Annotated in this window: 103 protein-coding genes and 1 pseudogene (1 of these 104 running past the window's edge); 47 read left to right on the forward strand and 57 right to left on the reverse strand. The window is 62.6% G+C overall.

Annotated features, from left to right (window positions below; genetic code table 11):
* Window positions 1-175 precede the first annotated feature (175 nt).
* The 3 genes from N008_RS18445 to N008_RS18455 all read right to left on the reverse strand — a co-directional run bounded on the left by N008_RS18445 (window position 176) and on the right by N008_RS18455 (window position 1643).
* Window positions 176-820, reverse strand: a complete 645-nt coding sequence (locus N008_RS18445) for a heme-copper oxidase subunit III (protein WP_044017799.1) — start codon at window positions 818-820, stop codon at window positions 176-178.
* Window positions 821-1066: 246 nt separating this feature from the next.
* Window positions 1067-1405: a hypothetical protein gene (locus N008_RS18450; protein ID WP_044017800.1), complete on the reverse strand. Its 339-nt coding sequence runs from the start codon at window positions 1403-1405 to the stop codon at window positions 1067-1069.
* A complete protein-coding gene (locus N008_RS18455) occupies window positions 1398-1643 on the reverse strand; it encodes a hypothetical protein (RefSeq protein WP_044017801.1) in 246 nt (81 codons plus the stop codon). Before N008_RS18455 ends, N008_RS18450 begins: the two co-directional genes overlap by 8 nt.
* Before the next feature lie 225 nt (window positions 1644-1868).
* Here N008_RS18455 and N008_RS18460 point away from each other — a divergent pair, with 225 nt between their 5' ends.
* The 4 genes from N008_RS18460 to N008_RS21935 all read left to right on the forward strand — a co-directional run bounded on the left by N008_RS18460 (window position 1869) and on the right by N008_RS21935 (window position 6027).
* Window positions 1869-2687 carry a hypothetical protein gene (locus tag N008_RS18460; RefSeq protein ID WP_044017802.1) on the forward strand — a complete coding sequence of 273 codons (819 nt, stop codon included), beginning with the start codon at window positions 1869-1871 and terminating at the stop codon, window positions 2685-2687.
* Window positions 2688-2721: 34 nt separating this feature from the next.
* Complete coding sequence (locus N008_RS18465) at window positions 2722-3240, forward strand: DUF4920 domain-containing protein (protein ID WP_081910882.1); 519 nt, start codon at window positions 2722-2724, stop codon at window positions 3238-3240.
* Between the two features lie 184 nt (window positions 3241-3424).
* The gene (ligA, locus tag N008_RS18470) at window positions 3425-5566 is read left to right on the forward strand and encodes an NAD-dependent DNA ligase LigA (protein WP_044019085.1); all 2142 of its coding nucleotides are present in this window, start codon (window positions 3425-3427) and stop codon (window positions 5564-5566) included.
* A 71-nt stretch (window positions 5567-5637) separates the two neighbouring features.
* Window positions 5638-6027: a rhodanese-like domain-containing protein gene (locus N008_RS21935; protein WP_071884644.1), complete on the forward strand. Its 390-nt coding sequence runs from the start codon at window positions 5638-5640 to the stop codon at window positions 6025-6027.
* Window positions 6028-6204: 177 nt separating this feature from the next.
* Here N008_RS21935 and N008_RS18480 read toward each other — a convergent pair whose 3' ends face one another.
* On the reverse strand, window positions 6205-7128 hold the full coding sequence (locus tag N008_RS18480) for a polysaccharide deacetylase family protein (RefSeq protein ID WP_044017803.1): 924 nt from the start codon (window positions 7126-7128) through the stop codon (window positions 6205-6207).
* Between the two features lie 123 nt (window positions 7129-7251).
* On the opposite strand from N008_RS18480, the gene dapA reads away from it, so the two are divergent.
* Entirely contained in the window at window positions 7252-8118 is an 867-nt protein-coding gene (gene dapA / locus N008_RS18485) for a 4-hydroxy-tetrahydrodipicolinate synthase (protein ID WP_044017804.1), read from the forward strand.
* Window positions 8119-8248: 130 nt separating this feature from the next.
* Here the strand turns inward: dapA and N008_RS18490 are convergent, their stop codons facing one another.
* From N008_RS18490 to N008_RS21940, 5 genes are all read right to left on the reverse strand, one after another.
* Window positions 8249-8671 carry a DUF3592 domain-containing protein gene (locus N008_RS18490; protein WP_044017805.1) on the reverse strand — a complete coding sequence of 141 codons (423 nt, stop codon included), beginning with the start codon at window positions 8669-8671 and terminating at the stop codon, window positions 8249-8251.
* A gap of 81 nt (window positions 8672-8752) precedes the next feature.
* Window positions 8753-9487: a (Fe-S)-binding protein gene (locus N008_RS18495; protein ID WP_044017806.1), complete on the reverse strand. Its 735-nt coding sequence runs from the start codon at window positions 9485-9487 to the stop codon at window positions 8753-8755.
* A gap of 118 nt (window positions 9488-9605) precedes the next feature.
* Window positions 9606-10496, reverse strand: a complete 891-nt coding sequence (locus N008_RS18500) for a hydroxymethylglutaryl-CoA lyase (protein ID WP_052381906.1) — start codon at window positions 10494-10496, stop codon at window positions 9606-9608.
* 81 nt (window positions 10497-10577) lie between these two features.
* A complete protein-coding gene (locus tag N008_RS18505; protein WP_044017807.1) occupies window positions 10578-11555 on the reverse strand; it encodes a hypothetical protein in 978 nt (325 codons plus the stop codon).
* Between the two features lie 215 nt (window positions 11556-11770).
* Complete coding sequence (locus N008_RS21940; protein ID WP_052381728.1) at window positions 11771-12526, reverse strand: helix-turn-helix domain-containing protein; 756 nt, start codon at window positions 12524-12526, stop codon at window positions 11771-11773.
* A gap of 155 nt (window positions 12527-12681) precedes the next feature.
* Between N008_RS21940 and N008_RS18515 the strand changes: the two genes are divergently transcribed.
* A complete protein-coding gene (locus N008_RS18515; RefSeq protein WP_044017809.1) occupies window positions 12682-14025 on the forward strand; it encodes a M23 family metallopeptidase in 1344 nt (447 codons plus the stop codon).
* A gap of 249 nt (window positions 14026-14274) precedes the next feature.
* Here the strand turns inward: N008_RS18515 and N008_RS18520 are convergent, their stop codons facing one another.
* The 3 genes from N008_RS18520 to N008_RS18530 form a co-directional block, all read right to left on the reverse strand.
* Window positions 14275-14874: a hypothetical protein gene (locus tag N008_RS18520; RefSeq protein WP_156109406.1), complete on the reverse strand. Its 600-nt coding sequence runs from the start codon at window positions 14872-14874 to the stop codon at window positions 14275-14277.
* Window positions 14875-15127: 253 nt separating this feature from the next.
* Window positions 15128-15844: a hypothetical protein gene (locus tag N008_RS18525; RefSeq protein ID WP_044017811.1), complete on the reverse strand. Its 717-nt coding sequence runs from the start codon at window positions 15842-15844 to the stop codon at window positions 15128-15130.
* A complete protein-coding gene (locus N008_RS18530; RefSeq protein WP_052381730.1) occupies window positions 15841-17565 on the reverse strand; it encodes a S8 family serine peptidase in 1725 nt (574 codons plus the stop codon). Before N008_RS18530 ends, N008_RS18525 begins: the two co-directional genes overlap by 4 nt.
* Before the next feature lie 313 nt (window positions 17566-17878).
* Between N008_RS18530 and N008_RS18535 the strand changes: the two genes are divergently transcribed.
* A complete protein-coding gene (locus N008_RS18535) occupies window positions 17879-18691 on the forward strand; it encodes a flagellar motor protein MotB (RefSeq protein ID WP_197062897.1) in 813 nt (270 codons plus the stop codon).
* A 206-nt stretch (window positions 18692-18897) separates the two neighbouring features.
* On the opposite strand, the gene N008_RS18540 is transcribed toward N008_RS18535, so the two are convergent.
* The 4 genes from N008_RS18540 to N008_RS18555 all read right to left on the reverse strand — a co-directional run bounded on the left by N008_RS18540 (window position 18898) and on the right by N008_RS18555 (window position 22761).
* The gene (locus N008_RS18540; RefSeq protein WP_052381731.1) at window positions 18898-19443 is read right to left on the reverse strand and encodes a 2'-5' RNA ligase family protein; all 546 of its coding nucleotides are present in this window, start codon (window positions 19441-19443) and stop codon (window positions 18898-18900) included.
* Window positions 19444-19674: 231 nt separating this feature from the next.
* The gene (locus N008_RS18545; protein WP_052381732.1) at window positions 19675-21060 is read right to left on the reverse strand and encodes a M20/M25/M40 family metallo-hydrolase; all 1386 of its coding nucleotides are present in this window, start codon (window positions 21058-21060) and stop codon (window positions 19675-19677) included.
* A gap of 96 nt (window positions 21061-21156) precedes the next feature.
* Window positions 21157-21729, reverse strand: a complete 573-nt coding sequence (locus tag N008_RS18550) for a phosphoglycerate mutase family protein (RefSeq protein ID WP_071884569.1) — start codon at window positions 21727-21729, stop codon at window positions 21157-21159.
* Window positions 21730-21768: 39 nt separating this feature from the next.
* Window positions 21769-22761, reverse strand: coding sequence for a DUF1028 domain-containing protein (locus N008_RS18555; protein ID WP_044017812.1), 993 nt, complete (start codon window positions 22759-22761; stop codon window positions 21769-21771).
* Between the two features lie 156 nt (window positions 22762-22917).
* Between N008_RS18555 and N008_RS18560 the strand changes: the two genes are divergently transcribed.
* From N008_RS18560 to N008_RS18585, 6 genes are all read left to right on the forward strand, one after another.
* Window positions 22918-23937, forward strand: coding sequence for an ABC transporter ATP-binding protein (locus N008_RS18560; RefSeq protein WP_044017813.1), 1020 nt, complete (start codon window positions 22918-22920; stop codon window positions 23935-23937).
* Window positions 23934-25502, forward strand: a complete 1569-nt coding sequence (locus N008_RS18565; RefSeq protein ID WP_044017814.1) for an ABC transporter permease/substrate-binding protein — start codon at window positions 23934-23936, stop codon at window positions 25500-25502. Before N008_RS18560 ends, N008_RS18565 begins: the two co-directional genes overlap by 4 nt.
* A 118-nt stretch (window positions 25503-25620) precedes the next feature.
* On the forward strand, window positions 25621-26307 hold the full coding sequence (locus N008_RS18570; RefSeq protein WP_044017815.1) for a response regulator transcription factor: 687 nt from the start codon (window positions 25621-25623) through the stop codon (window positions 26305-26307).
* Between the two features lie 14 nt (window positions 26308-26321).
* Window positions 26322-26708 carry a hypothetical protein gene (locus N008_RS23345; protein ID WP_156109407.1) on the forward strand — a complete coding sequence of 129 codons (387 nt, stop codon included), beginning with the start codon at window positions 26322-26324 and terminating at the stop codon, window positions 26706-26708.
* Between the two features lie 17 nt (window positions 26709-26725).
* Window positions 26726-28090, forward strand: a complete 1365-nt coding sequence (locus N008_RS18580; RefSeq protein ID WP_052381734.1) for a sensor histidine kinase — start codon at window positions 26726-26728, stop codon at window positions 28088-28090.
* Between the two features lie 71 nt (window positions 28091-28161).
* Window positions 28162-28365, forward strand: coding sequence for a hypothetical protein (locus N008_RS18585; protein ID WP_044017817.1), 204 nt, complete (start codon window positions 28162-28164; stop codon window positions 28363-28365).
* A gap of 85 nt (window positions 28366-28450) precedes the next feature.
* Here N008_RS18585 and surE read toward each other — a convergent pair whose 3' ends face one another.
* Window positions 28451-29320, reverse strand: a complete 870-nt coding sequence (gene surE / locus N008_RS18590; protein ID WP_044017818.1) for a 5'/3'-nucleotidase SurE — start codon at window positions 29318-29320, stop codon at window positions 28451-28453.
* A 141-nt stretch (window positions 29321-29461) separates the two neighbouring features.
* Here surE and N008_RS18595 point away from each other — a divergent pair, with 141 nt between their 5' ends.
* From N008_RS18595 to N008_RS24085, 5 genes are all read left to right on the forward strand, one after another.
* Window positions 29462-30148 (forward strand): hypothetical protein, encoded by a 687-nt coding sequence (locus N008_RS18595; RefSeq protein ID WP_156109408.1) that lies wholly within the window; start codon window positions 29462-29464, stop codon window positions 30146-30148.
* 100 nt (window positions 30149-30248) lie between these two features.
* A complete protein-coding gene (locus N008_RS18600) occupies window positions 30249-30683 on the forward strand; it encodes a DoxX family protein (RefSeq protein WP_044017820.1) in 435 nt (144 codons plus the stop codon).
* A 125-nt stretch (window positions 30684-30808) separates the two neighbouring features.
* Window positions 30809-32560, forward strand: coding sequence for a M14 family metallopeptidase (locus N008_RS18605; RefSeq protein WP_044017821.1), 1752 nt, complete (start codon window positions 30809-30811; stop codon window positions 32558-32560).
* Between the two features lie 482 nt (window positions 32561-33042).
* The gene (locus N008_RS18610; RefSeq protein ID WP_044017822.1) at window positions 33043-33936 is read left to right on the forward strand and encodes an ABC transporter ATP-binding protein; all 894 of its coding nucleotides are present in this window, start codon (window positions 33043-33045) and stop codon (window positions 33934-33936) included.
* A gap of 139 nt (window positions 33937-34075) precedes the next feature.
* Entirely contained in the window at window positions 34076-34840 is a 765-nt protein-coding gene (locus N008_RS24085) for a hypothetical protein (RefSeq protein ID WP_044017823.1), read from the forward strand.
* A 176-nt stretch (window positions 34841-35016) separates the two neighbouring features.
* Here the strand turns inward: N008_RS24085 and N008_RS18620 are convergent, their stop codons facing one another.
* Complete coding sequence (locus N008_RS18620; protein WP_044017824.1) at window positions 35017-35796, reverse strand: hypothetical protein; 780 nt, start codon at window positions 35794-35796, stop codon at window positions 35017-35019.
* Window positions 35797-36008: 212 nt separating this feature from the next.
* On the opposite strand from N008_RS18620, the gene treF reads away from it, so the two are divergent.
* Complete coding sequence (treF, locus tag N008_RS18625; protein ID WP_044017825.1) at window positions 36009-37574, forward strand: alpha,alpha-trehalase TreF; 1566 nt, start codon at window positions 36009-36011, stop codon at window positions 37572-37574.
* Between the two features lie 84 nt (window positions 37575-37658).
* Here treF and N008_RS18630 read toward each other — a convergent pair whose 3' ends face one another.
* The 10 genes from N008_RS18630 to N008_RS18675 all read right to left on the reverse strand — a co-directional run bounded on the left by N008_RS18630 (window position 37659) and on the right by N008_RS18675 (window position 50160).
* Window positions 37659-38219, reverse strand: a complete 561-nt coding sequence (locus N008_RS18630) for a cupin domain-containing protein (protein WP_052381735.1) — start codon at window positions 38217-38219, stop codon at window positions 37659-37661.
* 163 nt (window positions 38220-38382) lie between these two features.
* Window positions 38383-39630 carry a bifunctional 3,4-dihydroxy-2-butanone-4-phosphate synthase/GTP cyclohydrolase II gene (locus N008_RS18635; protein ID WP_052381736.1) on the reverse strand — a complete coding sequence of 416 codons (1248 nt, stop codon included), beginning with the start codon at window positions 39628-39630 and terminating at the stop codon, window positions 38383-38385.
* Between the two features lie 349 nt (window positions 39631-39979).
* Window positions 39980-40792 (reverse strand): pyrroline-5-carboxylate reductase, encoded by an 813-nt coding sequence (gene proC / locus N008_RS18640; protein WP_044017826.1) that lies wholly within the window; start codon window positions 40790-40792, stop codon window positions 39980-39982.
* Window positions 40793-40921: 129 nt separating this feature from the next.
* Window positions 40922-41350 carry a DUF3592 domain-containing protein gene (locus N008_RS18645; protein ID WP_044017827.1) on the reverse strand — a complete coding sequence of 143 codons (429 nt, stop codon included), beginning with the start codon at window positions 41348-41350 and terminating at the stop codon, window positions 40922-40924.
* 8 nt (window positions 41351-41358) lie between these two features.
* Window positions 41359-42525 (reverse strand): glycosyltransferase, encoded by a 1167-nt coding sequence (locus N008_RS18650; RefSeq protein WP_044017829.1) that lies wholly within the window; start codon window positions 42523-42525, stop codon window positions 41359-41361.
* An 11-nt stretch (window positions 42526-42536) separates the two neighbouring features.
* Entirely contained in the window at window positions 42537-43880 is a 1344-nt protein-coding gene (locus N008_RS18655) for a glycosyltransferase family 4 protein (protein ID WP_156109409.1), read from the reverse strand.
* A 155-nt stretch (window positions 43881-44035) separates the two neighbouring features.
* Window positions 44036-45055, reverse strand: a complete 1020-nt coding sequence (locus tag N008_RS18660) for a potassium channel family protein (protein ID WP_071884570.1) — start codon at window positions 45053-45055, stop codon at window positions 44036-44038.
* Window positions 45056-45230: 175 nt separating this feature from the next.
* Complete coding sequence (gene dnaG / locus N008_RS18665) at window positions 45231-47330, reverse strand: DNA primase (protein ID WP_044017831.1); 2100 nt, start codon at window positions 47328-47330, stop codon at window positions 45231-45233.
* A gap of 304 nt (window positions 47331-47634) precedes the next feature.
* Window positions 47635-48648 (reverse strand): LLM class flavin-dependent oxidoreductase, encoded by a 1014-nt coding sequence (locus tag N008_RS18670; protein ID WP_044017832.1) that lies wholly within the window; start codon window positions 48646-48648, stop codon window positions 47635-47637.
* Between the two features lie 234 nt (window positions 48649-48882).
* A complete protein-coding gene (locus tag N008_RS18675) occupies window positions 48883-50160 on the reverse strand; it encodes a hypothetical protein (RefSeq protein ID WP_044017833.1) in 1278 nt (425 codons plus the stop codon).
* Window positions 50161-50289: 129 nt separating this feature from the next.
* Here N008_RS18675 and N008_RS21945 point away from each other — a divergent pair, with 129 nt between their 5' ends.
* The 5 genes from N008_RS21945 to N008_RS18700 all read left to right on the forward strand — a co-directional run bounded on the left by N008_RS21945 (window position 50290) and on the right by N008_RS18700 (window position 55298).
* Window positions 50290-51414: a sensor histidine kinase gene (locus tag N008_RS21945; protein ID WP_081910885.1), complete on the forward strand. Its 1125-nt coding sequence runs from the start codon at window positions 50290-50292 to the stop codon at window positions 51412-51414.
* Window positions 51395-52567, forward strand: a complete 1173-nt coding sequence (locus N008_RS21950; RefSeq protein WP_052381739.1) for a sensor histidine kinase — start codon at window positions 51395-51397, stop codon at window positions 52565-52567. The genes N008_RS21945 and N008_RS21950 overlap by 20 nt, the downstream gene beginning before the upstream one ends.
* Entirely contained in the window at window positions 52564-53262 is a 699-nt protein-coding gene (locus tag N008_RS18690; RefSeq protein ID WP_052381740.1) for a LytR/AlgR family response regulator transcription factor, read from the forward strand. The genes N008_RS21950 and N008_RS18690 overlap by 4 nt, the downstream gene beginning before the upstream one ends.
* Window positions 53263-53635: 373 nt before the next feature.
* Entirely contained in the window at window positions 53636-54739 is a 1104-nt protein-coding gene (locus tag N008_RS18695; RefSeq protein WP_044017834.1) for an Mrp/NBP35 family ATP-binding protein, read from the forward strand.
* Between the two features lie 262 nt (window positions 54740-55001).
* Window positions 55002-55298, forward strand: a complete 297-nt coding sequence (locus tag N008_RS18700; RefSeq protein WP_044017835.1) for a NifU family protein — start codon at window positions 55002-55004, stop codon at window positions 55296-55298.
* 89 nt (window positions 55299-55387) lie between these two features.
* Here N008_RS18700 and N008_RS18705 read toward each other — a convergent pair whose 3' ends face one another.
* A complete protein-coding gene (locus N008_RS18705; RefSeq protein WP_156109410.1) occupies window positions 55388-55840 on the reverse strand; it encodes a hypothetical protein in 453 nt (150 codons plus the stop codon).
* 389 nt (window positions 55841-56229) lie between these two features.
* Here N008_RS18705 and fahA point away from each other — a divergent pair, with 389 nt between their 5' ends.
* A complete protein-coding gene (gene fahA, locus N008_RS18710; protein WP_197062898.1) occupies window positions 56230-57513 on the forward strand; it encodes a fumarylacetoacetase in 1284 nt (427 codons plus the stop codon).
* Between the two features lie 143 nt (window positions 57514-57656).
* Here the strand turns inward: fahA and N008_RS18715 are convergent, their stop codons facing one another.
* On the reverse strand, window positions 57657-59234 hold the full coding sequence (locus N008_RS18715) for a glycerol-3-phosphate dehydrogenase/oxidase (protein WP_044017837.1): 1578 nt from the start codon (window positions 59232-59234) through the stop codon (window positions 57657-57659).
* Between the two features lie 278 nt (window positions 59235-59512).
* Here N008_RS18715 and N008_RS18720 point away from each other — a divergent pair, with 278 nt between their 5' ends.
* Together N008_RS18720 and N008_RS18725 are read left to right on the forward strand one after the other, a co-directional pair.
* A complete protein-coding gene (locus tag N008_RS18720) occupies window positions 59513-60667 on the forward strand; it encodes a zinc-dependent alcohol dehydrogenase (protein WP_044017838.1) in 1155 nt (384 codons plus the stop codon).
* A 12-nt stretch (window positions 60668-60679) separates the two neighbouring features.
* A complete protein-coding gene (locus N008_RS18725; protein ID WP_044017839.1) occupies window positions 60680-61240 on the forward strand; it encodes a hypothetical protein in 561 nt (186 codons plus the stop codon).
* Window positions 61241-61350: 110 nt separating this feature from the next.
* Here N008_RS18725 and acs read toward each other — a convergent pair whose 3' ends face one another.
* The 9 genes and pseudogenes from acs to N008_RS18765 form a co-directional block, all read right to left on the reverse strand.
* Window positions 61351-63276 (reverse strand): acetate--CoA ligase, encoded by a 1926-nt coding sequence (gene acs, locus N008_RS18730; protein WP_197062899.1) that lies wholly within the window; start codon window positions 63274-63276, stop codon window positions 61351-61353.
* Between the two features lie 170 nt (window positions 63277-63446).
* Window positions 63447-63803: an AMP-binding enzyme gene (locus N008_RS24185; RefSeq protein WP_316963314.1), complete on the reverse strand. Its 357-nt coding sequence runs from the start codon at window positions 63801-63803 to the stop codon at window positions 63447-63449.
* Window positions 63782-65389: pseudogene (locus N008_RS18735) on the reverse strand (AMP-binding protein); the annotation flags it as partial. The gene N008_RS24185 and the pseudogene N008_RS18735, both read right to left, overlap by 22 nt.
* 59 nt (window positions 65390-65448) lie before the next feature.
* Window positions 65449-65835 (reverse strand): response regulator transcription factor, encoded by a 387-nt coding sequence (locus tag N008_RS18740; protein ID WP_044017840.1) that lies wholly within the window; start codon window positions 65833-65835, stop codon window positions 65449-65451.
* 166 nt (window positions 65836-66001) lie between these two features.
* On the reverse strand, window positions 66002-68752 hold the full coding sequence (locus tag N008_RS18745; protein ID WP_044017841.1) for a sensor histidine kinase: 2751 nt from the start codon (window positions 68750-68752) through the stop codon (window positions 66002-66004).
* 143 nt (window positions 68753-68895) lie between these two features.
* Entirely contained in the window at window positions 68896-69147 is a 252-nt protein-coding gene (locus tag N008_RS23350) for a hypothetical protein (protein WP_197062900.1), read from the reverse strand.
* Between the two features lie 119 nt (window positions 69148-69266).
* A complete protein-coding gene (locus N008_RS18755) occupies window positions 69267-70787 on the reverse strand; it encodes an MFS transporter (protein ID WP_081910886.1) in 1521 nt (506 codons plus the stop codon).
* A gap of 119 nt (window positions 70788-70906) precedes the next feature.
* Window positions 70907-72448 (reverse strand): hypothetical protein, encoded by a 1542-nt coding sequence (locus N008_RS18760; RefSeq protein WP_231569746.1) that lies wholly within the window; start codon window positions 72446-72448, stop codon window positions 70907-70909.
* Between the two features lie 141 nt (window positions 72449-72589).
* Entirely contained in the window at window positions 72590-73012 is a 423-nt protein-coding gene (locus N008_RS18765) for a terminase gpP N-terminus-related DNA-binding protein (RefSeq protein WP_044017842.1), read from the reverse strand.
* A 102-nt stretch (window positions 73013-73114) separates the two neighbouring features.
* Between N008_RS18765 and N008_RS18770 the strand changes: the two genes are divergently transcribed.
* Complete coding sequence (locus N008_RS18770) at window positions 73115-73726, forward strand: hypothetical protein (RefSeq protein ID WP_044017843.1); 612 nt, start codon at window positions 73115-73117, stop codon at window positions 73724-73726.
* On the opposite strand, the gene N008_RS18775 is transcribed toward N008_RS18770, so the two are convergent.
* A complete protein-coding gene (locus N008_RS18775; RefSeq protein ID WP_052381741.1) occupies window positions 73715-74650 on the reverse strand; it encodes a M28 family peptidase in 936 nt (311 codons plus the stop codon). The genes N008_RS18770 and N008_RS18775 overlap by 12 nt on opposite strands.
* A 126-nt stretch (window positions 74651-74776) precedes the next feature.
* Between N008_RS18775 and N008_RS21955 the strand changes: the two genes are divergently transcribed.
* Together N008_RS21955 and N008_RS18785 are read left to right on the forward strand one after the other, a co-directional pair.
* Window positions 74777-76873: an ATP-binding protein gene (locus tag N008_RS21955; protein ID WP_197062901.1), complete on the forward strand. Its 2097-nt coding sequence runs from the start codon at window positions 74777-74779 to the stop codon at window positions 76871-76873.
* Window positions 76874-77025: 152 nt separating this feature from the next.
* A complete protein-coding gene (locus tag N008_RS18785) occupies window positions 77026-77940 on the forward strand; it encodes a flavin reductase family protein (RefSeq protein ID WP_044017845.1) in 915 nt (304 codons plus the stop codon).
* A gap of 16 nt (window positions 77941-77956) precedes the next feature.
* Here the strand turns inward: N008_RS18785 and N008_RS18790 are convergent, their stop codons facing one another.
* From N008_RS18790 to tsaE, 4 genes are all read right to left on the reverse strand, one after another.
* Window positions 77957-78457 (reverse strand): hypothetical protein, encoded by a 501-nt coding sequence (locus N008_RS18790; protein ID WP_044017846.1) that lies wholly within the window; start codon window positions 78455-78457, stop codon window positions 77957-77959.
* Window positions 78454-78969, reverse strand: a complete 516-nt coding sequence (locus N008_RS18795) for a hypothetical protein (protein WP_156109411.1) — start codon at window positions 78967-78969, stop codon at window positions 78454-78456. Before N008_RS18795 ends, N008_RS18790 begins: the two co-directional genes overlap by 4 nt.
* Before the next feature lie 286 nt (window positions 78970-79255).
* On the reverse strand, window positions 79256-80482 hold the full coding sequence (locus tag N008_RS18800) for an alanine dehydrogenase (protein WP_044017848.1): 1227 nt from the start codon (window positions 80480-80482) through the stop codon (window positions 79256-79258).
* An 85-nt stretch (window positions 80483-80567) separates the two neighbouring features.
* Window positions 80568-80990 (reverse strand): tRNA (adenosine(37)-N6)-threonylcarbamoyltransferase complex ATPase subunit type 1 TsaE, encoded by a 423-nt coding sequence (tsaE, locus tag N008_RS18805; RefSeq protein ID WP_044017849.1) that lies wholly within the window; start codon window positions 80988-80990, stop codon window positions 80568-80570.
* Window positions 80991-81130: 140 nt separating this feature from the next.
* Here tsaE and N008_RS18810 point away from each other — a divergent pair, with 140 nt between their 5' ends.
* From N008_RS18810 to N008_RS18820, 3 genes are all read left to right on the forward strand, one after another.
* A complete protein-coding gene (locus N008_RS18810; RefSeq protein ID WP_044017850.1) occupies window positions 81131-82387 on the forward strand; it encodes a pyridoxal phosphate-dependent aminotransferase in 1257 nt (418 codons plus the stop codon).
* A 394-nt stretch (window positions 82388-82781) separates the two neighbouring features.
* Complete coding sequence (locus N008_RS18815; RefSeq protein ID WP_081910888.1) at window positions 82782-85238, forward strand: TonB-dependent receptor; 2457 nt, start codon at window positions 82782-82784, stop codon at window positions 85236-85238.
* A gap of 111 nt (window positions 85239-85349) precedes the next feature.
* Window positions 85350-86069 (forward strand): tRNA1(Val) (adenine(37)-N6)-methyltransferase, encoded by a 720-nt coding sequence (locus N008_RS18820; protein WP_044017851.1) that lies wholly within the window; start codon window positions 85350-85352, stop codon window positions 86067-86069.
* A gap of 8 nt (window positions 86070-86077) precedes the next feature.
* Here the strand turns inward: N008_RS18820 and N008_RS18825 are convergent, their stop codons facing one another.
* From N008_RS18825 to N008_RS18835, 3 genes are all read right to left on the reverse strand, one after another.
* Window positions 86078-86788: an ATP-binding cassette domain-containing protein gene (locus N008_RS18825; protein WP_044017852.1), complete on the reverse strand. Its 711-nt coding sequence runs from the start codon at window positions 86786-86788 to the stop codon at window positions 86078-86080.
* 3 nt (window positions 86789-86791) lie between these two features.
* On the reverse strand, window positions 86792-87733 hold the full coding sequence (locus tag N008_RS18830) for a hypothetical protein (RefSeq protein WP_044017853.1): 942 nt from the start codon (window positions 87731-87733) through the stop codon (window positions 86792-86794).
* Between the two features lie 256 nt (window positions 87734-87989).
* Window positions 87990-89348, reverse strand: a complete 1359-nt coding sequence (locus N008_RS18835; protein WP_044017854.1) for a saccharopine dehydrogenase C-terminal domain-containing protein — start codon at window positions 89346-89348, stop codon at window positions 87990-87992.
* Window positions 89349-89634: 286 nt separating this feature from the next.
* On the opposite strand from N008_RS18835, the gene cdd reads away from it, so the two are divergent.
* Together cdd and N008_RS18845 are read left to right on the forward strand one after the other, a co-directional pair.
* A complete protein-coding gene (gene cdd / locus N008_RS18840) occupies window positions 89635-90126 on the forward strand; it encodes a cytidine deaminase (RefSeq protein WP_044017855.1) in 492 nt (163 codons plus the stop codon).
* Between the two features lie 114 nt (window positions 90127-90240).
* A complete protein-coding gene (locus tag N008_RS18845; protein WP_044017856.1) occupies window positions 90241-90900 on the forward strand; it encodes an alpha/beta hydrolase in 660 nt (219 codons plus the stop codon).
* A gap of 72 nt (window positions 90901-90972) precedes the next feature.
* On the opposite strand, the gene N008_RS18850 is transcribed toward N008_RS18845, so the two are convergent.
* The 4 genes from N008_RS18850 to N008_RS18865 all read right to left on the reverse strand — a co-directional run bounded on the left by N008_RS18850 (window position 90973) and on the right by N008_RS18865 (window position 95631).
* Complete coding sequence (locus N008_RS18850; protein ID WP_044017857.1) at window positions 90973-91722, reverse strand: SDR family NAD(P)-dependent oxidoreductase; 750 nt, start codon at window positions 91720-91722, stop codon at window positions 90973-90975.
* Window positions 91723-91826: 104 nt separating this feature from the next.
* Window positions 91827-92651, reverse strand: a complete 825-nt coding sequence (locus N008_RS18855; RefSeq protein WP_044017858.1) for a porin family protein — start codon at window positions 92649-92651, stop codon at window positions 91827-91829.
* A complete protein-coding gene (gene ubiE / locus N008_RS18860) occupies window positions 92600-93328 on the reverse strand; it encodes a bifunctional demethylmenaquinone methyltransferase/2-methoxy-6-polyprenyl-1,4-benzoquinol methylase UbiE (protein WP_044017859.1) in 729 nt (242 codons plus the stop codon). The genes N008_RS18855 and ubiE overlap by 52 nt, the downstream gene beginning before the upstream one ends.
* A 128-nt stretch (window positions 93329-93456) precedes the next feature.
* Window positions 93457-95631, reverse strand: a complete 2175-nt coding sequence (locus N008_RS18865) for an OmpA family protein (protein WP_044017860.1) — start codon at window positions 95629-95631, stop codon at window positions 93457-93459.
* Window positions 95632-96163: 532 nt separating this feature from the next.
* Between N008_RS18865 and yihA the strand changes: the two genes are divergently transcribed.
* The 3 genes from yihA to N008_RS18880 all read left to right on the forward strand — a co-directional run bounded on the left by yihA (window position 96164) and on the right by N008_RS18880 (window position 97961).
* Entirely contained in the window at window positions 96164-96781 is a 618-nt protein-coding gene (gene yihA / locus N008_RS18870) for a ribosome biogenesis GTP-binding protein YihA/YsxC (protein ID WP_044017861.1), read from the forward strand.
* A gap of 78 nt (window positions 96782-96859) precedes the next feature.
* The gene (locus tag N008_RS18875; RefSeq protein ID WP_071884571.1) at window positions 96860-97345 is read left to right on the forward strand and encodes an energy transducer TonB; all 486 of its coding nucleotides are present in this window, start codon (window positions 96860-96862) and stop codon (window positions 97343-97345) included.
* Between the two features lie 31 nt (window positions 97346-97376).
* Complete coding sequence (locus N008_RS18880; RefSeq protein ID WP_044017863.1) at window positions 97377-97961, forward strand: DUF5606 domain-containing protein; 585 nt, start codon at window positions 97377-97379, stop codon at window positions 97959-97961.
* 96 nt (window positions 97962-98057) lie between these two features.
* On the opposite strand, the gene fbp is transcribed toward N008_RS18880, so the two are convergent.
* A complete protein-coding gene (fbp, locus tag N008_RS18885; RefSeq protein WP_044017864.1) occupies window positions 98058-99074 on the reverse strand; it encodes a class 1 fructose-bisphosphatase in 1017 nt (338 codons plus the stop codon).
* Between the two features lie 96 nt (window positions 99075-99170).
* Here fbp and N008_RS18890 point away from each other — a divergent pair, with 96 nt between their 5' ends.
* The 6 genes from N008_RS18890 to N008_RS18915 all read left to right on the forward strand — a co-directional run bounded on the left by N008_RS18890 (window position 99171) and on the right by N008_RS18915 (window position 105483).
* Window positions 99171-100451: an aspartate kinase gene (locus N008_RS18890; protein ID WP_081910889.1), complete on the forward strand. Its 1281-nt coding sequence runs from the start codon at window positions 99171-99173 to the stop codon at window positions 100449-100451.
* Window positions 100452-100619: 168 nt separating this feature from the next.
* The gene (locus tag N008_RS18895; protein WP_052381745.1) at window positions 100620-101069 is read left to right on the forward strand and encodes a Fur family transcriptional regulator; all 450 of its coding nucleotides are present in this window, start codon (window positions 100620-100622) and stop codon (window positions 101067-101069) included.
* 144 nt (window positions 101070-101213) lie between these two features.
* Window positions 101214-101852, forward strand: coding sequence for a peroxiredoxin (locus N008_RS18900; protein ID WP_044017866.1), 639 nt, complete (start codon window positions 101214-101216; stop codon window positions 101850-101852).
* Between the two features lie 203 nt (window positions 101853-102055).
* Window positions 102056-103300, forward strand: coding sequence for a 3-deoxy-D-manno-octulosonic acid transferase (locus tag N008_RS18905; protein WP_044017867.1), 1245 nt, complete (start codon window positions 102056-102058; stop codon window positions 103298-103300).
* A gap of 105 nt (window positions 103301-103405) precedes the next feature.
* Window positions 103406-104332, forward strand: a complete 927-nt coding sequence (rsgA, locus tag N008_RS18910; RefSeq protein ID WP_044017868.1) for a ribosome small subunit-dependent GTPase A — start codon at window positions 103406-103408, stop codon at window positions 104330-104332.
* Window positions 104333-104565: 233 nt separating this feature from the next.
* On the forward strand, window positions 104566-105483 hold the full coding sequence (locus N008_RS18915) for an NAD(P)-dependent oxidoreductase (RefSeq protein WP_410471205.1): 918 nt from the start codon (window positions 104566-104568) through the stop codon (window positions 105481-105483).
* Window positions 105484-105599: 116 nt separating this feature from the next.
* Here the strand turns inward: N008_RS18915 and N008_RS18920 are convergent, their stop codons facing one another.
* Window positions 105600-106241, reverse strand: coding sequence for a fasciclin domain-containing protein (locus N008_RS18920; RefSeq protein WP_044017870.1), 642 nt, complete (start codon window positions 106239-106241; stop codon window positions 105600-105602).
* Between the two features lie 188 nt (window positions 106242-106429).
* Between N008_RS18920 and N008_RS18925 the strand changes: the two genes are divergently transcribed.
* Window positions 106430-106891 carry a peptidylprolyl isomerase gene (locus N008_RS18925; RefSeq protein WP_044017871.1) on the forward strand — a complete coding sequence of 154 codons (462 nt, stop codon included), beginning with the start codon at window positions 106430-106432 and terminating at the stop codon, window positions 106889-106891.
* Between the two features lie 153 nt (window positions 106892-107044).
* On the opposite strand, the gene N008_RS18930 is transcribed toward N008_RS18925, so the two are convergent.
* Together N008_RS18930 and N008_RS18935 are read right to left on the reverse strand one after the other, a co-directional pair.
* Window positions 107045-108601 (reverse strand): sigma 54-interacting transcriptional regulator, encoded by a 1557-nt coding sequence (locus N008_RS18930; protein ID WP_044017872.1) that lies wholly within the window; start codon window positions 108599-108601, stop codon window positions 107045-107047.
* Window positions 108602-108686: 85 nt separating this feature from the next.
* On the reverse strand, window positions 108687-109793 hold the full coding sequence (locus tag N008_RS18935) for a vWA domain-containing protein (RefSeq protein ID WP_044017873.1): 1107 nt from the start codon (window positions 109791-109793) through the stop codon (window positions 108687-108689).
* Between the two features lie 157 nt (window positions 109794-109950).
* On the opposite strand from N008_RS18935, the gene N008_RS18940 reads away from it, so the two are divergent.
* Window positions 109951-110232 (forward strand): DUF427 domain-containing protein, encoded by a 282-nt coding sequence (locus N008_RS18940; RefSeq protein ID WP_044017874.1) that lies wholly within the window; start codon window positions 109951-109953, stop codon window positions 110230-110232.
* 376 nt (window positions 110233-110608) lie between these two features.
* Entirely contained in the window at window positions 110609-111244 is a 636-nt protein-coding gene (locus N008_RS18945; RefSeq protein WP_044017875.1) for a hypothetical protein, read from the forward strand.
* Window positions 111245-111442: 198 nt separating this feature from the next.
* Here the strand turns inward: N008_RS18945 and N008_RS18950 are convergent, their stop codons facing one another.
* Together N008_RS18950 and N008_RS18955 are read right to left on the reverse strand one after the other, a co-directional pair.
* Window positions 111443-112420, reverse strand: a complete 978-nt coding sequence (locus tag N008_RS18950) for an acyl-ACP desaturase (protein WP_044017876.1) — start codon at window positions 112418-112420, stop codon at window positions 111443-111445.
* A 115-nt stretch (window positions 112421-112535) separates the two neighbouring features.
* On the reverse strand, window positions 112536-112694 hold the 3' end of the coding sequence (locus N008_RS18955; RefSeq protein WP_156109412.1) for a hypothetical protein. Its footprint extends 1533 nt past the window's final position; the window shows 159 of its 1692 coding nt (coding positions 1534-1692); the start codon falls outside the window, past its right edge; its stop codon occupies window positions 112536-112538.

Raw genomic sequence — 112694 nt, forward strand, 5'->3', positions numbered from 1 at the left:
TTCAGGTGATGAGGGGAATGGTGAATCGTGATGAGGTGGCAGGTGACAGGTCACAAGCAAAGGAGGGTATGAAGTAAAAGATGTGCGTGTGCCATCCCAGTTACTTCATACCCTCTTTACTTTATTACCTGTCACCTGTCACCTCATCACCTAATCACCATTCACCTGAAAACACTTAATACATAAACACGAACACCACGAACAGCAGCACCCAGAGTGCGTCGATGAAGTGCCAGTAGATGCCCAGCATCCGGAGCTGCAGGCGGCGGTAGGGGTTGCGGATGAACACCAGGCTGCGTACGGCGTCGCGGGAGGCGTGCACGGTGCGCAGCAGCAGCGCCAGCAGAAACAGCATGCCGCCCAGCAGGTGCAGCACGTGCAGCGCCGAAATCAGGTAGACGTAGGTGCCGCTGGCTTTGCCCTCAAAAAACACGCCCTGCAGCATCAGCTCGCGCCAGCCCAGCACCTGCAGCCCCGCGAAGATGCTGCCCAGCAGCAGCGTGGCCCCGAGGCAGCGCGCCAGTCCGTTCACATCGTCGGCGCGGTAGAGGCGCGGGGCCTGTGCCACCACGTAGCTGCTCAGCAGCAGCACGATGGTGCTGATGGAAAAAAACTTGGGAAACTGCTGAATTCCGGCTGGCAGCTGGGTGGCCGAGCGGGTGCTGATGTAGGCGCCCGTCAGGAACAGGAACAGCACGCCTATGCCCACCAAACCCAGGTACAGCATCATCTGTAGCGGCGGCACCCGCTCCATGCGTTGGAAGGAGGTGGCCGGCTGGTTGGCGCCCACCTTGTCTTTACGTTCTTTGTCGGAGTTCATGCGCGGCAGCGGAAGTGGCAATGGTTGTAGGGCAAACCATTCCAACCGCCTTTAGTTCCGGTATAATGGCGCTGCCCAGGCTTTCAGCCTTCTTCCAAGATACGTAAAACCCCCACTCTCCGACAAGCAGGATTCGGGGTATTTTAGGGCTCAGGGCATAGGACTTACAACATGGGGCATAGGGCTTAGGCAGTTCATTTAGCTGGACGACCCAGGCCCCAGGCCCTAAGTCCTATGCCCTAAGCCCTAACTTTTAAAGAATGACCCGATTTTGCCCAGCACGGCGTTGAGCGTGATTTTGGGGCTGCGGCCTGTGCCGAACGTGACGTAGGTTTTGCCTGCTACCCGCAGATCCAGCACCAGGCCCAGGCGCAGGGCCAGGTCGTTGAGCTGCTGCAGCGGGTCGGGGGCGTTTTTGGGTTTGGGCGGCGCGTTGGGGTCTTTGGGCGGGCCGCTGGTGAGCTTGTCGAGCACCCGTTGGCTGGGCACGTTGATAATCAGGTAGGTACCCGAAGCCGCTACCTGCACGTCGTCGCCATCCAGCGAAATCACCAGCTGCGCCTCTATTTCGAGGCCGCTAGCCAACGGACGAGGGCGTAGCGGGTGGCAGGGCGGCCTCGGCCGGCTTTTCGCCGCGCGTGCGAATGCGCAACGAGCCATTGAGGCGCCAGGTGGCAGCCGGCGCGGCGGGGTTCTGGGGGTTGGGGACCTGCAGCTCCATCTGGTCGAAGGCCAGGGCCAGCTCTACGCCGCCCGAGAGTTTGGACAGCAGCGAAGCGGCCGTATCGGCCCAGGAAGCGGGTTGTTGCGAAGAATCGGGCATGAGAAAGGGTGGTTAGGGGAAGTAGCGGCGCACACGGGCCAGTTCTGCCGGAAAAACGGCGCGGCGGCCCGCAAGTTACATGCCCCTGCCGGATTCGGGGATATGGCGCAGCAGACAGGCAAACACTCTGGCCGCACTTTTGCGTAGGCAGCATGGGCCCTGGCAATCAAAATATGCCGGATTGCGTATGTTGGCCCATTCCATCCTTTGTTGTTCTGCTGGCTTATGCCCTTTTCCTCTTTCCGTTCGCTGCTGCTGCTGCCCGCGCTGGCCGCTGCCGCCTCTTCCGTTTCCGCCCAGACTCCCGACGCTCCCGCCTCTGGCCCCGGCCAGCCATTCGGCCTTGCCGATAACATGGAGCTTGTGTACCGCGTCCTCGATGCCGGCGGCAAGCCAGTGGGCGAAGTGCGCCAGCGGGTGGTGGATCTGAAAACCGGGGAGCGGGAGGAAGGCAAAAAAAGCAAGGTAGCCGAGAACACCATGCTGCTCAAAAGCGGCTACTACGCCCGCAAAAACACGCTGGACCGCATCCAGGACCTCACCTTCCGGGCCCGCCGCGACACCAGCTTCACCGACGGCATGGGCGAGCTAAACAACGACGCCCTGCGCTCCTTCCGCGACCGGAAGCTGGCCTATAGCATCGCGCCGCTGGCCTGGCCCAACCAGCCCACCGTGGGCACCGAGCTGCCCGCCGGCGGCGTCAGCATCCAGGTCAGCAGCTCGGTGGTGAGCATTGCCACCGTCAGCACCATGCTGCAGAAGCGGCGCGTGGTGAGCGGGCCCACGGCCCTCACCACGCCGGCCGGCACATTTCAGGTTTACAAGGTGGAGGCCGAGCGCGAGGAAGCCACCATTCCGCGCCCCGACATGGCCATGCGCAGCAGCACCAAGCAGATTGATTTCTACGCCCCCGGCGTGGGCATCGTGCGCACCGAGCGCTACACCAAAACCGGCAAGCTCAGCGAAGTGCGCGAGCTGACCTCGCGCACGGCCGCCACCACCCAGACCTACGACAAGGTGAAGGTCAAGACAAAAAAGTCGTAATTTCCGGGCCGAGACCTTATCCTCGCCCATCCCCATGACCATCAAGCAATTCAGCCTGGCCGCCTCCCTCCTGGCGCTGGCCGCCTGCCAGACCACTCCCGCCACCGAAACGGCCGCTACCACCGCTGCCCCGGCTACTGCGGTGGCCCTCACCGGCAAGACCTACGGCGCGGCCGTCACGGCCGAGGGCGCCAAACCGCTTTCGGAGCTGAAGCAGGTGCTGGGTACCCAGGACTCGGCCCAGGTGAAGCTGATTGGCAAAGCCGACGCCGTATGCCAGGCCAAGGGCTGCTGGCTGACCATGAAAACGCCCGAAGGCCAGGAAATGCGGGTGCGGTTCAAAGACTACGCCTTCTTCGTGCCCAAAGACATCAGCGGCAAAACGGTGGTGATAAACGGCTGGGCGCACCGCGAGGTAGTGCCCGTGTCGGACCTGCAGCACTACGCCAAGGATGCCGGCAAGTCGGAACAGGAAGTAGCCGCCATTACCACGCCCGAGGAGCAGCTCAACTTCGAGGCCGACGGCGTGCTGGTAGCCGACAACACGCTGTAGCATAGGTTTGCGGCTGGTCCGCGCAACCGTCTGTTTTCAGGTACTAGAAAGCCCGTCTGATTGATTTCAGGCGGGCTTTTTCTGTTCCAAATACCCATAAAGCCGTAGCTTGCACCATGGCCGGCAGCCCTCCTTTTTCGAGGGGGCGCTGGCCCAGGCGGAAGCCCTTGCTACCTACTTCTCTATGTCCACCACCGACCTCCAGGCCCGCATTACGGCCCTCACCGAGCGCCTGCACCACCTCAACTACCAATATTACCAGCGCGACATCAGCGAGATTCCCGACCAGGATTTCGACCAGCTGCTGGCCGAGCTGGCCGAGCTGGAAAAGCAGCACCCCGAGCTGGCCCACCCCAACTCGCCCACCCAGCGCGTGGGCGGCACCATCACCAAGCAGTTCCCGACGGCCGCGCACCGCTACCCCATGCTCAGCCTCGGCAACACCTACTCCGAAGCCGACCTGCGCGAGTTCGATGAGCGGGTGCAAAAGGGCCTGGAGGGCGCCGACTACGCCTACGTCTGCGAGCTGAAGTTCGACGGCGTGGCCATGAGCCTCACTTACGAAAACGGCCAGCTCACGCAGGGCGTCACGCGCGGCGACGGTACCCGCGGCGACGTGGTAACCAGCAACGTGCGCACCATCAAGAACCTGCCGCTGCACCTGCGCACGGCCGGCCCCACCCAGCCGCCGGAGTTTGAGGTGCGCGGCGAAATCTTCATGCCCCAGCCGGTATTTGCCGAGTTGAACGCCGAGCGCGAGGAAAACGGCGAGGCCCTGCTGGCCAACCCGCGCAACGCCGCCAGCGGCGCCCTCAAGCTCCAGGATTCGGCGCTGGTGGCGGCCCGGCGGCTGCGCTTCTACGCCTACTCGTTCCTGATGCCGGGCCGCAGCAGCTTCCCCACCCACAGCGCCTCGCTGGAAGCCTTGAGTGCCTGGGGCCTGCCCGTGTCGGACACGTGGCGGCGGTGCAACTCCCTAGCCGAGGTGCTGGATTTCGTGCACGAGTGGGACAAAAAGCGCTTCACGCTGCCCGTCGCCACCGACGGCATCGTTATCAAGATTGACGATTTCCGGCAGCAGGAGCTGCTGGGCTACACGGCCAAAAGCCCGCGCTGGGCCATTGCCTACAAGTACCCGGCGGAAGCGGGCCGCACCCGCCTGCGCTACGTGCAGTACCAGGTGGGCCGCACCGGCGCCGTCACGCCCGTGGCCCTGCTCGACCCCGTGCCGCTGGCTGGCACCGTGGTCAAGCGCGCTTCCATGCACAACGCCAACCAGATTGCCGCCCTCGATATCCGCCTCAACGACATGGTGTTCGTGGAGAAAGGCGGCGAAATCATCCCCAAAATCACCGGCGTGGACCTCACCGCCCGCCCCGCCGACAGCCAGCCCATCGTGTACCCCACGGCCTGCCCGGTCTGCAACACGCCCCTGATCCGGCCCGAGGGCGAGGCCCATTTCCGCTGCCCCAACGACCGGGGCTGCCCGCCCCAATTGAAGGCCAAGCTGGAGCATTATGTTTCGCGCAAGGCCCTGAACATCGATGGGCTGGGCGCCGAAACCGTGGGCCGCTTCTTCGATTTGGGCCTCGTGACGGACGCGGCCAGCCTCTACGACCTGCCCGCCAAAGCCGCCGAGCTGGCCCAGCTCGACCGGATGGGCGAGAAGTCGGTGCAGCGGCTGCTGGCGGGGCTGGAGCAAAGCAAGCTGGTGCCGTTTGACCAAGTCCTGTTTGGCCTGGGCATCCGGTACGTGGGCGAAACCGTGGCCGAGAAGCTGGCCACTCACTACCGCACCATCGACGCGCTGGCGCAGGCCACAGCCACCGAGCTGGCCGCCGTGCCGGAAGTGGGCGGCGTCATTGCCGAGTCGGCGGCGGCGTGGTTTCAGGAGCCGCAAAACCAGGAGCTGGTGGCGCGGTTGCGGGCGGCGGGCGTGCAGCTGGAGCTAACCGGCGAAGCGCCGCAATCCCTAAGCAACCGCCTCGAAGGCCTCACGTTTGTGCTGTCGGGCGTGTTTGAGCTGCACTCCCGCGACGAGCTGCTGGCCCTGATTGAGGCGCACGGCGGCAAAATCACGGGCAGCATCAGCAAGAAGCTTAGCTACTTGGTGGCCGGCGACAAAATGGGCCCGGCCAAGCGCGAAAAAGCCACCGGCTTCAAGGTGCCCATCATCAGCGAAGCCGAGCTGCTGGCCATGCTGCCCGCAGGTACAGAAACCACGCCTGCTCCCGCGGTAACAGCCGCCGCTGCAGAAGATTCTGCTCCGTCAGCAGCAAACCCAACGCCAGTACAGGGCACCGGAACGCAGACTTCGCTGTTCTAGTCCCGTCGCAATTACGTTTACAGGTGGGGAAGCTTGCCCGCCTGTCCTTTCACGAAATCTTTTTCCTGCTTATGCGTCGTTTCCTTTCCACCCTGGCCCTGGCCAGCCTGCTCACGGGCAGCATGGCGCTGGCCCAGGCGCCCACGCCGCCCCCACCCGATGTAGCGCCAGCCATAGCCACCAAGCTCATCCGGCGCCATAAAGTGGTGGTGCTGGACGTGCGCACGCCGGCCGAATTCGCTACCGGCCACGTGGCGGGAGCCCGCAACGTGGATTTCAAAGCCGCCGACTTCGCCCAGCAGGTCAGCCAGCTCGACAGCACCCAAACTTACCTAGTGTACTGCGCCAGCGGCAACCGCAGCAGTAAAGCCGCCACGCTCATGCGCCAAAATGGCCTGCGCAAAGTGGTGAACGGTGGCGCCTTTAAAGACCTGAACGCGGCCGGTGTGAAGAAGGAGTAGAACTGTCATTGCGAGGCTGCAGGCCGTGGCAATCCGTCCTCTTCGTGCGCTAAGCCTAAATTAAACACAAAGCCCTCCGGCAGTAGGTTAGTAACCTAGAGCCGGAGGGCTTATCTGTGAGGAACGATTGTCTCACAAAGAGGACGGATTGCTTCGCTCCGCTCGCAATGACAGCAGTTAGAAGCTCTGCACGATGCTGTTGTGCAGGGTGCGGGCGCTCCAATAGCCGCTGGCAATGATGCGGCGGATGGTGAACAGCGGGTCCTGCGGGTCGCGCTTTTCGGCCAGCACGAAGGCGGCCACCATGCCGCGCTTCTTCAGCTCCGGAATGGCTTCGGGGTTCCAGAGGCCGAAGGGATAGGCGAAGTATTTGATGTCTTTGCCGGTGATTTCCTCCAGCGTTTTGGTGGGCTTCTCGATCTGCGTCACCCAGTCCTCGCCCTGGTACTTCTTCACGTTGTGGTGGTCCCAGGTGTGCGAGCCAATGACGTTGCCCTCATCCGAGAGCTGCTTCACCTGCGCCTTGCTCATGTAGCGCGGCCGGCCCAGGCTCACGGTCATGATGAAGTACACGGCCTTGAAGTTGTGCTTGTCCAGCTCGGGCTTGGCCACCGTGAACTGGTCGAGGTCGGTGTCGTCGAAGGTGAGCATGATGGGCTTGCTCGGGAGCTTGGCGCCGGTGGTGAGGTAGGCGTAGAGCTGATCGGGCAGGATGGTGTGGTAGCCGGAGTCGGCCAGCATCTGGATCTGCTTTTTGAACGCATCCACCGGTACAATGTAGTCTTTGGCGCCTTTCGAGTCCTTGGCGCGCCAGTCGCGGATTTGGTGGTAGCACAGGATGGGCACCTGCGGCCGGGCCGTGATGGTGGCGGCATCGGCGATGCTGCCGGCCGGAATTGTGCTGGGGTCGGGGGCGGCGGTGGTACCGGCTTTAGCAGCAGAGTCTTCGGCGGCCGTGGTGGCGGCGGTGCCGCTCATGGCCGTGCTGGCGGGGGTACTGGTTTCGGCGGTGGCGGCCGTTTTGGCGTCGTTGCAGGAAGGCAGCGTGAGGGCCGAGGCCAGGGCGGCTGCGGTCAGCAGCGCGGAGGGGGTAAGCTTCATGGAAAGTGGAAAGCGGCCGGTGAGCCGGCAAATGCTGTATTTTTGCAAAAGAAGGTCCAGCAGAACATCGGCGTACCTTCGTCCCCGACCTCCTACCCTACAAAGCAACAGCTAATTCCTCGCATGGACAAGCTTCACGGCACCGGCGTCGCCCTCGTCACGCCCTTTACTTCAGATACGCACGCCGTGGACTACCCGGCCCTGCGCCGCCTGCTCGATTTCGTCATCGACGGCGGCGTGGAATACCTCGTCATCAACGGCACCACGGCCGAGTCGCCCACCATTTCCACCGACGAAAAGGCAGAAATCCTGCGCGTGGCGCGGGAGCACACCGCCGGCCGCGTGCCGCTGGTGTACGGCATCGGCGGCAACGACACGGCCGCTACGGAAGCCCTGCTGCGCTCCACCGACCTGACCGGCGTTTCGGCCATCCTGTCGGCCTCGCCCTACTACAACAAGCCCAGCCAGCGCGGCATCATCGCCCACTACGAGCGGCTGGCCGACGCCTCGCCCCTGCCCATCATCCTCTACAACGTGCCCGGCCGCACGGCCTCCAACCTCACGGCGGCCACCACGCTGCACCTGGCCCAGCACCCCAACATCATCGGTATCAAGGAAGCCAGCGGCAACCTGGAGCAGTGCATTGCCATTGCCGCCGCCAAGCCCGCCGACTTCCTGCTGATTTCCGGCGACGACATGATGACGACTTCGCTGATCAGCTTCGGGGCCGTGGGTATCATCTCGGTGCTGGCCAACGCCTTCCCGCGCCGCTTTTCCGACATGACCCGCGCCGCCCTGGCCGGCGACTTCCCCAAAGCCAGCCAGCTGCTGTTCGGCTTCACCGACCTGAACCCGCTGATGTATGAGGAAAGCAACCCCGTCGGCGTGAAGGCCGCCCTGGCCGCGCAGGACCTCTGCTCCGGCGCCGTGCGCCTGCCGCTATTGGAGGCATCGGAGAGCCTGTTGGAGCGGGTGAAGCAACTGATGTAGGTTTTATCCGACTAAAATAATTGCCTTATCAGGTACTCTGTGTCATTAAAGCGACATTAGGATCAGTTTCAGCAAAAAGCCTATTCCTGTTTAATAGGAATAGGCTTTTTGCTGAAACCAGAATTTCTATCTACCACCATTTACATAAGAGGCCCAACGCAAAGCAGCTGCTCGCAAACAAAAAAAGGGCTCTTATTAAAGGAGATTTCCACCACTCTGCATACAGTACATCTTCTGTTTCACAGTTTTGTGGACGTAACGAATCGTATCGCACGCCTATTTCATTGCCAATCAAATAATCAAACGAATCATCGGAATCGGGCGCAAAAACTTGGGCTTGCTGAATTTGGCCAGCCTTGTTCTTATACTCAATTTCCATCCGCATGAGCGGGTTATTTTTTTGACGAATCCGTTGGGTTGCGACAATTGTAGCGGTAGCTGGCAAACCGAATTTTCGTAGCTGCTGATGACTTATGAACTTGCGCAAATCTTTCAGGGCAAGTACGAAGGCAGCAATCATAACTACGCTAAAGATCAGCTCCTTCTGAATCATTATTAGGAAATCAACTGAGTACGATCAACAATATCTGACCTGTAAGCCGGCCCATAAACACCTGATTCATATGACCGAAAGCTACCAACCGCTGGCCAGCACATCAGCAATGTGCATCGTCTTAATCGGCTTCTTTTCGCGGCGGATATAGGCGTCGAGGTGCATGAGGCAGCTGGTGTCGGTGCTGACGATGTAGTTGGCGCCGGTGGCCAGGGCGTGCTCCACCTTCTGCTCGGCCATGGCTACGGATATGGCCTGGAACTTCACGGCGAAGGTGCCGCCGAAGCCGCAGCAGGTTTCGTTTTCCACCATTTCCAGCCGCTGCAAGCCCGGAACGGCGTCGAGCAAACGGCGCGGGCCTTCCTTGATGCCGCACTCCCGCAACGCCGAGCAGGAGTCGTGGTAGGTGTAGGTGCCGTTGAGGCGGGCCTGCGGCACCGACTGCACGCCCAGCACATCCACCAGAAACTCAGTCAGCTCGTAGATGCGGCGCTGGGTGCCGTGGTACTGGCTTTGCTCAGGGCTGCCGTCGAACAGCTCGGCGTAGGAGTTGCGCACCATGCCCACGCACGAGGCCGAGGGGCTCACGATGTAGCGGCCCGGCTCGTTGGGGAAATCATCGAGAAACTTGCACGCCACCTCGCGGCTTTCGGCTTTGTAGCCGGCGTTGTAGGCCGGCTGGCCGCAGCAGGTCTGGTTGCTGTTGTAGTGCACCTCGCAGCCCACGGCTTCCAGCACCTTCACCATGTTCATGGCAGTTTGCGGAAACAGCTGGTCTACAAAGCAGGGGATGAATATATCGACGGCAGTTGGCATGGCGTGTGGGTCCTCACCCCCTAACCCCCTCTCCTGCAGAGAGGGGGGACTAGTTTCTAGCTTTAAAGCTAGTTCCTGAGCCGGGTGATGAGTGGGGTTAGTTTTAAAATACTAGCAGCTAGTTCCCCCTCTCTGCAGGAGAAGGGGTTAGGGGGTGAGGCCCGGCAGCAAATATCTCCTGATTCAGCTGCATGGCCTCGGCCAGCGCTTCTGTGTTCAGGTGCAGCTCCTCCCCTTTTTCGGTGGCAAACTCAATCAGACGCTCGGTGGGCATGTTGCCGGTCAGGGCGTCGGCTGCCATGGGGCAGCCGCCGTAGCCGCCCAGGGCACCGTCGAAGCGGCGGCAGCCGGCCTCGTAGGCCGCCTGCACCTTCTCGCGCCAGGTGGCGGGCGTGGTGTGCAGGTGCGCCCCGAACTCGATGTGCGGGAAAGCCGCCGTCAACTCGCGGAAGGGCGGCGCGATGGTGGCCGGCGTGGAGGCCCCGATGGTATCCGACAACGCCACGATGCCCACGCCGAGGGCGTCGAGCTTCTGGGTGAACTCGCCCAGGATTTCCGGGCTCCACGGGTCGCCGTAGGGGTTGCCGAAGCCCATGCTCAGGTACACCACCTGCTCCTGCCCGGTGCGGGCGCACAGCTCCTGCATGCGCGTTACGTCGTCGAAGGCCTCGGCAATGCTCTTGTTGGTGTTGCGCTGCTGGAAGGTTTCGGACACCGACAGCGGGAAGCCGATGTAGCGAATCTGGGGGTGCTGGGCGGCGGTTTCGGCCCCGCGCAGATTGGCCACAATGGCCAGCAGCCGCGTGCCCGACTGCGCCAGATCCAGCCCATCCAGCACCTCGGCAGTGTCGGCCAGCTGCGGAATGGCTTTCGGCGACACAAACGAGCCGAAGTCCAGCGTGTCGAAGCCCACGCGCAGCAGCGCGTTCAGGTAAGCGGTTTTCTGGGTGGTCGGGATGAAGGTGGGCCAGCCCTGCATGGCGTCGCGGGGGCAGTCGATGAGTTTCATGGGCAGCAAGCTTAGGGGGGAACCGCAAAGGTAGAAGCCTGCCCGACAACTGCCCGGTGCGGCCCGCCCGGCTCTGGCGGGCTACTGCCGCACCACTCCGTAGCGGCCGCCTTTCACGTCCAGAATGAGCGTGGTACCCAGAAAAGGCTCGTTGCCCAGCATCCCGGCCATACCCGAAAAGCGCATCAGCGTTTGCTGCATCAAGTTCATGCCTTCGATGTACGTGACGGTGCGTAGCGGGGCCTCGATGGCACCGAAGCGGATTTGGGCATCCGTGGGGGCCGTGTGCACGAGCAGCTTTTTGCCCCAGGAACTGGAGGCCGTGGTGCGGGTGGGCGCGCCCGGTGTAGCCAGCTCCTGCCAGATAGTTTGGCTGGTGATTAGGGCATTGGCGCTGGAGCCCGAGTCGAACAGAAGCTGCTGTTGCTTTTGCTGCAGGCCGGCATCGAGCAGCACGCGGCGGTTGGTAAACGCCAGCGGGCCGAACTCGGCGCGGCGCGCCAGGCTGTCGGGCACCTGCTGGTCTAGCGTGAACTGGTTGCGGGCGTAGTCGAGCAGCAGCACGCGGCCTTCCAGCACATCCGTGCCCAGCGTTCCGATGATGTAGGGCGCCAGGGTGTCGGCGGGCAGCTCCGGGCGGCCCAGCAGCAGCACTTTGCTCCGGCGCATCGTCACGGGCGCGCCGCCCAAACTGAACCGAAAGTTGCGCACGGTATCCTGCGGGGCCTGTAGCGCGTCACGCAACGCCGGGTAGTGCTGGCGCAGCACCTGCAGCTGGTGGGCGTAGAGCAGCGTGTAGGGCGCGCCGGTATCCAGCTGCAGGTAGAGCGTGCGCGGGCAGTTCGGGAGCCGGATGGGCACCAGCAGCGCATCGTGCAGCACAGCGGGCTTGGCCGTGGTGTCGGTAGTCCAGCGCAGCGGGCCGGTGGCAGGCAGGTTGGTGATGGAAAGCTGATTGGCCGGCGGCGCAAACTTCTGCTTCATGTAGAAGTACCCGCCCACGCCGCTCACAACGAGCAACAGCACTACCGAAAGCAGGATTCTGAAGAGGGTTTTCATGACGGAGAAATGGGGGTTGGAAGACTACAGCAAACCTACCCGCTGCCCTCGCCCGGCCGTGCGTCATTTTCCCGCCATTTGCCCGCCATTCACAATAACACCCTTTCTATAAGCGCTTTGCCAACATCTCAAACCTGGCATTATCAGCATAATGACGCCTATAGTCACTGCCTTTCCGCATGTACCTGTCCTGAAAACCGCCAGCCAACGCGCCGCTACAGCCGCACCGGGTAGATGTCCAGCCGGCCCTGCCGCAGGCGGCGGGCGTAGTAGGCCACCGTCAGCACGTTGAGCAGATAAGTTGCCACCATCACCAGCAGAAACCCACCTTTGATGGGCGCATACTGAAACTGCACCGCCACCACCTGCCCCACGGCCAGCAGCACATAAGCGAAGAAGCAGCCCACCTGCCACAGCACCTGAAAGCCCAGCACCCGCCGCCCCACCTCGGCGGCGTGCGCAATGGTATGCCGGTTTTTCCGCCATAGAACAAAGGGCACCACCAAGTTGAGCAGCGGCAACACCAGGAAGCTTAGTGCGCTTAGGTTGAGCAGCTGCAGAAACTCGGGATCGGCGCGCAGGATGGGCATGCGGGCTGCTGCGGCCGGCGGCACTACAGTGGCTGTGGCGGGTGCCGGAGTAGCAGGCAGCCCAGCCGGAATAGTGGCCAGATTTGCCGGAGCAGCCTCAGTCCGCTCTTCGGGCAAGGATTGCCGCGGCGCGGAAGCTACGGGCAGTGACGCAGCAGGAGCATCGGCCGGGGCTGTGGCCGGAATGGGAGCAGCGTGCAGCTCCTCCAGCGGGACCTGCAGGGCCGCCGCTAGCGCCAGCAGCGTGTGGCCGCGCGGCACGGTGTCGCCCTGCTCCACCCGCTGAATGGTGCGCAAGCTTACGCCCGATTGCTCGGCCAACACCTCTTGGGAGAAGCCTTTGCTTTTTCGAATGGTAACGATACGGGCAGCAGAAAACATGGAGATAAACGTAGTCAGCCTGAAAACGCCTCAAGTATACCGGTTTCTGCAACCTTCGCCCCCTAGCTGGCCGCGGCTGCCGCATCGGCGCCGCAGGCCACCTAGCCGAACTACGGTGCGGTTTTTGGGGTTGAGCAGGAAACCAACCGCGCTTCATGCCACTCCCCGTTCGCTACGTCCTGTTTCTTATATCCGTGCTCGTGCTGGCCGCCTGCGGCAAGCAGCAAACGCTGCAAGGCATCTTCCAGAAAACCACTCCCCACGAAGCCTACGCCCGCCAGCTGCGCCAGGCTGGCCTAGCCGAAACCGCCCTGGGCCGCGACTGGCTGGCCGCCGCCGACCGTGCCCTGCGCGACTCGCTGGTGGTGACGCTCCCCTTCCAGGAAACCGGCTATTTCTCTGCCGACCGCGCCACCGCGGCCGCCTACCGCTATCAGGTGCGCGAAGGCGAAACCGTCCGCATCAGCCTCACCCTCGACAAAAACACCGACGCCCACGTCTTCCTCGATGCCTTTGAACTGGACCCGGAGCGCCGTGCCACTCGCCCCCTGGCTTCCGCCGATACCACGGCGCTGGCGTTCAGCTACGTGGCCGAGGACGACCGCCAGCACCTGCTGCGCGTGCAGCCTGAATTGCTGCGCACCGGCCGCTTTACGCTGCGGATTCAGCGGGCACCCAGCCTGAGCTTTCCGGTGCACGGCAAAAACGACGTGGCCGTGGGCAGCTTTTGGGGCGTTGATCGGGACGGCGGCGCCCGCCGCCACGAGGGCATCGACATCTTCGCCAAGCGCGGCACCCCGGTCGTGGCGGCGGCCAACGGCTACATCACCCGCGTGAATGAAACGCCGCGCGGCGGCCGCGTGGTGTGGCTCATGGACACCGAGCACAGCCAGCATATCTACTACGCCCACCTTGATAAGCAGCTGGTGCAGCCCGGCCAGCAGGTGCGCATCGGCGATACGCTGGGGCTGGTGGGCAACACCGGCAACGCACGCACCACCCCGCCACACCTGCACTTTGGCGTGTACCGCGGCGGCCGCGGCGCCGTCGACCCGTTTCCGTTTGTGCGCCGCGCCGATACCGACCCCGCTGCCCCGCGCACCGCCCCCGGCCGCCTCGGCGAGTGGGTGCGCGTGCAGGACAAACGCACTGAGCTCCGCCGCGGCCCAGTGGCCAAACAGGTGGCAATGGCTGCGCTGTCTCGCAACACGCCTCTGCTGGTAGTCGGCAGCCAAGCTGACTGGTACCGGGTGCAACATCCGAACGGCCAGATTGGCTACGTGGCGGCCCGCGCCGTAGTGCCGGCCGCCGCCCTGCGTCGCCTGGCTCTCTCCACCTCCACCGACCTCTACGCCGCTCCCGCCATCGGAGCCGCGGCCCTCGATTCGTTGCCGGCCCGGAGTTCGGTGGCGGTACTGGGCGAGTTTGGCGGTTACCGGCTGGTGCGCAGCGCCGCCGGCCAGCTGGGCTGGCTAGCCAATGCCAGCCTGGGGTCCTGATTGCGCCATCAGCGGGGCAGCGAGCCTGATTAGGTGTCGAAACCAGACAACCACAACTACCAGGATAGCCACATTCGCTTCACGCGTTGCTCATGAGCAGCGCGGCAGTTTGCATCGGTGATTGGACAAGTGGCAGTACCTCCGCTAATCGGAGGCCTGCTTACGGAGCCTCCCAATGGAGGCCATCCATAGACAAAAAGCCCCGTTCGGTTTCGAACGGGGCTTTTTTATTATTTACTGAAATCAACTCTACTGAGCTACAATGACGGCTTTCTGCAGCTTTTTGGCATACGCCAGGCGGCGCTCCTTGCCATTGGCAATGTAGTCGAAGCCATAGGCCTTGTTGTCGGCTTTCACAGCTTGCCAGCCTTCTGCATCTACCTCAGCCGGCTGGGTGGCCGTGCGGGCTACAGCAGGCTGCATAAACCGGTCGTCGCGGAAGAAGGCGTTCATGCCCTGCAGAATGGCAATTTCCTTGTCGCGTACGGTGGCCGACTGCGGATCGTCCATCTCGCGCTGATCGAGCAGGGCCGTAGCCGGCATTGATTCCTTGCGGAGGGTGTCGCCAGCGCTGCTGATAATGATAAGACGGGCCTGCGAGTTCAGGATTTTGGTACCCTGCAGCTGCAGCACGAAGTTATCTTTGGTTTTGGTGTTGGAGAAATAGTGGGTGGCATTCACCGTGCGCAGCACAGTGCGCTCGTTCACGCGGCCACGGGCCCCTTCGGGCGTGGGCGTGAAAGGCCGGTCAGGGTTGCGGGAAGTGCCCATTTCCTTCTCCGTGTTGAGGCAGGAGGTCGTCTGGAGCAGAATTCCGGTGCAGGCAGCGGCCAGTAAGATTTTTTTCATTTGGTGGTGCGAAACCATTAGCAAGTCTAGTCAGCTATGGGTAAAACCTCCTGATATATGGGAAGTAACTAACTGCCATAACGAGGAAATTCTATATCAAAGTTACGGCTCTGCCCCTATCTACCCAAAAAATAGAACAGGGTTGGGCTGGTTTACCTTTTTCTTTTTCATTGCCGCCCCCAAACCGGTGTACCGGCCCCCCTGCAGTGCTTTGCATGCGCGTCTTTGGTAGGGCGGCCGCAGGGCCTCTACTCTACAACCACCCAATTTCCACCCCTACTGTCAAGCGCGGAAGCTCCGGATAGGCAGCGGGCGCACTGGCCGTGAAGGTGTCGGAGAGGCGGTAGCGGGCCACGGCGGCGTAGCGGCCCGTGCCCAGCCGAGCCCCTACCCCGTAGGGCCAGCGGCGCAGGTAGGGCAGACCGGTTTCAGTGGTGCGTACTTTTTTAGGGCCGCTGCCGGGCCGGTCTTCGGTGCGGTGGGAGGTGCTCAGGGCCCAGCCGCCCCAACCCGTCAGGTCCAGATAGCGCCCAATGGCGTTGCCCCGCGCCCCCACATTGAGGCGCACAAACGCCTCGATATGCGCCTCCGATGTTGCCAGCGACTCGCGGTAGTGCAGCGCCGGCGTGGGCAGCAGCTTGCCGGCCTCCTGGGCCAGGGCATAGGTGCGGCGCACAAAGCGTAGGTCGAAGCCTGTGCTCAGGGGCTCACTGAGCCGAAACTTGTTGCGTACGCCTACCGCCAGCTCGGCTGAACTGCCGTAGCGTAGCGGCGCTCCGCTCCCAGCCGCCTTGCCTACTACTGGCAGGTAGCTGAAGTATAGGTGATTGTAAAACGCCCGGTTGGGACCATACTGCTCATACACCGTGTCTTTGGCGACGGTGCTCTTCAGAAGCACGCGCTGGGCGTATCCGGAGCCAGGGCCCAAACCAGCGGCGGCCAGCACCAGACTAAAACAGAGTTGCTTCATAAAACCGGAAAGCTGTGCGTGGCACCCAGATAATACACCCGCACGACGTCGCCGGGCTGCAGCGTGCGGCGCGGAATGCGCAGAATGGCCCGCTGGCTGACTTCCAGCACCTCGTAGCGCCGCAGCACGCCGCGGGCATCAGCCACGTGCCAGTAGAGGTAGTTGGCGGCGGGCAGAGCCACCACTCCTGCCTCTCTGGGCGCCGCTGCCTGCGTAGATCCAGCCGGGCGGGGCTCCTCGCGCCCTACGGCCGGCACGCGCCGAGTATCCTCAGGCTGCGGGCTGAGCGAGTCAGCGTACAGGGGCAGCGGCTGCAGCGCCTCTGGCCGGATATTTACGGCCAGCAGGCTGTCCAGCACCACGAAATCGAGGGTAGGCGGCGGGGTGGCGACGGGCCGGGGTAACCGGCCGGCCTGCGGCAGGCCGTAGCCGTGGGCGTAGTCATAATACGGGTAGAGCGTGGCCGACTGCTGCAACTGGGAAAACAGCTGCATGGCGGTGAGGCCGCGCTGCTGCTGCCAGGCGCAGGCCGCCAGCCCCGCCACCAGCGGGCTGGAAAACGACGTGCCATCGACGCGCGCGTAGCTGCCGCCGGGCGTAGCCGTCAGGACGGTGCCGAAGGCGGCCACGTTGGGCTTGAGGCGGCGGTCGGCGGTGGGGCCGTAGGCACTGAAGTCGAGGTGCAGGCCGGTTTCGGGGTCGACGCCGCCCACGGCCAGCACGGAGTCGGCATCGGCGGGAGTGCCCACGGTGCGCCAGTCGTCGTTGTCGCCGTCGTTGCCGGCGGCGCTTACCACCAGCATGCCTTTGCGGGCGGCCAGGCTGGCAGCCCGTGCCACCAGGCTGCTGCTGCCGTTCATCTGCTCCGGAAAGTAGCGGCGCGCCGTGTAGCCCAGAGAGGAGTTGATGATGTCGGCGCCGTTGCGGTCGGCCCACTCGGCGGCAGCCAGCCAGTCCAGTTCCTCAGCGTAAATCTCGCGCTGCATCCGCTCGGTGCGGGCCAGCAGGTAGGTGGCGCCGGTGGCCAGGCCCAAAGGCGTGCCGTCGGGCAGGCGGCCGGCCAGGCAGGCCAGCACCTCGGTGCCGTGGCCGCCGCCGTGAAACACGTCGGGCGTGCGCCGGGCAAAATCATAGGTCGCCACCACCCGCTTCTGCTGAAACAGCTCCTGAAAGGCGGCGTGCCGGTTGGCTCCGCTGAAGCCCACATCGAACACCGCAATACGCAGGCCCTTGCCATCGAGGCCGGCTTGGCGAAGGGCATCGGCCCCGAGGCTGCGCGTCTGGCGGCGGGCCAGTTGGCGGTCGGCAGCACTGATAGGCCGGTTGGACACTGACGGAGCGGCTGCCGGGCAGGCGGCCGGCAGCATTTCGGCCCCGGCCAACGGCAGCACGCGCCGCACGCCCGGCAGCTGGGCCAGCGCGGCGGCCTGCGCCGGTGTAGCGCGGCACGCCACGGCATTAAACCAGCGGCTGACCAGCAGCACTGAATCGGCGTGCTGGCGCACGCTACGCAGGTAGTCGGGCCGCACCGGGAAGTCGGAGCTGTCGGCGGCGGGCAGGTGCTGGCGCTGGCGGCGCAGCTGGGCGGCGGCCGTGAAGTAGGTGCCGGGATTGAAGGATACGCCGGCCTTGTCGCGCAGCTCCACCCAGTAGCCGGCCGTGGTCGGGTCGGTGGCCGTTTGAGCGAGGGCCGCTGGAGAAGCCCAAGGCAGGCTTAGCATCGCGCAGAATACCGCGGCGCGCCACGGCAAAAACGTCAACTCAATCATGTAGCAATTGCTGTCAGGTACAGGCCCTTTCCACCCTGGCAAGCCGCAAACGCCGAGCGCATCGGCCGGCGACACCCCTACGGGAGGCCGCAGAAACTGGTGGATTTTGCAACTGGCTTGGGGCCAGGTATACCTATGGACAAAGTAACGCAGAATCCAGACGGCACCAGCGCCCAGGGCAACTCCCCGGGAGTCTGGTCCGTTTGAAGCCCCAATGGCACAGTTGTGCTGTCCATATCCTTCGCCTTTTTATCCCACTCTTGCCATGCGTATTTCCCTGATGATGCTGTGCAGTGCCGGTACTTTGCTGCTCGGCGGCTGCAACGCCAAAGAAATTGCGGCCCTGCAGCAGCAGAACGCCACCCTCACATCGTCGCGCGACCAGCTACAGGCCCAGAAAACGGCTTTGGAACAGGAGAAAGCCCGTAACGAAGAAGCTCTGCGCTCCAGCCTGCTCAATAAAAACCAGCAGGTAAACCAGCTCAACCAGAACCTGAGCGGCGCCGAACAGGCCAACACTGCCCTTTCTGCCGACCTGCGTTCCAAAGAGCAGCGCATTGCCGAAATGCAGCGCATCCTCGACCAGAAAGATGCCGCCGTGAAGGCCCTGCGCCAGAAAGTGGGCGACGCCCTGCTGGGCTTCAACGCCCAGGATCTGCAGGTGAACGTGAAAAACGGCAAGGTCTACGTGTCGCTGTCGGAGCAGCTGCTCTTTAAGTCGGGCTCGACGAAAGTAGACCCCAAAGGCCAGGAGGCCCTGAAAAAGCTGGCCACCGCCCTGCAGGGCAACCAGGACGTGAACGTGCTGGTGGAAGGCCACACGGACAACGTGCCGCTGAAAGGCGTGGTGAACGGGGCCAAGGATAACTGGGACCTGAGCGTGCTGCGCGCCACCGAAATCACGCGCATCCTGACCAGCTCCGGCCTGCCCGCCGCCCAAGTGACGCCCTCGGGCCGCAGCGAGTACATGCCCGTGGCCAGCAACGACACGCCCGCCAACAAGGCCATCAACCGCCGCACCGAAATCATCCTCACACCCAAGCTCGACGAGCTGTTCCAGATTCTGGAGGCCAACTAGGATCACGGATTAGCACGGATTTTTCGCGGATTTCGCGGATTTTGTGGACGATTCGGTGTAGCGCGATGCTTTTGCTTCGCGTGAACTTGCAGCCAGTTACACGGCTGGGGTATGTCTCAATTTCTGGCTGTTGCGAATAACGGCTTTGCGGATTCCGCTTACAACTGAAAAGGCCGGGTGCTTCCGACGGAAGCGCCCGGCCTTATTTATGCTGGTGGTAGTGGGAAGGTGGCGAGGCTGTGCCACTGGCGGCCGTCGTGGCGGAAGAGCTCGAAGGACTTGACCGGGAAAGTGGCCTGGTAGTGGCGGCCCGCGAAATCCTGTTGCAGCTCCGGTACCAGGGCAGGCGGCAGGTCGCGGGTAGCCAGGGTCATGTGGGGCGTGTAGGGGCGCGCCTCCGGGCGGATGGTGGGCAGATGCTGCCTGCACCAACTCAGCAGCGCCGCCTGCAGTTGCCGCAGGGCCGGGTTTTCCGTGACATGCACGAACAGCGTGCGGTTCGTGAACCAGCCGAAGTCCTGCAAGTGCACCTCAAACGCAGTTTGCGTGGCCGCAAACCGGTGCAGGCTTGCCGTGGCTTCCGCCGCAAACGGTTCCGGCTGGCGGGTAGGCGGCACCAGCGTAATGTGCGGCGGCAGGCCGATGGCGTTGCGGCTGCCGGTGCGCTGGTGCAGCTCCTGCTTCAGAGCCCACACCTGCCCGCGCACCGGTTCCGGCGGCACCAGCGCAATCAGGTAGAGGTGCTTTTCCATATCGATGAATTGGTGGAGGGGTAGCCCCAGCGGGGCGGCATATCGGTAGAATATAGCTTGGATTTTATGAATAGAGACCCAGCGGGGCGACACCTTTAACGTGCCGTTAAGGTGTCGCCCCGCTGGGGCTTTACTTATTTCAGGAGGCTGTTTTTCTACCAATATGTCGCCCCTCCGGGGCTATGGGCTATTGCCCATCACATAGTTCTTCTCTGCCTCACACCCTGCTGCCTACAGCCCATACTTACTCATCAGGTACACCAGCGCGGCCATGCTGGCGCCGCCCAGCTCCATCTCGCGGCGGTTCACCTTGTCGAAGGTGTCGGTGGCGGCGTGGTGCAGGTCGAAGTAGCGCTGGGAGTCGCAGTCGAAGCCAATGAGGGCTTTGGTTTGGGCTTTCAGCGGGCCGATGTCGGTGCCGGCGTGGCCGGCGTTGAACTCGGCGCTGCCGTAGGGGCGCAGCAGCGGCTGCCACTGCTGCACCTTGCGCACCGTGGCGGCATCGGCCTCGATGTTGAAGCCGCGCGGCGTGAACCCGCCCCCATCCGACTCCATGGCGGCCAGATGCTTTTCGTTGGCGGCCTTGGCCAGCTCGGCGTATTTCTCGCCGCCGCGCACGCCGTTTTCCTCGTTCATAAACAGCACAGCCCGCACGGTGCGCTCGGGTTTCAGGCCCGAGGCCTTCAGCAGGCGCAGCACTTCCATGCTTTGCACGCAGCCCGTGCCGTCGTCGTGGGCGCCCTGTGCCAAATCCCAGGAGTCGAGGTGGCCACCGACGGTGATGATTTCGTCGGGGTACTTCGAGCCCTTCAGCTCGCCGACTACGTTGTAGCTCTTCACGTCGGGCAGGGTCTGGCAGCTCATGTCCAGCTCAAACTGCAGGTTGGGGTCGGCTTTGAGCAACTGGCTGAGCTGGTCGGCGCCGTTGGTGCTGAGGGCGGCGGCGGGCACCTTGGCCACGGCCTCGTCGTAGCGCATGGTGCCGGTGTGGGGGTAGTCGTCGTGGGTGAGCGTGAGGCTGCGCACCAGCGCCCCGATGGCGCCGCGCTTGGCAGCCTCGGAGGCGCCGCTGCGGCGCTGGTCGCCGGCTTCGCCGTAGGCCCGGCCGGTTTCCACGTGCACGGGGTTCATCGGGCGGTTGAAGAACACGAACTTACCTTTCACTTTCTCAGCGGGTAACGCGGCCAGCTCGGCCATGCTGTGCACCTCCACTATCTGCGCCTTCAGCTTGCCGCCCGTCCCGACTGAGCCACCCAGCGCGCACACGTTGAAGTCGACGCCCTTGCCTTTGGCGCCGATGGCGCGGCCCTTTTCCTTGGCGCCCCGCACCCAGTGCGGCACCATCACCTCCTGCAGATACACCCGGTCGAGGCCCATCTTTTCCATCTCGCGCTTGCCCCACTGCACGGCCTGCTCGGCCTGCGGCGAGCCGCTGAGGCGCCCGCCGATTTTGGTGCACAGCTCGCGCAGGTTGTCGTAGCTCTGCCCGCGCAGCAGGGCTTCGTCGTAGAGGCGGCGGATGGCCAAGGAGTCGGTGGCGGGGGCAGTCTGGGCGGCGGCCGGGGCGGCGGCCAGCAGCAGGCCGGCCAGGGTGAGGCGGCGGAAAGATGAAATCATAAAGAGCAGAGAAACGAGAGAAACCGGCAGCGCCTGGGGTGGCACAGCGCGGCTAAAGTAGCAGGAAAAGCGGGGCGGGTTGCAGCGGCGCGCCCGTTACTTGCCGGCGCTGCGCACTCCGTAGCGCCGGGCGGTGGCCGTAGCAGCGCGAGTGGAATCCGCCGGGATGCGCACTTCCAGCAGGTAGTCGTACTCGTTGTCGCCCACAGTGGGCACCGGGCGGGGCGCGCCCAGGGCTTCCACGGTTTCCAGGATGGTGTTGGAATGACCGACCACCAGCACCGTGCGCCCCTGGTAGTCGCGCCGGATGCGGGCGGCCAGGGCGGGCAGCTGCTTGGCGTCGTAGGGCACAACCTGCTGGTTTTTCAAGACCGCCAGCGGGGCGGCCGTGGCGCGGGTGCGGGTGGTAGCCGTAGAGAACACCACGTCCAGCGGCATCTTATTCAGCGTTTCGCGCAAAGCCAGGGCCCGCTGCTCTCCGGCGGGTGTCAGGGGCGGGTCGGCGAGGCCGGGCGTGAGGTCTTTCTCGGCGTGGCGCACGACGTAGACGGTGGTGGAGGGTTGCTTGGCAAAGTCCTTATCCACGCGTTGAGGTGAAGGAGTGCAGCGTGTGTTCACGCTTAGCAACGGCAGTGCTAACAGCAGCCAGCGGAAAGCAAGAGTCAGCATCTGTTGAGGGTAAGGGCGAGTGTGCCTTGTTTTCGTGCTTTAGCGCAGGGCCAGAATCTGTCTTAATTCCGCGGCACTCACCGTCAGCAACCCCACCTTAGGCAGCCGCTCGGTAAGCTCGCGCCAGTTGGGCTCCTGCCGGAAAATGGGGGCCAGCAGCTTCAGCGCGGCCGGCACCTGCTCCTTGTTGGCCAGGCTGATGGCGTGCCAGTAGCGCATTTCCAGGTTGTTGGGAAATAGCTTTTCGGCGGCCTCATACTCGCGGATGGCGCCGGGCACGTCGTTCTTCTCCACGGCCAGGTCGCCGGCGTTCATGTGCTCGTAGGCGCGGTGCAAACTCAGCAAACGGCGCAGCTCCTTGAGCGGCTCGGCGGCATCGTCCACGCGCAAATCCACGAGGCGGTCTTCCCAGACGCCCGCGCCCGGCTTGGCCCGCACCACCAGCAGCGCCGCCGACTGCCGCCCGCGCACGTCGCCGCCGGCACCTTGGGCCGCGTCGAGGGCGGCCAGCATGCGCTCGGGCAGCGGCAGCTTGGCGCCGGCCTCAAAGGCCCGCTGCATGGCGGCGGGCACCTTCTCGGTGAGCATCATATTGGCCTGCACTGAGAATTGCGTGCCCTGCCGGTGGCCGGCGAAATCAATGCACTTGGCGCCGGTGTGGGTGGCCACGTTGCCTTTGCTGTCCACGATGGCCACCTGGCGCACGTCGCGGCCGTCGTCGGTGCTGAGCAGCTCGTCGAGGGCTTGCTGGGCGGTTTTGCCGGCGCGCAGCAAAGCCAGCCCGCGCGGCCCAAACGACTTGTTGGTAAACGACTGGGTGGCAATGGCCCCCACCCCGGCCTCAGCCCAGCTCACGCTGGTGCCCACCGAAAACCAGTGGCTCTGCACGGCCACGGCCAGGTCGCCGGTGGCGGGGTCGCGGGCCACGATGCTGTAGGTGTGGGCCAGCGGGTCGGTGGTGCGGTACACCTGGGCGGCGGCCGGGCGGGCCAGGCCGGCCAGCAGCAGCAGGGCGCAATAGAGTCGTTTCATGGGCTAAAGCACGCAAGAAATTGGCGGGGGCGCAATTCGGGCGGGTCACAGAATTGTGTTGAATCAACGAAAAGCGGCACCAAATGCCGCTGCAACCCGCAAAACCAGGCCTGTTGCCGGTTGCTGCTGCCGCATCCGTTGCTACCTTACCGGCCTATGCCCGAAGCTACCCCTGCCCTTGCGGTACACCAGCTGACCAAGCACTACGGCCCACACGCCGTGGTGCAGGACGTGACGTTTGCGCTGCAGCCCGGCGAAACGCTGGTGCTGCTGGGCCCCAGCGGCTGCGGCAAAACCACGCTGCTGCGCATGCTCAACCGCCTCGTGGAGCCCGACAGCGGCACCGTGGAACTGGCCGGGCAGGACGTGCGCCAGCTGCCGCCCGCACAGCTGCGCCGCGGCATCGGCTACGTGATTCAGCAGGTGGGCTTGCTGCCGCACTACACCGTAGCTGAAAACGTGGGTGTGGTGCCGAGCCTGCTAGGCCACGCGCCGGCCGCCATTGCCCAGCGCACCAACGAGCTGCTGACGCGCCTGCACCTACCACCGGAACGCTACGCCGGCCAGTACCCGCACCAGCTGTCGGGCGGGCAGCAGCAGCGGGTGGGGCTGGCCCGCGCCCTGGCCGCCGACCCGCCCCTGGTGCTACTCGACGAGCCCTTCGGCGCCCTCGACCCGATTACGCGGGCCGGCATCCGGCGTGAGTTCCGGGAGCTGGATGAGCTGCGCCGCAAGACCATGGTGCTGGTGACCCACGACGTGCAGGAAGCATTCGAGCTGGCCGACCGGATTCTGCTGCTGGACGCCGGCCAAGTGCAGCAGCTGGGCACCCCGCGGGAGCTGCTGTTCCAGCCCGCCAACGACTTCGTGCGGCGCTTCTTCGAGGCCGAAAAGCTGAGCCTGCAGCTCCGCACGCTACGGCTGCAGGACGTGCTACCCGATTTAGCTTCCGAGTACACAAACACCTCATCTTCAAACCACAAAATCCTGCCACTTACAGCAACTATTCAGGAGGCATTGGAGGCCCTCAGCGTCATCGACCCGGCCTCAGACCCGGCCACTGAGCGGGTGCTGCTGACGCAACCAGCAGCCGCTGAGGCCCCGGCCGTACCCTTCACGCTGGCCTCGCTGATGAGTGCATTCGGGCAGGCTGTCCACCGTCTATCGAAGCCATGAAGACGCTCCACGAACTCCTGGCTTTCTGGCAGACGCAGGCCGGCAAACTCGGCGAGCAAACCCTGCAGCACATCGGCCTGACGGCCGCTTCGCTGCTGCTGGGCGTGCTGGTGGGCGTGCCGCTGGGGCTGTGGCTCACGCGCCGGCCGCGGCTGGCGCCCTGGGTGCTGGGCGCGGCCGGTGTGCTCCAGACCATTCCGAGCATTGCGCTGCTGGGCTTCCTGATTCCGCTGCTGGGCATCGGGCCGGGGCCGGCTATTCTGGCTCTGTTCCTCTACTCCTTGCTGCCCATCATCCGCAACACGGTAGCGGGCGTGCAGGGCGTGCCGCTGGCCGTGGTGGACGCCGCCCGCGGGCTGGGCTTCACCGACGGGCAGCTGCTGCGCCGCGTGGAGCTGCCGCTGGCGCTGCCGGTGCTCATGGCCGGCATCCGCACGGCGGCCGTCATCAACGTGGGCGTGGCCACGCTGGCGGCCTATGTGGCGGCTGGCGGCCTCGGAGAGTTCATCTTCGGTGGCATTGCCCTCAACAACCCGGTAATGATTCTGGCGGGCGCCATTCCGGCTGCCGCCTTGGCCCTAGCCTTTGATGCCACGTTGGGCGGCGTGCAGCGGCTGTCGGGGCGGAAGCTGGTGGCGGTGGGGCGCGGGCTGCTGGTAGCGCTGCCGCTGCTGGCGGGCCTCTATTTGCTGCCCCGAGCTGCCGGCAAGCTGCTGGCCGGTTTCAGCCCCGAGTTCATCGGCCGCGCCGACGGCCTGCCGGGTTTGCGCCAGGCGTACGGGCTGGGCCGCCTGCCCAGCGTGGTGCTGGCCCCGGCTCTGGTGTACGAAGCCGCCCGCAGCGCCAACGTGGACCTCATCGACGGCTACTCCACCGACGGCCGCATCAAGGCCTACCACCTGCGCGTGCTCCACGATGACCGGCACGTGTTCCCGCCCTACTTCGCAGCCCCCGTGGTGCGGACCGGGCTGCTCACCGAGCACCCCGAGCTGCGGGCCGTATTCGGGATGCTGGCCGGCCAGCTCTCCGACTCCGTGATGACCGACCTCAACTACCGCGTCGACTATCTGCACGAGGAGCCCAAGGCGGTGGCGCTGGCGTTTCTGCGGCGGCGCGGGCTGTGGCGGGCACCCCGGCCGCTGAGCGCGGGCGCGCCCGTCGTGAAGCTGGGCTCCAAGATTTTTGCCGAACAGTACATTCTGGCCGAGCTATACGCCAGCCTGATTCGGGGCTATACTGCATTGGACGTGAGCACCAAAACCGGGCTGGGCGGCACCACCATCTGCTTCGAGGCGTTGCGCAGCGGCGCCATCGACATGTACCCCGAGTACAGCGGCACCGGGCTGCTGGTGCTGCTGCAGCCCCCGCCCGCCACCGTCGATTCGCTGGGCGCCGACGCCGGGGCGGTGTTCGGCTACGTGCGCCAGCAGTTCCGGCGGCGCTACCAGCTGGAATGGCTGGCGCCGCTAGGCTTCAACAACACCTACGCGCTGCTTATGCGCCGGCAGCAGGCGCAGCAGCTGGGCATCAGCTCTATTTCGGAGCTGAGTGCGTACCTGAAGTAAAGCTAAGCTCCAGCTTGGCGACGAGCGCAGCGAGTGTCCGGCACCGCGCCAACGCAGCCTACTTCATGCTCTCTTCACGCTGGCGGCGCGTATGTTGCACCACATTTAGCTTGTTTCTATGCACATTCTGCTTGTCGAAGACGAAAAAGGCCTGCACCAGGAGGTGAAACAGTTCCTGCTGCAGTCGCAGTACCTCGTCGATTCGGCCTTCACCTTCGCGGAGGCTTCCGAGAAAATTTACGTCAACAGCTACGATTTCGTGCTGCTGGACCTGGGCCTGCCCGGCGGCGACGGCCTGGACCTGCTGCACGAAGCTCGCCAGAACGACAAGCAGGAGGCTTCCTTCATCATCCTGACGGCCCGCGGCGACCTCGACGACCGAATCAAAGGCCTGGACCTGGGCGCCGACGACTACCTGCCCAAGCCGTTTTCGCTGCTGGAGCTGCAGAGCCGGATGCAGGCCATCACGCGCCGCAAGTTTGGGCTGCGGCGGCAGGAAATCACCTTCGGGCAGGGTTTCGAGATGGACGTGACGGCCCGCGTGCTGCGCCACAGCGAGCAGGAAGTGCCGCTCACCAAAAAGGAATTCGACCTGCTCCACTATTTGCTGCTGCACAAAAGCCGCGTGCTCACGCGCCTGCAGCTGGGTGAGCACCTATGGGGCAACGTGCTGGAAGACGATTCCGACTCCAACTACATCGACGTGCACATCAAGAACATCCGCAAGAAGCTCACGTCCTTCGCCCCCGCCGATTTCCTGGAAACCGTGCGCGGAATAGGCTACAGAATTTCAGAATCAGGTTAGATTACTTACTGCCGATGATGTCTATATCTGCGTCCGAATCTTTTGGCTATTTCGTCTCCACCCTGAAAAGCTCTTCCGGCCAGGTTTTACGAATGGAAGATCAGGTAGTAGAGTATATGATCTTCGAGGAGTTCGAATGCAATGCTATTACGTTCCTGCACGAAAATACGCTCGATATCTTACTGACCAGCAAATACATTCCTAAAAGCATCTACTGGCTAGCGCAGCGTTTACGCGTTAAAGCTCTTGACAAGTTTAGCAGGTCCGATGCGCTGCTGCGCACCGCTCGCGTGGTTCGGCAGGATCGGGAATGGCTGGATATAATGGGATTGTCGGATCAAATATTGGGTCAGCTAATCGCACATTCAGGGGCAGAAATCCGGAGGCAATTCCAGTTCTAACTACCAGTTACTCCCCCATGCGCCTTGAAGCTAAACTGGCCCTGTTCAATGCCTTGTCCAAGCTGCTGCTGGTGCTGCTGGGGGCGCTGGTGATTCCGCCCATCGTGAGCCGGGTGGCCGTGTCGCACACCGACCAACGCCTGCACGAGAAGAAGCGCGAGGTGCTGGCCCTGATTGCCCGCGACGGCCTGACTGCCTTTGTGCGGCAGGAGCAGAACGAGGCTTACGCCGACTACAACATCCTCAAGCAGGAATACATCAGCCTGACGCCGGAAGCGGGCCAGGTACCCGTAGCGGCCGTGGAGCGCATTTTCGATGAGCAGCGGCAGGTCGACAACGATGTAGAGGATTTCCGGATTCTGAGCTACCAGTTTGCGGCGCAGGGCCGCCCCTACCGCCTAGAAATCGGCTCGTCGCTGGCTACGGTGGAGTTGCTGGAAGCCACGCTGCGGCAACTGGCGCTGTGGGTGCTGGTGGTGGGCGCCCTGCTCACCATCGTGACGGACGCGGCCTTTGCGCGCTTCCTGCTGCGCCCCCTCAGCGACCTGATAACGCGCAAGCTGCGCAACGTGCGCCACCCGTCGGCCTTCCCCTTCGCCCCCATCAGCACCAGCACCACCGACTTCCGGCGCCTCGACGACAGCCTCAACGAAATGATGCACCAGGTGCAGTCGGCGTTTGAGAAGGAGCGCGAGTTTATGAGCAACGTGTCGCACGAGTTGCTAACGCCGGTCAGCATTCTGCAGACGCGCTTCGAGAACATGCTGCAGGACCCTGACCTCAGCCACGCGCACTCGTTGAAGATCGTGGAGTCGCAGAAAACGCTCTACCGCCTACGCAACACCGTCCGGACGCTGCTGCTTATCGCCAACATCGAAAACGAGCAGTACCTGCGCGAGGACTCGGTGAGCCTGGCCACCGTGCTGGCCGAAGTTCTCAACGAGCTTGACGACCGGCTAACCCAGCGCGAGCTGCACCTGCACACCCAGCTTTCCCCCGACCTAGTGCTGCCCCGTGCCAACCACACGCTGCTGTTTACGCTGCTATTCAACCTGCTCAGCAACGCCATCAAGTACAATCGCTGGGGCGGCAGCATCACCGTGACGGGCTCACTGCTGCCAGGCGGCGGCTACCGCCTGGCCGTGGCCGATACCGGGCCGGGCATTGCCCCCGAAAACCTACCCCACCTCTTCGACCGGTTCCGGCGCTTTAATGCGGGCGGGGCCGCATCGCCGGAAGGCTTCGGCCTCGGCTTGCCCATTGCCCTCACCATTGCCACCTTCCACGAAGCCACCCTCACGGCTACCTCGGAGCTGGGCAAAGGCACCACGTTTGCGCTGGAATTTGCCGGTGAGGCTGCCACTAAACCCTCTGACACCTAGCACTTTTACTCATACAGTCTTCATGCTGAGCGTGCTAGCTTAGAGCTCCCACTCGCTCAACTACCACCAGCATGAAACTTCCTTCCATTCGCCACCAGTCCTACGCCCGGCCGTTGCTCGGCATTTTGCTGCTGCTGGCCGCACTGGCCGCAATGCTCTATCTACCCGTGTTGCTCAAGCCCACGCCGCCGGCAGCCGTAGCGCACAGCGTCCCGCTGGTAGTACGCCACGCACCCGGGCCAGTAGTGCGCCACGTGCGCAGCTTGCCCCAATGAGCTTCTCACCAGCATAAAAAGCGTCGGCCGGCACTTGTAAATCCAGTGCTGGCCGACGCTTTTCGTTTTACTTGCTGGCTACTCTCTACCCCAGTCCTTCGGCCGATTCGCCGGGCTCGGGGGTGGCGCTGCCCAGGTGCGGGGCGGGCTGCGTGGGGCCGTCGAATTTCGGGCCCAGCTGCCAGCTGGCGTTCAGGCTGCTGATGGCGTGGTGGGCCGTGAGGTCGAACTGGCAGGGCACCACCGATATGAAGTTGTTGGCCAGCGCCCACTCGTCGGTGTCGGTGCCCTGATCGAGGTTCACGAACTCCCCGATCAGCCAGTAATACGGGCGCTTGTAGGGGTCGTGGCGCAAATCGAACTCTTCCTGCCACTTGGCGCGGGCCTGGCGGCAGATGCGGATGCCCGCAATTGGCTGCTCCGACTTCTTGGGAATGTTCACGTTCAGGGCCGTACCCTGCGGGATACCGTACGCCAGCGCCTCCCGCACAATGTGCTCCACCCAGGCTTCGGTGTGCTCGAAGTCGGCGTTGTGGCCGTATTCGCACAGCGAAAACCCGATGGCCGGCAGCCCTTCGATGGCCGCCTCGATGGCCGCCGACATCGTGCCTGAGTACAGCACATTCACCGACGAGTTGGAGCCGTGGTTGATGCCCGACACCACCAGATCGGGCTGGCGGTCTTTCAGCACGTGGTGCTTGGCCAGCTTCACGCAGTCGGCCGGGGTACCACTGCACTCGTAGCTCTCAATGCCGGGGAAAATGGTGCTGGGGTCGAGGCGCAGCGAGGTGCCGATGGTGATGGCATGGCCCATGCCCGACTGCGGCGAGTTAGGCGCCACCACCACTACCTCGCCGATGCGGCGCATGACGCGCACGAGCGTGGCAATGCCGGGGGCCGTGATGCCGTCGTCGTTGGAAATGAGAATCAGGGGTTTGCGGGCAGTATCAGACACGATGCGAAAGGGTGTGGTGAACGATCAGGAAGCCAAAGGTACTCGTTTCCCTACGCGCCAACCGGGTGGCACGGCCGACACTCCCGGCAAATTATCTGCCGGGCCGGCCATCAACTACCGGCCTCGTTCTGCCGTATGCCCATGATGCTGAATCGATTTGCTTCCCTGGTACCGGCGCTGGCCGCGGCCCTGCTTACCACGACCCTCGCCACTTCCTGCGGCTCGCCCTCCGACTCGGGCACGCCGCCCTTCCTGCCCGCCGACGGGGCTACCGATCCGGCCGCCCTCAAGCCTGGCACTACTGGTGTAGCCCAGGAACCTGGTACCAATGCTCCTACCGACAACATCAACCTGCAATACCTGATCAGCCCGGGCCGCGCCGGCATGTTGCGCCTGGGCATGCGCGAAGCCCAGCTCAAAAAGGTGGTGCCCGCCGAGCTGCTCCGCCCCACCACCTACTCCGACAACGGCCGGCAATTGCCCGCCTATGAAATGCGCGACGCCCAGCGCCCCGAGGCCCCGGCCAACGTGCTGCACATGATTCCGGACTCGGCTGGCGGCTACCGCCTGCGCCGCATCCGCATCTACGACCCGCAGTACCGCACAGCCGAAGGTATTGGTGTCGGCTCGCCGTTTGGGGCGGCTCGCCAGAACCTGGGGCTTACCAAGGTGCGCAATACGCCAGCCGGCTTTGCCGCCGTTTCGGGCAAAGTGAAAATTGCCTGGGTAATTGACCCGAACTCGCTCCCCGATAAGCACCCGGAAGAAATGAGTTCGACGGATATTCCGCCAGCCGCGCGCATCACGGGGGTATTACTTTACCAGTAGCCGACAAACGTCGGGGATTGTAGTGCGTTATATTTCTTGTACTTTGCCAACGCAAGCACCAACCTTTCCTGACCAAGTATTTCGGAATACCCTTTTTCCTATGGTTCTGTTTGAAAACCGCTACCGCACCCACAACCTTGGCCTGTTGCTGTTGCGCGTGGGCATTGGCGTGATGTTCACCATCCATGGCTACCCCAAGCTGGTTGGCGGACCCGAGGCCTGGGCGAAAGTGGGCAGCGTAATGAAAGTGGTAGGGCTGGATTTTGCGCCGGCCTTCTGGGGCTTTCTGGCCGCCGTGGCCGAGGCCGTGGGCGGGCAGCTGCTGGCGCTGGGGTTGTTTTTCCGGGTGGCCTGCGCTCTGCTGCTGGGCACTATGATTATGGCCACGGTACAGCACCTGAGCGCCGGCGACGGGTTTAGCGGCTACTCCCACGCCCTGGAATCGGCGTTTCTGTTTCTGGGGCTGCTGCTGGCCGGCCCCGGCCGCCTCAGCCTCGACCAGGTGCTGTTCCCGGCCCGCCGCCGCTTGTATTAAGTGATTGAGTGATGAGGTGAATGGTGATGAGGTAAACTGCGAGGCATAGCCTTCCACTTCATCACCTTTCACCTCATCACTTCATCACTACCCATAATCCCGCGCGGTTTTCCTTCCTTTGCCGCATGCTTTCCTTCCTGCTTTCTGCGCTGCTGCTCACGTCGGCGGCGCCCAAAACCGACTGGCGCACGCCCTACGAGCTGGGCAACGGCAATACCACCACCACCCACGCCGCCTGCATTGCCTACTACCAGCGCCTGGATGCGGCCTACCCCGAAATCACGCTGCGCGAGGCCGGCACCACCGACAGCGGCCGCCCCTTGCACGAGGTAGTGGTGAGCCTGGATGGCGACGCCGACCCGGCCTCGGTGCGGGCCAAGGGGCGGCGGGTGGTGTTCATCCAGAACGGCATTCACCCGGGCGAGCCGGAGGGCATTGATGCAGCCATGATGCTGGCCCGCGACTACGTGCAGCAGCCCAAGCTGCGCCGCCAGCTTACGGACATCACGCTGGTTATCATTCCGATATACAACGCGGATGGTTCGCTGAACCGCAACTCCACCACCCGCGCCAACCAGAACGGGCCCGAGAGCTACGGCTTCCGCGGCAACGCCCGCAACCTCGACCTGAACCGCGACTACATCAAGCAGGACTCGCGCAACGCCCGCGCGTTTGCGCAGCTGTTTCAGCGCTGGCAGCCCGACGTATTCGTGGACACCCACACCTCCGACGGGGCCGACTACCAGTACACGATGACGCTCATTGCCACGCAGCAAAGCAAGCTGCACCCAGCTTTGCGCAGCTACCTCAACGGGCAGCTGCTGCCGGCCGTGTACGGCGGCATGGCCAAGCGCAAAACGCCCATGACGCCCTACGTGGACTTTGAGGGCCGTACGCCCGATGCCCGCGGCCTGACGGGCTTCATGGAGTCGCCGCGCTACTCTACGGGCTATACCACGCTGTTCAACACCATCGGTTTCGTCACGGAAACGCACATGCTCAAGGCTTACGCGCCCCGCGTGATGGCCCAGTATGATTTCCTGGAGCTGCTGGTGCAGGCCGTAGCGCAGCAGAAAGACGCCCTGGCCCAGGCCCGCGCCGCTGCCCAGCAGCAAACCGCCACCCAAACCACCTTCCCGCTGGCCTGGAAGCTCGACACCACGGCCGCCGACAAGGTGACATTCCTGGGCTACGAAGGCAAGCTCAAGCCCAGCGACATCAGCGGCCAGCCCCGCCTCTACTACGACCGCAAAGCCCCGTATTCGCGCCAGATTCCGTACTACAACACGTTCCGGCCTACCGTGCAGGTGCAGCGGCCGGCGGCCTACCTGATTCCGCAGGCCTGGGGCGAGGTGCTGGAGCGCCTGCGCCTGTCGGGCGTGCAGCTGCGCCGCCTGCGCCAGGACACCACCCTCACGGCCGACGTGTACTACGTGCAGGACTACAAAACCGGCCAGCGCCCCTACGAGGGCCACTACGTGCACTCGGCCGTGGAACTGCGCACCGCGCCGCAGCCCGTAGCCTTCCTGAAAGGCGATTACGTGGCCGACCTCAACCAGCCCGCCGCCCGCTACCTCATCGAAACGCTGGAGCCGCAGGCCACCGACTCGTTTTTTGCCTGGGGCTTCTTCGACAGCGTGCTGCAGCAAAAGGAGTATTTCTCGGATTATGTATTCGAGGATGTGGCCGCCGACCTGCTGCGCCGCGACCCGGCCCTGCGCGAGCGGCTGGAGAAGCTCAAGCAGCAAAACCCCGCCTTTGCCGCCAGCGGCGCCGCTCAGCTGGACTGGGTGTACCGCCAGTCGCCGAACTACGAAAAGACCCACCTGCGCTACCCGGTAGTCCGCTGGATGGGCGGCGCGCTGCCGGTTGAGTGATAGAACGTCATTTATATAATGGCTCGTTTATTTCAGGCCTGCCAGCTACATACTTTATTCTTATTGTATCGCCAGGATGTTTGCTCGGGTCACGCGAGTCACCACTGTATGTTTGACTATCTACTGCGAATGAGTACTTGTAATAAAATTGGCGCGAAACAGGACTGTTACCTAAAAACTCTTTTTTATCGGTAATTCTGGCTGTGGCAACCATAACATTAGCACTATTTAGAAGCCTAGTACGGATATAACCGGATGCCAACACCCATACAAAATATCCCAAAAACCCAATTATCAGGAACACTCCGAAGTGAGAATCAAATGAGTACCTACGTGTGGTGCGCTTTTTATTATTGTTCATGTACTCGCTGTTAAGCCTACATCCATCTTTTAGCAGACCACAATTATCAGACTAATTATCTGAAGCATATTGTCAGGCTCATTTCTTCACTCTTACTATTCGACCAACTCCTCCCCACTCAATGCCCATCCTCGAACTCGACAACCTTTCCAAAACCTACGGCGGCACCACGGCGCTGCGGGGCCTGACGCTGCAGGTGGAGCCGGGCAGCGTGTATGGCCTGCTGGGGCCGAACGGCAGCGGCAAAACCACCACGCTGGGCATTGCCCTGGGGGTGCTGCGGGCGTCGGGCGGAACGGTGCGCTGGTTTGGGCAGCCGCCCACCTCGGCTGGGCGGCGGCGCATCGGGGCGTTGCTGGAAACGCCCAACTTCTTCCCCTACCTCTCGGCCCGCCAGAACCTGCAGCTGGCCGCCGACATCAAGCAGGCCGACCCACGCAGCGTGGATCAGGCCCTCGACACCGTGGGGCTGGGCACGCGCCAGCACGACGCGTTCCGCGGGTTCTCGCTGGGCATGAAGCAGCGGTTGGCCCTGGCCTCCACTCTACTCGGCAACCCCGAGGTGCTGGTGCTCGACGAGCCCACCAACGGCCTCGATCCGCAGGGCATTGCCGAGGTGCGCGGCCTGGTGCAGCGTCTGGCTGCCGAGGGCAAAACCATCATTCTGGCCAGCCACCTGCTCGATGAAATCGAGAAAGTATGCACCCACGTGGCGGTACTGCAGCGCGGCGAGCTGCGGGCGGCCGGCCCCGTCGGCAACATCCTGGCCACCGCCGACCGGGTGCTGCTGCGCCCCGAGCCGCAGGCCGCCGCCGCCGTGCAGCAAGCCCTGGCCGCCCTACCCTGGGTGTCGGACGTGCGCCCCGAACCCGACGGCCAGCTTAGCGCCGCCCTGGCACCCGGCCACGGCCCCGCCGACCTCAACCGCGCCCTGTTTGCCCAGAACATTGCCCTGGCCGGCCTGGAGCTGCGCCGCCGCAGCCTAGAGGCCCAGTTCCTGGAATTGACCAAGTGAATGGCTTGATGGCTGAATGGTTTAATTGTTAAAGTACTGAATAGCATAATGTTCATCTTTCTGCCCCGGCCTTCACAGTGTTCAACCATGCAGCCATCAAACCATTCAGCAATTCAACCATCAAGCCATTCAACCACCCATGCTTTTCCGCGCCGAACTTCGCAAGATTCTCCCCTACCGCACCGTCTGGATTATTCTGCTGGCGTATGCCGTGCTGTTGCTGCTGTTTGTGTCGGCGGGCGGCAGCCTGAACGTGAACGGGCAGCAGCTGGGAGACTCTCTGTATGTGTTTCCGGGGCTGTGGGAGAAGCTCACGTTTGTGGCCAGCTACTTCACCATGCTGCTGGGCATTCTGCTGGTGATCCTCATCACCGACGAGTTTCAGTTCCGCACGTTCCGGCAGCAGGTGATTGACGGCAGCTCGGTGGCGGGGCTGCTGCAAAACAAGCTGGCCGTGTCGGGGCTGCTGGCGGGCTTTGCAGTGCTGGTGGTGCTGGGCATCGGGACGTATTTCGGGCTGACGCGGGCGGCGGGCACGGTGGCGCAAGCCACGGCGGGTTTGCCGGCAGTGCTGCTCTACGGGGTGCAGGTGCTGGGCGTGCTGGCCCTGGCCGCGCTGGTGGCGGTGCTGGTGCGCCGCAGCGGAGCCGCCATTCTGCTGTTTCTGCTGTACCTGTGGGTGGCCGAGCCGCTGTTGCGCCTGTCCCTACCCGACGAACTGGACCGCTACCTACCGGCCAAGATCTTCAACAGCCTCACCCCCATGCCCGGCCAGGAGCTGATGGCCACCGTCACGGGCCCATCCATGGCCCTGCTGCCCAGCCAAGCGCTGCCGCTGGCCCTGGCCTACACGGCCCTGTTCTGGGCGCTGAGCTATGTGCTCCTGCGCAGCCGGGATTTGTAACAGCTGTCATTGCGAGCGGAGCGAAGCAATCCTTCCTCTCGTGGCAGTCACTCTCCTTACAAGACAAGCCCTCCGGCATTAGTGTACTAAGCTAATGCCGGAGGGCTTGTCTGTTAGGGAACTGTCCATCACAAGAGGAAGGATTGCTTCGCTTCGCTCGCAATGACATCCACGCTCTACTCCTTCACCAGCGAGTTGGCGTAGTTGACGATGAAGGCCAGCTCGCGGGCGACGGTGAAGCTGAGGCGGTTGTTGCGGGCGTACTGTTCCAGCTGCTTGGCCTGCCCCCGGAATACGGCCAGCAGGTCCTTTTTGGGGTTGCGCAGGGCAATGATGCTGCCGGTGGGCGTGGCCAGGTAGAAGTCGTCCTTTTTATCGGTATAGGTGCCGAAGTTGCGGCCGCCGTAGCCACCATAGCCGTACGGGCCGTTGTTGACGGTGCGCTCTACCAGCGACTCGCGACGCAGTAGCATGCGCGGGCCGTTGCTGAGCTGCTCGAAAAACGCCGGCGACGTGAAGTCGCTGTAGTCGTTGCCGCGGTTCCAGCGGAAGGTGCGGAACACCCGCACGCGGTTCAGGTTCTCGGTTTCGGGGCGCAGGCGCGGCGCGCCGTACATGGGGTTGCCGTAGTAATAGCCGTTGCGGGCGTCGAGGAAATTGTCGTAGTAGCCGTTGCCGAGGCGGCTGTCAATCTGCTCGCCTTTCACGGCGAAGCTGTTGACGCTCACCGCCGACAGCGTGGTCAGGGTGCCGTCGGGCTGGGCCATGAGCAGCACGTCTTGGTCGCGGCGCAGCGTTACGGGGCCACGCAGCGTGTCGCCCGAGGTCAGCAGAATGGTGCTGCCGGCAAATTCCTGCACCAGGGCCCGCTGGCCTTGCTGGGCCTGGGCGGCCGGGGCCGTGCCCAGCGCCAGGGTGGTCAGCAGCGCACATATACTGATAGGGAGCTTCCTCATAGCCGGGGAAAGATAGCCGAAAAAATACGGGGCCGCCATGCTCTGACACGGCTTTTTCCAGCTAACTCGCCCTCGGCCGGCCTGGTTCCGTAGCTCCTGCAACCGACCGGTTCGGGGCCGGCCCGCCCGGCGCCGCTGCCCCCGGCAGTACATTCCTGATTATCAGCAACTGAACCCGTACCTTGAGGCCAGCACTGCCCCATCCTACCGCCATGCGCCACCTTCTGCTCCTCGTTTGCTGCCTGTCCGCTACCTGGGCTTCGGCCCAGCTGCCGCTCACGCCCCGCCAGCTCTACCCCGGCCTGTTTGAGGCCGTGCAGCAGGGCCGCGTGTTTCCCGACAATAAGACGTTTGTGGACATGGTGCCGCTGGCGCCGCCGTCGCGCATTCTGGCCGACTACGCCCAGCAGCGCACCCAGCCCGGCTTCAACCTGGCCACCTTCGTGAAGGCCCGCTTCCGGCTGCCGGCCTCCGACGCCAGCACCTACCGCAGCAACGTGGCGGCCGGCCTGCGCCCCCACCTCGATACGCTCTGGCGCGTGCTGGAGCGCCGCCCTCAGGATTCGGTGGCCCGGTACTCGTCGCTGCTGCCGCTGCCCCGGCCCTATCTGGTACCCGGCGGCCGGTTTCGGGAAGTGTATTATTGGGACTCGTATTTCACGATGATCGGGCTGAGCGAGGCCGGCCGCACGCCGCTGGTGCGCAGCATGGCCGACAACTTCGCCTTCCTGCTGAACCGCTACGGCTTCATCCCGAACGGCAACCGCAGCTACTACCTCACCCGTTCGCAGCCGCCCTTCTTCGCCCTGATGGTGCAGCTGCTGGCCCAGCAGCAAACCGACTCGGTGCTGCCCCGCTACCAGCCCGCCCTGCTGCGCGAATACGCCTACTGGATGGCCGGGGCCGACTCGCTGGCGCCTGGCAAGGCCACGCGCCGCGCCGTGCGGATGCCGGGCGGCGAGGTACTCAACCGCTACTGGGACAGCAGCACCGAGCCCCGCGAAGAGTCGTACGCCGAAGACGTGGCGGCGGCGAAAGGCCTGGCCAACCCGCGCCAGTTCTACCGCGACATTCGGGCGGCGGCGGCTTCCGGCTGGGACTTCAGCACCCGCTGGTTCGGGCCCGATGGCAAGCTGACGTCCATCCACACCACCGAGTTGGTGCCCGTAGACCTGAACTGCCTGCTGCTGACGCTGGAACAAACCCTGGCCCGCTCCTATAAGGCGCAGGGACAGGCCGCTACGGCCAAAACCTGGGAGCTGAAAGCCGCCAAACGCCAGGCCGCCATTCAGCGCTACTGCTGGAACAAAGCCGCCAACTGGTTCACCGACTACGACCTCCCGCAGCGCCGCCCGGCCACCATCCGGACGCTAGCGGGCGTGTTTCCGCTGGCGTTTGGGGTGGCTACTACCACGCAGGCAACGCAGGTGGCGGCTGGCCTGAAAGCGGATTTCCTGAAGGATGGCGGCCTGATCACCACCCTCAACGCCAGTGGCCAGCAGTGGGACGCGCCCAATGCCTGGGCGCCGCTGCAGTACCTAGCCATCCAGGGCCTGCGCCGCTACAACCAGCAGCCCCTCGCCGACACGGTAGCCACGCGCTGGGTGCGCCTGAACAGCCGCGTGTTTCAGCAAACCGGCAAGCTGCTGGAGAAATACAACGTGCAAAACACCAGCCTCCCCGCTGGCGGCGGCGAGTATCCGCTGCAGGATGGCTTCGGCTGGACCAACGGCGTGCTGCTCTACCTGCTCAATCAAGCCAGCACTAAGCAGCCGTAAGCTGATCATCTGCCGATCCTGCTGAGCATGTATCGTTGATAATAGCGCTGCCCTTTTGCGTGAGGCAGAAGAAGCGCGCCACCTTCAATCTGGTTTCAGAGGCGGGCCGATGAAGCGTGTATCGTGCTTTTCAGCCAGGGCTTTGCGCGCTTCCGGGCGTTGGTCGGGCATGGCGCTGACGATGCGAAAGTACTCTTCCATGTTGCCGGCCGGCTGGTGCATCACAATCAGGCGGGCCGGGCCTTCGCTGGTTTTGACGAAGGCATGCGCCATACTCCGGGGCACGAACAGCGAGTCGCCAGCGCTGAGGCGCATGATTTCCGTCCCGGCCTGAAACTTGAACTCCCCATCCAGCACGTAGAACCACTCGTCCAGGTTCAGGTGCAGGTGTAGCATAGGGCCCACCTTTTCCCGGCGCAGCGTATCGAAAATCACGCATCGGCCCTGCGTGTCGCGGCCGGAAACCTTCACAGTGAATGTGGCATCCAGGAATTCAAAGGGTCGGTTGGTACTGTCGGCCCCGGCCCTGACGAGCAGGCTTTTGCGGGACTCGCTCGCTCCGCCCTGGGCCATAGTGGCAAATGAGGGAGCTACGGCCAGCCCGGGAGCGGCCAGCGTCAGGTGCAGAAAGGAGCGTCGTTGCATGGCATGGCAGCAAGAGGTATAGCATAAGCTATTGACTTTCAGACCTAAATCCTACCTTGTCACCCGAATATGTGAGGCTCCGCACCAACGTATTCGCACCATCAAAAACGCCCGCATGAAACCATGCGGGCGTTTTTGGTGACTATTGCAAAAGACTGCAGGCTTATTCCACGCCTACCGCCGAATCTACATCAGGGTGCGGGGTGCGGTCTTTGTGCAGGATGGTGTGGCCCAGCTTGTCGCGCTTGGTGGTCAGGTACCGCTCGTTGTGCTCGTTGGGCTCCACCTCAATGGCTACCGACTCCACGATTTCCAGGCCGTAGCCGATCAGGCCGGTGCGCTTGCGGGGGTTATTAGAGAGCAGGCGCATCTTGCTGATGCCCAAGTCGCGCAGGATTTGGGCGCCCACGCCGTAGTCGCGCTCGTCCATGCCGAAGCCCAGCTCCAGGTTGGCTTCCACCGTGTCGCGGCCCTGCTCCTGCAGCTTGTAGGCGCGCAGCTTGTTGAGCAGTCCGATGCCGCGGCCCTCCTGGTTCATGTACACAATCACGCCGCGGCCTTCCCGCTCGATGTGCTGCATGGCGCGGTGCAGCTGCGGGCCGCAGTCGCAGCGGCAGCTGCCGAAGATGTCGCCCGTGACGCAGGAGCTGTGCACGCGCACCAGCACCGGCTCGTCGCCCGAAATGTCGCCTTTAACCAGGGCCAAATGCTGGGCGTTGGTGGTGCGCTGGGTGTAAGCCACCAGGTCGAAGTCGCCGTAGTCGGTGGGCAGCTTCACGGAAATTTCGCGGGTGATGAGGCTTTCCTTATCGAGGCGGTATTTGATGAGGTCCTGAACCGAAATAAGCTTCAGATTCCACTTGGTGGCAATTTCGCGCAGCTCGGGCAGGCGGGCCATTTCGCCGTCTTCCTTCAGGATTTCTACCAGCACGCCGGCCGGCTCGAAGCCCGCGAGGCGGGAGAGGTCGATGGCGGCTTCGGTGTGGCCGGCGCGGCGCAGTACGCCTTCCTTGCGGGCTTTCAGCGGGAAGATGTGGCCCGGCTTGCCCAGCTCCTCCGGCTTGGTGTCGGGGTCGATGAGGGCCAGAATGGTCTTGCTGCGGTCGGAGGCCGAAATGCCGGTGGTCACGCCGTTTTTCAGCAGGTCGATGCTCACGGTGAACGGGGTGGCGTGCAGGGCCGTGTTGCGGCCCACCATCAGCTCCAGGCCCAGCTCTTCGCAGCGCTGCTCGATGAGCGGGGCGCACACGAGGCCGCGGCCGTGGGTGGCCATAAAGTTGATGACCTCGGGGGTGGCACAACGGGCGGCGCAGATAAAGTCGCCCTCGTTTTCACGGTCTTCGTCGTCGACGACTACTACGACTTTGCCGGCGCGGATGTCGGCAATGGCGTCTTCAATGGAATCCAGCATGGAATCACGGATTTAAACGGATTATTCGGATTTCGCGGATTCAGGAGGTGCAGCCCCGAGGAGCCCCGCAAAGTTGCTGCTACAACCAGCAGCCACGCCGCGAAGTTACGAGAGAGTAGCTGAGTAGCGGAGTAACTGCGTAAAACCGCGTCGGCTTGGCAATGGAAGAGGATGGTAACGCCCTGTCTCGCACAGGTGTTATGCCCGGCGGCTTTCAGAATGCACCGATGGCAGTAGCGCGAACTTTGTAGTTCGCGCCCCGCGCCTCTGAAACGGAATCGTTCGGACGGCGCGGGGGCGCGAACTGCAAAGTTCGCGCTACTGCCTGCTCAGTTACTCAACTACTCAGCTACTCTTTCGCCAGCTCGGTGGCGCGCTGCTGGGCGGCTTTCATGCCGGCTTTTAGGGTTTCGGCGAGGTGGCCGGCCTGGAATTCGCGCAGGGCGGCTTCGGTGGTACCGCCTTTGGAGGCCACGGCGGCAATAAGCTCGTCGGGGCTTTTGTCGGAGGTGTTGAGCAGGTGGTAGGCGCCCAACATGGTCTGCTTCACCAGCAGCCCGGCCACCGATTCGGAGAAGCCCAGCTCGCGGCCGGCCTGCATCATGGCCTGCACGATGTAGTAGAAATAGGCCGGGCCGCTGCCGCTCACGGCCGTCACGGCGTCGAGCAGGCTCTCATCTTCCAGGAAGATAGAGCGGCCGGTGGCGTTCAACAGGTTCTCTACCTGGTGCAGGCGGCTGCGCTCCACTTCCGGTGCCGCCGAAAACCCGGTGATGCCCAGCCCCAGCAGCGCCGGCGTATTGGGCATGGCGCGCATCACCTGCTGGTGGCCCAGTTCGCGCTGCAGCCGCCCGATCGGGATGCCGGCCATGATGGACACCACCACCTGCGTGGGCTGCAGCACGGCCCGCAGGCCGGCCGCTATTTTATTGAAATCCTGCGGCTTCACGGCCACCATCACCACGTCGTAGCTACCCACGTGCGCTTCGAGCAGGCCGGTGGGCAAACCCTGGTGGGTGGCATCGAGCCGCTGGCAGTGCGCCGCGTCGCGCCCGAGCAGCAGCAAATCGGCGCGTTCCACGAGGTTGTAGTGCAGAAACGCCTTAGCGAAGGCCATGCCCATGTTGCCGCAGCCCAGGATTGCAATGCGAAGAGGAGTCATGGGGTGGTTGGTTGAAAAAGATGAATTGAGAAGGTAGAGGCGTTTTGAAGGTGTGCTTAACGCAGCCGGTGGCAATCCAGGCAAAGTAAGTAGGCGCTGACGCACTGCTATACAACCATACAATTTGGTTTATCCAACCTGCGCAAGAAGTTCGTGAATTACATAGCCAACTGCCAAAACCACGCATGTTGCCAGAATAACCAGCCCCAGAACAGACCCGCCAAACAACGCCATGAAACTATCCACTTCTGCCACGCCGGGTGTCAGCGGATCATGGATGACGCGGACGTACGCTCCGACAAGACCTTTCTCGCCATCTCCCAGCTCTGATACAAACTGCCACTGCTTGTCTTGGTACGAAAAGGCTATTATAGGCCTAAACCATCTGTCGCCCTCCTCGTCAACGCGTTCCACAAACCCTATTATTTCCCCGGTTTTATGCACTCCATAACGTTTCAGGTGGATAGCTCTTTTCAACGATGCCAATGCTTCGTTGAAGCTTCGCAACCACGTTCTGCTGAGTAAGACCATCAGCAGTATAATCACCAGCCAGTGCATAACGCAGGCTATTTAAACAACGCTTCCAGCTTGTTGGTGGCCGCTTCCCAGTCGTAGTGCTCCTGCACAAACCGGCGGCCCTGCTGGCCTAGCTCAGCGGCGGCGGCGGGGTCGTTGAGCAGGCCGATGATGAGGGCCGCCAGCTCCGGGGCCGACTCGCCCACCAGCAGATCCTGGCCGGGGCGGCCGCGCAGGGCGTTGTTGGCCAGCGGCGTGGTCACGCAGGGGCGCTCCATGGCCATGGCTTCCAGCAGCTTGTTCTGCAGGCCGGTGCCCACGCGCATGGGCGCCACAAACACCTGCGTGGCGGCGTAGGCGTCGCGGATGTCGGGCAGGCGGCCGCTGACCGTGACGGCGGCCGAGGCCAGGGCCAGCACCCGAGTCGAAGGTGTAGTGCCCGCAATCATCAGGCGGGCTTCGGGGTGCAGCTGACGCACCAGCGGCAGGATTTCCTCAGCCAGAAACACGGCGGCATCCACGTTGGGGTGGTAGCTCATGTTGCCGCAGAATAGCAGCTCGTAGGTAGGCTCGGTGGCGCGGGGCTGAAAAAACTGCGTGTCGATACCGTTGAGCACCACTTGAATCCGGGCCCGGTGCGGGTGCTCGATGAGCTGGCGGTCCTGGTCGGAGATGATGGTGTGGTGGCGGAACCAGTCGAACACCCGGGCCTCGTAGGAGCGCAGGCGGCGGCCTTCGCGCAGCCAGAGTGGCCGTTGCCAGAGTGGTGCATTCTCGGCCCGGCGTAGCATGCCTTTCGAAAACACGTCCATGTAGTCGAGCGTCATGGGCAGCTGCGGGGCGTGGGCGCGCAGGTAGTGCGCCATCCGGATCAGCTGGCAATACACATGGTCGGGCTGGAACTGGCGGATCAGGGCGTCGAGGTGGCCCTGGGCCGTGCGGTCGTGGAAGTAGCCCACCTGCAGGGGCAGCCCCTGCGCCAGGGCGCGGGTCATGTTGAGGGCAATGCCGGGGCGGCTGAGGTAGTGCACGTGCAGACCGCCGGCGCACAGCGGCTCCACGGCGGCGCGGTCGGCGGCCGTCACCGGCTCATCCGACAAAGCAAACAGGCACACCTCATGACGCCGGGCCAGATGGCGCAGCTGGTGATAGGCGCGTAGCTTGTCGCCCTTGTCGAGCGGGTACGGAAACCGGGACAGCAGTACAAGAAGCTTCATTGGGGGCAAACTTACACCGTTTCGGCCCGCCGCTGGCGCACCACGCTGTACAAATCCACGAAGCTTTCCACCACGCGGCGGTTGTCGTAGAGGCGCCGGATGGTGCGGGCCGCCTCCTGCCCAATCAGGCCCGACGCCAGCTCGCCGGCGTAGTAGCGGCCTAGCACGTCCAGCCAAGCGGCCGGCGTATCGCGCACCACAATGTCGAAGCCGTCTTTCACGTGGATGCCTTCGGCGCCCAGCGTGGTGCTCAGAATGCACTTGCCCTGGGCCATGCCCTCAATGATTTTGATGCGCATGCCGCCGCCGCTCAGCAGCGGTACCAGCATGATGTCGTGCTGCTGCATGAAGGCCGCCGCCGACTCCACGAAGCCGTGCACCGTCACGCCGGGCAGCTGCAGCTCGCGGAAGCGGGCCGGCATCTGCTTGCCGGCCAGGTGCAGCTCCAGGCCCGGGTAGCGGGCCGTGGCCTGGGGCCAGACTTCGCGCAGAAACCAGTCGAGGCCCTCCTGGTTGGGCAGCCAGTCCAGCGAGCCAATCATGAACAAACTGCGAGGCCGGGGCACGATGGCGGCATCCGACTGGAACCGCTCCAGCTCCACGCCGGCCGGGATGAACACCACCGGCTCCGGGCAACTCAGCTGCCGCAGCCGCTGCTGGTCGGCTTCGGTGATGGCCGCCACGGCATCAAACTGGTGCAGCGCGTGGTGCTCGAAGGCCTTGAGGCGGCGGGCCAGCTGCTGCAGGTACCATTTCTTCAGCGGGTTGCCGGCGCGCTGCGCCAGCATTTCCCAGATGGTGTACTCCACGTTGTGGGCGCGCAGCACCACCGGCGGCAGGTGCTTTCCACGCGGCCGGCCGGCCTCGGCCCAGTAGCCGGCGTACCACGCCACAAAGGTGCCTTCCATCTGCACCACATCATAAGGCTCCGCGGCCAGCAGCTCGGCGAGTTTTGCCTTTGCCGCTTCGCTCACAAACCGCTCTACGTTGTAGGGCAGCTCGCTGGAAAGCAGGTTGCGCAGGGCCTTCCAGGGCGAAAGGCGCGTGTCGATGTCTACGGTAACCAGGCGGAAATTGGGGCCGAGGTGGTCGAGGGCGGTGGCGGGCTGGTAGTGCTTGGGCGTGTTGAGTGCCAGCATCGTGACACGGTGGCCGGCCCGCACGAGGCCCGCGGCCACGTCGTACATGGCAATGGCCCCGCCATCAGTGGTAGGAAACGGAACGCGCGGACAAAGCTGCAGAATGTGCACGTAGTGGATATTGGGGTGGTAGAATGGCAGACTGTGGTCCGACGAGTTGCCCGCAGGGCCTCGTCGGACCACTAGTCGTTGGCCGATGCGGGCCGGGTCGTTCAAAGATAGTGGTACTAAGAGGCTCTGCGGGCAACTCGTAGCACCACGCCGGCGGCCGCTGCGGGTGAGGACGTTCAACGTGAACGTTCAACGATAGTGATCCGACGAGGCCCTACGGGCAACTCGTCGGACCACACTGGTTACCTGGCACCGCCCTGCTACGCCTGAAACTGGCGGACCAGGGAGGCAATCTGCTCGTCGGTGCCCAGGAACAGCATCACGTCGCCGGGTTGGGGGATGGTGTCGGCGCTGGGGCTCACCAGCAGCTCGCCGGTATGGTGCTTGAGGCCGATGACGGTGGCGCCGGTGCGCGAGCGGATATCCAGCTCGCGGATGCTGCGGCCACGCCATTCAGGGCGCATTTCGTCGGGGCGCAGCTCCTCGAGGCGCAGCTTGTTGGGGCCCAGGCCAGAAATCATGTCCAGAAAACGGATGACTTCGGGCCGGATGACGAGGTTGGCCATGTGCGAGCCGCCGATTTCGTCGGGCATCACCACCGAGTCGGCGCCGGCGCGCAGCAGCTTGGCTTCGCTGGTTTTGAGGCTGGCGCGGGCAATGATTTTGATGCCCGGGTTCAGCTCGCGGGCCGTCAGGGTCACGAACACGTTGTCGGCATCTTTGGGCAGGGCCGTGATGAGGGCCCGGGCCCGGGAGATGCCGGCCGCCAGCAGGGTTTCGTCGGTGGTGGCGTCGCCGAAAACGGCCAGCACTTTGCCGCCCAGCACTTCCACGGTGCTTTTGAGCAGGGCCTCGCTCTGCTCCACAATCACCACCTGGGCCCCGCTGTCGTGCAGCTCGTGGTAGGCCTTGCTGCCGTTGCGCCCAAAGCCACACACGATGATGTGGTTGGATACATTGCGGATTTCCTGGTCAGTGCGAAGCATTTGAAAGAGGTTGCGCAGCTCGCCATCGAAGATGTAGGTGGTCAGCACCGACACCAGGTAGGCCACCACGAGCAGGTTGAAGAAGATATAAACCGAGACAAACAGCCGCCCGTCCGGCGACAACGGATGCAGCTCGCCAAACCCCACCGTGGAGATGGTAATCATGGTCATGTAGAACGCCTCGAGCAGCGTGAACTTCTCGATCCACATAAACCCCAGCATGCCGCCGCCGAAGCTGACGATGGTGAGCACCACGGCCAGAAAAAACCGACTCAGGTTAAAGCGGTGCCACATTTTTTCAATTAGAAATTGAGAATTAAAAAGTAAGAATTGGTGGCTTGGCGCGGGCGCTCAGGCAGGAGACTCCAACTATTCCAGGCCACGACACCCCCCGACAGCCCCGTCCTCACGGCGCAAGATTCACCGGCAGGGCCAATTTTAAATTTTTAATCCTGAATTTATAATTGAATCAGGCGCCGCGCGGAATGACGGTGCCCAGCAGGTTGGCCAGCTGGTTGTCCATCTGCTTGAGCAGGTGAATGGTTTGCAGGTTTTCCATCATGCTGGCCTCGTCGGCGGGGTGGCGCAGGGCTTCGAGGCGCACGGCCAGCTCGCGCTCCACGTTCACCTTGTTGAGGCGCAGAATGGCGTTGTCGCAGGCGGTTTGCAGCAAGTCCAGCTCGCGGGGCACGTGGATCTGGTGGGTGGTCCAGTTGGGGCTGAGCTCGTACTTCTCGGTGGCCAGTTCGGCCACTACGCTGCGGATATCGGAGCGGCCGTGCTGGATGAGCGTACGCACCTCGGGCCAGCGGCCCTGCTCCAGCTCCTGCCGGCACAGGTGCAGCAAATCGGCATAGACGCTGGTTTTGAAAGGCGTATCGTCAAGCTGCTGCAGCAGGTACTGGGCCACGGCCACCTCGGGGGCCAGCGGCTGCGCCGAGTAGAGAAGCAGCAGGCGCACCACTTCCCGCTCGCACTGTTCCAGTACGTCGGGCACGGGCTCCAGGTCTTCGCGGGTGAGGGTGCCCAGGTCACCGCCACCGCCCATCAGGTCCTCGGGCGAGGCGCCGTACATCAGGGCTTCGGCCTCTTCCTCGGGGCTCATAGGCCGCGGGGCCGGGCGTTGGCTGGCGCCACCACCTGGCACCTGCTGGCCGCCGGAGCTACCGCCACCATAGCTGCCAGCTACCCCGCTCCCACCACTGCCGCTGCTACTCTGGCCGCCGGGTGCCTTTTGGGTGGCGTTGCGCACCAGCTTGTTGTACTCGGTGATGAGCACCTGCTCGTCGATGCCGAAGGCCTGCGAGGTCTGCTGCAGGAACACTTGGCGCTTGATGGGGTCGGGCACCTTGGCAATGCTCTGGAGCACCTCCCGGATGGCTTCGGCCTTCTTCACCGGGTCCTGGGCGGCTTCGCGGCTTACCAAGTCGGTTTTGAACTGGATAAAGTCCTGGCTGGCACCGTCGAGATGCTCCTTGAAGCGCTGGTCGCCGACTTTGCGGATGTAGCTGTCCGGGTCGTCGCCGTCGGGGAACAGCACCACGCGCACGTTCAGGCCGCCTTCCAGCAGCATGTCAATGCCGCGCAGCGAGGCCCGGATGCCGGCCGCGTCGCCGTCGTAGAGCACCGTTACGTTGTCGGTGTAGCGCTTGATAAGGCGGATCTGACCGTCGGTGAGCGAGGTACCCGACGAGGCCACCACGTTCTTGATGCCGCCCTGGTGTAAGCTCAGCACATCGAGGTACCCTTCCACCAGGTAGCACAGCTCCTCCGAGCGGATGGGCTGCCGGGCCTGGTAGAGGCCATACAGCACATCCGACTTGTGGTAAATCTCCGACTCGGGCGAGTTGAGGTACTTGGCGGTCTTGTCGTTGGGCTTGAGCGTGCGGGCCCCGAAGCCGATGACGCGGCCCGAAATGTTGTGAATCGGGAACATCACACGGCCCCGGAACCGGTCGTAGCGGCGGCCGGTGTCCTGGCCCTGGTCGTCTTCGCGGCGCACCACGAGGCCGGTTTTCTCCAGGTACTTCAGCTCGAACCCCGCCGCCGTGGCCGATTTCAGCAGGTCGTCCCACTGATCCAGGGAGTAGCCCAGCTCGAAGGTTTTGATGGTGGCTTGGTTGAGGCCGCGCTGCCGGAGGTAGCTCCAGCCGATGCTCTGGCCTTCCTCGTTGTCCTGGAGCAGCTTGTGGTAGTGGTCCTTGGCCCAGTTCGAGACGATGAACTGGGAGTCCTTTTCGTTCTGGGCCAGCTGCTGCTCGGGCGTCTTTTCCTCTTCCTGAACGTCGATGCCGTACTTTTTGGCCAGGTACTTCAGGGCCTCCACGTAGCTGGTGCCCTCGATGTCCATGATGAACTGCACCACCCCGCCGGCCTTGCCGCACCCGAAACACTTGTACAGCCCCTTGGCCGGGGCCACCGAGAAGCTCGGCGACTTTTCGTGGTGAAACGGGCAGCAGGCCCACATATTCTGGCCCTTGCGCTTGAGGCTCACGAAGTCGCCCACCACCTCCACAATGTCGGCGTGGTGGATAATCTGGTCAACGGTTTCTTTGGGGATACGGGCCAAGGCAGTGCAGGCAACAGGGGTAGCAGCGGAACAGAACCCCAAAGGTAGGCAGGAACCGCCGCGAAGTGGCACGCCTTGGGTTTACTGCTGGCTGGCTAAGTCACTTTGAACGTCATGCTGAGCGAAGCCGAAGCATCTCGCGTGCTGATGTTGAAATAGTAATCAGATGGTACCTGCTCCGTAGCCCAGGGTTTAAACCCTGGGCTAGTGAAGCAACGTCAGCAACGTCAGCAACGTCAGCACGCGAGATGCTTCGGCAAGCTCAGCATGACGTTCAGTTTGTGTTCCTAAACCACTCCCCCCCTTATCCCAGCAGCGGCTTCACCCGCTCGCCCAGCAGCTCGATGGCGCGGAGCAGCTTTTCAGGGGCCAGGTCGGCGTTGTCCATCTGGAACGTGACGCGGCTCACCCCGCCCAGCGACTCGGCGTGGCGCAGAATCTTGGCGGCTACTTCCTCGGGGTTGCCGACCAGCAGCGCGCCGCGGGGGCCGCGCTGGGCCTCGAAGTGGCCGGGCGTGACGGGCGGCCAGCCCCGCTCCCGCCCGATGCGCGTGAAGGTGCGGGCGTAGCCGGGGTAGTATTCGGTCACGGCCTGCTCGGTGGTGTCGGCCACGTAGCCCAGGGAATGCAGACCGACCTGCAGCTGCTCAGGCGCGAAGCCCGCCTTCCGGCCGGCCTCGCGGTATAAATCCACCAGCGGGCGGAAGCGGTGGGTTTCACCCCCGATGATGGCCACCATCAGCGGCAGCCCCATGGCCCCGGCCCGCACAAACGACTCGGGTGTGCCGCCGACGCCGCGCCAGATGGGCAGCTGCGCCTGCATGGGCCGCGGGTACACGGCCTGCCCCGTCAGGGCCGGCCGGAACCGCCCCGACCAGCTTACCTGCTCTTGGTCGCGGATCTGGAGCAGCAACGCCAGCTTTTCCTCGAACAGGGCGTCGTAGTCGTGCAGGTTCAGGCCGAACAGCGGGAAGGCTTCGGTGAAGGAGCCGCGGCCCACCACCAGCTCGGCCCGGCCGTTGCTCAGCAGGTCGAGGGTGGAAAACTGCTGGAACACCCGCACCGGATCGGCGGCGCTGAGCACGGCCACGGCGCTGCCCAGCCGGATGCGGCTGGTGCGGGCGGCCGCCGCACCCAGAATCACGGCCGGGGCCGAATCCAGGAACTCGCGGCGGTGATGCTCGCCGATGCCGAAGAAATCCAGGCCCACCTGGTCGGCCCGCTCGATACGCTCCAGGAGCTGGCCCAGGGCCGTGGCGTTGTCGGAGGCGGTGCCCCCCGTAGGGGCCGCGGCGAAGCTGTCGATACCAAGCTGCATAAGTGGGGAGTTGTCCGTTGTCAGGGCTAAAGCTACGCTCTGCCGAGCAACTGGGGTTCGCAGAACGATGTAGAGACGCAATATTTTGCGTCTCGTCGTTGCTGACGTTGGGTAAGTCTGCCCGACCCCAGTTGTTCAACGACGAGACGCAAAAATATTGCGTCTCTACATCGTTCACCTCCTTAAAATGGCAGGAGCGCAAACCGCAACGTTCGCGCTCCTGCCGTTGTGCTGCTAGATATTGTGGCTGGCGGTGGTTTCGGGGATGATGACCACGTAATCGTAGTTCATGATAGTCGTCAGCAGCTCGGAACTGCTGATTTTCAGCTGGTCGCGGAGCAGGGCGCGGCGCAGGGGGCGCACATCGAACACCTGCCAGGCCGTGCCGGCCGGCGTAGCGGCCACGAAAGGCCGGATCATGTCGGTGTCGGCGTTGGAATAAGTAGCCACGTTCTTGCTGAAATCCTGCGGGTTGAAGCCGCTGTTTTGGGTGCCTTGTTTGCCGATAACGAAGATGTGCAGCGACTTCTGGTCCTGCATTTCGGCCAAGTTCAGAGCCAGGTTGCCCACATCGTACACGCCGGCGGTAAAGCTGGCCCCGCGCCCCATGTGGCCGGCCCCGAACTTGAAGAGCATTTTGGGAAGCGGCTGGCCCGGCTGCTGGTAAGCGGGCAACTCGGCCAGCAGGTTGCGGCGCATCAGGTTTACGCGGTCCTGGTGGCTTTGGAGGCCAGTTTTGGGTTGGATAGCCGTCTGGTTGATGTGGACGCTGGTAATATACTCCTGCACCATGCGCTGCACCTCCGGGCTTTCCTGGCGGGCCAGGGCCGTGAGGCTATCCAGGGTGGCCGGCGTGTGGCGGTACACCGTGAGCTGGCTGGGGTCGGTGCCCATCACGGCTTGGTTGTGGGCTTGGTAGGCTGCGCCCCGTTGCCGCAGGTATGCCGCCGACTGCTTGTTTTTGGTTTTCTCAGCCAGCAGCGCGTAGAAGCGGCCCGGCGCGAAAAAACCCACCTGTTCCAGCCCCACAAGGGCAGTATTCTGGGCCCGCAACGCCCGGGCCAGCTCGAATTCCTCAGCCCAGCTGTAGAAGGCAAACCCCATCGGGTACTTCCGCTCAACGGCTACGGGCAGGCCGGGCTGCGCGGCCAGCCGCGTCAGGTCGCGGGCCTGGTACTTGTCGATTTCAGCCACGAATACTTTTGGCTTCAGCACCTGGGCCACGGCCTGGGTGAACTGCGGAATCTGGGCCATGCCGTGGTCTTCACCCACCAGCACCACCTGGCTTTTCTCGATGTCCTGCCGCAGCTTGTCCCAACCTGGGCCGGAAAACTGCGTGCCCTTCTGCTCCAGCGCAAACTGGTATTTGTGGGTGAGGCGGGTGAGCGTACTGTCCTGGGCCTGGGCGGGCAGGCTGAGCAGGCCGGCCAGCGCAACGCCAGCGGCCAGGCGCAAACGGCGGGCGGCAGTAGCGGTGGAGAAGCAGAGCGGAAGGCGGAAGGAAGGGTACATCGGGGAAGATTTAGTTGGCGAGCGGTAGATTCTGGAACGAAGAAATTGCAGAGCTTTAGGCTTCCGAAGTTTCTTCGACCAAGCGCGGGCCCCACACCACCAAAGCCCGACTTGGTCTGCTGTTTTGCTATGCCAGAATCTGTTTTGCGGGCCGCCGGGCGCTGGCCGGCCCCGAGTGCCCGCACCACCACGCTGCTGCTGCAGGCGCTGCTGTGGCTGGTGCTGGCCGGGTTCTACTTCGCCTGGAACAACCGCCCCAACTTCCGCTTCGAGGGGCCCAACTGGCCGCTGGTAGGGCTGCAGATGGGCTACGCGGTGCTGTTGTTCAATGCCCTGGTGTACCTGATTATTCCGCGCTGGCTGCTGCGCGGGCACTACGGCCGGGCCCTGCTGGGTGGGGTGGCCCTGCTCTATGCCTTTCAGTTCTGGATGTACGCCGGCACCCGGCTGGCCGAAGCGTACGTACCGCTGTCGGGGGTGCTGCGGCGCACTATGCACGGGTTTTACGTGGAAGGCTTCTGGGCCGGGCTCCTCAGCCCTGGTCAGCAGCTGAGCGTGTTTTTCGGGCTGCTGGCCATCTGTCTGTTTCCGGTGCTGATTAGCTTTCTGGCTTACGCGCTGGTGGTGGACCGCCGCCGGCTGCAGCTGGAGCGCAACCACCTGCGCCTGGAGTTGGGCTACCTCAAGTCGCAGATCAACCCGCAGTTTCTGTTCAACACCCTCGGCAGTTTGCACCAGCTCACCCGCACCCGCGACGCCCGGGCCGGTGACGTGGTGCTGCACCTGGCCGACCTGATGCGCTACGCGCTCTACGAAACCGATACCGAGCGGGTGCTGCTCAGCCGGGAGCTGGAGTTTCTGGAAGACTACCTGGCCCTGGAACGCCTGCGTCGCCCCGATACCGTGCGCATCAGCCACGAAACCACCGGCACGCCCGCCCACCAGCAGCTCGCGCCGCTGCTGCTGCACCCGTTTCTGGAGCGCCTCTGCGCCGGCCTCGACGCCGCCCCGCCCGGCACCGCCGCCACCCTGCACAGCACCGTGGCGTTGCAGCCCGAGGCCGTGACGTTTACCCTGACCCGCACCAGCGCCGTGCCCCTCACCTACCGCCCCGACGCGGCCGTGGACGCCGCCCTGCGCCGCCTGACCCTGCTCTACCCCGGCCAGCACACCGTGGCCCTCACCGAAGACGCCCACTGCGTGCACCTGCGCCTCCACCTGCAACTACCGCCCGATGCGCCGCTGGCTCGCTAAGACCCACACCCACGCCAGCCGTTTTTTTGCCACGCCGGGCGGCCGGGTGCTGCGGCACGCGGCCTGGTGGCTGCTGTTTGTGGGCTTTGAATACTACGTGTTCCGCGGCTTCGGCCAGACGCCGGTGGTAACCTGGAGCTTCGTGCTGAAGGATGCGGTGGCGGCCATCGGCAGCTACTATTTCTTCTCTGAAGTGCTGCTGCCGCACGTTTTGCTGCGGCGGCGCTGGCTGCTCACGGCGCTGGGGCTGGTGGCCATCTACTACGGCTGGGCCCTGTGCTCCTACGCCTGCTACGCCCTGCTGGACCGCTACGGCCTGATTTCCAAGGACCTCTACAGCTACGCGCACCGCTTCCTCGATGGCAGCCTGTGGGCCGGGGTGTTTTCGTGGCGCAGCGTGAGCATGGGCCTCAACGATTTTGCCGTGACGGTGGTGCCGCCCATTCTGCTGCGCTTCATCCGGTTTTTGCTCCGCAGCAGCAACCACAGCCTGCGCCTGGAGCGCGAAAACCTGCATCTGGAAGTGAATTTCCTCAAAGCCCAGGTGAACCCGCACTTCCTGTTCAACACCCTCAACAACCTGTATATGATGGTGGTGAAGCAGGACGAGCGCGCGCCCGACATGGTGCAGCACCTCACCCAACTGCTGCACTACACGGTGTTTGAGTCGGATGCGGCGCTGGTGCCGCTGGCGCGGGAGGTGGAGTTTCTGGCGGCCTACCTGCAGCTGGAGCGGCTGCGCTACGGCCAGAAGGTTCGCATCGACTACCAGCAAACCGGCCCGCTGGACGCCTACCGCGTCACGCCGCTGCTGTTCTTTCCCTTCGTGGAAAATGCCTTTAAGCACGGCGTGGACAGCAGCCTCGACGCTTCCTGGGTGGCCATTTTCCTCACGGCCGCCGATGGCTGGCTGCAGTTCGAGGTCCGCAACAGCTTCAGCCCCGATGCTCCGCGGCGCGAAGTAGGCGGCGTGGGCATTGCCAACGTGCAGAAGCGCCTGGCCCTGCACTACGCCCCGCCGGACTACCAGCTCCGCCTCACCCACGACCCCGACGCCTACACCTACCGCGTAACCTTGGCCCTGCGCCTCGCCCCGGCCGCCGCCGCTGTTCCCGCTGCGGCTTCCCTCCTGCCCATCTCCCCAATGCTATGATTAACTGCCTGATTATCGACGACGAGCCCTTCGCCCGCGAGCTGCTGCAGGGCTACATTGCCCAGATGCCCGGCCTGCACCTGGTAGCCAGCTGCGAGCATGTCTTCGAGGCCCTGGAGGTGCTCCAGCAGCAGCGCATCGACTTGCTGTTTTCCGACATCAACATGCCCCAGGTGAACGGGCTGGAGTTTATCCGCTCTTTGCACAACCCGCCCTACGTCATCTTCGTCACGGCCTCGCCCCACCACGCGCTGGAAGGCTACGAGCTCGACGCCCTCGATTACGTGGTGAAGCCCGTGTCGTTTCCGCGCTTCATGAAGGCCGTGAACAAGGCCCTAGCCGTGGTGGGCAGCCGCCCGGCCGCCCCGGTGGCCGCCGCGCCGCAGTTTCTGTTCGTGAAGGAGGGCCACTCCCTGCGCCGGGTGCTGTTCGAGGAAATCTACTACATCGAGGGCATGAAGGACTACATCCGCATCGTGCTCAAAAACCAGATGATCATCACCTACCTGCGCATGAGCCGCGTGGAAGACCAACTGCCACCCAGTCGCTTCATCCGCATCCAGAAGTCCTACATCGTGCGCCTCGACGCCATCCGGGCCATCAGCGGCAACGAAGTTGAGCTCTACGACCTGCCCGAAAAGCTGCCTGTCGGCAAGCAGCACAAAGAACCCCTGCTAGCCCAGTTCGGGCTGTAGTTTGCCCCAAAAAGAACGTCATTCCGAGCAGCACGAGGAATCTCGCGTGCTGACGTTGTGGCCGTGGTAACGATGTAGAGACGCAATATTTTGCGTCTCGTCGTTGCTGACGCTGGGTTCGTAGGAACGATGTAGAGACGCGACACTTCGCGTCTCGTCGTCGAATGACCGGAACCGCATCACTTAAACAACGTCAGCAACGACGAGACGCAAAATATTGCGTCTATACATCGTTCCAGCGGCCACAACGTCAGCACGCGAGATTCCTCGCTCCGCTCGGAATGACGTTCTATGGGAACAATGTTGCGCAACCGCCGCCCCGGTTTCCGGGTTATCTTTGCGCTTTGCATCCGCACTTTCTTCGCTGACTATAATGGAACCCATTACCAAAGAAGCCGTCCTCAAGGCCCTGAGCTACGTGGAGGAGCCCGACCTGGGCAAAGACCTCGTGACGCTCAACATGATTGAGGACGTGCAGATTGACGGCCGCCGCGTGTCGTTCACGGTGGTGCTCACCACGCCCGCCTGCCCCCTCAAACAGCTCATCCACGACGCCTGTGAGCGGGCCATCCACACGATGGTGGACAAGGACGCCGAAGTCGTCATCGTCATGACCTCGCGCGTGACCACCATGCGCCAGAACCGCGACCTGCTGCCCGGCGTGAAGAATATCATTGCCATTGCCTCGGGCAAGGGCGGCGTGGGCAAAAGCACCGTGACGGCCAACCTAGCCATTGCGCTGGCCAAAACCGGCGCCAAGGTGGGCCTCGTGGACGCCGATATCAGCGGCCCCAGCATGCCCCTCATGTTCGGCGTGATGGACGAGCGGCCCCACGTATTCCAGGGCCCCGACGGCAAAAACCTCATCCAGCCGGTGGTAGCACACGGCGTGAAGCTGATGAGCATCGGCTTCCTGGCCCCGGCCGAGTCGGCCATTGTGTGGCGCGGCCCGATGGCCTCCTCCGCCCTCAAGCAGTTCATCACGGAAGTGGACTGGGGCGAACTGGACTACCTGCTCCTCGACATGCCCCCCGGAACCTCCGACATCCACCTGACGATGGTGCAGACGGTGCCCGTCACCGGCTCGCTCATCGTGACCACGCCCCAGAAAGTAGCCCTGGCCGACGCCGAAAAGGGCCTGCAGATGTTCCGGCTGCCGCAAATCAACGTGCCGGTGCTGGGCATAGTGGAGAACATGGCCTGGTTTACGCCCGCCGAGCTGCCCGACAACAAGTACTTCATCTTCGGCGAAGGCGGCGGCGTAGGACTGGCGGCCAAGCACGAGGTGCCGCTGCTGGGCCAGATTCCGCTGGTGCAGAGTATCCGCGAAAACGGTGACCAAGGCACGCCCGCCATCCTGCAGGACGGCACGCCGGCCGCCGAGGTCTTCGCCCAGCTGGCCGAGGAGCTGGCCCGCCAGGTGAGCATCCGCAACGCCGTAGCCCCGAAAACCAACATCGTGGAAATGAAGTCGTAACTGGCGGAACGAACCAGAACGTCATTCCGAGCAGCGCGAGGAATCTCGCGAGTTGACGTTGCCAAAGTAATCCAACATCAGCACGCGAGATGCTTCGCTGCGCTATGCATGACGTTCTCCGTAGCTACGCCTCCCCTGAACTTCTCCCCGCTCCGGCCGGTTTACCGTAGCGTCGGGCGAATGTTCTACCTTTGCTTTCGTATTGCCGACGCTGGCGGACACTTTGCCGCCCGACCAGCGTAAAACCCGTGAAATCCCCGTTATGACCGTATCGCCCACCGTGGAAACCCATCCGCTCCTGCCCCGCATCGAACAGGCCCTGGATACCATCCGGCCCTACCTGGCCGCCGACGGAGGCAACGTGCGCGTGCTGGAAATCACCGACGACATGGTGCTGCGCCTGGAGCTGCTCGGTGCCTGCGGCACCTGCCCCATGTCGCCGATGACGCTGAAAGCCGGCGTGGAGGAATCGGTGAAGAAGGCCGTGCCCGAAATCCGCGCCGTGGAGGCCATCAACGTCACGCCCATGAGTGAGCAGCCCGCCGGCCAGGTCCGGTAGGCTCGTTTCCTGAGTAACACAGCAGCGCCCCGCTCCTGCCGGTTTTCCGGTTGGGGCGGGGCGCTGTGGGTTTTGGTACTACCCAATGCTTATCCTATTCTACCTGCTTTGATTAGCGGCTTAAACTCGGTTTCCAAATAAACTTCTAGTGCTAAGAGCCAATGCCTATCGTCTCTTTTTTTAACATTAAATAGTAGAATTGATTTATCGCTATAGCAGTCAATATCCCCTATACAGTAACCATTCTGCTGAGTTTGAACTTTAATATGCTCCATCACCCTATACCTGCTATTGCGCATACTTACACCAACTCTGTAAACTTTATCATCACCAATAAACACATATACGCCTGGATGCCACACTATATTATTCTCAGCAGATGGGAGCTTAAGTAAATCAATGGTCTTATAATCCATTGGCGAATTGTTATCCAGTAGATCCATAATTTCGAATTTGCTCTCAATAGGGGCAAACTCTTTCTTAAATGCATCTATCACGCGCTGCTTCATGGCACTTCCAGAATCTATCACTAGATCTTCCATAGACTGTCCTAATGGTGACTTTTTCCGATTACTATTATTTGTTTTTCTGAGTAAGCGAACTGCTCATAAGTACAACTAGCAATTTCTCAAATTGAGTCATTCTCTTACTTGGCTCAGAAGGATTACTAGTCTTTTCTTCCGCTTTTAAGGAAAGAAAGCTGTTGTGTCGAGTCAATTTTTCCATGAATAAAAAAGACAACTGAATTTCTTATGGTACTCCGCTATTTCAACGATGCGCTGAGCGTTACTGTTCGGATGCGGGCCTTGAAAGGTAGCTGTCAGCCGTCTATATAAAGATAGCACCTTCTGGTCGTTCATAGGTTCCAGAGGCCCGCCCTATTTCGCCGGCCCCGTTACCTTTACCGCTCCTACCACCAACTATCGACCGAATGGCTAACCCCAACGACCCCGCCCTGCACTCCTGGATTGATATTGCCCCCGGCAGCGACTTTCCCATTCAGAACCTGCCGTTTGGCGTGTTCGAGACGGAGGAGCGCGGGCCTCGGCTGGGCGTAGCCATCGGCGAGTACGTGCTGGATTTGTACGCCGTGGCCCAGTTCGGCTTTTTCGAGGACCTGGAGCTGGGCGCGAAGATGCCCAAGGTGTTCCGCCGCCGCTCGCTCAACCAGTTTATTGCCCTGGGCCGGCCGGCGTGGCGGGCCGTGCGCCAGCGCGTCTCGGAGTTGCTGCGCCACGACAGCACCGCCCTCCGCTCGGATGAGGTGATGCGCGAGTGCCTGCTGCGCCAGACGGAGGTGCAGATGCTGCGCCCCGTGAAGCCCCACAACTACACCGATTTCTACAGCAGCATCGAGCACGCCACCAACGTGGGCATCATGTTCCGCGACCCGGCTAACGCGCTGCTGCCCAACTGGCGCCACATTCCCATCGGCTACCACGGCCGGGCCAGCAGCATCGTGGTGAGCGGCACCGATATCCGCCGGCCCAACGGCCAGCGCAAGGCCCCCGATGCCGCCGCGCCCACCTTCGGACCCTCGCAGCAGCTGGATTTCGAGCTGGAAGTGGGCTTTATTGTGGGCCAAGGCACGGAGCTCGGCGACACCGTGCCGATTCAGTACGCCGAGGACCACATTTTCGGGCTGGTGCTGTTCAACGACTGGAGCGCCCGCGACATTCAGAGCTGGGAGTACGTGCCGCTGGGGCCGTTCCTGGGCAAGAGCTTCGGCAGCAGCGTGTCGCCGTGGGTGGTGACGCTGGACGCGCTGGAGCCGTTCCGGGTGGCCGGCCCCGTGCAGGAGCCGGAGCCGCTGCTGTATCTGCGCCAGCTGGACAAGCACAACTTCGATGTGCACCTGGAAGTGGAGCTGCAGCCCGAAAACGGCCCCGCCACCACCATTTCCCGCTCCAACTTCGGGCTCATGTACTGGAGCATGGCCCAGCAGCTCACCCACCACGCCTCCAACGGTTGCAACCTGCAAGTCGGCGACCTGTACGCCTCGGGCACCATCTCGGGGGCCACGCCCGACTCGCTGGGCTCGATGCTGGAGCTGGCCTGGCGCGGCACCCGCCCCCTGCCCCTGGCCGACGGCTCGGAGCGCAAGTTCCTGCTCGACGGCGACACTGTAACCATGCGTGGCTACTGCGAAAAAGACGGCCTGCGCATCGGCTTCGGCGAGGTGACGGGCAAGGTGCTGCCGGCTCCGGTGGTGTAGCGTGACCTCACCCCCTAGCCCCCTCTTCAAAAGAGAGGGGGAACTAGATTTAATCAAAACTAAAAAAGCCCGCCGGGACGCTCGGTGGGCTTTTTTTAAGCTAATTTTCTAGAGCTAGTCCCCCCTCTCTTTTGGAGAGGGGGTTAGGGGGTGAGGTACCCGGCCGCTAGCTCCTTGAACTCCGCTACCTGCTGCTGTTGCCAGGCTTCGGAACGTCCCAGCTCAATGGCCAGCAGCTGCGCCACCGCCGGAGCGGCGGCCAGCGCGGCGCAGGCATCCAGAAACAGCAGCCGCAGGCGCCGGGCCAGCACGTCGGGCACGGTGCGGGCCATTTCGTGGCGGATGGCCCACACCACTTCGGCCCACACATAGGGGAAGCCGGGCGCTACCGGCGCCGCCCAGGCGGGGTTTTCGGTTAGCAATTGCTGCAGCGCCGACGCGTCGGAACCATACGCGGCCAGTGCCGCATTGGGCAGTGGCAGGTTGGAGGCGGGAGCACCGTGTAGGGGCAATACGGCGGTGCGGCAGGCCTGCACGGGCAAGCTTCCCAGTTGCTGAGCGCGGTTTACCACGTCCTCGGCCATCTGGCGGTAGGTGGTCCATTTGCCGCCCGTGATGGTGAGCAGGCCCGACTCTGATACCAGCAGCTTGTGGCTGCGCGAAATCTCCTTGGTGGCAGCCCCGGCTTGCGCCGGCGCGGCCAGCGGGCGCAGACCGGCCCAGGTGCTGAGCACGTCGCGTAGCTGCGGCGGGCGCGTGAGGTAGCGGCCGGCGGTTTCGAGAATGAAGCGGATTTCTTCGGCCTGGGCACGGGGCTCGGGAGTGGCTTGCGGCACCAACGTATCGGTGGTGCCCACCACCACCCGGCCCAGCCACGGCACCGCAAACAGCACCCGGCCGTCGGGCGTCTGTGGAATCATGAGGGCCTCGGGGCCGGGCAGAAAGTCGGCGGGCAGCACCACGTGCACGCCCTGGCTGGGGCGCACCAGCGGCGCGGCGGCGGGCGTGTCGAGGTGCAGCACTTCATCCACGAACACGCCGGTGGCATTTACCACCACTTTGGCCTGCAGCGTGTAGGTGCGGCCGGTTTCCTGGTCGTGGGCTGTAGCGCCGCACACGCGGCCGGCGGCGTCTTTCTGCAGCGCCGTTACGGCCATGTAGTTGAGGACGGTAGCGCCGTGGTTGGCGGCGGTGCGGGCCAGCGTGAGGGCTAGGCGGGCATCGTCAAACTGCCCGTCGAAGTAGCGCACGCCGCCGCGCAGGCCCGCGGGCTGCACGCCCGGCAGGTGCTGGGCGGCTTCGGCCGCGTTCAGCAGGTGGGCCCCGCCAATGCCCTGGCGGCCGGCCAACAGGTCGTAGAGCTTCAGGCCCAGCAGATACCAGGGCCGCTCCCACCACCGGTAGCACGGAATCACGAAGGCCTGCCGATGTGCCAGGTGCGGGGCATTTTGCAGCAGCCGGGCCCGCTCGCGCAGGGCCTCACGCACCAGCCCTATCTGGCCCTGGGCCAGGTAGCGCACGCCGCCGTGCACCAGCTTGGTGCTGCGGCTGCTGGTGCCCTGGGCAAAATCTGCGCGCTCCAGCAGCAGCGTACGGTAGCCGCGGCTGGCGGCGTCCACGGCCACGCCCAGCCCCGTGGCCCCGCCCCCGATGATGAGCACGTCCCAGACGAGGGTTTCAGCGATTTGAGTGAGGTGGGTTTCGCGGGTGAAGTGGTGCATAGGATCCAGCGAGCCGAAATGGGCATGCCAGTATACGCAACTACCCTGCAGGTTCAGCTTATTTTTTTAGCCATTTGGTCGGCGGTTATTTATCCGGGTGTCAGCGGCTTGGCTGGCAGCCTGTTCCGCTGGCGACTGGCAGCGCTGTAGCTGAACACTAACAACCTTGGCACACACTACCGGGTACACCCCAACAGCGACTCTGGTAGCAGGCGCTGCATTCCAGCCACGCCGCGGCCTCGTCTCACCTGTTCAATTTCCCTTAAAGCCAAACACTTATGCTAGCCATGGACTACCGGGGCCCGAAAAGGGTCCGCGCCGTGCAAAAACCCATGCCGGAGATAATGCACCCGCAGGATGCCATTGTACGCGTATTACGCACCTGCATTTGCGGCTCCGACCTGCACCTCTACAACGGCAACGTGCCCGACACCCGCGTGGGCTCCACCTTCGGCCACGAGTTTGTGGGCGAAATCGTAGAAATCGGGGCCGATGTCACGAAAGTAAAAGTGGGTGACCGGGTGCTGGTGCCCTTCAACATTGCCTGCGGCGAGTGCCACTTCTGCCGCCAGGGCATGTTCGGCAACTGCCACGAATCCAACACCGAATCCACGGCGGTGGGGGCCATTTTCGGCTACTCGCACACAGCCGGTGGCTACAACGGCGGCCAGGCCGAATACGCCCGGGTGCCCTACGCCAACGTGGGGCCCACCATCATCCCGCCGGATATGGACCTCGATGATGCCGTGCTGCTCACCGACGTCATCCCGACCGGCTACCAGGCCGCCGAAATGGCCGGCATCCAGACCGGCGACACGGTGGTGGTGTTTGGGGCGGGGCCGATTGGCATTGTGGCCGCCCGCTGCGCCTGGCTATTTGGCGCCGGCCGCGTTATCATTATCGACCAGGAAGACTACCGCCTGGAATTTGCCCGCAACTACTCCTACTGCGAGGCTTACAACTTCAAGGAAATGAACGATCCGGTGCTGTTCATCAAGAAAATCACCGACTGGATGGGCGCTGACTGCGTGATTGATGCCGTGGGCGCCGAGGCGGCCGGCAACACCATGCAGACCATAACGGGCCGTAAGCTGCTGCTGCAGGCCGGCTCGGCTACGGCGCTGCACTGGGCCATCAATTCCGTGAAAAAAGGCGGCGTGGTGAGCATTGTGGGCGTATATGGCCCGACGGACAATCTCGTGCCCATCGGCAACATGATGAACAAGGGCTTAACTATCCGGGGCAACCAGACTTCGGTGAAGCGCCTGCTGCCGCGCCTGATTGAGCACGTGCAGAACGGCGTGCTCAACCCCAAGGCGCTGATTACGCACCGCATCCCGCTGGAAGACGTGGCCGACGGCTACCGCATGTTCTCCGCCAAGCTGGACAACTGCATCAAAACCGTGCTGATGCCCCCTACCGCCAACCAGTAACGCCTCGTCATCATGGAAAAGACTCCGAAGAATAGCCCGAAAAACCCTCGTATCGACCCCAAGCAAATCAAAGGCTGGGGCATTGATGCCGACCCGAAAAACGACCCCACCTACCCCATGCGCAAGCGCATGAACGTGGGCGAGGACCCCGACAGCAAGCACCGCCCCGATCATCTGCAACCGGAAGACACGGAAGTGTTGCGCTCTATTGAGCGCCCCAACGTATCGGCCGTGTTTGGTACGCCGGCCCCGCCGGCGGGGTTGAGCGGCATGATCCGGCGAGTAGCATTCAAGTACAGCGAGAATGAGTACAAACACTGGCTGCCGCTGGTGCTGGCCGACCGGGTGAACGTAGTGGAAGGCATCGTGGGCGACCTGGCCCACGGCAAGCTGCCCAACATCTGGGCCGAGAAAGGCTATGATATGGAGTGGAAGCATAACCGCACGGCCTTCGTGACAAAGCTGGCCACGATTGGGGCCGTAACGGCTGGTCTGGTCGTGTGGCTGTCGTCGGGCAGAAGCAAGAAAAAGCAAGTTAAGCGTGTCAAAAAAGACTACTTGAGCCGGTTTTAACTGACCACTGCGTTAGCGCAGCATAGCACAAAAAAACGCCCCAGCTTTTCGGCTGGGGCGTTTTTTTGTGCTACAGCTTAGCCGCTACCGAAGCGGCAATAGCTGCTGGGCTATTTTCGGCCTTCGATAATCTCGTCTACCACAGCTGGGTCGAGCAGCGTGGTGGTGTCGCCGAGGCTGCTGATTTCGCCTTCAGCCACTTTGCGCAGGATACGGCGCATGATTTTGCCGGAGCGGGTTTTGGGCAAACCCGATACAATCTGAATCTTGTCGGGCTTGGCTATTTTGCCGATCTGGGCCACGATGGTTTCGATGATGCTGGCTTCGATGTGCGCCTTGTCAGACTCTTTCTCCACGGCTCCTGACCGGCAGATGACGTAGGCATAGATGCCCTGGCCTTTCACATCGTGCGGGAAAGCCACCACCGCCGACTCGATGACGTTGTGGTTCTGGTTGATGGCGTTTTCGATTTCGGCCGTGCCGAAGCGGTGGCCGCTCACGTTTATCACGTCATCGACGCGGCCGATGATGCGGTAGAGGCCGTCGGCGTCGCGGCGGGCGCCGTCGCCGGTGAAGTAGTAGCCTTTGTAGGGCGCAAAGTACGTCTGCACGGCCCGCTCATGGTCGCCGTAGGTGGTGCGGATGATGCCGGGCCAGCTGTGCTTGATGGCGAGGTAGCCTTCCTGGTCGTTGCCCTCGATTTCGGTGCCGTCCTGGTTGAGCAGCACGGGCTGCACCCCGGGCAGCGGCAGGCCCGCGTGGGTGGGCTTGCTGGGCGTGATGCCGGCCAGGGCCGAAATCATGATGCCACCGGTTTCCGTCTGCCACCAGGTATCCACGATGGGGCAGCGCTCCTTGCCCACGTGCTGGAAGTACCAGTACCAGGCCTCCTCGTTGATGGGCTCCCCCACCGACCCCAGCACCCGCAGCGAGTCGAGGGAGTAGCTGAGCACGTTGTCGAGGGGCGCGGCCATGAGGCTGCGGATGGCCGTGGGCGCGGTGTAGAAGATGCTGACCGAGTGCTTGTCGATGACTTCCCAGAAGCGGCCGGCGTCGGGGTACGTAGGGATGCCCTCGAACATGAGCGAGGTGCTGCCGGCCAGCAGCGGGCCGTAGAGCAGGTACGAGTGGCCGGTCACCCAGCCGATGTCGGCGGTGCACCAGTAGATGTCGTTTTCTTCCACCTGAAACACGTTGCGGAACGTGTAATCGGCCCACACCATGTAGCCGGCGGTGCTGTGCACCACGCCTTTGGGCTTGCCGGTGCTGCCCGAGGTGTAGAGGATGAACAGCGGATCTTCGGCGTCCATTTCCTCGGCGGGGCAGGTTTTGGCCACGCCCTCGGCTTCCTCGTGGTACCACACGTCGCGGCCTTCCTCCATGTTTACGGGCCAGCCGAGGTGCTCCACCACGATGACGCGGCGCACGCCGGGGCAGGTTTCCAGGGCCTCGTCTACCACGCGCTTCACCGGAATCTGCTTGGCGCCGCGGTTGAGGCCGTCGGCGGTGAGCACCACGGTGGCCTGGGCGTCGTTCACCCGGTCGGAAATGGCGGTGGCCGAGAAGCCGGCAAAAATCACCGAATGCACCGCTCCGATGCGGGCGCAGGCCAGCACCGCAATGGCCAGCTGCGGAATCATGGGCATGTAGATGCACACCCGGTCGCCTTTTTCCACGCCGTTGTTGTGCAGCACATTGGCAAAGCGGCAGACCTCCTGGTGCAGCTCGCGGTAGGTGAGGCGCAGGTGGCGGGTCTTGGTGTCGTTAGGCTCGTAGATGATGGCCAGCTTGTTGCCGCGCGTAGCCAGGTGTCGGTCGAGGCAGTTTTCGGTGATGTTGAGGCGGGCGCCCGCAAACCACTCGTTGTGGCCGGTGGCCATGTCGGAGGTCAGCACCTTATCCCACTTCCGGCGCCAGGTGAAGGGCGCGGCAACAGAGGCCCAGTACTCTTCGGGATGATGAATGCTGAGGTGATACGCTTCGTGGTACTCTTCGAGCGTACGGATTCGGGCGTGTTTCACAGGGGTTTCGGGCATGGTAGGGGGAGAATTGAGGTGGTGAAATTTTAAGGCTAGTTCCCCTCCTTGGAGAGGAGGGGCTAGGGGTGGTTGATGAACGTTGAACGGTTTTTAGAGCTAGAACTAGATGATTTTCAATGATTGTCAACCACCACTAGTCCCTCCTTTGAAAGAAGGGAAACTAGCTTTTAGCTTTGGTTTGTAGCTGCTGGGTTTTCAAACGCCTGCCCTATCTGCCTTCGGCGCAGCACCTCCCGGATTTCGTCGAGGATGGCGGGGTCGTCGATGGTGGACGGGATGGGGCAGTCTTCGCCGTCGGCGAGCTGGCGCAGGGTTTTGCGCAGGATTTTGCCGGAGCGGGTTTTGGGCAGGCGCGCCACCACGGCCGCGTGCCGGAAGCAGGCCACCGCCCCAATCTGCTCCCGAATGAGGGCCACCAGCTCCTGCTCCAGCTGGGTTTCGGGAGGGTCTGGCCATCTTTGAGCACCACCAGACCCACGGGCACCTGGCCGCGCAGCTCGCAGGCAATACCCAGCACGGCGCACTCGGCCACGGCCGGATGGGCCGCCAGCAGCTCTTCCATCTCGCCGGTACTCAGGCGGTGGCCGGCCACGTTCATCACGTCATCCACCCGGCCCATGATGTAGAGGTAGCCCTCGGCGTCACGGTAGCCGCCGTCGCCGCTGAGGTAGTAGCCGGGGAAGGTGTCGAGGTAGCTGCGCTGGAAGCGGGCGTCGTCGTGCCAGAGGGTGGGCAGGCAGCCGGGCGGCAGCGGCAGGCGCACCGCCACCAGACCGGTGGTACCGCGGGGCACAGGCAGGCCGGCTTCGTCGAGAATCTGCACGTCGTAGCCGGGTACGGCGTGGCCGGCGCTGCCGGCGCGGGGCGCGGGCATATCGGGCAGCCCCACCAGCGTGGCCAGCATCGGCCAGCCCGACTCGGTCTGCCACCAGTGGTCCACGACGGGCACGCCCAGCGTAGCGCCGGCCCAGTCGTAGGTGGCCGGGTCGCACCGCTCGCCGGCCACAAACAGATGGCGCAGGCTGCTGAGGTCGTACTGGCCGGCGAGCTGGCCGGCGGGGTCTTCCTTCTTGATGGCGCGGATGGCGGTGGGCGCCGTGAACAGCACCCGCACCTGATAGTCCTGGATGATGCGCCAAAACGTGCCGGCGTCGGGGGTGCGCACGGGCTTGCCCTCGAAGAGCACCGTGGTGCAGCCGTGCAGCAGCGGCCCGTATACGATGTAGCTGTGGCCCACGGCCCAGCCCAGGTCGGAGGCGGCCCAGAAGGTTTCGCCGGGCTCGACCCCGTAGATGGCGCTCATGCTGTACTTCAGGGCTACGGCGTGGCCACCGTTGTCGCGCACCACGCCTTTGGGCTTGCCGGTGGTGCCGCTGGTATACAGAATGTAGAGCGGGTCGGTGGCGTCGAGGGGCTCGGCCGCTACGGGCGCGGCCTCCAGCAGCGTGCGGTAGTCCACGTCGCGCGGAGCCTGCATTTCCGCCGCGCAGAAGTCGCGCTGCAACACCACCACGTGGGCGGGTTTGTGGGTAGCCTTGCTGATGGCGGCATCCACGAGGGGTTTGTAGGGAATGGGCGTCGTGACTTCCATGCCCGCCGAAGCGCAGACGATAACGTGGGGCTGGGCATCGTCAATGCGCACGGCCAGCTCGTGGGGCGCAAAGCCACCAAACACCACCGAATGCACCGCCCCCAGCCGGGCGCAGGCCAGCATGGCCACCACCGCCTCGGGCATATTGGGCATATAGATAATGACCCGGTCGCCGCGCTGCACGCCCAGCTGGCGCAGGCCGCCGGCAAAGCGGCTGGTGAGGTCCAGCAGCTCGCGGTAGGTGTAGCGGCGCACGGTGCCGGTCACCGGCGAATCGTAGAGCAAGGCCGACTGGTCGGCGCGGCCGTTTTCTACGTGGTAGTCCAGGCAGAGCCAGCTGGTATTCAGCTGCCCGCCCCGGAACCAGCGGTAGAACCCGGTGTCGGGGGCCTGGCTGAGCACCGGCCGGGGCGGCTCCCGGAACCAGTGCAGCTGCTGCGCCTGCGCGGCCCAGAAAGCTTCGGGGTTTTGGAGGCTGGCGGCGTATTCGGCCAGGTAAGAGGAAGAGGCGGAATTCATAGGGTGGGAAGCAAACGGGCGTGGGTGGGCAGAAGGCGTTTTGCGGAACCGGCAAGCGGCTAGCTGCTGCTGGCCAGCGGCAGCAACTCGCGCACTTTTTCCATGAGCTGGCGGGTGCTGAAGGGTTTGGGCAGGTAGAGGTCGGCGCCGGCGTCGTAGCCTTTCTGCACGTCGGCCTCCTTGCTTTTGGCCGACAGCATAACCACGCGGGTGGCGGCGCGGTCGGGGCGCTGGCGCAGGTGGCGGCACACCTGGTAGCCGTCCACATCGGGCATCATGATATCGAGCAGCACCACGTCAAAGGCGGTGTGGTCGATGGCCTCCAGGGCTTCGGTGCCGTTGCGGGCAATGCTGACCTGGTAGCCGCTTTTGCGCATCAGAAATTCCAGCGACATGACGATGTTGGGCTCGTCATCGACAATGAGAATGTGCGGGGCGGTAGGCATGGGGTAGTTGTTTTCGGAGGATGGGGCGGGTGGAGCGGAATTGCGAGTGAACGTCATGCTGAGCTTGTCGAAGCATCTCGCGTGCTGACGCTTGAATGGTAATCTGACGTCAGCACGCGAGATGCTTCGACAAGCTCTGCATGACGTTCTTTTTGGCCTGAAACGCTCATACTACCGGCAGCTCAAACGAGAACCGGGCGCCTTGCTCGGGGGTGCTTTCCACCCAGATGCGGCCGGCGTGCAGCTCCACTATTTTCTTGGTGATGGCCAGCCCCAGCCCTGAGCCCTCGGGCTTGCGCATGGTTTGGTTGCGGGCCTGGAAGAACTTGTCGAAGATGAGCTGGTGAAACGCTGGGTCGATGCCTTTGCCGTTGTCCTGCACTGTGATGCGCAGGCAGTCGGCGGGGGTTTCCACGCTCACTAGGATGCGGCCGTCGCCGTCGGCGCGGCACGACTTGACGGCGTTGGAGAGCAGGTTCACCAGCACCTGCATCAGCCGGTCCCGGTCGCCGGAAAGGGGCGGCAGGCCGGGCGGCACGGCTAAATCGAGGTGGATGTGCTTGGCGCGCATGAGCTGACCCACAGCTTCCAGCGCATCGGTGATGACGTCGGCCACGTCCACCGGGGCCTTTTCCAGGGTGGCCTTGCCCGACTCATACTTTTCCAGGTCCAGCACCAGCGTAATCAGCCGGCTCAGGCGCTCCGATTCCTTGGTGATGGTAAGCAGAAACCGGTGTTGCTCTTCCTCTTCCAGGTCGGGGTTGTCGGTGAGAATTTCCGACAGCGCCCGGATGCTGGTGAGCGGCGTGCGCAGCTCGTGCGTGACGGTATAGAGGAACTCGTCTTTGTGCTGATCCAGCTCCTGCAACTGGTCGTAGGCGGCCTGCAGCTCTTGGGTGAGGCGCTGCAGCTGCCGCTGCTGCTTCTGCAGCTGGCGGTTGGCTTCCAGCAGCTGCTGGCTTTCCTTGAGAATACCCACCACGTTGTCGAAGCTGATGTCCTCCACTCCTACCGACGAGCGCAGCAGCAGCCGTGCCGACGCCGGCCCAATGCTGCCGGCCAGCAGCTTTTCGGCGTAGGCCAGCAAACGCGGGTCGGCCTGGGGCGGAGCCGGCGTGCCGTCGGTTTCGGGGGCGTGAGCATCCGGAAACCGCTCCTCGAAGGCCCGCAGCGCCTGGTTGGTGCGCTTTTTCCCGAGGAAGCCGGCCAGCAGCGCCCGCACGTCGGGCAAAGCCGCTACGCCCTGCCAGCCGGCCCGCCCCTCGAAGCCGGCGCCGTGCCGGAACACGTCCACGAACACGTCGGCCTGGTGCAGCTCCAGGTCGGTGGGCTGGCGCCGGAGCGACACCCCTACGTACAAGGCCAGGTTGAAAAACCAGCTCCAGAACAGCCCATGCGACAGGTAATCGAGGCCTTCGAGGTGGAACAAGGCAAACGGCCGCAGCCAGTGCAGGCCAAACAGCCCCTCGCGGAGCACGGTGTCGGGGAGCAGCTCGGGGCCGACCAGCGTGGGCAGCACCAGCGTGTAGAACCACACCACGAAGCCCGCCAGAATGCCCGCCGTAGCGCCCTGCCGGGTGCCGCCCTTCCAGTAGAGGCCGCCCAGCACCACCGGCACAAACTGCGCCACCGCCGCAAACGACACCAGCCCGATATTCACCAGCGGCAGCAGATGGCTGACCTCCACGTAGTAGCCGTAGGCCAGCAGCAGCACCAGCACCACGGCCAGCCGGCGGCTGTGCAGCGCCACCTGGCCCAGGTAGGCAAACCAGCGCGGCCCTTCGGCGCGGGCGGCCGGCACGCGCACCAACAGCGGCATCAGCAGGTGGTTGCTCATCATCACGCTCAGCGCAATGGTTTCCACGATAATCATGCTGCTGGCCGCCGACAGCCCGCCCAGATAGATGAGCAGCGCCAGCCACGGCCGGCCCGCCTGCAGCGGCAGCGCCAGCACAAACGTGTCGGCATCGAGTTGGCCGGCCCCGTCGAGCAGGCGCCCACCGAAGGCCAGCGGCAGCACAAACAGGTTGATGACGATGAGGTAGAGCGGAAACAGCCACATGGCCTTGCGCAGGTGGTTTTCGTTGACGTTTTCCACCACCGCCACCTGAAACTGCCGCGGCAGCAGCAGAATGGCCGACATGCTCAGCAGCAGCAGCGTAAGCCACTGGCTGCCGCCGGTGCCAGCGCCCTGCAGCGTAAACAGCCGGCTCAGATCAGGCACTTTGGCGGCCCGCTCAAACACGTCGGCAAAGCCATCAAACAAGCCGTAGGTAACGAACAGGCCGGCCGCCAGAAACGCCACCAGCTTCACGAGGCTTTCCAAAGCCACAGCCAGCACCATGCCCTCGTGCCGCTCGGTGGCCTCGATGGAACGAACCCCGAAAATGATGGTGAAAAACGCCAGCGCCACCGTGGTGGCAAACGCCGACGACACCCCCACGCTACCCGCCGCGTGCAGCGTGCCGCCGCCCCCGGTCAGGATGTCGAACGACGCAGCAATGGCCTTGATCTGCAGCGAAATGTAGGGCACCACGCCCAGCACGCATACCACCGTCACGAGAGCGCCCAGCCAGGCGCTTTTGCCGTAGCGCGCCGAAATGAAGTCGGCAATGGACGTGAGACGCTGCAGCCGGCAGATGCGGATGATTTTGCGCAGCACCAGCCACGCCATCGGGGCCATGAGCGTGGGCCCGAGGTAGATGCCCACAAACTCCAGCCCGAAGTAGGCCGCCCGCCCCACCGAGCCATAATACGTCCAGGCGGTGCAGTACACGGCCATGCTCAGGGCGTACACATAAGGGTTGCTCACCAAACTCCGCCGAGCCGAGCCGGCCCGTCGCTCCGCCGCATACGCCACCCCAAACAACAGGGCGAGGTAGCCAAACGAAAAGCCAATGACGAGCCAGGTGGGCATGAGGGTGTAATTAGTAATTGAGAATTCGTAATGAAGAATTCTCAGGTGGTTTTAAGGTGAATGAACGGGCATCGGTCGGGTAGCAAAATACCGGTGCAGCTCTTGGCGCTTGCAGTACTCAATCAATTCTTAATTACTAATTTCTAATTACTAATTCTTCTCACCAGCCAACCCGTGAGGGCTACCAGCGCAGACCAGGCGAGCAGCACGTAGAGGTAGAGCCCGGGGATGCCGCCGATGCGCGTTTCCCGGTCGAAGGTGCCCAGGAACGGGAACGTGAGCAGCACCCCGAACAGCACGGCCACGAACAGCAGACGCTGGCCCAGCCGCTGTTCCGGGCGGTCGGGTGGTGGGCTGGAGGGCAGTGCGGGGCCAGGTTTGGAGGGAGCAGACATGCGGGGAATACGAGCTGGTAGCAGGAGGCCGGGAGCAGTACCGGCAGCGCTTAAACCTACAAAATCCGCCGAACCAACGGCCCGGCGGATTTTGTAGGTTTCGGCCGGAAACAGGCAGCCTATTTTACATCGCCGGAGTTTTCCTCCATCAGCTTCACGTTGCGCACGTCCTTCATCAGCGCCTGCCCAATAAACCAGCAGATCAGGGCAATGATAACCGGATAGAGCAGGCCGGCGAAGCTGCTGTAGGTTTTGAACAGCGTGCCTTCGGGCTGGGCTGCGGCGCGCAGCGTCAGGGCCGTGGCAATGAACGGCACGAAGCCCCCGAACACGCCGTTGCCGATGTGGTAGGGCAACGACAGGCTGGTGTAGCGCACTTTCGTGGGGAATAGCTCCACCAGGTAAGCCGCAATTGGGCCGTAGGCCATGGTCACGAACAGCACCAGGCAGAAGGTGAGCACCGTCATGGGCACGAGGCTGGGCGTCAGGGCCTTCATCACGGCCGGCACGGCTTTGCCGCTGGCATCCACGGTGGCGGCGGTTACTTCCGTCAGGGGACCGGCGAAGGCCTTGAGTCCGTAGAAAATCGGGATGGTGAACAGCGCGCCGCAGAGCAGGCCCATCATGATGATCTTTTTGCGGCCGATCCGGTCGGAGAGGCTACCGAAGTACACGAAGAACGGCGTGGCAATCAGCAGGGCAATGCACAGCACCAGCGAGGCGTCCACGAGGTCGAGCTTGAGCGTGTTCTGCATGAAGGAGTAGGCGTAGAACTGGCCGGTGTACCACACCACGCCCTGGCCCATAGTAGCGCCGAACAGCGAAATCAGCACGAGGCGGCGGTTTACGGGGTTCACGAACGACTCACGCAGCGGGTTGGTGCTGGTCTTGCCCTCGGCCTTAGCCTTGGCAAACAGCGGCGACTCGTGCAGCTTGCGGCGGATGTAGTAGGAAGCAATTACCAACAGCCCCGACAGCAGGAACGGAATGCGCCAGCCCCACTCCTTGAAGGCGTCCTCGCCCATGGTTTTGCGGGTGGTGATAATCACCAGAATGCTCAAAAACAGGCCGGCCGTGGCCGTAATCTGGATAAACGAGGTGTAGTAGCCACGCTTGTTGTCCGGCGAGTGCTCGGCCACGTAGGTGGTGGCGCCGCCATACTCGCCGCCCAAAGCCAGGCCCTGCAGCAGACGCAGCAAGGTCACGATGATGGGCGCAGCAATGCCGATTTTGTCGTAGCTCGGAATCAGGCCCGTCACGAACGTGGCGCCACCCATAATCAGCAGCGTCAGCAGGAACGTGTACTTCCGCCCGATCATGTCGCCGATGCGGCCGAAGAACACGGCCCCAAACGGCCGCACCACGAAACCTGCCCCGAACACGGCCAGCGTGCCCAGAATGGTGTCCTCAATCTTGCCCGTCGAGCCAAACAGCACCGGCCCGATGATGGCGGCCAGTGAGCCGAAAATGTAGAAGTCGTACCACTCGATTACGGTGCCCACCGAGGAGGCCGTAATCACCTGCCAGATCTTGCTGGTCGAAACGTCGTTGTTGTCGTGCGTCACGGCACCGGCCGTGCCGGCTACGGGGGCGGCCCCGGAGTACGCTCCGGAGTCGCGCTGCGGTAGGTTTTGGTTCATGATGGACAGAATGAAGTGGGAAGATGAAGTTGCGGGTGAAAACCACGTCCGGCGCAGGAATCAGCCCGTTTTCCGGGGCTGACTCCTGCTTTAGTGGCCGTAAGTCGGGAGGAGTTATCCTACAGGGCTACCTGCGTCTGGAGCGTGATTTCGGGCTTGTAGTCCAGGTTGTTCACGTCGGTGAAATCGGGCCGGGCGCGGTAGTTGATCGTGAACTTGGCGTTGTGGCCGTCGATGTAGAAGTTGGCGCCCGCGTCGAAGATGTTCACGTTCTGCTGCTCGCCGTCGGACTTGCGCAAGCCTTCGTAGCCGGCCAGCAGGTGCGAGGCGTAGGGCTGCACGCGCAGCTTGGGACCCAGCAGGCTTTTGGGCAGCAGATAGCCAGCCTGCACGTAGCCCACGTTGCCGGTGCCGGAGTGAGGCACGGCGTTGCCACGGCGGGCATCAGTTCCCCAGCCGGTGTTGGAGGCCCCGATGAAGCGGGTGTGGTTGGGGCCCATGTTGTAGTTGTAGTACACGGCGTAGGCCGTGAAAGCCGTGCCGGTTTCCTTGTTGATGGGCGTGTCGAAGAACACGTCGGCCGAGAACAGGGCAATGTCGTGTTTGTCAACCGGCACGGTATTGAAGGCGCTGGTGCCGGCAGCTGTGGTGGCGGCAATGCCCGCGGCGTCCAGCACGCTGTTGCTGGAGCGCGACACCATGCCGTCTTTGTTGTAGAAGAAGCCGGCCCCGATGTTGAACACGCGCTTGGAGCCCAAGTACGTGCCCACGTTGAACGGCAGCAGATTGGCTTCTTGATCCAGGAACTCGTAGCTGAAGTAGCCCTGGTACACGTGGTTGGTGCCCTGCGGATTGTACTGCGCCACGTTGGTGCCGCGGTTGACGGCGGCGGCGCCCGTACCCGTGGTGGCACCCAGGCCCAGCGGCGTGCTGAAGGCGCCGGTCTGGTTGGTCAGGAACGACTCGTTGACCGACAGCACGTAGTCGAGCTTGCCCACGCGGCCCTTGCCGTACACCCCGATGCCCCGCACAAACTGGTCGATGGCCTCGATGGTTGGCCAGTTGGTAAGAGGCGCGTCCAGGGTCAGGTAGTTAATGGTGCTGGACCGCGTCATGCGCGAGAGGCCATTCTGGTAGTGCATACCGGCGCCCAGGTTCAGGTACTTGTTTACTTTGTATTCCACCACGGCCTCGTGCACAAACAGCTGGGGCTTCTTGCCGTCCACAGCCGGCGCAAAGCCACCGCTTACCGCCGTCTGGTTGTTGATGCCGATGTGTGTGTACACCAGAAACCGCGGATTCAGCTGCGACAGCACGATGAGACGCGAGCGGCGCAGGGCGAAGTCTATTTGATCAGACTGGGGCTTGCCGGGGGCGCGCAGCGTGCCGGTATTGTTTTCGGTGTAGCGGGCCCACACCTGGTGCCAGGTCAGGAAGCGCACGTACTTCGTGCCATCGGGCGAGAGGTTGAACTTCATACCCGCGCCGTACGGCACCGACTCGGAGGGCGGCGCGGGCGTGGCCGCTACTACGGGGGCGGGAGCCGCCGGAGCCGGAGCCGGCGGGGTGGTGCCGGGTGGCGGGGTGGGCGTCACCTGGGCCGAGGCCCCGGCGGCCGAAAGAAGGGCACTCAGCGCCAGCGCGTAACGGGTGTTTTGCATGGTAGAAGTGGTGGGAATGGAAGTGGAGAAGCGCAGGATGGGCAGCCGGCCGATTGCATGAGGCCAGACGACACCACCAAATAGCGGAATCCTTCAACATAAGCCACTTCGTTGCTATACTTCCGCTAACCACTATAGCCGCTACCCCTGCCGGAACCGTTCCCAGCGGATCATCATGTACTTGTCGCCCAGCTCCGTCACCATCAGCCCGGCCTCCTTCAAGTTTTCAGGTTTCTGAAAAAACTCCGCCAATTCCTTCTGATTGAGAATTTTATAGGTGGGGTGATACTCGGTCTGGCGGGGCGCCTTCACGCCGTACTTCTTCACCCAGTTCATCACGCTCACGTGGCTCACACCCAGCAGCCGCTCAATCTCGCGGTAGCTCACACCCTCCACATACAGCTGCAGCGCCTTGATGACGTAGTACGGATTGGTTTCCTTGCCCGTCTTGGCCACCGAGTAGTGGTAGCCGCAGTTGCGGCACTTATAACGCTGCCTCCCTCCCACTATGCCACTTTTAGTTGCTTCCTTGGATTCGCACTTCGGGCAGCTGATCTGGACCATGAGTCGGTGAGTAAGTGGTTACTAAATAGCTATAGCTAATTAGTAAAGATATACCATTTTAGCAAGTATTGAGCGTTATACGCAGATATACCTTTGCCGGACATGAACTACGGCCGACATAAGAAGATACGCGGCGGCAAACGCCACCTGAAACGCCTCGTGCGGCTGAGCCAAACCGCGGCGTCACTCTCAGAGCAAAGATTCCAACAGTCTTATTACGACTACAAGTGGCTTGGCCTGGGCGTCTGGCACTGGCACCATCGGCAACCGCCGAAACGGGTGCGGCAGCTGGCCGCCCGACACCTGCTCACCACCTTTTTCAACTGGCAACAACAGCTACAAGCGCAGCCCGAGCCATTCTATCTGGCTATCTGGCTGGTTTGTAGCCCTGAGTTTGCACACAGCTCAAAAGTAGTAGTAGCTATCCAAGGGATGCGGGCGCGGTATCGTGACAGGCTTCAGGAAGCTGACCCAGCGGGCCCTCCCCTGCCAGCAGGATACCGCGCATTGCCCGGCGCGGATACCCTGACGTGGCACGCGCACCCTTGGGAGGTTCTGGTGGATTCGTTTGATTACCCGGATGGCTGGCCAGCCTGGGCCCTGGCAAAACCGCATTACCTCTGTCAGCCAGAAGACTATGATGAGTACCTAATGGTGCAGACTGGCTGGGTGTGGGTCGGGCAGTTGCCCGACGCTACTACTTCAGCCGCGTAGCAGGGTGGCCAGCAGGGCATCCACGGCCAGGGCCAGGCGGCGCATGTCCAGGCGGGCCAGGGTGTCGGTGGGCTGGTGATAGTGCTTGTTGCGGTAAAAGGCCGTGTCGGTGAGCAGCACGGCCGGGTAGCCGAACTGCCAGTAGTTGAGGTGGTCGGAGAAATCGATGCCGGGTAGCCAGGCCGGGGCCTTGAAGCGCCGCACAGGCAGCGTGGCCAGGCCTTTGTAGCGGCGCGCAAACTGCCGCCCAAACTGCCCGTTCCCGAATTTCTGGGCCACCGTCACGTAGTTGCCGCGGCCGCCATACACCCATTTCAGCGGCCCAAACGGGTAGTCCTGACTGCCTTTTCGGTCGTCGTAATAGCCCAGCATTTCCAAAGCCACCATGCCGCGCACCGGCACGCCGGCGTCGTGTAGCGCCTTGGCGTGCACGTAGCTGCCCATCTGCGGCGTCCGGAAAAACGGCGGCTCTTCCAGCGTGTAGGCCACCAGCTCGATGCCATAGGGCAACGTGGGCTGGCGCCCCAGCAGCCGGGCCAGCTCCAGCAGCGCCGCCACGCCGGTGCCGTTGTCGTCGGCGCCGGGCTGCTCGCCGCACACATCGTAGTGCGCCCCCACCACCAGCTGCGGGCCGGTAGCAGGCCCGAAGCGGCCGATGACGTTGTAATACGTGTTGCCCTGCACGTCGTAGGGCTGCCGCACGGGCTGGGCGCCGGCTGCCTGCAGTTGCTGCTCGATGTAGCGCGCGGCCTGGTTGAGGCTGGGCAAGTGCTGATAATTGCGCGGCTCGGGGGTGCCGACGAGGGCCACCAGATGCTGCCGAAGCTGGCTGGTATCGGCCGGGGCAGCCGGTGGAAGTACCTGAGCGGCAACCTGCAGTGGTAGCGCGCCCGCCAGCCATAATGGAAGGGTAGAAATTGGCATCGGGATAGGGATAAAGGGAAATTGCCGGGCCGGTAAGATAGCAGGCTCGTCGGACTGCGGGCTGGATTCGTCGTATGGCTCGCGCGTATGGCTTGCCACACGTTACACGCGTGGTTACCTTCACGCATGATCATCTGTCGTTGGGTGCCGTTGTTGGGTGTTTTGCTGTTGCTGTCCGGCCCATTGGCCCGGGCCCAGAGCCCCGAATCTGCCCCGCTGAAGCGCGCCCTCGCCCAAGCCACTTCCGACACGGCCCGCGTGCTGCTGCTGGCCGACCTGAGCGCCACTTACCGCTACTCCCGCTTCGACTCGGTGCGCTACTACGCCCAGCGCGGACTGCGGCTGGCCCGCCGTATCGGGTTCCGCCGGGGCGAGGGGCGCTGCCTGTCGAGGCTGGGCATTCTGATGGGCGAGCGGGGCAACCTGCCCGCCGCCTTGCGCATCAACCTGCAGGCGCTGCAGCTCAACGAGGACAGCCACGACCTGGCCGGCACAGCCCGCACCCTCAACCAGACCGGCCTGCTCTACTTCGCCCTCGACGATTTTCGGCCGGCGCTGCGCTATTTCTTTAGGGCGCTGCAGCTGTATGAGCAAAGCGGCAGCACCGACGATTCGCAGCTAATCAGCGTGCTCACCAACCTGGGCGCCAGCTACGAGGGCCTGCACCAGCTGGATTCCACGGCCTACTTCCTCGACCGGGCGCACGCCATCACCATTGCCCCGCACCCGCGCGGCTGGAGCTGCTGGGGCAATCCGCTGCCTTACGTATTGCGCGAAATTGGCCTGCTGCATGCTTCGCGCGGCCAAACGGTCCAAGCCATTGTCTACTATCACCGCAGTGCCGCAGCGTCGGTACCCGAAAACGACCAGCGCAGCCGCAGCCGGGCCTATCAGTACCTGGCCGAGCTCTACCGCTCCCGCCAGCTGCCCGATTCCAGTATCTTCTACGCCCGGCAGGCGCTGACGGTAGGACAAAAGCTGCCGTTTATGCTGGGCGTGATGCGCAATAGTGCGTTGCTGGCTAATGCCTTCGAGGCCCAGCGCCGACCCGACAGCACGCTCAAGTACCTGCGCATCATGCTTACGGCCCAGGACAGCCTGCACGACCCGCAGCGCATCAAGCAGCTCGATGCCATCGGCTTTGCCGAACAGCAGCGCCTGCGCCAGCTGGAAGAAGAAACCAGCCGCTTCAATGCCTCGCTCCGCCTGTATCTGCTGTGGGCCGGGCTGGGCATCATGGCCCTCACGGCCTTGCTGCTGGGCGCTTTTGTATGGCGGCAGCGCCGCGCCAACCAGGTGTTGCGCCAACTCAACGAGCAGGTAACGGAGCAGAAAAGCCAGCTCACCCAGCAGCGCGACCGGCTGGCCCACATGCTACAGGAGCTGCGGGCGGCCCAGAGCCAGCTGGTACTGCGTGAGAAGATGGCCACGCTGGGCGAGCTGATGACGGGGGTGGCGCAGGAGATTCAGAACCCGATCAGCAATGTGAAAAACCTAGCGGCCATCAGTGTGGCCCTCTGCCAGGAAATCAGGGAGGAGCTGGCCAAGCTCCCGCTGGCCCTCGATGAGCAGCAGGACATTGAGGGCATGTTTGATAACCTGAGCCGCTACCAGTCGCGCATTGTCAAGCAAGGGCAGCGCGCCGACGACATTGTGGCCGGCATGCTGGACTACTCCAGCAACAGCCCCGCCCAGCGCCAGCCCACCGACCTCAACGTGCTGGCCAACGAGTATATGCGCCTCGTATATCACGACCAGCGCCTGAAAAACCGTCATTTCAACGCGGCGCTGCTGCCTCGGCTGTGGCCCGATCTGCCGATGGTTCCGCTCGTACGGCAGGATGTAGGCCGGGTGCTGGTGAGTTTGTTCACCAATGCCTTCTACGCTGTGCAGCAGCGCCAGCGCCAGGGCCTCGACGACGACTACGTGCCCCAGGTTCTGCTCAGCACCCAGCTTGTTGGCGACTACGTGGAGATTCGGGTGCGCGACAACGGCTTGGGCATTTCGGCGGCCGCCAAGGCCAACGTGTTTCAGCGCTTTTTCACGACCAAGCCCAGCGGCGAGGGTACGGGGCTCGGCTTGGCTGTCAGCTACGATATCATCACCCGCGGCCACGGCGGCTCGTTGCGGGTGGAAAGCGTGGAGGGCGAGTACACCGAGTTCATCATACAGCTGCCTGTGGAAGCCAAGCCGCTGCCCACGGCCTGGACTGTTCCGGCTTAGCTCCGTTCCAGCCGCAAGGTGGTAGAGGCGCACACCTTGCTGTTCGCGCAACGGCGGCCGCAGTCCGGGTGGTTTGTGGCATATTTGCGGCCTCAACGCGTCCTGTTCTTCTTCCCACCCGGCGGCCGTGGTGCCGCCTTCCCTCCTGCCCTATGTCTGCTGCCTTCCGCACCATCGTTCCTTCCGAGCTAAGCCCTTCCGACTGGCACCCGTTTATGGTGGGGGCCGTGGCCCCGCGCCCGGTGGCCTTCGTGAGCACCGTGGCCGCCGACGGCAGCGTGAACCTGAGCCCTTACAGCTTCTTCAACTGTTTCGGCTCCAATCCGCCCATCCTGGCGTTTTCGCCCGCCAACCGTGTGCGCGACAACTCGCAGAAGCATACCCTGCAGAACGTGCGCGAAGTGGCAGAGTGCGTGGTCCACATCTGCGACTACGCCATGGTGGAGCAGATGTCGCTGGCCAGCACCGAATATGCCAAGGGTGTGAATGAGTTCGTGAAAGCCGGTTTTACGCAGGCGTCCAGCCAGCTGGTGCGGCCGCCGCGCGTGCTGGAAGCCCCGGCCGCCTTCGAGTGCGTGGTAGAGCAGGTGATTGAGCTGGGACAGAACAACGGCGCCGGCAACCTGGTGCTGTGCCGCGTGGTGCTGGCCCACTTCCGCGAAGACATCATCCTGCCCTCCGGTATCGGCATCGACCCGCGCAAGCTCGACGCCGTGGCCCGCCTCGGCGGCGACTGGTACAGCCGCTCGGCCGAAACCCTGTTCGAAGTGCCCAAGCCCAACCGCCGCCTCGGCATCGGCTTCGACCAGCTCCCGACCTACCTGCGCGAGTCCACCATCCTGACCGGCAACAACCTGGGCCGCCTCGCCAACATCGAAGCCGAAGCCATGCCCACGCCCGAGCAGGTGCAGGCGTTCCGCCAGGATCCAATGGTGAGCTACACCCTCAGCAAACATGCCGCCGACCAGTCCGAGCAACGCCGCCAATTGATCCTGCTGGGCCAGAAGCTGCTGGAAGAAGGTAATATGCCGGACGCGTGGAAAGTGCTGCTGCTGGCCGCGGAGTAGACGCCGCGCACCAGAATCAGGGCAGCTGCAATTCCGGGCGGCACTGCTGCACTTGCTCCAGCAAGAGGGAGTCAATTTGTTGGTGCTGGCGAAAGGAGCCGTAAAATTTCAGAGAATCGTAATAACCAGGGCGCCAGCGGGTATCGTAGAAGGCTCCGATCCGGCGGGTGGAATCGTAAGAATCGAATGCCAGGTACAGAATCGGCCCGCATTGCCCGGCCTGGAAATCAGTGATGCGGGCCAAGTCGGTGCTGCCCACCAGCAGGTACGGTCCGGTCTGCCGCTGGCCGCGGTAGCTCAGTTCATAGTCCACGGCCGTCGTCCAGTCGAACTCGTTGGCTTGATATAAGGTGAACATCCACCCTTCCGGCCCGGCCGGCAGCCGGCCCACGTAGCGGTAGTCTCCCTCAGTCAATAGCGTGCGGCCCAACACGTACAGCCATGCGCAGGCCACTACCGCCAACTCCAGGCGGGCAGCCCAGCGGCGCAACAGGGGCGGCTGAAGCTTAGGGCTCATCGGTCAACAGGCAGCAGCCGGAAATACTTCGTTTTCAGCCGGCGCGCCAGATAAGACGGCAGCGGCTGGCCCTGCGCGTATGCTTCGGTTACGCGCTGGTACTGCTGCGGCCCGAACCGGCTGAGCCGGAAGAGGCCGTAGCCGGCCATCAGCCCGCCCAGCAGCAGGTCGCCGTTGGCCTCCTGCTGCTGGGCCTGGTAGGATTGCTTGTCGGTTTTCTTCGCGGCAGACAGCGCCAGTGCCGTTTTTTCTACGGCGGCTGTAGTCATCAGGCCGGCCCCCGTCTGCAGCCAGCCACGGGTGGCCCTGGAGCGCTGCACAAACAGGTGCTGTACCGCCCGCAAGGTATCCGAACGGTCGTAGCGGGCGGTGCTCAATCCGGAGTGGGCCACGGCGGCGGCGGCCGACGACGACGATGCGGCCGGCGTGGTAGCAGCCAGGGTTTGCGCGAAGACAGGAGCGCTGCAAGTCAGCCACAGCCCGGCCACGGCCGATACGTAACATCTGGTCATAGATAGAATAAGTAAAGTAGAAGTAAGGAAGGAAGCTGCCCCTGCCCGCGCACAAGCGCCAACGCCGCGGCGGGCAGCCACGCACAATATTCACACCAAATGCCCTTAAGTAGCAAGACATAAGGGCTAGGTATCCAGACAATCCCCGAATAATCGTCAATCAGACATTTGAATAATGTCCGGCTACTTAAAACAAGTAGAGCCAGCGCTTCCGCGCCGGCCCTGCTCATCCGGAGTCGTCCACAAAATCCGTGTAATCCGCTGAAATCCGTGCTAATCCGTGATCCTAGTTGCGCACGGCAATCATCAGGCCTAGCTCCTTATAGCGCATGTTGAAGCGCTTGGCGATGGTGGCGTTGGTGAGCGAGCCTTTGTAGATGTAGACGCCGCTGCGGAAGTGCTCATTGGTGAACAGCACCTCGTTGATGCCGCCGTGCTGGCTGATTTCCTGCAGAATGGGCGTGAAGATGTTGCTCAGGGCGTTGGTCGCGGTACGCGGCACACGGCTCGCAATATTCGGCACGCAATAGTGAATCACGTCGTACTTGCGGAACACGGGCTTGCTGTGGCTAGTCATCTCGCTGGTTTCGAAGCAGCCACCCTGATCGATGCTCACATCGATGATGACCGAGCCGGGCGCCATGCTGCTGATCATGCTTTCGGGCACCATGAACGGCACGCGGCCTTCCTCGGCGTTGAGGGCCCCAATCACCACGTCGGCGCGGCGCAGCTGCTGGCTGAGCGCAAACGTGTCGAGGGTGCTGGTGTAGAGCTGGGTGCCCAGGTTCTGCTTGAGGCGGCGCAGCTTGTAGAGGTGGTTGTCGAACACCTTCACCTCGGCGCCCAGGCCGGTGGCGGCGCGGGCGGCATACTCGGCCACCGTGCCGGCCCCCAGAATCACGACCTGCGACGGCGGCACGCCCGTGATGCCGCCCAAAATGATGCCCTTGCCCTCGTTGGAGCGCGCCAGATACTCGGCCGCAATCAGCATGACCGTGGAGCCCGCAATTTCGCTCATGGCGCGCACCACCGGCCGCGCCCCGCTCGGGTCCTTAATCAGCTCGAAGCTGATGGCATTCACCTTCTTGCGGGTGAGGGCCATGACGTACTCGGCGGTAAGCGTGCCAAACTGCAGAGCCGAAATCAGGGTCTGGTTGGCTTTCAGAAACTGAATCTCGTCGTGGGTGGGCGGCGCTACTTTCAGGATAAGGTCGGCCTCGTAGACTTCCTTTTGCGAGTAGGCAATAGTGGCGCCGGCCTCGGAGTAGTTATGGTCGGAGTATTTGCTGGGCTCCCCGGCCCCGCTTTCAATGATGATTTCGTGGCCTTCCTCCACCAGATGCTTCACGGCTTCGGGCGTGAGGCAGATGCGGTTTTCCTGCAGCGACGTTTCGCGCGGCAACCCGATGAACAGCTTGCGCTTCCGGGTTTCCACCGCCAGCATGGATTCCTGCGTGAAGTAGGCGCGGCCCGTAGCCAAGCCTTCAAATCCGGGAGGTACTGCGTCGGGCATAGTGGTTTGATTAGTAATTAGTAGTGAACAATCTGTAATGATTTTCTGACGGCCGGCACAGGCCAAGCCTCCAAATTCTTCATTATTAATTGCTGATTACTAATTCCCTGGAAGTGGGTCCGGTGACGGTGAGCGTGAGGAGTAGTCGTTCGGGGGGCAGCAGCGCCTCAATGCGGCTGGGCCACTCGATCAGGCAAAGATAGCCGGAATCGAAGTACTCCAACGCGCCAATGTCCTCGGCTTCGCCGGGATGGTTGAGGCGGTAGAAATCGAAGTGGTAAATAGGCTGGTTGCGGGCGTCGCGGTACTCGTTCACCAGCGAGAACGTGGGGCTGCTGACCTCGCCCTCGGGCACGCCCAGGCTAACGCACAGGGCCTTGATGAACGTGGTCTTGCCGGCCCCCATCTCGCCCTCGAAGCAAACGATGTTGTGGCCCTGCAGAGCGTCCCGCACCTGGTCGGCCACGGCGGGCAGGGCCTCTAGGCCCGGAATTGCGAGTGTCAGCATAGGAATTAGAGCAGATTGGGGCCGCAAGGTAGCAGGTGGCCCGGACCTGTCGGGCATGCCTGAGGCACCCTTGTTGGTCGCCAGAATTTTTCCACCCTGCCGTTCTTCCTACATTTGGCCGACCACAAACTGTCTTTCTCATGCAAGTTTCGCGAATGGCCGGCAGCCTCATCGGCTCCGAAATCATCAAAATCGGCAACGAAGTAAACGACATGATCCGCCGGGGAGAGCAGATCTGCAACCTGACCATCGGCGACTTCGACCCCGCCATTTTCCCGATTCCGGCCGCCCTCGAAACCGAAATCACCAACGCCTACCAGGCCGGGCACACCAACTACCCGCCCGCCAACGGCATGGCTGCCCTGCGCGAAGCCGCCACGGCCTTCACCAAGGAGCGCCTGGGCCTCGAATACTCCCCCAACGACGTGCTGGTGGCCGGCGGCTCGCGGCCCCTCATCTACGCCACCTACCTGGCCCTGGTGGACCCCGGCGACCGGGTGGTGTTTCCGGTGCCGAGCTGGAACAACAACCACTACTGCCACCTCTCGGGCGCCGAGCCGGTGATGGTGGAAACCCGGCCCGAAAACAACTTCATGCCCACGGCTGAGGAGCTGGCCCCGCACTTGGCCGGCGCCACGCTGCTGGCGCTCTGCTCGCCGCTCAACCCCACCGGCACGGTCTTCACCCGCGACAACCTGCTGGCCATCTGCGACCTGGTACTGGCCGAAAACCAGCGCCGCCAGCCCGGCGAAAAGCCGCTATACCTGCTCTACGACCAGATTTACTGGATGCTCACCTTCGGCCAGACCGAGCACTTCGACCCGGTGAACCTGCGCCCCGAGCTGCGCGACTACGTGGTGTACATCGACGGCATCTCGAAATGCCTGGCCGCCACCGGCGTACGGGTGGGCTATGCGTTCGGGCCGGCCGTGGTGATTGACAAGATGAAGGCTATTCTGGGCCACGTGGGCGCTTGGGCGCCCAAGGCCGAGCAGGTGGCCACCGCCAAATTCCTGCCCAACGCCCCGGCCGTCGATGGCTTCATCGGCGAGTTCAAAGAGAAGATTCAGCGCAGCCTGGATACGCTGCACGCGGGCCTGCAGGAGCTGAAAGCGGCCGGCTACCCCGTCGATTCCATTGTGCCCATGGGCGCCATCTACCTCACCGCCCGCCTCGATGTGCTGGGTAAAACCACCCCGGCCGGCCAGCTGCTCAGCACCACCAAAGAACTGACTTCTTACCTGATCAGCGACGCCGGGCTGGCGCTGGTGCCGTTCAGCGCCTTCGGCACGGCTGGCATGGCGCCGTGGTTCCGCATGTCGGTGGGCGGCGCGTCGCTGGAGTCGATTGAGGCGGCGCTGCCCCGTTTGCGGGCCGCGTTGGACGCGCTGCGGTAAATGGCTCTCTCGACAATAGTCTATATCCAGCGGCTACCCGCCGGGAAGTCCTTCTGTAGTAATCCCCGGCCTATACGGCCGGGGGTTCTCTTTTTGGGCCATTTCTGGTTGGCGTCGTCCCTAATAGGGAAAATCCTTTACTATTTTTAAATACTTAAAAATCAGACTACAACAATCTGACGAATCCAATTATGAGAATTTCAGACCGGTTGTAATCTTGCCGGAAAGCGGTTTGTTGCTATCTTTCAGTAAGCAAAGCAGGCTGGCTTTCCGCTAACGCTACTTTGCGGCTATCCTTGTACTCTATTCTACCTGAGCTTCTGCCCCAATTAAGCCAAGCGCTCAGCTTGCCACCTATTGCACGTTCCGTTTTCTCCCACCGGAAAGTGCACCCATGGATCTTTTTTTTGCCGGTACGCAGTGCCGGATTTCGTATTTACTGCCACTACTCGCTCTGGCGGGGCCCTTGGCAGCACAACAAATACCGGCAGCCTTACCGGGGCAGGTTCGTACTGTTTCCGGGGCGCCGGTGGAGTTTGCCACCGTGATGCTGCACCGCGCCACCGACTCAGTGGCGGTGAAAACCGAGTTTACGGATGCCAATGGTCAGTTTGTGCTGGTGCCGGCCACTGTGGGCCAGTATTTGGTGTCGGTGATGCAGGCAGGCTACGCGCACAACTGGTCGGGGCCGGTATCCGTGACGGAACAGGCGCCGGCCGCCCCGCTGCGCCTGACGCTGGCTCCCCTGGCTACGCAGCAGCTGCGCGGCGTAACCGTAACGGGCCAGAAACCACTGTTTGAGCGCCTCTCCGACCGCACGGTCATCAACGTGGAAAACAGTACGCTTTCCAGCGGCAATACAGTACTCGACGTGCTGGGCCGTGCCCCAGGCGTGACCGTAGACGGCAACGACGAGCTGGCCCTGCGCGGCAAGCGCGGCGTACTGGTGCTACTGGACGGCAAGCGGGTGCCGATGAACGGCGCCGAGTTGGCCAATATGCTGCGGGCTCTGCCCGCCGAGCAGGTGAGCACCATGGAGCTGATTCCGAACCCGCCGGCCAAATACGACGCGCAAGGCACGGCAGGCGTTATCCTCATCAACCTGAAGAAAGACCAGCGCCTGGGCACCAACGGCAGCGTGAATGCCAGCTACGGGCGCGGCCGCTACGGCAAGCACACTTCGGGCGGGTCGCTGAACTACCGCGGCAGGCAGGCCAACCTCTACGCCACCTACGCCTACACCGACCGCCGCAACTTTCAGAACCTGGTGTTTTCGCGGCTTTACCGGCCCGAAGGCTTACCCCAAGCCAGCAGCCAGCAGCGCAACGAAATGCGCAACCACCTGGTGTCGCACACCTGGAAAGCAGGCCTCGACTATACCCTGAGCAAGCAAACCACGCTGGGCGCCATGGTGAGCGGGCTAGCCAGCCAGTCGCCGTGGCAGGGCATCAACGAGTCGGCGTTTTTTGACGCCCAGGGCCAGCCCGTGAGCCGCTACACCTCCGACAACTTCCGCGACCTGCGCACGCCCAACGTGGCCGCCAACCTCACGTTCCGCCACACGTTCCGCCCCGATTCGGCGGGCACGCCCGAGCTGACGGCCGATGCCGACCTGGCCCGCTACGGTATCCGGCGCGTGCTGGACCTGGCGACAACCTTTAGCCTGCCCGCCGACCGGCCGGCTACGACGCTCATCGGCACACACGACGGCACGCTGCATATCCAAAGCGCCAAGGCCGATTATGTGCGGCCGCTGCCGCGCGGCTTGCGCCTGGAGCTGGGCCTGAAAGCCAGCCAGGTGCGCGCCGACAACGATGTGGTGTTTTACCGAAACGGCAGTTTTCTGCCGGACGCCACCCAGTCGAACCGGTTCCGCTACGACGAAAGCATCCGGGCGGCCTACCTGACGATGAGCCGCACCCGGCCGGGCCTCACGCTCACGGCCGGCCTGCGCGCCGAGCAAACCGTGGCCACCGGCCGCCAGGACATCGGCAACGAAAACTTCGATCGTCGCTACCTGCAGCTGTTCCCAAACCTGAGCCTAAGCCGGACGCTGTCGGAGGCGCACACCGTGGGCTTCACGCTGAGCCGCCGCCTCGACCGGCCGACGTACACCCAGCTCAACCCGTTTCGGTCTTATGTAGATGCCACCTCGTACCGCGCCGGCAACCCCTACCTGCAGCCCATGACCAGCTACAACGCCGAGCTGACCCACACCTGGCGCCAGAAATACACCACGGGCCTGAGCTACGCGCGCGGCCACTGGCCCATCGTGCCGGTGTACCTGGCCCAGCCCGGCCCCGAGCGGCTGGTAGCCGCCACCGACGTGAACCTGCAAACCCGCCACTACTACGCTTTCACGCTCACGGCCCCGCTGGCCCCCACCAAATGGTGGCAGCTCTACACCGATATTGAGCTGTTCTACATCTACTTCGATGGCCGCCTGAGCAGCACCACCGCCCCGGCCGGCCGGCCGGGCGCCATCGTCAGCGCCAACAGCACCTTCGCGCTGGGCAAGGGCTGGACTGCTGACCTCAATGGCAGCTACCACTCGCGCGAGTGGTACGCTTTCCAGGTGGTAGAGGCGTTTGGGCAGCTGGGCGTGGGCGTGCAGAAAAGCCTGCTCGACGGCCGGGCCACGCTGCGCCTCAACGCCACCGACCTGCTCTACACGGCGCCGATTACGGCCACCTCGCGCTACCAGGTGTTTGAGGAACGCTACCGCGCCAACCAGGACAGCCGGGCGGCCACAGTGTCGTTTACGTACCGCTTTGGCAGCAACGAGGTGCCGCCGGCCCGCAAGCGGGCCACGGGGGCCGAGGAGGAAAAGCGCCGCGCTGTCAGCCAGTAGCCGCGCAACGCAGCAGGATTTGGCAGGTCATTTTTTGCTGAAAAACGCTGGCCGGCTCTGGAATAGCCAATACGCTGCGGATCTTTGCCGGCTGTCTGTTTACTGTCTGCCGTGGCCAATTCGTATTTTCAGTTCAAAGAGTTCCGGATCGAGCAGGGCGCGTGCGCCATGAAGGTGAGCACCGACGCCTGCGTGCTGGGTGCCGTGGCCCCGGTGGCCGGCGCTCAGCGGCTGCTCGATATCGGGACGGGCACCGGGTTGCTGGCCCTGATGGCGGCTCAGCGCAATGCCACCGCCACCATCGAGGCCGTTGAGTTGGACCCCACTGACGCCGCGCAGGCCGCCGCCAACTTCCTAGCTAGTCCCTGGGCGGCCCGGCTCACGCTGCACGCGCTGCCGCTGGCCGGCCTGGCCGCCACCCACCCTGCGCCCTTCGACGGCATCCTCTGCAACCCGCCTTTCTTCCGCCACTCCCTCCGCTCGCCCGACGCCCGGCGCACCACCGCCCGCCACACCACGGATGATTCGCTGACTTTCGCTGAGCTGGCGCAGTTTGCGGCCGAATTCCTGGCGCCAGCCGGCCACCTCACGGTGCTGCTGCCGCCGCCCGAAATGCAGCACTTCGAGCAGGCCGCCGCCGAAGCTGGCCTCTGGCCGACCGCCCAGCTGGTAGTGCGGCACAGGGCCGGCAGCAAGCCGCTGCGCCACATCACCACGTTTGAGCGCCAGCCGGCCCAGCTCCGCCAGCAGGAGCTGCTGATAAAAGGTGCCAATGAGGAGTATTCGCCGGCTTTCCGGGAGTTGCTGGGGCCGTTTTATCTGGCGCTGTAGCGGCTGGTTCAAACCTGGCCTTCATTTGGCAGAAGCCGGTGGACCTGGGCCAGCTTTTCCTGGTAGAACTCGTCGAGCAGATCGGCCTGCACCTGCCCGAACTCGGCGGCGGTATAGCGGCGGCGCACGGTGCCGTCGGCCAGCACGGTCAGCTCGTCGCAGAGCTCAGTGAGGGAGCCCAGCAGGTGCGAGGTCAGCAGAATGCCCACCCCCTGCCCGCGCAGGCGCCGCAGAATTTCCATCAGCAGCAAGTTGGCATTCAGGTCGAGGCCGTTGAAGGGCTCGTCGAGGATGAGGTAGCGGAAGGGCTGCACCAGTAAGGCCAGCAACGCCAGTTTCTTCTTCATACCGGCCGAATACTCTTCGGCGTATTGGTCGAGGGGCAGCTCCAGCAACTGGTTCCAGCCGTTGAAATCCACCACAGCCCGGCCGCGGGCCTGCAGCGTGAACTCAAGGTACTCGCGGCCGGTGAGGCGCGGGTAGAAATACGGCTCGTAGGACAGCAGCCCGGTGCAGGGCCGGATAGGTAGTCCGGTGGTTTCCAGCACGGTGCCCTGGTAGTCGGCGTGAAGGCCGTAGAGGCAGTGCAGCAGCGTGGTTTTGCCGGCACCGTTGGCCCCCACCAGGCCGTGCAGGGTGCCGGGCTGCAGCGTCAGGCTCACATCGTGCAGCACCAGCTGGCTCCCGAAGGCTTTGCTCAGGTTGCGAATCTCAATCATGCCTCAGTCTTGTCGGAAAGTGGAGAGTCGCTGCCGGCTTTTCCAGAGCAGCCCCGCAAACGCCACCAGCAGCAGCGCCGGAAACACCGGCTGCCCCGCCAGCAGCGTTAGCGACAGAATGGCGCCCTGGGTGAGGCGCACCAGCAGCGCATCGGGGTAGAAAGCGTACCGGGCCAGCACCACCATCGTGAGCAGCACTGCTCCGCCCAGCAGCAGCAGGCCCGCCCCGCCGGCTCCCGCTGGCCCCAGCGCCAGCAGCCCGGCAAACGGCGCGGCCGTAAGCAGCAGGTAAAGCAGTGCCAGCCCCACGCGCCGCCGCAGCCACGCCCCCGGCTGCCGCAAGGCCGGCAGAAGCAGCGTCCAGGGCTCAGGGTTTCCGTAGCACCCGGCCAGCAGCAGCAGCCAAACGACCAGCGCCAAAGCCGGCACCTCCGGATACTGCCGCCCCCACGCCGCGCCGGCCAGCAGCAGCGGCCACCACACCGCGGCAGCCGTTTGCCGCAGGCCGCTCACCAGCTCCAAGGCCTCGCTGCGCATCAGGCTGCGGCGGCGTTTCTTGCTGTCTTCGGGCCGGGCCGCCGGCAGCCAGGCGGCGGCCACAGCCAGCCCCAGTGTCAGGAGCGCCGCGCCCAGCTGCCCGAAGGCCAGCAGTGCGGCCACAGCCGGAAAGCTCCACAGCCCGTATTCGGCGGCCAGCCAGGGCCGGAACCGGGGCGCGGTCAGCTGCAGAAACGCTAGGTCGGGGCGGCGGCGGTGCTGGCTGACAATGAACAGCGCCACCAACAGCGGCACCAGCCACTGCCCGGCCGCGTGCGGGGCCAGCACCACGAAGGCGCGCGCCACCGACAAGAGCAGAAACGGCCCCAGCAGCGCCAGCCGCCACCAGCCCAGCTCGGCCAGCAAGCGGCCGCCTATTTGCAGCCGCAGCCACAGATACCCTTTCAAGTGCGCAGAATTGATTTGATCCAGGACAGGAAAGCTGCCGGGCACATGCCTGAGTTGGCACGTGTCTGCGGCTGCCTAGAGAAGTTGTTGCAGTTGCTTTCCGGCTGGGTGAACGAGGTAGAGGCGTACTATCTTGTGTCTCGTCGTTGCTGATGTTGTTTCGCCGGACAATCCGGCGTCAGTTGTTCAACGACGAGACTCCAACTATTGCGTAGCTACCTCGCCTGTTCCTGCCTGAAAAAAGCTATGAGCAAGGCTAGCGCATGGTTTCGTGCTCCTCGAACCGGATGCCGTAGTCGGCCGCCAGCTCCGCCAGAATCGGCTGGTAGAGGTCGGCACCGGTAGGAATCAGCACGCCCCGTGCGGCCACCTCGCCCCGCGCCAGGCGGCGCACGGCCATGCCCAGCGGCAAGCCCACGGTTTTGGCCATGGCCGTGTGCGTGGCATCATCCCCGAGCACCACCAGCGAGCTGGTGCGGCCGTAGCGCACGCCCGCCAGCTCAAACTCAAACAGGTGCTGCATCACAATCATGTCGTGGTCGGCGGGCTGTAGCTGCCACTTCTGCGTCAGCAGGCGCTCCAGCAACTGGGCCGGCGTGCCGTTGGCCAGGCCCACGGGCTGCTCCCCAAACAAGCCCAGCCACTGCAGCCGCTCCATCTCCGGCCCGGCCATCGAAAGGCCCAGATAGTCGGCGCAGTGGGCTGCCAGGGCGGTTTCGGTGGCGGCCCGCGGCACCAGCACCGGCAGATACGACTCCATCAGCTCGCGCCAGGTCAGGTCGGCGGCATTGCCCAGATGCACGGTATCATCGGTGAGGCCCAGGCGCACCAGCGCGTGCCAGGCGGCGCAGTAGCCAGCCCGGCGCAGCGTGCCGCGCAGAATCGTCGGAATATCGTCGAGGCCGTAGGGCGCACGGTAGCTGAGCGAGTCGCGGTTGGCGTAGCCGTCGAAGTCACCGTAGCCGGGCACCGATATCGACTCGGTGCGGGCAAACAGGTGCTGGTAAGGAATGTAGCGCGGATGGCCGTTTTCTAAGTACTTGGCCGTGCTTTGCCCGGCCAGCACCACGTTGCGGGGGTTCCAGGTGAACTTGTACTTCCACGGATTATCCCCTTCCGAATCGGGCGCCATCAGCCCCCCGCAGTACGACTTAAACGAGGTGATGCGGCCGCCCCGCTCCCGGATTTCCTCAATTACGGCCATGGCCGACATGTGGTCGAGGCCGGGGTCGAGGCCGCATTCCATCAGCAGCGTACAGCCGGCCGCCTGTGCCGCCGCATCCAGGCCCCGGATTTCCTCACTCACATAGCTGGCCGTGGCCAAGTGGCGGCCCAGTTGCACGCACATGCGCGCCACCGGCCCATGCAGCAGCGCCGGCAGCATCGAAATAACGATGTCGGCGCCACTTACCAGTTCCTGCAGCAGGGTCTCATCTTCCAGCGCGAAAGGCACGGCGCGGGCGTATTCGCTGTGCGCGGCCAGCACCGGCACCAGATGCGCCGGGTTGGCATCAGCCACGGTGAGAAACCAGTTTTCGGTGGGCGCGTGGCGCAGCAGGTACTGAATCAGCGAGGAAGCCGAACGGCCGGCCCCGAGCAGGGTGATACGGGTCATGGGTGGAAATTTGCGGAGAAGCCAATCAGGCCCGGCACAGCGGGCAAATCAGCGCAGCAGATGAAAGGGCACAAAACAGGGCCAATTCTAACGAATTCCTGCCAATCCGGTCTGTCCGCAGCCCTGGTCGGCCATCAAGCCAGACTGCAACTGCGAAATAGCCGTTTCCGCGGCCGCCTTTCTCCGGGCCGCATGCCGCTACTCCGCCGGATTTGTAGTACATTCACCGCCCCTTCTTCTGCCGGGGCCGCGAGCCGGTACCGGAATATCTATTTCTGCCTATTTCATGGCCCAACCGCTCAACCTCACCATTCACGTCGAGGTTCTCACTGAAGCCGAGCTAACGCCCGCCGAAGCCCTTACCTGGCAGGCCGCCCGCGCCGCCACCGACCAGGCCTACGCGCCTTATTCGCACTTCCACGTCGGCGCTTCCCTCCTGCTCGATGACGGCACCATCTTCCGGGGCACCAATCAGGAAAACGCGGCCTTCCCTTCGGGCCTTTGCGCCGAGCGCACCGCCCTGTTCGGGTTGGCCGCCTCGCAGCCCGAGCGCCGCATTCTGGGCATGGCCGTGGCCGCCCGCCCCGCCGCCGGCGACTTCGTGCCGGTATCGTCGTGCGGGGCCTGCCGACAGGTTATGGCCGAGTACGAGCACCGCCAGAAGCAGGCCATTCCGCTGCTCATGCCCGGCCCTGACGGCAGCATCTACCGTTTCCGCAGCCTCTCCGACCTGCTGCCGTTTGGCTTCAGCGCCGACGATCTGCCGTCGAAAGGCTAATCTTCTTTTCCCGTTCGGCCCGCATATTGCCGCCGTTTGTTCGGCAGGCACCGGCTACTGCCGGGCGCTCTGCCCTGACGAGCGGGCGGGCAGCCTGAACTGATTTTGTGCGCTATGGCCCAGGAACACCATATATCGGTTGCGCGTACGGCGCGCTACTTCCAGCTGGGCGAGCTGACGGCTGCCACCCGGCAGGTTTGGTTTGTGTGCCACGGCTACGGCCAGCTGGCCCAGTATTTCATCCGGCACTTCGCGGCCATCAGCGCCGCCGATCCTTCCCTGGTAGTGGTGGCGCCCGAGGGCCTTTCGCGGTTCTACCTGCAAGGTACCGGCGGCCGGGTGGGCGCCACCTGGATGACGCGCGAAGACCGGCTACTCGAAATCGACGACTACGTCGGCTACCTCAACCAGCTGGCCGCCACCCTGCTGCCCCAGGCCTCGGCTGAGGCCCAAGTAACGGTGCTGGGCTTCTCGCAGGGCGCGGCTACTGTCAGCCGCTGGCTGGCGCGTGCGCCCTTCCGGCCGGCCCGGCTGATTCTGTGGGCCGGCGCCTTCCCGCCCGACATGGACTTTCAGGCAGCGGGACGGTTGCTGCGCGGCCTGCCCGTCACGCTGGTCTGCGGCGACGAAGACGAGTTTGTTTCGCCTGCTGATGTAGAGAAGCAGGGCGCATTTCTGCGCGAATTCGGCGTAGAGCCCGAAATTCTGCGCTTCGCCGGCCAGCACACCCTACACGCCGGCCTGCTGCAGCAGCTGGCCTCCCGACAGCTCTAAATGCTACACAGCCCGGCCAACTGATTGGCCGGGCTGTGTTTTTGCAGCTCGCTGCAGTGCGTTGGCTTTCGGTTATGATTCCCGCCGAATGGTAGCAGCCGCGCCCTGCGCCGTTGGCAGCAGAAGCACCTCAGCTACGTTTACGTGCGGCGGCCGGGTCACCATGAACTGAATGACTTCGGCCACATCCTGCGCCACCAGCGGCTGAAAGCCCTTATATACAGACTCGGCGCGGGCTTCGTCGCCTTTGAAGCGCACTTTCGAGAAGTCGGTTTCCACCGCGCCGGGGTTCACCTCTGCCACCCGGATGTTGTGGGGCAGCAGATCCAGCCGCATGGTGCGGGTCAGCATCGACACGGCGGCCTTGGAGGCGCAGTACACGTTGCCGTTGGCATAGGCCTCGATGCCGGCAATGGAGCCGATATTGATGATGTGGCCCACTTGCCGGCGCGTCATAGCGGGCAGCACGGCCCGGCTCACGTACAGCAGCCCCTTCACGTTGCCATCGAGCATGGCGTCCCAGTCGTCGGGGTTGCCGTCCTGAATCGGGGCCAGGCCGTGGGCATTGCCGGCGTTGTTGATCAGCACGTCTACCTCAGCAAACGCTGCAGGCAAACTCCCGACGGCAGCCTCCACCGCCGCCCGGTCGCGCACGTCGAAGGTGAGAATGTGCGTGGGAGTATCCCCCAGTTCCCGGGCCAGCTCCTCCAGCTTCTCGCGGCGGCGCCCGGTAACGACCAATTGGAACCCGGCCTGTGCCAGCGCTACGGCCGTAGCACGGCCAATACCCGAGGAAGCCCCGGTGATGAAGGCAGTTTTCATATAGACTTGTTAAAACGACAGAAAGCCAGATGAAAAATGGCTGGCCACGCCAACACACTGTTGGGCAGCCAGCCATTTCTTGATTTCAGCCACGCATTCGCAGGTTACTCAAAGGTCAGGTACAGCGTCACTGTGTTGCTGCGCAGGCTTTGGATGCTGCGGCTGTAGATGTTGTCTACGCCCTGGTGCTGGTTGCTCAGGCCATGCGAGAAGCGCAGTTCGGGGGCAAACTTGAAGAACGGGTAAAACAGGTCGAGGCCCACACCATACTCAATGGCTAGGTCACTGCTGGCCACCGACAGCTGGTTGCGGTCCGGGTCTTTGCGACGCGTGCCCACGTTTACGCTGGGCTTAAGGCCACCCACTACGTAGACGCGCGTGTTACGGCGACGCTCCGAGTGGAATTTCACCAGCAGCGGCAAATCCACCTGTGTGGCCCCTACCTCCTGAGTCAGGATTTCTTCCGGATCATCTTCGTTGGCAGGGTTTGGCGTGTAGCCATCTGGCTTGAACTCAATCTGACGTGTGATGAAACTCACGCCCGGCGCAAAGCGCAGGTTCAAATAGTCGTTCAACCGCGCATCGCCCACAAAGCCTACAGCGAAGCCGGGGCTGATCTTGGAATTAGCCGTTACGCCGCGTGACGTGCCGAAGTTGGCGATGTAAGCCGGTGACTGCTCAACCTTATAGCTCGAAAAGTTGGGGGCAATGTAGAAGCCGGGGTGAAACCACTTGTCGTCGTAGCCGGGCAGGTTTTGCACCGTAATGGACTTCACGCGGCCGCCTTTGCCCCGGCTGGCGCTGCTCCGGCTCTTGTTCTGCGCCAGCCCACTGAGCGGCACGGCCAGAGCCAGCAGGCCGGCCAACGCAACCTGGCCTACTTGAGTGCGGTGTAAATGGAGCTGATGCCGAAAGTGAGGGGTTGCCATGCGGGAGAAGTAAAGCCAACCTGCCGGAGAATAGCCAGGAAGTCGGGGCCGTCCGGGAAAGCCTGCACCGATTCGGGCAGGTACGTGTAGGCGGCGCGGTCTTTGGAAATGAGTTTGCCAAATACCGGCAGAATATGCCGGAAGTAAAAATTGTAGGCCTGTTTCATGGGAAAGGCCGTGGGCTTGGAAAACTCCAGAATCACGAGCTTGCCGCCCGGCCGCAGTACCCGCCGCATCTCGGCCAGGCCAATAGCCAGGTTTTCGAAGTTGCGCACCCCAAACGAAGCCGTTACGGCGTCGAAGTGGCCGTCCGGAAACGGCAGATTCTCCGAGTCACCCAGCTCCAGCCGGATACGGTTGGTGAGGCCTTTGGCTTCCAGCTTTTTACGCCCAACCGCCAGCATTCCTTCCGAAATATCCACCCCCGTCACCTGCGCGTCGGCCGAAGCCGCCCGCAGTGTCTCGATGGCGAAGTCGGCTGTGCCGGTAGCAATATCCAGAATCCGGGCCGGCCGCAGTTGCTTCAACTCGCTCACGGCCTTACGCCGCCAGTAGATATCGGTGCCCGCACTCAGGAAGTGGTTGAGGAAGTCGTACTTCCCGGCAATGCTGTTGAACATGTGCGCCACCTGTGACTTTTTGCCAGCGGTGTCGTCTTTGTAAGGTACTACGGCCATAGTTCTGGGGCGAACAACGAAAATTCAGGGGCAAAATTGCCCAAACATAACGTTGGTTCGGCCATTATGTTGAAAAAAAACGGGCCGAGCAATTTGCCCGGCCCGTTTTACTAGCTATCAGAAGCGGCTTAGTCGTTGTCCGTCTTCACTTTGGTCTTTTCGCCGTTGGCGTCTTTGGTCTTGGCATCAATGGTACCTTCTTTGGTCACCGTCTTGCTTTTCTCGTCCGAAGCACCTTTGGTTTTCACTTTCACTTTGTCGCTGTCCTCGTCCACTTTGGTTTTCACCTTGGTGCCGTCAGCCATCTTCACCTTGCTTTTGCCGGGCTGCAGTGGCGTAGTGCGCACTGGAGTGGCCGAAGTTGGGGCAGCAGGAGGCGTCATGGTTGGCATGGCTTCACCCTCCTTCAGAATCGTACGGAACTCTACGCGGCGGTTAAGCTGCATGTTTTCTGGCGTGTCGTTGCCGGCTGCCGGACGACGCTCGCCGTAGCTAACCGTTACCATACGGGTTTCGCCTACACCCTGCTTCTTCAGGTAGTTGTAAGCAGCATCCGCACGGTTCTGACCCAGTACCATGTTGTACTCGTCGGTGTTGCGCGAGTCGCAGTGGCCTTCAATCGAGATGTTCACACCAGGATTAGCAGCCAGGATAGCGGCAATGTTGTTCAACTCCGTGATGCTTTCAGCCCGCAGCTTGTACTTGTCGGTATCAAAGTAGATAGGCTTCATAGCCACACCAGCTACCGAGCTCGTGTCTACGTAATCAACGTAGAAGTTCTTCTCAATGACCGTCGAATCGTTGGTCGATACGGGTATTGCAAATTCCTCCGTGGCTACGTTCTGACCATCCTTGGAAGCAGCTACTTGGTACGTACGGCCCGAAAGCACGTTCACCTGATAGTCGCCGGTTTCGGGCTTGGTTACGTCGCGGTAGCTCAGGGCCGTTTTGTCGGCCTGAGTGCCGCTGAATACCAGCTCTACGCCGGGAATTACCGTGGTGCTGTCGCGCTTGCTGAACACTTTGCCCCGGATGATGGCGTTCTTGATGTAGTTGATGGTGTAGATATCTTTTTCACCGTAGCCACCGATGCGGTACGACGACAGATACGCATACGAGCCATTCGGGCTCAGACGGTAGTACGTGTCATCATCAGGCGTATTCACAGGGTAGCCCATGTTCTCCGGACGGCCCCACTTGTTGCCTACCGAATCATAGTCCGACTTGAAGATGTCGTAGCCGCCCATGGTGTTGTGGCCACGCGAAGCGAAGTACAGCGTCCGGCCATCCTTGCTCAGGTACGGGCTGTCGTCGTCGTATTTGGTGTTGATGCCAGCAACAGGCTTAGCCGTGCCCCAGTCGCCACCCTGCTGACGGGTAGCGTAGTAGATGTCCAGCGTACCGTCTTCCGAGTATTTACCCGTAGAGAAGTAAATGGTCCGTCCATCCGGGGTGATGTATGCGTCCGACTCGAAGGCTTTGGAGTTGATGTTGTCGTTCAACTTCTTCGGCTCGGTCCAGTCAGCGCCCGACTTCTCGGCGTACATGATGTCGCCGTTTTCGTCATTGCGGTACATCAGCAGTTTGGTGTCGTTATCGAACACCTGAATCGAAGCATCGTGGCCTTTGCCGTTGAGCACCGTGCTCAGCGAGCGGGGCTTCTCCCAGTTCTCGTCGTCGATGCGGCGCGCTTCGTAGATGTTTTCGTAGTACTGACCGTCAGTCGCCAGGTTCTTGTCTTTCTTGTTGTTCTTGGCGTCCTGCGCAACCGATTGGGCGCTCATGTTATCGGAGCGCGACGTGAACAGCAGAATCTTGTCGTCCTGCGAAATCACGGGGCTGTGCTCCGAGTAAGGCGTGTTGATCGTAGGGCCCAGGTTCTTCACGAAGATGTCCTTGGGGCTGTTGAACTGCACCTTGGCATTTTTCGAGTGCTGAATCAACTGCGCCAGTTGAGCTTTGCGCGTGTCCTTGGGCTTCAGCGTGGCATTGTACGCCTGATAGTGCGTGATGGCCTCATCAAAGTTGTAGTTGAGGTGGTCAACACGGCCAAGCCAATATTCTACGTCCTTCGAAACCTTAGGCTTCAGCTTCTGAGCTTTATAGATATAGTCGCTGGCTTTCTCTTTGTCAAACGACATATAAGAAATACCGGCACGGAACAGCGCCAGTGCGTTGTTGGGCTCCTTTGCCAGAACCTGCTCATAATAAGGAATGGAGGCCCGGTAGTTTTCTTGGTCGAATAACTTATTTGCCGTCTTAAGCTGCTGGCGCGTGCTCTGGGCCAGCGCAGGCTGGGCCACGGCCGCGGTAAGAGCTAAGGCGCAAGAGGCTTTCAATAACCTTTTGACTAAGTTGTCCATCTGAGGAGGGGTTTGAGGAATAAGGAGTTGCAAGAGGAGTTAACCCAGGTGCGGATACTGCTTGTAGCAGCGGTTTTGCGGTAAGATGCCTCTTATACTGAAAACCTGTCCTAGGGTTAAGTAAGGAACTATTTTTTTCACGCTAAAAAGAGCAATTTTTCTTCTTTACGCTACTTATTTCAGGATTTTGGCGAGTGCAGAACAAGTGAATTTGCGGGCAAAGATAGAAATTTTATAATACCAACTTAGTCCCATCCAATTCATATAAAATCAGTGCAGCAACGCCCAGAAAAAAATAAGGCTATGCCGTTTTTTTGCTTTGAGCAAGGTACTCTAACCGCGCAAATATAGGTCTGCTTTACAAACAACCTCGAATAGGCTACGAAATTTGCCTCAACTCCGGTTTACCTGGCAAGAATAGAGGCAATGTTTTTCCGGGCGTACCTTTGCTTTCACACCTGTCCATTTCAGTATGCAAATTCGTGACGCTTCTTTCTTAATGAGCAATACGCGGGTAGACCAATGCCCGCCGCCCACGCTCCCCGAGTATGCCTTTATCGGCCGCTCCAACGTGGGCAAATCCTCGCTCATTAATATGTTGATGGAGCGCAAAGGGCTGGCCAAAACATCTTCCCTGCCGGGCAAGACTCAGCTTATCAACCATTTCCTGGTTAATAAAGAATGGTATCTGGTTGACTTGCCGGGCTATGGCTACGCCAAAGTCAGCAAGGACAGCCGCGTGAAATGGGGCCGCATGATTAATTTCTATCTGCGCCAGCGCGAAAACCTGTCCTGCGTGTTTGTGCTGATTGACTCCCGCCATACGGCCCAGGCCGTGGACCTGGAATTCATGGAAATGCTCGGCACTGAAGGCATTCCGTTTGTGATGGTATTCACCAAGGCCGACAAACAATCGGGGAGTCGCACGCACCAGAACGTGACGGAATACATGCGCAAAATGAGCGAATCGTGGGATGAGGTGCCGCGCCATTTCGTTACGTCGGCGGAGGAGAAAACGGGCCGCGACGAGGTGCTGGCCTTCATCGAGGACGTGAACCGGCAGATGGCCCAAACGGAGGAGATTGTGTAGATTGGCCTCGTAATTGTCTGGGTGCCGGGCCGGGTTGTTCCGGCTTTTTTCCTTCCCTTTTTTCTTGCTGTTACGTTCATGAAAAAACTTTCCTTCGCGCTGGCCCTGGGCCTGCTGGCCTGCTCGGTACCGGCGTTGGCGCAGAAAACCAAAGTAAAGGTCAAGACCGATGGGCCGGCGCCGGAAACGGTAGCGCCGGAAGCCGAACCAGCCGCGGCAGCCCCGGCGCATCAGGTAGGCAACGTGAGCAAAACCATTCCGGTAGCCGAGTACTACGAGGGTGGCCAGGATGCCTTGTATGCCTTCATTGAGAAAGAAAAGAAATACCCGATTCTGGCCCGCCGCAACCGCATTCAGGGCACCTGTATCGTGAGCTTCACGCTGAACACGGATGGTACCATGTCGGGTATCAAACTGGTGAAGAACATTGGGGGTGGCTGTGGCGAGGAAGCGCTGCGCGTAGTACGCCTGCTCCAGTTCAAGAAGCCCGATTATGCCGTGCTGACCAGCCTGCCGATTGTATTTAAGCTGCCAGCCCCCGGCCAAGCCGCCGCAACTGAGTAACTTTGCTTTTTCCAACAACTGTTTTACCCCTATGCCCTACGACCTGAAGGAGATTGCCGCTATCAGCGGAATGCCCGGTCTGTACCGCCTCGTGAAGCCAACCCGCGCGGGCGTTATCGTGGAAGCCCTCAATGAGCAGGCCACCCGCTCCGTGGCCTCGGCCCGCAACAAGGTGTCGCTGCTGCAGGAGATTTCCATCTACACCCAGGACTACGACCAGACGGTACCGCTGACGGAAGTTTTCGACCGGATTTACCAGAAGCATGGCAGCAGCCTGGCCCTCACCCACAAGTCGGATGACCGCGACCTGACGGCGTTCATGGGCGAAATCATCCCCGACTACGATCGGGACCGGGTGTACATGTCCGACATCAAGAAGCTGGTGCAGTGGTACCACGTGGTAAGCAGCCGCTTGGAATACCAGGAAGCCGCTGAGGAAGCTACCGAAGCTGCCGCCGCTGAAACCGAAGCCCCCGCTGCAGCGCCTGCTAAGAAAGCAGCCAAGAAAGCCGACGACGAGGCTACGGAAGAAAAGCCGAAAGCCAAGAAGAAAGCTGCTGAGCCCGCCGAGGAAGCGGAAAAGGCTCCTAAGAAAAGCGCCAAGAAGAAAGACTAGTTCTTTTCTTCAATAGCAATAAAGAAGCCCGTCTGCAGCAGTGCAGACGGGCTTCTTTTTATAGGTATGCCAGCTGAATCCGGCCGGAGCGACCGGCTACTCTGCCTGAGCCAGTTCGCGGGCCATAAACTCCTCAGCCTGGCTCACCAAGTCTACAGAGCCGATGAACAGTGGGCACCGGTCGTGCATGTCGAGTGGCTCGATTTCCATGGTGCGCATGTAGCCGTTGCTGGCTTTGCCGCCGGCCTGCTCCACAATGAACGCCAGCGGATTGCACTCGTACATAAGGCGCAGCTTGCCCTTCGGCGACTTCTGGGTGGAGGGGTAAATGTAGATGCCGCCCTTGAGCAGGTTGCGGTGGAAGTCGGCCACCAGCGAGCCAATGTAGCGGGCCGAGTAGCCCTGCTCCTTGCAGTGGGCCACGTAGGCGGCCATGCCGGGCGAGAAGGACGCCGAACTGCCCTCATTTACGGAGTACACGTTGCCCGATTTAGGCGACTGAATGTTGGGGTGCGATAGGAAGAACTCGCCCAGGCTGGGCTCGTAGGTGAAGCCGTTGACGCCGTTGCCGGTGGTGTACACCATCATGGTGCTGGAGCCGTAGATTACGTAGCCGGCCGCTACCTGGTGGGTGCCGCTCTGCAGGCAGTCTGCCATTGTGCCTTCGGCGCCGGTGGGCGATACGCGCCGGTAGATGCTGAAGATGGTGCCGATGGACACGTTTACATCGATGTTGCTGGAACCGTCGAGCGGGTCGATGGCCACGATGTACTTGCCCTGCACGTTGCCGGTCTGGATGACTTCCTCGTCTTCCTCGCTGATGATGGTGCACACCTCGCCGCCGTTGCGCAGCGCCCGGATGAAGCGGATGTTGGCAATGACGTCGAGCTTCTGCTGGTCTTCGCCCTGCACGTTGCGGTTGCCGTACGCGCCGGCAATATCGATGAGGCCGGAGCGGTTGATTTCGCGGTTCACGATTTTGGCGGCCAGGGCAATATCGCGCAGCAACTGGCTCAGCTCGCCGGTGGCATAAGGAAAATCCTCCTGCTTGCGCATGATGAAACGGTCCAGAGTAGTGCCTACGGGCAGCGCCAGCTTGTCGTGTTGATTCATAAAAGCCTGAGAGAATGAACGGATGGGTGGGAAGCCAAAATTAACCTTTTTCGGGCGTAGTGGCACAAATATCCGTTCCGCCCTACATTTGAGCCCATGCAGGAATCCTCTCAGTTGAAAGTCTACAAGTTTGGCGGCGCCTCGGTGAAAGACGCCGCGGCCATCCGCAACCTCGGCCGCATTGTGCAGGAGTACGGGGCCGGCGCGCCGCTGCTGATTGTGGTGTCGGCGATGGGCAAAACCACCAACGCTCTGGAGGAACTGTTTCAGCTGGCCCACAGCGGGCAGGATTTCACCGCCCCACTGGCCCACCTGCGCGAGTTTCATGCGAACGTAGCCGCAGAGCTGGGCGTAGCCGACGAGGCAGCCCCGACCGACAGCGCCGCCCCGCTGCTGGCCACCCTGTTCGAGCAGCTCGGCGACCGGCTGGCCACCCTCCTGCCCGGCGACTACGACCGGCAGTACGACCAGATTGTGAGCTTCGGGGAGCTGCTGGCGACGTGCATTGTGGCCCGCGCCCTGCGCGCCCAGTGGCTGGACTGCCGCCCCCTGATTCGCACGGACCATACCTGGCGCGAGGGCCGCGTAGACTGGCCCACCACAGAGCGCCACCTGCTGGCCGCGCTGCCCGACCTGCTGGCCCACGGCCCTGTCGTGACCCAGGGTTTCGTGGGCGGCACGGCCAGCGGCCAGACCACCACGCTGGGCCGGGAGGGCTCCGACTACACGGCGGCCATTTTCGCCTACTGCCTGCAGGCCGGGTCGGTGACTATCTGGAAGGACGTGGCGGGCTTGCTGAACGCCGACCCCAAGTTTTTCCGAGATACGGTGCGCTACCCCGAAATCAGCTACCAGGAAACCATCGAAATGGCGTACTACGGCGCCAGTGTCATCCACCCCAAAACCATCAAGCCGCTGGCCGTGCGCCGGATTCCGCTGCTGGTGAAGTCGTTTCTGGACCCCAGCGCCGAGGGCACCCGCATCCACGACTGCCGCCACGGCCTGCTGGCGCCGGCCTTCATCCGTAAGGACGGGCAGTGCCTGGTGTCGTTTGAGAGCAAGGACCTGACATTTATTTCTGAGGAAAACCTGGAGGTGATTTTCGGGGCGCTGGCGCAGGTGCGGCTCAAGATTCATCTGATGCAGAACTCGGCCATCAGCTTTTCGGTATGCACGGAATTCTCGGCCTACCGCCTCGAAAAGCTGCTGGCCTTGCTGCGCGACCAGTTCACCATTCACTACAACACGGGCCTGGAGCTTTACACCATCAAAAACTACGATGCGGCCAGCATCCAGCGCCTCACCGAGGGGCGCGAGCTGCTGCTGGAGCAACGCACCCGCCAGACCTTCCAGGTAGTCTGCCGCGGGCAGGCGTAGGGAGTTGTTCGTTGTCAGGCACAATGTATAGGCAGCACGCGGCTTCTAATAGCTAACAACGAGCAACGAATCACGAACAACGAACAACACCCTTCCAGCGGCCTCACTGAACATTTTTGGGACTGGCGGGCTTATAGGCGTATCTTTGCGGAGAAGCATTCTTACCTAGTGACCTTTCATTCTGAACATACGCCGCCCACGCCGGGCCAATTGCGCGACCGACTGGCCAAGGCCGGCCTGCGGGCCACCCGGCAGCGCCTGACTATTCTGGAGTGCCTGCTGCAGCTGCCGGGCCACCCCACGGCCGAGCAGGTGCACCGGCAGGTGCTGCAGCAGGTGCCCAACCTGTCGCTCGGCACCGTGTACAAGGCCCTCGACTCGTTTGTGGAAGCCGGCCTCACGCGCCGCGTAGCCTCGGCCGAAGGCGGCTCGCGCCGCTACGATGCCGACTGCTCGGCACATCACCACCTGATCTGCTCCGACACGCAGGAAATCCTGGATTTCCACGACCCGCAGCTGGATGCCCTGCTGCAGGAGTTCTTTGCGCAGCGCAACATGCCCGGCTTTCAGGCCCACACCTTTTCCCTGCACATCACCGGCGAGAAAGTGGCCCGCTAGGGCAGCACGGAAGTCAGTGACCCGAGCTTAGCCGTACGGCTTTTCGCGTAGCGCGGCCTGTTCTTTTCAGCTGCTTCATCCGATTGCACTCCACCTTCTTCGCCTCCTCATCACCCAATCAGTTCATCACCAACTCACCAATCCATGGCAGTTCTCGTAGGCAAGCGTGCCCCTTCTTTCAAAGCTACCGCTGTAATTGACAGCGAATTCGAAGAGGATTTCTCCCTCGATCGTTACCTGGGCAAGAAGCACGTCATCTTCTACTTCTACCCCGCCGACTTCACGTTCGTTTGCCCCACCGAAATCATTGCTTTCCAGGATCGTCTGGCCGACTTTGAGGCCAAGGGCGTGGCCATTGTAGGCTGCTCGACGGATACGCACTTCTCGCACTTTGCCTGGCTGCAGACGCCGCGCGACAACGGCGGCATCGAAGGCGTGAAATACCCACTGGTGGCCGACGCCACCAAAACCATTGCGGCCAACTACGACGTGCTCGGCGGCCACTACGACTACAACGAAGCCGGCGAAATGACTTTCGTGGGCTCGCCTCTGGCCTACCGCGGCCTATTCCTGATTGATAAGGACGGCATCGTGCGCCACCAGGTAGTAAACGACGGTCCCCTCGGCCGTAGCATCGACGAAGCCATGCGCATGGTGGACGCGCTGCAGTACTTCGAGGTGAAGGGCGAAGTTTGCCCCGCCAACTGGGAAGAAGGCAAGGAGGCTATGTCGGCCACCCGCGAAGGGGTTGCCAACTACCTCGGCAAGCAAGCCAATCACTAATCTGTAGTGCATAACGCTTTGTGCCTAGTGCATAGGGCTCTTCAAAGGCTCCGGCGGATACGTCGGAGCCTTTTTTAGTTCGCCTGCAAGCAAAAGCCTATTTTTGCGCACTCTCGTCTGAACTACTGCTCGTTTGGGCTTCCGAGCGCACGGCTACCATTTCGTTGCCTAAGCTCGAAGCATCAGGCACTAAGCACCACCAATTGTCTTTCCTCTATTCCATTGTCCTGCGCCTGTATGCGTGGCTGCTGCAGCTGGTAGCGCCTTTTGTGCCCAAAGCGGCGCAATGGGTGCAGGGCCGGCAGGGGCTGCTGCCCCGGATTCAGGCTGCCCTGCAGGCCGAAACCGCGCCGCTGGCTTGGTTTCACTGCGCCTCGCTGGGCGAGTTTGAGCAGGGCCGCCCCCTGATGGAGGCCTACGCCGCCCGCTTCCCCGGCCACAAAATCGTGCTGACGTTCTTTTCGCCCTCCGGCTACGAGGTGCGCAAAAACTGGCCCGGTGCCCACTACATCTTCTACCTGCCTCTGGATACGGCTGCCAACGCCCGCGCCTTTCTGGATGCGGTGCAGCCGCAGCTGGCCGTATTCGTGAAGTACGAGTTCTGGTATTTCTTTCTGGCCGAGCTGCAGCGGCGGCGCATCACCACCATCTGCGTGTCGGCCATTTTCCGGCCCGACCAGCTGTTTTTCCAGCCCGGGGGTGGTTTTTTCCGGAAAATCCTGGGCTGCTTCACCCACATCTTCACCCAGAACCAGGCCTCGGCCGCCCTGCTGCACGGCGCCGGCATCAGCCAGGCCAGCGTGGCCGGCGACACCCGCTTCGACACGGTGGTGCGCACCGCCGCCGCTCAGCCCCGCCCGCTGCCCCTCGTAGACGCCTTCACCGACGACTGGGTGCCCGTGTTCATCATTGGCAGCAGCTGGCCCGAAGACCTGCCGGCACTCACGCCGCTCATGCGCCAGTACGCCGCGCAGCTCCGCTTCATCGTGGCGCCCCACGAAATCAGCGAAACCACTTTGCGGCTGGTGGAGGACGTGCTGCCCGGCCAGGTGGTGCGCTACTCCCGCGCCGAGCCCGCCACCGTGGCCCAGGCCCGGGTGCTGCTCATCGACAACGTGGGGCTGCTCAGCCAGCTGTACCGGTTCGGGCATTTCGCCTACGTGGGCGGGGCTTTCGGCAAGGGCCTGCACAACACGCTGGAGGCCGCCGCCTTTGGCCTGCCGCTGTTCTTCGGCCCTACTTACCACAAATTTCAGGAAGCCGAAGACCTGGTAGACCTGGGCTGTGCCTTCCCGGTGACATCGGCAGACGAGCTGCTACGCGCCTTCGGGCCGCTGTTTCACCAGGAAGAAGCCCGCTTGAAAGTGCAGGACCTCAGCCTCGACTACGTACACGACCACAGCGGCGCCACCAACAAAATCATGCGCTGGCTTGAACAGAGTAACTGAGCAGTTGAGTAACTGAGTAGTGCGTTCTACAGCTCAACCCTGCTACTCAGTTACTCAACTGCTCAGTTACTCCTTACTCAGATACTCCTTTACTCAGTTACTCTCATGACCGGAACCGTTGTAAAATCCACAGGCTCGTGGTATGTGGTGCGCGAAACCGGCACGGGGCAGCTGCACCGCTGCCGACTGCGCGGCAAGTTCAAGATCAAAGGCCTGAAAGTGAGCAACCCGCTGGCCGTGGGCGACGAGGTGGCCTTCACGGTAGAAGAGCAGACCGAAGGTGCCGGCGTAATCCACCACATCGAGCCGCGCCGCAATTACATCATCCGGCGCTCGGTGCACAAAACTGAGCACGCCCACATCGTCGCCGCCAACCTCGACCAGGCCATGCTGGTGGTCACGCTGGTTTCGCCGGCTACCTCGTTCGGCTTCATCGACCGGTTTCTGGTGACGGCCGAGGCCTACCGGATTCCCGTGACGCTGCTTTTCAACAAAACTGACCTCTACGACGAAGACCTCGCTGACTACCAGGAGCAGATTCTGGACATGTACCAGCGCATCGGCTACCCGGGCATGCGCTGCTCGGCCCACACCGGCGAGGGCGTGGCGGAAATCGACGCCCAGCTCAACGGCAAAACCACCCTGCTCTCCGGCCACTCCGGCGTGGGCAAAAGCACGCTCATCAATGCACTGGTGCCCGACCTGGACCTGAAAACCGCCGAAATCAGCGAGTTTTCCGACAAGGGCGTGCACACCACCACCTTTGCTGAGATGCTGGAAGTGCGCCCCGGCACCTTCCTCATCGACACGCCCGGCATCAAGGAACTGGGCCTCGTGGACATGAAAGCCGGCGAGCTGGCCCACTACTTCCCCGAAATGCGCGCCCTGCTCAACCAGTGCCGCTACCACAACTGCCAGCACCTGCACGAGCCCGGCTGCGCCGTGCGCGAAGCTGTCGACAAAGGCCGCATCGCCCTCCCCCGCTACGACAGCTACGTAAGCATGCAGCAAGCCGACGACAATCGGAAATAGGTGTTTTTTTGGTGATGAGGTGATGGGGTGATGAGGTGACAGGTGACAGGTGACAGGTGACAGGTGACAGGTAAAATAAGAACGTCATTCCGAGCAGCGCGAGGAATCTCGCATGCTGATGCCTGACTACTATTGCAAAGTCAGCACGCGAGATTCCTCGCTTCGCTCGGAATGACGTTCATACGTTATAACCCCTGCTACTTTTCACCTGTTACCTGTCACCTCATAACTTCATCACCTCATCACCTCATCACCAAAAAACACTCTTGACACAGCATAACGTAGCCTTCCTCGGCCTGGGAAATATGGGCGAGGCCATGGCCAAAAACCTTCTGAAGGCCGGGCACCGCCTCACCGTCTACAACCGCACGGCCAGCAAAGCCGCCGACCTCGAAAAGCTGGGCGCCACCGTGGCCGCCACCCCCGCCGCCGCCGTTGCCGACGCGGCCTTTGTGTTCTCCATGGTCACGGATGACGCCGCCCTACTGGAGCTGTGCCTGGGGCCCGATGGGCTGGTCGCTGCTCTGCCCGCCGGCGCCGTGCACGCCTCGTGCAGCACCGTGGCCCCCGACACCAACCGCCGCCTGGCCGAAGCCCACGCCCAGCACGGCAGCACCCTGGTAGCCACGCCCGTCTTTGGCAAGCCCGACGTGGCGGCCGCGGCCAAGCTCTGGCTGGCCGCTTCCGGTGAAGCCAGCGCCCGCCAACGCCTCGCGCCGCTGCTGGAGGCCCTCGGCCAGGGCGTCCACGATTTCGGCGACGACCCCGGCGCAGCCAGCACCGTGAAGCTCTGCGGCAACTTCATGCTGGGCGCTGCCATCGAGGCTATGGCCGAAGCCTTCACGCTGGCCCAGAAAAGCGGCCTCGACCGGCAGCAGGTGTACGAGTTCTTCACCTCCACCCTCTTCAACACGCCCATCTACAAAGGCTACGGCAAGCTGGTGGCCGAGCGCCACTACCAGCCCGTAGGCGCGGCCCCGGTCATCATCCGCAAAGACATGCGCCTGGTGCTGGATGAATCGCGCACGCACCTGGTGCCCATGCCCTTCGCCAACATCCTCCACGACCACCTCTCCACCACCGTGGCTAAAGGCGAGCAGGGCGACTGGGCCGGCTTTGCCGAGCGCATCACCGACGGCGCCGGGCTGTAAGCCAAGCCCGACGGCAAGCCCTACAGCCAGCACAACACCCACAAAAACGACCGGCCGAATGGCCGGCTTTTTTGTGTTCATCTGACGTCCTTATTCAGCGTGTCAGATGAGCAATACTACTCTGCCGTGGGCAGCAGCACACCGTCGATAACGTGCGTCACGCCGTTGCTAGAGATGACGTCGGCCGTAGCCACGTTCACTGGAGCATCTTTGCCGTTGCTGAGCATCACTTTGCCATCCTTCACCATCACCGACAGCTGCTGACCGTTGACGGTGGTCAGTTTCTGGCCGTCTTTCAGGTCCTGGGCCAGCAGGCGGCCGGCAATTACGTGGTAGGTGAGCACGCCTTTCAGCTTGTCTTTGCTTTCGGGCTTGAGCAGGCCGTCGAGCGCACCTTTGGGCAGCTTGTCGAAGGCAGCGTTGGTGGGGGCAAACACCGTGAACGGACCGGGGCCGCTGAGCGTGCCATCGAGGCCGGCGGCCTGCACGGCCTTCACCAGCGTGGTTACGCTGCTGGCCTGCACGGCATTCTGCACGATGTTCTTATCAGGCGTCATGGCCACGCCGTCTACCATCACGCCTTCGGGCTTCGCCATGCGGGCCGAGTCAGTCATCATCGCCGTGGAGTCGACAGTAGTGGCCATGTCGGTCATGGTGGTGGTTTCGGCGGTTTTGTTGTCGCCGCAGCTTGCCAAGGCAAACGAGAGCAGGCCAGCCGACAGAACACTCAGGGAAGCGGTGCGCAGATTCTTTTTCATAAAAACGGAAAGTGGATTGGTGGAAAGGCGGCGGCTCCGGTCGGAGGGCGCCGTGGTAGTGTGCTTACGAAACTGTTGCGGCACCCGGATGTTTATGCCGCAACTGAATTGGTTACCTTTGCGCCCGGTACCGCACCCGCGGACCCGGGCCCTGCGTATAGGTGCCGTTAATCCTAATTTCCTTCCTTATGAAGACTGCCGAAATCCACACCAACAAGGGCGTGATGAAAGTGGAGTTCTACGAACAAGATGCTCCCAAAACCGTGAAGAACTTCACCGACCTGGCCCAGCAGGGCTTCTACGACGGCCTGAAGTTTCACCGCGTCATCCCCAACTTCGTGATTCAGGGCGGCTGCCCCAACTCGCGCGATGGTGCCAAAGGCATGGCCGGCACCGGCGGCCCCGGCTACAAAATCGACTGCGAGCTGACCGGCGACCACCAGTACCACGAGCGCGGCGCCCTGAGCATGGCTCACGCCGGCCGCAACACCGGTGGCAGCCAGTTCTTCATCGTGCATGACCGCCAGAACACTGCCCACCTCGACCGCAACCACACCGTGTTCGGCAAAGTGGTAGAAGGCCTCGACGTGATTGACCAGATTCAGGCCAACGACGAGATTCAGAAAATCGTGGTAACCGAGCAAGCGTAACTGCCAGCTTATCCAAACGCTAAACGCCCCGCGCACCTTTCGGTACGCGGGGCGTTTTTGTAGCGCGAACTTTGTAGTTCGCGTCCCCGCACCGTTGCAATCGTCTGAACGGCGCGAGGGCGCGAAATGCAAAGTTCGCGCTACTGGTTTTGGCTACCGACGGCGGCCGCGCTGGGGCTTCTCGTCTTCGTCGTCCTCGTTGTCGTCCTCGCCGAAGCTGGGCATGGTGAACATGCTGCTGAGCAGGTCCTTGAACTGGGCACCGGCCGTGAGGCGGTTGCGCGAAATCAGGCTGTACTCGCTCAGGCCGTGGAGCAGGAACTCCATCAGGAAGTAGGTGTGCTCGGGCGTTTCGTTGGGGTGCAGCTCCGTCACGATGTCGCGCAGGCCGGGTACCTGGTCGAGCACGGCGCGGTAGTCTTTCGTGCTGGCATCGTGGAGCAAATCCACGGTGTGGCCTGAGCCGAACCACTCCTGCACCGTTTTGTAGGGCGAGGGGCGGCCTTTAAGCTTCTTGGCTTTGTCGGGGTCAGGGAAGTAGTTCAGGAACAGGGTGCGGATGGCCTTGCCCATCAGCTTCTCGGCCACGATGCCGGCTCCCTCCTGCTCGCCTTCGTACACCAGCTCCACCTTGCCCGTCACGGCCGGCACTGCCGAAATGAAGTCACCGAGGCGCACGTAGGTGGTGGCTTCACCGTTGATGAGGGCGCGGCGCTCGGCGCCGGCCACTACCTGCTCGTAGGCCGAGATGGTGAGGCGGGCCGACACGCCCGACTTGGCGTCCACGAACTCCGAAGCGCGGGCCTCTACGGCCACCTGCTCCACGAGGTCATGAATCACTTCGTTGGTGGTTACCATGCCTTTCTGCACGTCCTGGATGCGGGCTTCCTGCTTGGTAATGCGCTTGCCGATTTCGATGGATTTCGGGTAGTGCGTGATGATCTGGGCGTCGATGCGGTCCTTGAGGGGCGTTACGATAGAGCCACGGTTAGTGTAGTCCTCGGGGTTGGCCGTGAACACAAACTGCAGGTCCAGCGGCAGCCGCACCTTGAAGCCCCGAATCTGGATGTCGCCTTCCTGCAGAATATTGAACAGCGACACCTGGATGCGGGCCTGCAAGTCGGGCAGCTCGTTAATCACGAAAATGCCCCGATGCGCCCGCGGAATCAGGCCGAAGTGGATCACCCGCTCATCGGAATACGGCAACCGCAGCGTGGCCGCTTTGATGGGGTCGGCGTCGCCGATGAGGTCGGCTACAGATACATCGGGGGTCGCCAGCTTCTCGGTGTAGCGGTCCTGGCGGCCCATCCAGGTCACGGGCGTGTTGTCGCCGTGCTCGGCAATCAGGTTTTTAGCGAATACCGACAGCGGCTGCAGCGGGTCGTCGTTGAGCTCGGAGCCGGCCACTACCGGTACGTACTCATCGAGCAGGCCGATGAGCAGGCGGGCAATGCGGGTTTTGGCCTGGCCGCGCAAGCCCAGCAGGTTGATGTGGTGGCCGGCCAGAATGGCGCGCTGCAGCTCGGGAATCACGGTTTCCTCGTAGCCGAAGATGCCGGGAAACACGTCCTCTTTGCTTTGGAGTTTCTTGATCAGGTTGTCGCGCAGCTCCTGTTTCACGGAGCGCGGCTGATAGCCCGCCTGCTTCAGAGCACCGAGGGTGGTGATTTGCTGGAGCTGGTCGGCGGAGAGAGAATCGTAAGAAGGCATGAAGGGAGAATAGAATGAGCGAATGGAAAGAGGTAGACAGTAGCGCGAACTACAAAGTTCGCGCTACTGCGAGGCCGTTCAGCCGTTACACGTTTTTGCGGCGGTTGCGCTTGTAGTCCTCGAAAATCATGTGGCCGAGGCCTTTGAGCGACGAGTAATACGCCTTACCCTGGTTGACCTCCGTGAATTCCTCCACAAAGCGGCGCAGGTACGGGTCGTCGGCAATCATGAAGGTGGTGATGGGCACTTTAATGCGGCGGGCCGAGGCGGCCAGGTTCAGGGTTTTGTTGACCACTTTGCGGTCGAGCCCGAACGAGTTTTTGTAGTAGCCGCCAGCTTCCTTCAGGCAGGTGGGCTTGCCGTCGGTAATCATAAAGATCTGCTTGTTGGGCGTTTTGCGCTTGCGCAGCAGGTCCAGGGCCAGCTCCAGGCCGGCCACGGTGTTGGTGTGGTAGGGGCCCACCTGCAGGTAGGGCAGCTCCTTCACCTCAATCTGCCAGGCGTCGTTGCCGAACACAATCACGTCGAGGAAGTCCTTGGGGTACTTCTGCTTCACCAGCTCGGCCAAAGCCATTGCCACCTTCTTGGCCGGCGTGATGCGGTCCTCGCCGTACAGAATCATCGAGTGCGAAATGTCAATCATGAGCACGGTGCTGGTCTGGCTTTTGTGCTCGTTTTCGCGCACTTCCAGGTCGCCCTCAGTCAGCATGAAGTTGTCGCCGTCCATGCCGTGGTTGAGCTGGGCGTTGCGGATGCTCTCGGTCATGGAAATCTGGTCGAGCGAGTCGCCGAAGCGGAACTCCCGCATGTCGGTGCTCTGCTCGTCGCCCTGGCCGGTGTGGGGCGTGCGGTGGTTGCCCTGCCCCGACTTCTTGAGCTTGCCGAAGATTTCCTCCAGCGCCGACTTACGAATCGTCTGCTCGCTTTTGGCCGTGATGTTGAACGAGCCCGGCTCCTGCTCGTTCTCGTCGATGTAGCCCTTCTTCTTGAGGTCCTCGATGAAGTCGCCCATGCCGTAGCCGTCGTCGGTGAGGCCGTACTGCTTATCCAGCTCGTTCAGCCAGGAAAGCGCCTCGCCCACGTCGCCGCTGGTAATGGTGACCAGCTGCATAAATATCTTGAAAAGGGAGTCGAAGCCTTTCTCAGTCGACTCCTCGGGCACGAAATCCCGAAAACGAAAGCCTGCGGACATAAAAATTGGGGGAGTGAGCTTTTAGAACAACGGAAGCCGGTTTTTAGTTGTCGGGGGAGTAGGTAGTAGTTGCCAGTTGTTGGTTGTCAGTTGTTAGTACGAAACCAGACAGCCAACAACTACAACCTGACAACTAACAACTAAAACCCGACTACCCATGAAAGCCATCTGGAACAACACCGTCATTGCCGAAAGCGACGAAACCGTGGTCGTTGAAAATAACCACTATTTCCCGGCCGATTCTATCAAACGGGAGTTTTTCGAGGACAGCATTGCGCACACTTCCTGCCCCTGGAAAGGCCGGGCCAGCTATTATTCCCTGCGCGTAAGCGGCGAGCTGAACAAAGATGCCGCCTGGTATTACCCCGAACCCAAGGAGGCAGCCCAGCAAATTAAGGGCCGGGTGGCCTTCTGGAAAGGCGTACAAGTGCAAAGCTAAACCTACGCTTTATCTGAAAGCCGGAAGCCGATGAAAGCCGTTCACGCTTTGCATTGGCTTCCGGCTTTTTTACGCCAATTTGCCTCAGCAAGCTAGTAGGAACCTAGCAGTCTGTATGCCGTTCATGATCAGGCTCGGTGTCAAGCCCCTAGTTGGTTGTACTGCTGCCCATCCAGAAAATACAATACTGGCATTTGTCCGTTTTTAATTTGTATTTGACCGAGAATGAGGTACCTTGCGTATATATTGCGCATTCTCTGCGTGGCCTATCATTATTCATTGGCCCGCTTGGATTGCTCTTTCACCGGTCCTTCGGGGCCGAAGGCCCGCACTCGGTCGGGCTAGCAACTTGTACCACTCTTCCTAACCACTTTTTATGAAAGCTCCCATTTTCGCCTTACTCGGCACTGCCCTGGTTACCGCCACTGCCTGTGATTCGTCGCGTACGGCAGTGGAAGACACCTCTTCCAGCACTCCAACCGTAGAGAATACGGCCTCTACCGAACCCGTGAGCTTCACGCGCGAAATCACGCAGGGCGACTCCCGCTTCGAGATTCGCACGACCGGTGAAAGCGCCCAGCGCCAGCTCACCATCCGCGCCTACCGCGGCTCGGCTCTCTCGGCCGACCCCGTACGGGTTGACATCAACGGTGCCGTGCGCGACGCCGTTTCGGCTGACCTGAACGGCAACGGCAAGCCCGAACTGTACATCTTCACCGACAACGCTTCGGCCAACGGTGGTTTCTACGGCTACGAGTTCGGCGAGCGGGGCTACACGCCCGTAACCTCGCCCGGCATGATTACGGGTACCGCCGCCACCGGCTACAGCGGCAAAGACACGTACATGCTCAGCAACGGCATGCTCAGCCGCTCGTTCCCGGTAACTACCGCCACGGCCTCTACCACTGACGGCACCACGCCGGCCGCTACCACCCCCACCAGCCGCACCATCACCTACAAGCTGGGTGCCGACGGCAAATGGACCATGGGCCAGGTAATGGACGGCCAGTAAGAATCACGGATTTCTCCGGATTAGACGGATGGGGCGGATTTTGTAGCCGACTTATCACGTAGCCGGAAAGCAAAAAAAGGAGGCTTGCCAAACGGCAAGCCTCCTTTTTTATGTGTTCAGTTAATTGACAAGAGACCGGATCAGTGTCGACTACAAAATCCGACTAATCCGCTTAATCCGGAAAAATCCGTGATTAGGTTAGTCGATCCACTTAAAGCGGTATTCCAGCTTGGGCACCGACATACGGTCGGCGACGCGGCGCAGGCGGTTGGGCAGGGCCATCACGTAGTCACGGGCTTTCTCGGCAGGACCGGTGAGGCCAGTTACGTCGGCTACTTTCCAGTCGGTGAGCAGGGTTTCGAGGATGTCGGTGTAGTCTTGGCTGGTGTACACGCCGAGGCGCTGGGCGGCGTCGGTGAAGTGACCGAAGGTTTTGCCCATCTCGATGCCCATTTCACGCATGTAGTGCGCTGGCATCACAATCTTCTTGCGCATCATGTCCTCGAAGGCCAGCATCATTTCCGAAGGATCAACTTCGAAAATTTTCTCCACGAACGTCTTGTAGACGCGGGCGTGGCGGTTTTCGTCGCCGGCAATCATGCCGCAGATCTTGGAGAGGCCGTCGTCGCCGACTTTGCGGGCCAGCTGGCCCACACGGCGGTGAGAGAGGTTGGTGGCCGTTTCCTGGTAGCTGGTGTACACGAAGGCGCGGTACGGGTCGTGAGCGGTGCCTAGGTCGAAGCCGTCGGCAATCAGGTACTGCGTGCTGACCTCGAACTCGCGCATGTTCACGCGGCCGCTCAGGTAGAGGTAGCGGTTGAGCAGGTCGCCGTGGCGGTTTTCCTCGGCTGTCCAGCCCCGGATCCACTGGGCCCAGCCATTGTTGGGGTCGCGACCCAGATCATCGAGCTGATGAAACCAAGCTTCGTAGTTGGGCAGGGCTTCCTCGGTGATAGTGTCGCCGATAAGTACGGCCAGCAGGTCGTAGCTGAGGCCTTTGGCACGCTCGCGCAGCAGCTTTACCTCATCGAAGAAGTTTTCGAGACGCGAATCGGGCAGGTAGTCGGCGGGCTGCCAGCTGTCTTCCACGCTTTTGAGGAAGGTGCCCAGGTTTTCGCGCAAAAACGGCTCGAGGTGCTGCAAAACCTCTCCGCGGGTGATGGTCGTGGCAATCATGGCAGTGGAACTAAGCAATAGGGGAAAAGGAGAGTGACCCAAAGGTATATAACCACTACCCGGTATTGCACCGAATAAGTCCGGAACGCCGCCTATAAAATTATGGCCTTTTCGATTATTGCGCTGTGTTCCCGCGCATTTCATAGGCCCGGGCAGCGCCGGTTCTGGCGTTGCGGGCCTGAATTCTCGCCCCCTGCAAAGGCAGCGCCCGGGGTAGAATTGGTACTAATCGAACACGCGGCCCGGCCGGCCGGGCGAGCTGCCGGTTGATAAT

It is taken from the genome of Hymenobacter sp. APR13 (assembly GCF_000737515.1).
In the GTDB taxonomy this organism is placed as follows: domain Bacteria; phylum Bacteroidota; class Bacteroidia; order Cytophagales; family Hymenobacteraceae; genus Hymenobacter.

What these genes read in the sequence shown, in the direction of transcription:
- N008_RS18445 (WP_044017799.1), bottom strand. Translation starts at nt 820, where the DNA reads ATGAACTCCGACAAAGAACGTAAAGACAAGGTGGGCGCCAACCAGCCG.
- N008_RS18455 (WP_044017801.1), bottom strand. Translation starts at nt 1,643, where the DNA reads ATGCCCGATTCTTCGCAACAACCCGCTTCCTGGGCCGATACGGCCGCT.
- N008_RS18460 (WP_044017802.1), top strand. Translation starts at nt 1,869, where the DNA reads ATGCCCTTTTCCTCTTTCCGTTCGCTGCTGCTGCTGCCCGCGCTGGCC.
- N008_RS18465 (WP_081910882.1), top strand. Translation starts at nt 2,722, where the DNA reads ATGACCATCAAGCAATTCAGCCTGGCCGCCTCCCTCCTGGCGCTGGCC.
- ligA (WP_044019085.1), top strand. Translation starts at nt 3,425, where the DNA reads ATGTCCACCACCGACCTCCAGGCCCGCATTACGGCCCTCACCGAGCGC.
- N008_RS21935 (WP_071884644.1), top strand. Translation starts at nt 5,638, where the DNA reads ATGCGTCGTTTCCTTTCCACCCTGGCCCTGGCCAGCCTGCTCACGGGC.
- N008_RS18480 (WP_044017803.1), bottom strand. Translation starts at nt 7,128, where the DNA reads ATGAAGCTTACCCCCTCCGCGCTGCTGACCGCAGCCGCCCTGGCCTCG.
- dapA (WP_044017804.1), top strand. Translation starts at nt 7,252, where the DNA reads ATGGACAAGCTTCACGGCACCGGCGTCGCCCTCGTCACGCCCTTTACT.
- N008_RS18490 (WP_044017805.1), bottom strand. Translation starts at nt 8,671, where the DNA reads ATGATTCAGAAGGAGCTGATCTTTAGCGTAGTTATGATTGCTGCCTTC.
- N008_RS18495 (WP_044017806.1), bottom strand. Translation starts at nt 9,487, where the DNA reads ATGCCAACTGCCGTCGATATATTCATCCCCTGCTTTGTAGACCAGCTG.
- N008_RS18500 (WP_052381906.1), bottom strand. Translation starts at nt 10,496, where the DNA reads ATGAAACTCATCGACTGCCCCCGCGACGCCATGCAGGGCTGGCCCACC.
- N008_RS18505 (WP_044017807.1), bottom strand. Translation starts at nt 11,555, where the DNA reads ATGAAAACCCTCTTCAGAATCCTGCTTTCGGTAGTGCTGTTGCTCGTT.
- N008_RS21940 (WP_052381728.1), bottom strand. Translation starts at nt 12,526, where the DNA reads ATGTTTTCTGCTGCCCGTATCGTTACCATTCGAAAAAGCAAAGGCTTC.
- N008_RS18515 (WP_044017809.1), top strand. Translation starts at nt 12,682, where the DNA reads ATGCCACTCCCCGTTCGCTACGTCCTGTTTCTTATATCCGTGCTCGTG.
- N008_RS18520 (WP_156109406.1), bottom strand. Translation starts at nt 14,874, where the DNA reads ATGAAAAAAATCTTACTGGCCGCTGCCTGCACCGGAATTCTGCTCCAG.
- N008_RS18525 (WP_044017811.1), bottom strand. Translation starts at nt 15,844, where the DNA reads ATGAAGCAACTCTGTTTTAGTCTGGTGCTGGCCGCCGCTGGTTTGGGC.
- N008_RS18530 (WP_052381730.1), bottom strand. Translation starts at nt 17,565, where the DNA reads ATGCTAAGCCTGCCTTGGGCTTCTCCAGCGGCCCTCGCTCAAACGGCC.
- N008_RS18535 (WP_197062897.1), top strand. Translation starts at nt 17,879, where the DNA reads ATGCGTATTTCCCTGATGATGCTGTGCAGTGCCGGTACTTTGCTGCTC.
- N008_RS18540 (WP_052381731.1), bottom strand. Translation starts at nt 19,443, where the DNA reads ATGGAAAAGCACCTCTACCTGATTGCGCTGGTGCCGCCGGAACCGGTG.
- N008_RS18545 (WP_052381732.1), bottom strand. Translation starts at nt 21,060, where the DNA reads ATGATTTCATCTTTCCGCCGCCTCACCCTGGCCGGCCTGCTGCTGGCC.
- N008_RS18550 (WP_071884569.1), bottom strand. Translation starts at nt 21,729, where the DNA reads ATGCTGACTCTTGCTTTCCGCTGGCTGCTGTTAGCACTGCCGTTGCTA.
- N008_RS18555 (WP_044017812.1), bottom strand. Translation starts at nt 22,761, where the DNA reads ATGAAACGACTCTATTGCGCCCTGCTGCTGCTGGCCGGCCTGGCCCGC.
- N008_RS18560 (WP_044017813.1), top strand. Translation starts at nt 22,918, where the DNA reads ATGCCCGAAGCTACCCCTGCCCTTGCGGTACACCAGCTGACCAAGCAC.
- N008_RS18565 (WP_044017814.1), top strand. Translation starts at nt 23,934, where the DNA reads ATGAAGACGCTCCACGAACTCCTGGCTTTCTGGCAGACGCAGGCCGGC.
- N008_RS18570 (WP_044017815.1), top strand. Translation starts at nt 25,621, where the DNA reads ATGCACATTCTGCTTGTCGAAGACGAAAAAGGCCTGCACCAGGAGGTG.
- N008_RS23345 (WP_156109407.1), top strand. Translation starts at nt 26,322, where the DNA reads ATGATGTCTATATCTGCGTCCGAATCTTTTGGCTATTTCGTCTCCACC.
- N008_RS18580 (WP_052381734.1), top strand. Translation starts at nt 26,726, where the DNA reads ATGCGCCTTGAAGCTAAACTGGCCCTGTTCAATGCCTTGTCCAAGCTG.
- N008_RS18585 (WP_044017817.1), top strand. Translation starts at nt 28,162, where the DNA reads ATGAAACTTCCTTCCATTCGCCACCAGTCCTACGCCCGGCCGTTGCTC.
- N008_RS18595 (WP_156109408.1), top strand. Translation starts at nt 29,462, where the DNA reads ATGATGCTGAATCGATTTGCTTCCCTGGTACCGGCGCTGGCCGCGGCC.
- N008_RS18600 (WP_044017820.1), top strand. Translation starts at nt 30,249, where the DNA reads ATGGTTCTGTTTGAAAACCGCTACCGCACCCACAACCTTGGCCTGTTG.
- N008_RS18605 (WP_044017821.1), top strand. Translation starts at nt 30,809, where the DNA reads ATGCTTTCCTTCCTGCTTTCTGCGCTGCTGCTCACGTCGGCGGCGCCC.
- N008_RS18610 (WP_044017822.1), top strand. Translation starts at nt 33,043, where the DNA reads ATGCCCATCCTCGAACTCGACAACCTTTCCAAAACCTACGGCGGCACC.
- N008_RS24085 (WP_044017823.1), top strand. Translation starts at nt 34,076, where the DNA reads ATGCTTTTCCGCGCCGAACTTCGCAAGATTCTCCCCTACCGCACCGTC.
- N008_RS18620 (WP_044017824.1), bottom strand. Translation starts at nt 35,796, where the DNA reads ATGAGGAAGCTCCCTATCAGTATATGTGCGCTGCTGACCACCCTGGCG.
- treF (WP_044017825.1), top strand. Translation starts at nt 36,009, where the DNA reads ATGCGCCACCTTCTGCTCCTCGTTTGCTGCCTGTCCGCTACCTGGGCT.
- N008_RS18630 (WP_052381735.1), bottom strand. Translation starts at nt 38,219, where the DNA reads ATGCAACGACGCTCCTTTCTGCACCTGACGCTGGCCGCTCCCGGGCTG.
- N008_RS18635 (WP_052381736.1), bottom strand. Translation starts at nt 39,630, where the DNA reads ATGCTGGATTCCATTGAAGACGCCATTGCCGACATCCGCGCCGGCAAA.
- proC (WP_044017826.1), bottom strand. Translation starts at nt 40,792, where the DNA reads ATGACTCCTCTTCGCATTGCAATCCTGGGCTGCGGCAACATGGGCATG.
- N008_RS18645 (WP_044017827.1), bottom strand. Translation starts at nt 41,350, where the DNA reads ATGCACTGGCTGGTGATTATACTGCTGATGGTCTTACTCAGCAGAACG.
- N008_RS18650 (WP_044017829.1), bottom strand. Translation starts at nt 42,525, where the DNA reads ATGAAGCTTCTTGTACTGCTGTCCCGGTTTCCGTACCCGCTCGACAAG.
- N008_RS18660 (WP_071884570.1), bottom strand. Translation starts at nt 45,055, where the DNA reads ATGTGGCACCGCTTTAACCTGAGTCGGTTTTTTCTGGCCGTGGTGCTC.
- N008_RS18670 (WP_044017832.1), bottom strand. Translation starts at nt 48,648, where the DNA reads ATGCAGCTTGGTATCGACAGCTTCGCCGCGGCCCCTACGGGGGGCACC.
- N008_RS18675 (WP_044017833.1), bottom strand. Translation starts at nt 50,160, where the DNA reads ATGTACCCTTCCTTCCGCCTTCCGCTCTGCTTCTCCACCGCTACTGCC.
- N008_RS21945 (WP_081910885.1), top strand. Translation starts at nt 50,290, where the DNA reads ATGCCAGAATCTGTTTTGCGGGCCGCCGGGCGCTGGCCGGCCCCGAGT.
- N008_RS21950 (WP_052381739.1), top strand. Translation starts at nt 51,395, where the DNA reads ATGCGCCGCTGGCTCGCTAAGACCCACACCCACGCCAGCCGTTTTTTT.
- N008_RS18690 (WP_052381740.1), top strand. Translation starts at nt 52,564, where the DNA reads ATGATTAACTGCCTGATTATCGACGACGAGCCCTTCGCCCGCGAGCTG.
- N008_RS18695 (WP_044017834.1), top strand. Translation starts at nt 53,636, where the DNA reads ATGGAACCCATTACCAAAGAAGCCGTCCTCAAGGCCCTGAGCTACGTG.
- N008_RS18700 (WP_044017835.1), top strand. Translation starts at nt 55,002, where the DNA reads ATGACCGTATCGCCCACCGTGGAAACCCATCCGCTCCTGCCCCGCATC.
- N008_RS18705 (WP_156109410.1), bottom strand. Translation starts at nt 55,840, where the DNA reads ATGGAAGATCTAGTGATAGATTCTGGAAGTGCCATGAAGCAGCGCGTG.
- fahA (WP_197062898.1), top strand. Translation starts at nt 56,230, where the DNA reads ATGGCTAACCCCAACGACCCCGCCCTGCACTCCTGGATTGATATTGCC.
- N008_RS18715 (WP_044017837.1), bottom strand. Translation starts at nt 59,234, where the DNA reads ATGCACCACTTCACCCGCGAAACCCACCTCACTCAAATCGCTGAAACC.
- N008_RS18720 (WP_044017838.1), top strand. Translation starts at nt 59,513, where the DNA reads ATGCTAGCCATGGACTACCGGGGCCCGAAAAGGGTCCGCGCCGTGCAA.
- N008_RS18725 (WP_044017839.1), top strand. Translation starts at nt 60,680, where the DNA reads ATGGAAAAGACTCCGAAGAATAGCCCGAAAAACCCTCGTATCGACCCC.
- acs (WP_197062899.1), bottom strand. Translation starts at nt 63,276, where the DNA reads ATGCCCGAAACCCCTGTGAAACACGCCCGAATCCGTACGCTCGAAGAG.
- N008_RS18740 (WP_044017840.1), bottom strand. Translation starts at nt 65,835, where the DNA reads ATGCCTACCGCCCCGCACATTCTCATTGTCGATGACGAGCCCAACATC.
- N008_RS18745 (WP_044017841.1), bottom strand. Translation starts at nt 68,752, where the DNA reads ATGCCCACCTGGCTCGTCATTGGCTTTTCGTTTGGCTACCTCGCCCTG.
- N008_RS23350 (WP_197062900.1), bottom strand. Translation starts at nt 69,147, where the DNA reads ATGTCTGCTCCCTCCAAACCTGGCCCCGCACTGCCCTCCAGCCCACCA.
- N008_RS18755 (WP_081910886.1), bottom strand. Translation starts at nt 70,787, where the DNA reads ATGAACCAAAACCTACCGCAGCGCGACTCCGGAGCGTACTCCGGGGCC.
- N008_RS18760 (WP_231569746.1), bottom strand. Translation starts at nt 72,448, where the DNA reads ATGCAAAACACCCGTTACGCGCTGGCGCTGAGTGCCCTTCTTTCGGCC.
- N008_RS18765 (WP_044017842.1), bottom strand. Translation starts at nt 73,012, where the DNA reads ATGGTCCAGATCAGCTGCCCGAAGTGCGAATCCAAGGAAGCAACTAAA.
- N008_RS18770 (WP_044017843.1), top strand. Translation starts at nt 73,115, where the DNA reads ATGAACTACGGCCGACATAAGAAGATACGCGGCGGCAAACGCCACCTG.
- N008_RS18775 (WP_052381741.1), bottom strand. Translation starts at nt 74,650, where the DNA reads ATGCCAATTTCTACCCTTCCATTATGGCTGGCGGGCGCGCTACCACTG.
- N008_RS21955 (WP_197062901.1), top strand. Translation starts at nt 74,777, where the DNA reads ATGATCATCTGTCGTTGGGTGCCGTTGTTGGGTGTTTTGCTGTTGCTG.
- N008_RS18785 (WP_044017845.1), top strand. Translation starts at nt 77,026, where the DNA reads ATGTCTGCTGCCTTCCGCACCATCGTTCCTTCCGAGCTAAGCCCTTCC.
- N008_RS18790 (WP_044017846.1), bottom strand. Translation starts at nt 78,457, where the DNA reads ATGAGCCCTAAGCTTCAGCCGCCCCTGTTGCGCCGCTGGGCTGCCCGC.
- N008_RS18795 (WP_156109411.1), bottom strand. Translation starts at nt 78,969, where the DNA reads ATGACCAGATGTTACGTATCGGCCGTGGCCGGGCTGTGGCTGACTTGC.
- N008_RS18800 (WP_044017848.1), bottom strand. Translation starts at nt 80,482, where the DNA reads ATGCCCGACGCAGTACCTCCCGGATTTGAAGGCTTGGCTACGGGCCGC.
- tsaE (WP_044017849.1), bottom strand. Translation starts at nt 80,990, where the DNA reads ATGCTGACACTCGCAATTCCGGGCCTAGAGGCCCTGCCCGCCGTGGCC.
- N008_RS18810 (WP_044017850.1), top strand. Translation starts at nt 81,131, where the DNA reads ATGCAAGTTTCGCGAATGGCCGGCAGCCTCATCGGCTCCGAAATCATC.
- N008_RS18815 (WP_081910888.1), top strand. Translation starts at nt 82,782, where the DNA reads ATGGATCTTTTTTTTGCCGGTACGCAGTGCCGGATTTCGTATTTACTG.
- N008_RS18825 (WP_044017852.1), bottom strand. Translation starts at nt 86,788, where the DNA reads ATGATTGAGATTCGCAACCTGAGCAAAGCCTTCGGGAGCCAGCTGGTG.
- N008_RS18835 (WP_044017854.1), bottom strand. Translation starts at nt 89,348, where the DNA reads ATGACCCGTATCACCCTGCTCGGGGCCGGCCGTTCGGCTTCCTCGCTG.
- cdd (WP_044017855.1), top strand. Translation starts at nt 89,635, where the DNA reads ATGGCCCAACCGCTCAACCTCACCATTCACGTCGAGGTTCTCACTGAA.
- N008_RS18845 (WP_044017856.1), top strand. Translation starts at nt 90,241, where the DNA reads ATGGCCCAGGAACACCATATATCGGTTGCGCGTACGGCGCGCTACTTC.
- N008_RS18850 (WP_044017857.1), bottom strand. Translation starts at nt 91,722, where the DNA reads ATGAAAACTGCCTTCATCACCGGGGCTTCCTCGGGTATTGGCCGTGCT.
- N008_RS18855 (WP_044017858.1), bottom strand. Translation starts at nt 92,651, where the DNA reads ATGGCAACCCCTCACTTTCGGCATCAGCTCCATTTACACCGCACTCAA.
- ubiE (WP_044017859.1), bottom strand. Translation starts at nt 93,328, where the DNA reads ATGGCCGTAGTACCTTACAAAGACGACACCGCTGGCAAAAAGTCACAG.
- yihA (WP_044017861.1), top strand. Translation starts at nt 96,164, where the DNA reads ATGCAAATTCGTGACGCTTCTTTCTTAATGAGCAATACGCGGGTAGAC.
- N008_RS18875 (WP_071884571.1), top strand. Translation starts at nt 96,860, where the DNA reads ATGAAAAAACTTTCCTTCGCGCTGGCCCTGGGCCTGCTGGCCTGCTCG.
- N008_RS18880 (WP_044017863.1), top strand. Translation starts at nt 97,377, where the DNA reads ATGCCCTACGACCTGAAGGAGATTGCCGCTATCAGCGGAATGCCCGGT.
- fbp (WP_044017864.1), bottom strand. Translation starts at nt 99,074, where the DNA reads ATGAATCAACACGACAAGCTGGCGCTGCCCGTAGGCACTACTCTGGAC.
- N008_RS18890 (WP_081910889.1), top strand. Translation starts at nt 99,171, where the DNA reads ATGCAGGAATCCTCTCAGTTGAAAGTCTACAAGTTTGGCGGCGCCTCG.
- N008_RS18900 (WP_044017866.1), top strand. Translation starts at nt 101,214, where the DNA reads ATGGCAGTTCTCGTAGGCAAGCGTGCCCCTTCTTTCAAAGCTACCGCT.
- rsgA (WP_044017868.1), top strand. Translation starts at nt 103,406, where the DNA reads ATGACCGGAACCGTTGTAAAATCCACAGGCTCGTGGTATGTGGTGCGC.
- N008_RS18920 (WP_044017870.1), bottom strand. Translation starts at nt 106,241, where the DNA reads ATGAAAAAGAATCTGCGCACCGCTTCCCTGAGTGTTCTGTCGGCTGGC.
- N008_RS18925 (WP_044017871.1), top strand. Translation starts at nt 106,430, where the DNA reads ATGAAGACTGCCGAAATCCACACCAACAAGGGCGTGATGAAAGTGGAG.
- N008_RS18930 (WP_044017872.1), bottom strand. Translation starts at nt 108,601, where the DNA reads ATGCCTTCTTACGATTCTCTCTCCGCCGACCAGCTCCAGCAAATCACC.
- N008_RS18935 (WP_044017873.1), bottom strand. Translation starts at nt 109,793, where the DNA reads ATGTCCGCAGGCTTTCGTTTTCGGGATTTCGTGCCCGAGGAGTCGACT.
- N008_RS18940 (WP_044017874.1), top strand. Translation starts at nt 109,951, where the DNA reads ATGAAAGCCATCTGGAACAACACCGTCATTGCCGAAAGCGACGAAACC.
- N008_RS18945 (WP_044017875.1), top strand. Translation starts at nt 110,609, where the DNA reads ATGAAAGCTCCCATTTTCGCCTTACTCGGCACTGCCCTGGTTACCGCC.
- N008_RS18950 (WP_044017876.1), bottom strand. Translation starts at nt 112,420, where the DNA reads ATGATTGCCACGACCATCACCCGCGGAGAGGTTTTGCAGCACCTCGAG.